A 114931-nucleotide genomic window follows, 5' to 3' on the forward strand; every position below is an offset into this window, starting at 1 on the left:
CTGTGATGTGGGAAAGGACGGTAAAGTATTTACCTCAGTATTTCGCGCGACAGGAAGGCGGCCAACTTGAGTCTCCCCGCGAGCTTACACAAGTCAGTGACCGGGGGACGAAGTGCAGCCAACACACCTGTCGCGTGAAAGACGACGGTAAATTTATTCGATACCTTTACTGCGCAAATAATCCTCATAATTCCCGGAGAAATCCACCACGCGCTGCGGCGTAATCTCAATCACGCGGGTTGCCAGCGAACTAACAAACTCACGGTCGTGGGAAACGAAGATCAATGTGCCCTGATACATCTCCAGCGCCATGTTCAGCGATTCGATGGATTCCATATCCAGGTGGTTGGTCGGTTCGTCCATAACGAGGATGTTCGGTTTTTGCATCATCAGCTTGCCGAACAGCATGCGACCTTTTTCACCCCCGGAGAGCACTTTCGCCGGTTTCTTGATATCGTCCTGGCTGAACAGCAGACGACCGAGGATGCTGCGCACCGCTTGTTCGTCATCGCCTTCCTGTTTCCACTGGCTCATCCAGTCGAAGACGGTCAGATCGTTATCAAAGTCTTCGGCGTGATCCTGCGCGTAGTAACCGATTTGCGCGTTTTCAGACCACTTAACGGTACCATTATCGGGCTCAAGCTCGCCCACCAGCGTTTTCAGCATGGTGGATTTACCCACGCCGTTCGCACCCAGAATGGCGATTTTCTCACCCACTTCCAGCAGCAGATTGAAGTTTTTAAACAGCGGGCCTTCATCAAAACCTTTGCTAAGCGCTTCCACTTCCAGCGCGTTACGGAATAATTTCTTGTCCTGTTCGAAGCGGATAAACGGGTTCTGACGACTGGAGGCCTTAACCTCTTCCAGCTTAATTTTGTCGATCTGACGTGCGCGGGACGTCGCCTGGCGAGATTTAGAGGCGTTCGCGCTAAAGCGGCTGACGAACGATTGCAGATCGGCGATCTGCGCTTTTTTCTTAGCGTTATCCGCCAGCAGACGTTCACGCGCCTGCGTTGCCGCCGTCATGTATTCGTCGTAGTTGCCGGGGTAAACACGCAGCTCGCCGTAATCGAGATCCGCCATGTGCGTACAGACCATGTTAAGGAAGTGGCGGTCGTGCGAAATGATGATCATGGTGCTGTCGCGTTCGTTCAGCACCTGCTCCAGCCAGCGAATGGTGTCGATGTCCAGGTTGTTGGTCGGTTCATCGAGCAGCAGAATGTCCGGGTTGGCAAACAGCGCCTGCGCCAGTAACACACGCAGTTTCCAGCCGGGAGCGATTTCGCTCATCGGACCGTAATGCTGCTCAACCGGAATACCGACGCCGAGCAGCAGTTCGCCCGCACGCGCTTCCGCCGAGTAGCCGTCCATTTCGCCGTACTGCACTTCGAGGTCGGCCACTTTGTAGCCGTCCTCTTCGCTCATTTCCGCGAGGCCATAAATACGGTCGCGTTCCTGTTTCACTTCCCACAGTTCCGCATGGCCCATGATCACCGTGTCGAGCACGCTGAACTCTTCAAAGGCGAACTGATCCTGGCGCAGCTTACCGATGCGCTCATTCGGATCGAGAGAGACGTTACCCAGCGTCGGCTCTAAATCGCCGCCGAGGATTTTCATAAAGGTGGATTTACCACTCCCGTTAGCCCCGATCAGGCCGTAACGGTTGCCGCCGCCAAATTTGACGGAGATATTTTCGAACAGCGGCTTGCTGCCGAATTGCATGGTGACGTTGCTGGTGACTAACACAGAGGTATCCTGAAATATGTGACAAACACCCTATTATGCCACAATTCCGAATTAGATTCCTGCCTGGTGTCAGGCCACTAAACTGCAAGCAAAGGGAAAAAAGTGTGATTTCGTACACATCTGAATTCCCTGGACGGTGGAATGCACATATAATGCGCTTCCTGCATTCTCAACCCAACGGCCAGTGTGGCAATAAGTCTTGCATAAGATGAACATGAAATTAACAACCCTTTTAGCGGCGGCGTTTGCTGTCGTGGGATTTTGCAAAAGCGCGTCTGCTGTTACATATCCGCTGCCGACTGATGGCAGTCGTTTGATCGGTCAGAACCAGGTCGTCACTATTCCGGAAGGCAATAACCAGCCGCTGGAATATTTTGCGGCTGAATATCAAATGGGTCTGTCCAACATGCTGGAAGCAAACCCAGGCATTGATGCCTACCTGCCGAAAGGCGGCACTGTGATGAATGTTCCACAGCAGCTGATCCTGCCGGATACGGTTCACGAAGGGATCGTGATCAACAGTGCGGAAATGCGCCTCTACTACTATCCGAAAGGCACCAACACGGTGATCGTGCTGCCAATCGGTATCGGCCAGTTGGGTAAAGACACCCCGATTGCCTGGACCACCAAAGTAGAACGTAAAAAAGCCGGTCCGACCTGGACGCCGACGGCGAAAATGCACGCGGAATATGCAGCGATGGGTCAACCGCTGCCGCCGGTTGTACCGGCTGGCCCGGATAACCCGATGGGTCTGTACGCGCTCTATATCGGCCGCCTGTACGCCATTCACGGCACCAACGCTAACTTCGGCATCGGCCTGCGCGTGAGCCACGGCTGCGTGCGTCTGCGCAACGACGACATCAAATTCCTGTTCGAAAACGTGCCGGTCGGTACGCGCGTACAGTTTATTGATGAGCCGGTAAAAGCGACCACCGAGCCGGATGGCAGCCGCTACATCGAAGTTCACAACCCGCTGTCCACCACGGAAGCGCAGTTCACCGGTGGTGAGATTGTGCCGATTGCGCTGACCAAAGCGGTGCAGGCCGTGACCAACCAGTCTGATGTTGATTCAAACGTGGTTGATCAGGCAATTCAGAACCGTTCCGGTATGCCGGTTCGTCTGAACTGATTACGGTTGATAGCATAAAAAAGCGGAGCAATGGCTCCGCTTTTTTTTACCCGTGATTCACCACAATAATGCCACCGTGATCGTAACGGTAATGACAATGGGCATATTCCAGCGGCGTGCCATCCTCCAGATAAATCACCTGCTCCACTTCCAGCACCGGATCGGTCTCTTCGCAATTCAGATACTGTTTATCTTCCGCCCAGGGTTTTAAGGCGCGCACAATGCGGTATGAACCCATAATCTTCAGCGCCAGATCGTCCTGCACATAGCGAAACACGGAGCTTTCCAGATGCCCGCGGTTTAACCCCGGCACCAGGTTTACCGGCATCAGCGTAAACTCCAGCGACATCGGTTCACCTTCCAGCAACCGCAGGCGAATGAAGTCATACACCGGGTCATCCGGCCCCACCAGCAGCGAGGCCTGCTCCTTTTCCGTGGGGAAACGCAACTCGAAGCGGATGATTTTACTGGTCACTTCACCGACGTTTTCCCAGGTTTTGGTCGCGCCAAAATAGTCGCTACCGGGTAGATCCCAGCGCGACAGTTGCAGGAAATTCTTACGGATAAACGTGCCCTGGCCCTGACGGGTATAAACCAGCCCTTCAACAATTAGCTGGCGCATCGCCTGCTGAATGGTCATCCGGCTGGTGGCAAACTCCGCCGCCAGCGCGAACTGATCCGGCAATGGCGCGCTGGCGGCGTACTGCTGGCTGAGAATGCGCCGCTTAATTTCCCGCGCGATAGTGATGTATTTTGCCGCCATAGCCTTCCTTCGTTTTTAGTCTATCCCATTGTTTCTTAAGGCCACTCTCTCGGCTATTTTGAGGAAAGGCAGGTAGAAGAATACACCAAAGATGATGATTATCAACTGAACCACCACCGCCCGCCAGTCGCCTGCGGTGGCCAGCCAGGCGCTTAAAATGGGCGGCGTTGTCCACGGGATCATCACCACACAGCGCGAGATCCAACCGAGCGTAGTACAAAGCCAGGCAAACCAAATCCCCAGCGCCGGAAGCAGCACAAACGGGATCATCAGCGGCAGGTTAAAGACGATGGGCAGACCGAAAATCACCGGTTCATTAATATTGAATAATCCAGGCGAGATGGCGAGCCGCGCCACCTGTTTCGCCGACTGCTGCTTCGCGAAGATAAAGATGGCGATCAGCAGCGAAAGGGTGCTGCCGGTGCCGCCAATCATACCGAACGTGGGCACAAAAATACTGTTGATGATATGCGGGATTGGCTGCCCGTTGGCAAAGGCCAGCATGTTTTCGTTGGTGTTAATCAACAGCAGGGGTTCAAGGATCACGCCGTTGACCACAGTCTGGTGAATACCGAGCGTAAACAGAAAGTTACCAAAGCTATAGATAAACAGCGTGCCCGGTAAACTGGTATTAATCTGCCGCAACGGTTGCTGGATAAGCGTGGTGATAAGGTGAATCAAATCCGTGTGCAACAGGTTCGCCAGCAGCGCCGCAACAATGGCGAACAGCGAGAGGGTAATGATTGCCGGAATCAGCGAGGAGAAAGATTGCCCCACCGCCGAGGGCACATTCTCCCCGAGCGAAATAGCAAATTTCTTCACGCTGGCGACGCGGATAAACAGCTCCGTGGAGAGCAAACCAATAATTACCCCGGCGAAAATCCCCGTCGTGCCAATGTTGGTGAACGCCAGCATCTGCGTCACGCTTACCGTCGCTTTCCCGCCAACGGGCACCACATCCAGTTGCATTGGCATCATGATGATGAAACTGGAGATCGCAATGACCACCGCCGACACCGGGTTGTCAAAGTTCTTATTGCGCGCCAGCGACCAGGCGGTCATCGGCGCAATTAATAACGCGGCGATATTCAGCGTGCCGTTGATCACCGCCTCGCCCCAGACTTTAAAACGCGCCAGCGTTTCCCCTTCCAGCACCCAGGGGAAAACCACGTTATTAATCAATACCGCCAGCCCGGCGAGGATAAAAATCGGCATCACCGCCGCAAACGCGTCACGCAGCGATCGCAGATGCACCTGGTTTGCCAGCCGGGCGGAGAACTCGACAAATTTATCGACGAATGACTGCATTTTCGGCGTGATGTTGCTGTCAGACATTGCGGCTACCCTCTCAATCGTTACTTACATGTCGCGGCCGTTGCTGCGAATCAGCTGTTGCAGCCAGCGATAGCTCTTTTTCGGTACGCGTTTTAAATCTTTCAGGTCGTGGTTTTCGCGATTGACGTACACCACGCCGTAGCGCTTACGCATATCGCCCTGGGAACTGAGAATGTCGATCAAGCCCCAGCCGAGGTAGCCCAACACCTGTGCGCCGTCCTCAAAGATGGCGTCCTGCATCGCCTGGATATGGTCGCGGTGATAAGCAATGCGGTAATCGTCCTCAATCGGGTTAACGCCGTCCCACTCTTCAATCACGCCGATGCCGTTTTCAATCGGGAACACCGGCAAGCGCCAGTCGTTGTAATAGCGGGTAATAATGGCGCGAAAACCGAGTGGATCGATTTGCCAGCCCCATTCGGTCGCCTCAAGATACGGGTTCGCTTTATCGCCCTGTTGCAGGAAATAATTGACCGGGGTTCCTGGCGCAATGGCATCGCTGTCGAGGGTTTTGCTGGCGTAGTAACTAAACGCCATAAAGTCGTTTTTGACCCGCGCGATTTCCGCCAAATCCTCATCACGGTAGATATCGCGAAAACCTTCTCTTTCGACCACCGCCAGCACTTCCGGGCTGTACCCCTGCCCGGCATACACTCGCAGTAAGTTTTGATTGAGGAATTCGTCATATTGCGTGGCGCAAAATACATCGCGCGGTTTGCAGGTCGCCGGATAAACCAGCTGGTGCGCCAGCATGCCGCCCATTAATTTTCCGGGCTGGGTAGCGTGCAGATAATGGGTCAGCAGCACATGCGCCATCATCACATGGTGCTGAATCTGGTAAAGCTCACGCAGGGTTTTCTCACCTTGCAGATAGCCACCGACCTGAAACGCGCCAGGCATGTGGTAAATATTCTGCTCGTTAAACGTCAGCCAGTACTTCACCCGGCTGCCAAAGCAGTCGATCATCTTTTTGCCGTAGCGTACAAAAGCGTCCTGCACGCGCCGGTCGGCAAAACCGTTGTACTGCTCTGCCAACGCCAGCGGCATATCAAAGTGGTAGAGGCAGATCATCGGCTCAATGCCGCGCGCCAGCAGATCGTCGATAAAGCGGTCATAAAAGGCGATACCCTCGTCATTGAACTCGCCATCACCCTGCGGGCAAACGCGGCTCCAGGAAATCTGGAAACGGTAGCAGTTCATGCCCAGATCCTGCATCAGGTCGAAATCCTCCTGATAGCGGTGGTAGGAATCAGTGGCGACTTTCCAGTCGGAGGCAAATTCGCTGGCTTCGCGAATATCGTAGACCGACATCCCTTTTCCGCCCTCGTTCCACGCGCCTTCGGTCTGCATGCTGGATACGGAGTTACCCCATAAAAAGCCGTTCGGTAACGTTTTGCTCATCGCGCTTCTCCATGACTAGTCATTTTTAAGATATGACTAGTCATATAGATAACGGCGAAAAAATGGGCAAAAGGGACGATGCGATTTTGTGACGCTATTCGAAAGAAAAGAAAAACGCGACGGGGTGAGCGTCGCGTTTGAGAGGAAGGATAATTACTGTTGTTTTAGCTGGTTACGGCGGAATTCCCCCTGACGCTCAAACATCCAGCCGGGATATTCGCGCGGCAGTGCGCTCACTGCATCCAGTTGTTGCAGTTCGTCATCGCTCAGGTGGATCGCCGTTGCCGCAATGTTATCGTCCAGTTGTTCCGGGCGTTTCGCGCCAATAATCACGCTGCTGACTACCGGCTGATGCAGCAGCCAGGCCAGCGCGATTTGCGCCACGGAAACCCCTTTGCTGTCGGCGATGGTGCGCATAACGTCCACGCAATCAAAAGCGCGGTCTTTATTCACCGGCGGGAAATCAAACGCCAGGCGGCGTCCACCGGCTTGTGCCTGACCGTCGCGGCTATATTTACCGCTCAGCAAACCGCCCGCCAGCGGGCTCCAGACCATCAGCCCCACGCCTTCGCTCTGCATCATCGGCACCAGTTCACGTTCCAGATCGCGGCCGGCAATGGTGTAGTAAGCCTGAAGCGAGGCAAAGCGCGCCAGCCCAAGACGCTCAGAAATCCCCAGCGCTTTGGCGATTTGCCACGCCGCCCAGTTAGAGACGCCGATATAGCGCACATGCCCGTGCTGAACGAGGTTATCCAGCGCGTAAAGCGTCTCCTCGATGGGTGTAGCCGGATCAAAGCCATGTAACTGGTAGAGATCAATATGATCCAGTTGCATACGCTTGAGGCTCTCTTTCACGCTATTCATGATGTGATAGCGCGAACTGCCGCGCGAGTTCACCCCGGCGGTGCCGGTTTCGCCAAACACTTTGGTCGCGACGATAACGTTTTCACGCGGCACTTTCAGGTTTTTCAGTGCCTGGCCGGTGATCTCCTCCGAACGCCCGTCGGAATAGACGTTCGCGGTATCGATAAAGTTAATGCCGGCATCGAGCGCGCTGCCAACCAGCTGCTCGGCTTGCGCCTGTTGCAACTGGCCGATTTTGCTCCACATGCTCTCGCTGTCGTCACCGCCAAACGTCATGGTGCCGAGGCACAGTTCAGAAACAAACAGTCCGGTATTACCCAGTTTTTTGTAGCGCATGATGGCGTCTCCTCATCTGTTTAGTTGACGCAGACAGTTATACGCAATCCTCTGCGGCGGCGAATGTGAGGATCCTGCCTGTTTCTTGCCCAATTCTCTGATTATCCGCGTGGCGCTTCACCAAACACTTTGTAATCAGGGAGTTGCACATTCTGATACGGTTCCCAGCCGCCGCCGAGCGCTTTATACAACGCCACCAGATCGAGGCTGCTTTGTACTCGCGCCTGCTCGCGCTGCTGGCTGGCCTGCGCCAGCTGACGCTGAGCATCCAGCACATCGATAAAACTGGCGATCCCCTGACGGTAGCTGTCGGTGGCAAGCGAGAAAGCGTTTTGCAGCGCACTGAGCGTTTTATCCAGTCCCGCTTCACGCTGCTGATCGGCGCGGTAACTGACCAGCGCATTTTCCACATCACCCAGCGCACTGAGCACCGTCTGCCGATAGTTCAGCACCGCCGCGCCCTGCTCAGCACGTGCCAGCTTGACGCTGGACACCAGCCGCCCCCCCTGGAAAATGGGAATCGAAATCTGCGGGCCGAAGCTATAAAAATGGCTGCTCCAGTCGGTCAGCCAGTTGGTTTCGCTGTTGCGCAGACCAAACTGGCCGCTCAATGACAAGCTGGGGAACAACTGCGCAACCGAAACGCCAATCTGTGCCGTCGCCGCATGCAGGCTGGCTTCCGCTTCGCGAACGTCCGGCCGACGGCGCGCCAGCGTCGACGGAATTCCGGTGGGCACAATGTCCGGCAGCGCGGGTAACGGCTGCGCATTACGCAATTCGTTGTCCAGCGCACCAGGCGGTTTACCGAGCAGGATCGCTAACGCGTTCATCGCCTGGCGCTCCTGCGCTTCATATTGCGGGAGTTGCGATTCCAGGTTGCCAACCTGGGCGCGGGCATTTTCCACATCCAGTTGCGGTGAAAGGCCGCCTTTTTGCCGGTTTTCGGTCAGCGTAAATGTCTGCTGCGCGCTGTCGATTTGTGTTTTCAGCGTACTAATGATGTTCTGCGCACCGCGCAGTTGCAGCCACGCGCGCGCCACTTCGGCTTCCAGCGACACCAGCGCATCGTTACGTTGTTCAATTGCCTGTTGTTGCTGCGCGGACGCCGCTTCTACCTGGCGTCGCACTTTACCCCACAGATCCAGTTCCCACTGGGCATCAAAACTGCCCTGATAGAGATTTACCGGTTGGGTAAGCGCGCCAAGCGCCCCGCTGATCGCCGGGTCAGCATCCTGCAACTGGCCCTCCACGTTATGGGATTTCAGCTCACCTTCAATACCCAGTTGCTGGCGAGTCGCTTTCAGAGACCCGTTAACCGCTGGCAGAAACGCGCCACCCGCCTGGTTAATCTGCTCGCGCGCACCGGCAATGCGCAGGACGGTTTGCTGGAGCGAAAGATTATCTTTAATCGCCCGCTCAATCAGGCTGTTCAACTGCGGCGACTGGAAGGTTGTCCACCAGCGCGGATTCACCGCCTGCGAAGAGGCCTGCGATTTAACCGCTTTGTCACCCGGATCGTTCCAGCGCGCAAGCGTTTGCGGTTTGGGCGCCTGGTAATCCGGCCCGACAGCACAACCGGCAAGCCACAGCGACAACAGGGTTACGGGAAAACGACACCACGTCATATTAATGTGCTCCTGCGCTGCCTTCGCTTTTAATCGGCGAAAGCAATAAACAAAAAGGAATCAGCAATAACGCCACCAAACTTAGGATGGTGAACACGTCGATATAGGCGAGAAAACGCGACTGGGCGATCATCGCTTTGTACATCTGCCCGGTAGCGCTGGTCAGCGGATCGCCGACCAGGCTGGTGAAGTTATGGATCGCCTCCGCGGATTCACGTAAAGCCTGCTGAAATTGCTCATTAAAGGGAGAGGTATGCTCTGATAAGTGCGACATATGCGCCTGCGAGCGCTCGGTGATCGCCGCCGTCGAGAGCGAAATACCAACCGATCCCGCCACGTTACGGAACATGGTAAACAGCGCTGCCGCATCGGCATTAAGCTGGCGCGGGATCGAGATAAAGGCGATGGTCGTCAACGGGACGAACAGGAAACCCAGCCCAATCGACTGGGCGCTGCGAAACAGCATCAGCGTTTCAAAGTCGATATCCGGCGCCAGCGTACGCGACCACCAGAATGAGGCGGCCAGGCAGAAAAAGCCGAAGGCGATTATCCAGCGCGTCTGCACCACCGGCATCAATTTCAGCACCAGCGGAATGGTCAGCACAATCAACACTGCGCCGGGCGACAGCACCAGCCCGGACCACGTGGCGGTGTAGCCCAGATCCTGCTGCGCCAGTTGCGGGATCACCACCGAGCTGCCATAGAGGATCATCGCCATGCCGGCCATCAGCAAGCTGGAAACCGTAAAGTTCTTGTCCGCCATGCAGCGCAAGTCGACCACCGGCTTTTTGGCATACAGCAGCCAGTAAATAGCCCCGACAATACCAATTGCGGTGAGAACGGCGAAAATACGGGTGAAATCGGAGTTGAACCAGTCTTCATCTTCACCGCGATCGAGCATCACCTGCAGACAACCCAGCCCCAGCGCAATCAGGCCAATGCCCGGCCAGTCGATGGACAATTTCTGCTTCGATTTGCGCTCCCAGGGCGGATCTTCCAGCAGCTGGTAAATCGCCAGAACCGTGATAATGCCCACCGGAATATTGATAAAAAAGACCCAGCGCCAGGAGTAGTTATCGGTTATCCAGCCGCCCAGCGTTGGCCCCAGCACCGGGGCGACAATAATGGCGATAGACGACAAACCAAATGCTTTGCCGCGATCTTCCGGCTTGAAGTAATCCAGCAACACCGATTGCTGCGTGGGTTGCAAACCGCCGCCAAAAAAGCCCTGCAAAATACGAAACAGGATGATTTGCCACAGTTCGGTGGCAATTCCGCACAGAAACGAACAGACGGTAAACATCACAATGCAGATCAGGAAAAACTGCTTGCGTCCAAAGGTGCGGCTGAGAAAAGCGGAGATCGGCAGGACGATCCCGTTCGCCACCAGGTAGCTGGTCAGCACCCATGTTGATTCGTCATAACTGGCGGAGAGCGACCCGGCGACATGCGGCAGTGCCACGTTAACAATCGTGGTATCGAGGATCTCCATAAACACCGCGAGGGTGACGACCCACGCCACCGCCCACGGGTTACTGGCGGGTTTCCAGTTCTCGTGGCTGTGATCCGTCATTCCAGCGTCACCTTCGGTTCAACGGAAAGGCCTAACGGCAACGGTTTGTTGGGATCCAGGCCTTTATCGATGACGATTTTCACCGGCACGCGCTGAACGATTTTGACAAAGTTGCCGGTCGCATTTTCTGAAGGGAAAGCGGCGAACTTCGACCCGCTGCCCTGCTGGATGCTATCGATATGCCCTTCCAGCTCCAGATCCGGCCACGCATCCACTTTGACGCTGACTTTATTCCCCGGGCGCATCCGCTCCAGCTGCGACTCTTTAAAGTTCGCCACCACCCACACATCCGGTGAGACCAGGGAAAACAACGCGGTGCCCGCCTGCACTAATGTACCGTTTTGCACATTGCGTTTGGTGATAAAGCCATCGAACGGGGCACGAACCTCCGTCCAGGATAAATTCAGATTCGCGGTTTCCAGCTGCGCTTTTGCCTGCGCCACTTGCTGCTGGCGCGCTTCGACATTGGTTTCCTGCTGGCGGATTTGCAACTGCACCTGGTCGGCAACTTCCAGCTGTGCCTGCGCGCTGGCAAGTTGTGCCTGCGCGCTACGCAACTGGGCATTGGCGCTATCAATATTTTGTTGTGTGGTGGCGCGAGGATCGACACCACGCTGACGGCGATAAGCGGCTTCGGCATTCGCCAGGTCTGCTTTTGCTTTCAGCACCTGTGCGCGCGCTTCGTCACGCTGAGCGGGATACTGCACTTTTGATAAGTCCAGTTGCGCCTGCGCCTGGTGAAGCTGTGCGATTGCCAGCCCCAGTTGCGCTTGCGCCTGATCGCGTTGCGCGGTGGCATCGCGCGGGTCAATCGTGACCAGCAAATCCCCTTTCTTGACGCGCTGGTTATCTTTCACCCGCAACTCGGTGACGTAACCGGCCACTTTCGGCGCGATCGTCACCGCGTCGCCATCGGTAAAGGCGTCGTCTGTGGTCTCTTCATTACGGGTTAAAAACCACCACACCAGCGCAACGATCAGCATCACGCCGACAACAATGGCGAGGATAATCAGTGGCTTCTTTCCGGGGCGTTTACGTGGGTTTTGGTTGTTATCGTCCTGAACATCGTCAGGATGCGTTGTGTTTTCTGCCATAGTTTCGCAACAGTCCTGTCAGGTAACGGCGCCAGGGATGCGCCGTTAACTAAAGTTAGGCGGTTGCTATACATTTGCCAGGATAAACTGACAAATCAGCACTATCTGAATAAGAGTAATCCGTATCCCACCAGCGCCGCCCACAGCAGCATCGGCATGGAATAAAGATGGAAGCGCCACCAGATGCGGCGATCGTTTGCCATGCGCAGCGCGATAAGATTGGCCAGCGAACCGGGCAGCAAACCAAAGCCGCCAACATTTACCGCCCAGGCCAGCAGCGTATCCGGCGGTACATAATTGAGCAGCAAAATGGTCGCGGGCACATTACTGATAAATTGCGACAGACCAATGGCCGTCAACCACAACCCTGGAGGTGACAACTGGCTGGCACTGTTCAGCACCGCGTGCAGCGCAGGCAACTGAATAAGCAGGTGGACATCAATAAACATGGCGATAAACACCAGCAGCAGCGTCCAGTCCACACTCAGCACTACCCGCCGCGCCAGTAGCAAGAACCCGATGGCGACAATTGCCAGCCCCCACAGCTCCTGTTTCAACTCCAGCGCGGTAATAAAGATTAAGTAGAAGCCGAGGCAGCTCCACACCAGACGGGGTTGCCAGTCCGGCGTTTGCACGCCGCTATGGTAGTTAAGCGCCTTTTTCGGAAAACAGAACCAGCACAACACCAAGAGCGTAACCATCATTGCCAGCGCCAGCGGCGCCATCTGCCAGATGAACGCCGGGAAAGAGAGGCCAGAGCGTCCCCAGATAAGAATGTTTTGTGGGTTTCCGATAGGCGTTAATAACGACCCGGCATTTACCGCCAGCGCTTCAAAAATGATCAGCCGGTTAACCGGGATTTCGCACAGTTTCTTCAGCGTGATGGTCAGCGGTACCACAATAAACAGCGCCACATCATTGGTGAGAAAGGTGGAGAGGAGCGCTGCAGCCAGCACCATAAACATCGCCAGCCGACGCTGATGATGAAAACGACGCACCATACGCCGCCCAATCACATCAAAATAACCGCTCAGCTCAACCCCTTTGGTCAACAGCATCAGGCCGCTGAGGGTAATAATGGTGTGCCAGTCGATCGCTCCAGGCCAGTTTTTCGGCGCAAATGGGGCAAAAAAGCACAATGCAAAACCAATAAGCAGTAACAGATGCAGGAAACGGTCGCGCGCCAGGGCGCGGAAGAACGGCATACTCATTCAGGAGGTTGCTCATGTTGCAGGGTGAAGCGACGGAAACACTCCAGCGTTTCCTCGCTGACGTGATGTTCCATACCTTCGGCGTCGCGTCGCGCGATTTCAGGACTGACACCCAGTACCAATAAGAAGCTTTCCACAATTTGGTGACGCTCGCGGCTCTCCTGCGCCAGCCTCTCACCTTCCGCAGTCAAAAAAACGCCGCGCCAGGGAATCTGTTCAATCAAGCCCACCGTTGCCAGTCTTTTTAACATTTTCGCAACCGTCGGTTGAGAAACGCCAAGGCGGGCGGCCATATCCACCTGGCGGGCTTCGCCTACTTCGCGGATCAAATCCGAAATCAGTTCAACATAGTCATCAATCAGTTCGCGACGATGTGCTTCGCGCACCTGACGAAAGCCTTCAACGTGCTCTTCTACATTTACCAGCGTCACTTTTTTTATTGTTTGCTTACCTGCGCGACGGTTCATTGTGCTTCCTCTGAAGGTGTGACACCTGTGCAGCATCATATAAGAGAAGCGCCATTGTAAACCATCCGTGAATCAGCACAAAAAATTAACGTCTTAGCCATAGCTATAGAACATAGCCTGTGCTATATCTGTATGTAATGCGTTCACCCTTCATGGAACGAAGGGCATGAAAATGGCAGGAGGTAACGATGAATGAGTTCAAGAGGTGTATGCGCGTGTTTAGTCACTCTCCCTTTAAAGTCCGTTTAATGCTGCTGAATATGTTGTCCGATATCATTACCGGCAAACCTCAGAAGGACTCCGACAAACCTTCTCACTAATGCGGCGTCGCGGTACGCCGCTTCATTTTTCTGTCACAATTCCCCGTCATACTGGCCAATTCGTCTAAAAATCAGCGTATTTTTGCTGGATTTGCAATCATTCTCTCAAAACAACCGCTTAGCCCCTGTTGACCTTCGACGCGCCTCGCTCTATCTTTGCGCTGCCCTGCACAAATTGCGGCTCGCAGATGCGGACCCCCTCCCCTCTTCACACGCACTGTCCGGCAGGTTTTGACCCTTAACGCCAGGGTGAGCACATGGCGTTTTCATGACAGTAATCTATGAGCTTAATCCTTAAAGAATCCGTTGCCTTTCGCAGCCAGACGCTCAACCCGTGGACGGGTTTCTACTTTTTACAATCGATGTTGATTAACTTCGCTCTGGGTTATGAATTTAGCGTGATGTATGCGGTTCTTTTAACCTGCGCGCTACTGATCCTCTGGCGTCATGCGCCTCGCGCGCAGAAAACCGTTATCGGGATTATCTCGCTGGTTGCCGCCTGTTATTTCCCCTTTGGTCGGGCATATGGCGCACCAAACTTCAACACGCTGCTGGCGCTGCTGTCGACCAATATGGAAGAGTCGACGGAAATTCTGACTATCTTCCCGTGGTATCACTACGCTATCGGCGTATTCATTTTTGCGCTGGGTGTTATTTCGCTGCGCCGCCGGATAATCGTGCGATCCACGCCGTGGCTGAAATGGGACACGCTGGGCACGATTGTGTGCATCGCGTCTTATTTTATTGGCCCGGTGCAAAACCATTTCAAAGGTTACGAATTCAGGATCATTGATACCGGTGTTCCGGTGCTGCGTTTCGTACGCGATGTGGCGTTCAACTACTATGTTGTTAAAGAAGAACAGAAAAATATGGCCGCGCTCGCCAGTGTGAAAGACACCTGGACTGTGCTGGCGGTAAAACCGAAATACCACACTTACGTGGTGGTGATTGGCGAAAGCGCACGTCGCGACGCGCTGGGCGCCTTTGGCGGCCACTGGAATAACACTCCGTTTGCCAGCCAGGTGAACGGCACGCTGTTTACGGATTACATTTCCGCGAGCGGTTCAACACAAAAATCCCTTGGTCTGACGTTAAACCGCGTGGTGGATGACAAACCGCAGTATCAGGATAATTTTGTCACGCTGGCGAACCGTGCCGGTTTCCAGACGTGGTGGTTTTCTAATCAGGGGCAAATTGGCGAATACGACACCGCCATCGCCAGTATCGCTAAGCGTGCCGATGAAGTGCAGTTTTTGAAACGTGGTGACTTCGAAGCAGATAAAAACACCCGCGACGAGGATCTGTTAAAACTGACCAATCAGGTCCTGAGCACAAAACGCACCCAGCCGCAGCTGATTGTGCTGCATTTGATGGGCTCGCACCCGCAGGCCTGCGATCGCACCGGCGGCAAGTACAATGAGTTTGTGCAGTCAAAAGAGACCTCCTGCTACCTCTATTCCATCACGCAGACCGATGATTTCCTGGGGAAAATGTATTCGCAACTGGTTAATACCGGCGAAAGTTTTTCGATGGTTTACTTCTCGGATCACGGACTGGCGATTAAAGAACGCGGAAAAGAAGTGCAGTACCTGGCGCACGCCGATACTTTTCAGCAGGACTTCCAGGTGCCATTTATGGTGCTTTCCAGCGACGATACCAAACATCGGGTAATTAAAGCGCGCCGTTCAGCGAACGACTTTTTGAGTTTCTTTTCGCAGTGGACGGGGATCAGCGCAGAGCAGATTAAAAACCCTTACCATTTTATGTCCGAGCAAAAAGCCGGGCCAGCGTACATTACCAACTTTAAGTTACAGAAAGTTGACTATAACCATCTCGGCACTGATCTCTTCGATACGCGCAGTAAGCGGTAATTTCTGAAGTAAATTGCAGATAAAAAAAATCCGCCCAGTGGGCGGATTTTTTATTATCGCCGAAGCGATTAGAAGCGGTAACCAACGCCGGCAATCCAGGTGCCAACGTCTACGTTACGAATGCGGCTCTGCTCGTAGGAGAAGTCCAGAGCAACGTTTTCCATCGGGTTGAACTGCAGACCAGCACCGTAAGAGAAACCGTAGTCGCTGGTATCAGACACTTTAGCGGTGTCTACAGTCTGCTGGAATTTACCGTAACCTACACCCACAACACCGTAGATGCTCGCCCAGTCGTTGATGCGGTAAGCCGGACCTGCGGTGATGCCATAGTATTGCGCTTTGTTATAAACGCTGCTTTCGGTGCGATCTTTTTCAGTGTAAGTAAAGGAACCAATAACACCCAGCGGGTTGTTGTCCTGCTCGTAGCGATATTTCAGGTTGAAACCGTTAGTTTTGTTAGCAATACCCTGAGCGTCGCTCTGAGCGTAACCGCCAGTTACGGTTGAAGTAGCTGCTACTGCGGAACCTGCAGAAACCGCCAGAAGTGCGGCCAGTGCTGAAAGACATGCAATTTTTTTCATAATCCACCTCAAATGTGCTTCAAGTAAATCCTACGTCCTACGCATTTAAATATATCAAAATTAGTTAAGAAACTCTTTGCGGGAATTGGGGTCTAAAGCGCCATTTGATGTAACAGAAAGTTTCCGTTACTGACCAACCCTTTCAAAAAAAAGCACTTTTCCCGCACAACGCACCATTATGCTGCGTATTTAATGGCACATTCATCCAGATAATTCTTAAATGGATAGGTTAATTAACCATCAGAGGGGAGCTATTCTACGGATTTTTCAGTTACTTTTTTTCAACAAACGCTCAACCAGCCGGGGGTAATTCAAGTAGACTGCCTCTTTTACTTTATTTGACAGAAATTGACGGGAGAAAGGATGCCTGCGCAGTCTCGTAAATTACCGGTTTGGTTGCCGGTGCTCATATTGCTTGTGGCGATGATGTCCATTCAGGGAGGCGCGTCGCTGGCGAAATCACTCTTCCCGCTGGTTGGCGCACCGGGCGTCACCGCGCTGCGTCTCGCACTTGGCACGATTATTTTGGTCGTGGTGTTTAAGCCATGGCGTTTACGTTTTACCCGTGAACAACGTCTGCCGCTGCTGTTTTATGGCCTGTCGCTCGGCGCCATGAACTATATGTTCTATTTATCAATCCAGACGATACCGCTCGGCGTTGCGGTGGCGCTGGAATTTACCGGCCCGCTGGCGGTGGCGCTTTTTGCCTCACGCCGCCCGGTGGATTTCATCTGGGTGATCCTCGCGGTACTTGGCCTCTGGTATCTGCTGCCACTGGGCGAAAATGTGTCACATGTTGACCTTACTGGCGCGGCGTTCGCCCTTGGTGCCGGCGCTTGTTGGGCAATCTATATTCTTTCCGGTCAGCGCGCCGGGGAAGAGCATGGCCCGGCGACAGTGGCGCTGGGTTCATTAATTGCGGCGGTGATTTTTGTGCCGCTTGGCGCATTCTAGGCAGGTGAAGTGCTGTGGCACTGGTCTGTTCTGCCGCTGGGGATCGCCGTGGCGATTTTATCCACCGCCCTGCCTTACTCGCTGGAAATGATCGCCCTGACGCGCTTACCGACTCGCACATTCGGCACATTGATGAGTATGGAACCGGCGATGGCGGCAATTTCCGGCATGATTTTCCTCGGTGAAACGCTAACATTCCAGCAAGCGCTGGCGCTGGCGGCGATTATTATTGCGTCGATGGGCTCGACACTCACGCTGCGTCGGGAAGCGACAGTCAAAAAAATTGATATCGGCTAAATAACTATTATTTGGCATGAGATCCTTCTTATGCCAAATATCTAACCCCGCCGCAGACATTATTTCTTACTTTTCCCTGCATCCTGTATTAAATAGAATCATTCGCATTTTAAAAATAATAAGTTATTAGAATTATCTTACATTTCATTTGATTAGTTGCGTCATCCTGAAATCCTTTCCTATATTTTATATTCGCTATCGAACTGATAGGTACAGCCAAGACTGTCAGCGAAAATCTGGTGCTATACTTAGTTTCGGTAATTTCCTGGGACACAAACATCAAGAGGATATGAGATTATGAGTACCGCTAAACTGGTTAAAACGAAAGCGTCTAATCTGCTTTATACCCGCAACGATGTATCGGATAGCGATAAAAAAGCGACCATCGAGCTGCTGAATCGCCAGGTGATCCAGTTCATTGACCTGTCTCTGATCACTAAACAGGCCCACTGGAATATGCGCGGTGCTAACTTCATTGCCGTACATGAAATGCTGGATGGCTTCCGTACTGCGCTGGTAACCCACCTTGATACCATGGCAGAACGCGCCGTACAGCTGGGCGGTGTCGCACTGGGCACCACACAGGTGATTAACAGCAAAACCGCGCTGAAAAGCTACCCGCTGGATATCCATAGTGTGCAGGATCACCTCAAAGAACTGGCCGATCGTTACGCGGTAGTTGCCAACGATGTGCGTAACGCCATTGGCGAAGCGAAAGACGAAGATACCGCTGATATCTTCACCGCCGCTTCCCGCGACCTGGATAAATTCTTGTGGTTCATCGAATCGAACATTGAGTAAAACATAAGCTTTGCCTATACGCCCTGCGCCTCACGCGCAGGGTTTTGCACTATTACAGTGCGCATTATTTTCCCTTTACGCCCACAAAGTTATCACTTCGTAATTATCCCATCACAAAATTGTTAATAACTGATTGTTTTCACCCCACGATCTGCGCTAAAAAAAAGCAAAACAGGCCACGCCGCCAGAATGCACCAAAACAGTGACTCAAAATGGTGCACACGGCTATTCTTGCTACACTTATTGTGCAACCGGGTAAAGGTTCGCCTTTACAAAACAATAGGTTGTAAACCTGGCATGATTTTTTCATACTGCGTTCATTCTCGCAGGGGTTCGTTCCCCGGATACAAAAGGAAAAACTATGAAGTCTGTATTGAAATTTTCCCTGGCTGCACTCGCTCTCGCTTTTGCCGTCTCTTCTCAGGCTGCTGATAAAAAACTGGTTGTCGCCACCGACACTGCGTTCGTTCCTTTCGAATTCAAACAAGGTAACCAATATGTTGGTTTCGACGTGGATCTGTGGGCAGCGATCGCCAAAGAACTGAAACTGGATTACGAACTGAAACCGATGGACTTCAGCGGCATCATTCCTGCGCTGCAAACCAAAAACATCGATCTGGCGCTGGCGGGTATCACCATTACGGAAGAACGTAAAAAAGCCATCGATTTCTCTGACGGCTACTACAAAAGCGGCCTGCTGGTGATGGTGAAAGCCAACAACAACGACGTGAAAAGCGTGAAAGACCTCGATGGTAAAGTGCTGGCAGTGAAGAGCGGCACCGGTTCCGTTGACTACGCGAAAGCGAACATCAAGACCAAAGACCTGCGTCAGTTCCCGAACATCGATAACGCGTATATGGAACTGGGCACTGGCCGCGCTGACGCTGTACTGCACGACACGCCGAACATCCTGTACTTCATCAAAACTGCTGGCAACGGTCAGTTCAAAGCTGTCGGCGACTCTCTGGAAGCGCAGCAGTACGGTATTGCTTTCCCGAAAGGCAGTGATGAACTGCGCGAGAAAGTGAACGGTGCGCTGAAAACGTTGCACGACAACGGCACCTACAACGAAATCTACAAAAAATGGTTCGGCACCGAACCTAAATAATTATTAAAAAATAAAGTGTTACACCTCGGAGGCGGCTTTCGCCTCCGATGCTTTTTGTTAAAACCACGGTATACAGGAACACATCATGCAGTTTGACTGGAGCGCCATCTGGCCCGCCATTCCGCTTTTGCTTGACGGGGCCAAAATGACCTTATGGATCTCGATCCTTGGTCTGGCTGGCGGTATCGTTATCGGCCTGCTGGCCGGTTTAGCCCGTACCTATGGCGGCTGGATTTCTAACCACATCGCACTGGTATTCATCGAAGTTATTCGCGGTACGCCAATCGTCGTTCAGGTGATGTACATTTACTTCGCCTTGCCAATGGCCTTTCCCGATATTCGTATCGACACCTTCAGCGCCGCGGTGATCACCATCATGATCAACTCCGGGGCTTATATCGCCGAAATCACCCGCGGCTCCGTGCTGTCCATCCATAAAGGGTTCAGCGAAGCGGGCCAGGCGCTGGGGCTTTCCCGCGTTGAAACTATCCGCCATGTGATCATGCCGCTGGCGCTGCGTCGCATGCTGCCGCCGCTGGGTAACCAGTTGATCATCAGCATCAAAGATACGTCGCTGTTTATTGTTATCGGCGCAGCCGAATTAACCCGTCAGGGCCAGGAAATCATTGCCGGTAACTTCCGCGCGCTGGAAATCTGGACCGCCGTTGGGGTGATTTATCTGATCATTACCCAGGCGCTGAACATCGTGCTCCGCCGTCTTGAAAAAAGGATGAAAATCCTGTGATTGAATTTAAAAACGTTTCCAAGCACTTCGGTCAAACCCAGGTGCTGCACAATATCGATCTGAATATTACTCAGGGTGAAGTGGTGGTGATTATCGGGCCGTCGGGCTCCGGGAAATCGACGCTGCTGCGCTGCATTAACAAACTGGAAGAGATCACCAGCGGCGATCTGATTGTCGATGGTCTGAAAGTTAACGATCCAAAAGTGGACGAGCGCCTGATCCGCCAGGAAGCGGGCATGGTGTTCCAGCAGTTTTATCTGTTCCCGCACCTGACCGCGCTGGAAAACGTCATGTTTGGCCCGATTCGTGTACGCGGCGCAAAGAAAGAAGACGCAGAAAAACTGGCGAAAGATCTGCTGGCGAAAGTCGGTCTCGCCGAGCGAGGTCACCACTATCCGTCTGAGCTTTCCGGTGGTCAGCAGCAGCGTGTGGCGATTGCCCGCGCGCTGGCAGTCAAACCGAAAATGATGCTGTTTGATGAGCCAACCTCTGCACTCGACCCGGAACTGCGTCACGAAGTGCTGAAAGTGATGCAGGATCTGGCCGAAGAAGGCATGACTATGGTGATCGTGACCCACGAAATCGGCTTCGCCGAAAAAGTGGCCTCACGCCTGATTTTCATCGATAAAGGCCGCATTGCCGAAGATGGCAACCCTCAGCAGTTGATCGAAAACCCGCCGAGCCAGCGCCTGCAGGAATTCCTGCAACACGTCTCCTGATTTACCCCCGCCCCTCCTTGCGGAGGGGCACTCCCCCAGATTCTTCTCAATTCATCGCGGCCGCGGTACGGCATCTATACTTATCATTTTGCTGGACTTTCTCACCGGAGGAGCACATGCCGTGGATCCTGCTATTGATTGGGTGGTGGTGCGCGCCGTTACAGGCTGCGACGATACCCGGCATTACCGCTGCGACAACCACGCCTGCGCCTTCCACGCAAACGAGTGAGCCTAATGTCGAGCAGAAAAAGGCCGCTTATGCCGCACTTGCGGACGTGCTGGAAAACGATGAGTCGCGCAAGGAACTGATCGATCAGCTACGCAAAGTTGCCACCGCACCAGCACAAGAACCCGTGCCGGAACTCACCCCGCCCGAGGTGAAAGAGCAAAAAACGGTGCTGGAAAACGTAACCGAGGTGAGTGAGCATTATGGCAATGCACTGGCATCCCGTTTTGCTCAGCTGTATCGCAATATCACCGGTTCGCCCCACAAAGCCTTTAACCCGCAGACCTTCAGCAACGCCGCCAGTCATTTCCTGCTACTGGCCGCGCTGGTTTTTGCTTTCTGGTTTCTTGTTCGAGTAGCGGTATCGCCGCTGTATCGCAAAATGGGCGCCTGGGGACGGCGTAAAAACCGCGACTGCAGTAACTGGTTGCAACTGCCCTCAATGATTATCGGCGCGTTTATTATCGACCTGATGCTGCTGGCGTTAACAATATTTGTCGGTCAGTTGCTTAGCGCGAACCTTAACGCTGGCAACAGCACCATTGCCTTTCAACAAAGCCTGTTCCTGAACGCCTTTGCGCTGATTGAGTTTTTTAAAGCGATTTTGCGGCTGATTTTCTGCCCGCGTATTGCCGATCTGCGCCCATTTCGCATTACCGATGAAACCGCCCGCTACTGGCATATGCGTCTGAGTGCGCTTAGCAGCCTGATTGGCTATGGTTTGCTGGTTGCAGTGCCGATTATTTCCAATCAGGTAAACGTGCAGTTTGGCGCGCTGGCGAATGTGGTGATCATGCTCTGCATTACCGTATGGGCGCTGTACCTTATTTTTCATAATAAGCGGCAAATTCAGCACAATTTAATTGTGCTGGCGGATCACTCGCTGGCCTTTTTTAGCTTGTTTATCCGCGCGTTTGCGTTGATCTGGCACTGGCTCGCCAGCGCTTACTTTATTGTGTTGTTCTTCTTTTCGCTGTTCGATCCCGGTAACAGCCTGAAATTTATGATGGGTGCCACGGTCAATAGCCTGGCGATTCTGAGCATTGCTGCGTTTCTTTCTGGCGTATTGTCGCGCTGGTTGAATAAGACCATCACCCTGTCGCCACCGGTACAGCGCAACTATCCCGAACTGCAAAAACGGCTCAATGGCTGGCTCTCCGCGTCGTTAAAAGTCGCACGGATTCTGGTGGTTTGCGCAACCATCATGCTGTTGCTGAACGCCTGGGGGCTGTTTGATGTCTGGCACTGGCTGAATTACGGTGCGGGCGAGAAAACCGTCGATATCCTCATCCGTATTGCCTTGATCCTCTTCTTCTCCGCCGTGGGCTGGACCCTGCTTGCCAGTATTATTGAAAACCGGCTGGCGTCGGATATTCACGGTCGCCCGCTGCCAAGCGCGCGCACCCGCACACTGCTGACGCTGTTTCGCAATGCGCTGGCAGTGGTGATAAGTACCATAACGGTGATGATTGTGCTGTCGGAAATTGGCGTGAATATCGCGCCATTGCTGGCCGGGGCCGGGGCGCTCGGGTTGGCTATCTCGTTTGGCTCGCAAACGCTGGTGAAAGATATTATCACCGGCATTTTTATCCAGTTTGAAAACGGCATGAACACCGGGGATTTGGTCACTATCGGCCCGCTGACCGGCACCGTAGAGCGAATGTCGATTCGCTCCGTTGGCGTACGTCAGGATACTGGTGCGTACCACATTATTCCGTGGTCATCGATCACCACTTTCGCCAATTTTGTGCGCGGCATTGGCTCGGTGGTGGCGAATTACGATGTGAATCGCCAGGAGGATACCGATAAAGCGAATCAGGCGTTAAAAGATGCCGTGGCAGAACTGATGGAGCAGGAGGAGATCCGCGGCTTGATTATCGGCGAACCGTCTTTTGCCGGGCTGGTCGGACTGACCAACACGGCATTCACGCTTCGCGTCACCTGCACGACCCTGCCGCTGAAACAGTGGACAGTGCGTTTTGCCCTCGACACGATGGTGAAAAAGCATTTCGACCGTGCGGGCGTGCGCCCGCCGGTGCAGACATATCAGATGTTACCGGCGCCGGAAAGCGCAGCACAGCCAGCGTCACCCGCCAGCCCGCCACCGCCGGCAGAACCTACACTTTGAAACGCGTCTGCGCCCAGCGTTTACGCTGGGCCTCATCGAGAAACGTCCAGGCGATAAAACGGCTCTGCTTCTGGCCCTGCGCCATCTCTTTTTTCATCACTTTCACTGCGCCAGCCTGGGTCAAGGCACGATACAGCTCGGGCAGGTTATCGCCGCGAGACACCAGCGAGGTAAACCACAACACCTGGCGCGCAAACTGTTGGCTTTCAGCAATCATCTTGCTGATAAAAGCCACTTCGCCGCCTTCGCACCACAACTCCTGCTGCTGGCCACCAAAGTTGGCCGCATCGTTAACCGACTGGCCCAGATTGCGACGCTTGCGCTCACTGCCAGCCTGCGCGCTTTGCGCGGAATCATGAAACGGTGGGTTGCAGAGAACCGCATCGTACTGCTCATTTTTATGAATAATACCAGTGAGAACAGACGCCGGATCTTTCTGTCGACGCAACCGTACCGCACGGCTCAACCCAGGGTTGGCGTTGATGATCGCCTGTGCGCTGGCAAAGGCCTGATCGTTAACTTCGCTGCCGGTAAAACGCCAGCCGTATTCATGCGCGCCAATCAGCGGATAGATGCAGTTGGCACCAGTGCCAATATCCAGCACGCTGGCCTGCGTCGGCACCTTGCCGTCGTTGCTTTCCGCCAGCACATCCGCCAGATGGTGAACGTAATCCGCACGCCCCGGCACTGGCGGGCAGAGGAAACCGTCCGGAATATCCCATTCGCGCACGCCATAGAATTTTGCCAGCAGCGCTTTGTTCAGGGCTTTAACTGCCTGCGGATCGGCAAAATTGATGGTCGTCTCACCGTTCGGGTTCGTGGTAAGAAACGCGCGCAGTGACGGGTTCACGGCGCACAGCGCGTCGAGATCGTAGCGGCTGTGGTGGCGGTTACGCGGGTGCAGACCCGGCTTCTGGGCATTCATGGCATTCTCCTGTTAGCAGCGGCGTAAGATACCCGTTGACGATGGTCGGGTAAATAAGTGAGGCTGAAGAATCTGTTTTTTAACGACCGGAAAGCGCTATGTATTTTTATGAACCTGCAAAAGGTCATGGTCTACCCCATGATCCCCTGAATGCCATTATTGGCCCGCGCCCCATCGGCTGGATCGCCTCGCTGGATGGGCAAGGCCGACGGAACCTCGCCCCATATAGTTTTTTTAACTGCTTTAATTATCGCCCGCCGATTATCGGCTTCGCCAGCAGCGGCTGGAAAGACAGCGTACGTAATATTACGGAAACCAAAGAATTCGTGTGGAATCTGACAACACGCGCACTGGCCGTACCCATGAATGAAACGTCCGCTTCGTTACCACACGGCGAAGATGAGTTTGCCCGTGCGGGTCTGACGCCCGCAGCCAGCCGGGTCATCAAAACGCCACGCGTGGCGGAAAGCCCGGTCAACTTCGAATGCCGCCTCTCGCAGTGTATTCAACTGACCACCGCAGACGGGACGCCGGTTGATAGCTGGCTGGTGCTCGGTGAAGTGGTTGCCGTGCATATTGATGAGACATTGCTAGAAAACGGCATCTACCAGACGGCAAAAGCAGAGCCGGTGCTGCGTGCGGGTGGCCCTTCAGCCTACTACGGCATTAGCGAAGCGCAGCGTTTCGATTTGACGCGCCCGGATAACCGCTAGCCTCTTCGCCGGGCAACGATTTTACCGTTCGCCCGGCCCGACATCAGCGCCCCCGGGCAGTTTGCTATAATTATGGTTTTAGCCCGGGAGAACACATTATGGCTTCAGGTTGGGCAAATGATGGCGCAGTTCAGCAGCAAATCGACAGCACCATTGATGATGCCGTCGCGCGTGCGCGCAGCGGTTTACCATCCGGCGAAAGTTTAAAGGTTTGCGAAGAGTGCGGTGAGCCAATTCCGGAAGCACGGCGTAAAGCGATTCCCGGGGTACGCTTGTGCATCACCTGTCAGCAGGAGAAAGATTTACATAACTCTACATTTTCAGGATATAATCGCAGAGGTTCGAAAGATAGCCAGCTACGTTGACCTTTCCTGACGTGTGTAACCAGCGCAAGCGGTTGCCTTTACATCCATAAAATCCCGCCCTGAACGTAGCAAAATGTGCCGCCAAAATGGATGCCAGTCCGGGCGGCGGAAAAATGCGTTATTTGCATCCTTAAATCGATTTAAATTCAATAAATTAACCTTTATTCAATTTTTTAGAATAAGGCCGTCAATTCTCTTCGGTTTTATCTCCCGCCAAAAACCGTGATACTCATCACATCGACGGAACATTGTCCCCCAAACAGAATAACCTGCGAGAGATTAACTATGAAAACCATTAAATATGCTGTTGCTGCTATCGCGCTGTCTACCCTCTCTTTCGGTGCTTTCGCGGCACAATCAGTCACCACTGCTCAGGCAGAGAATCTGAATAAAATCGGTGTTGTTTCCGCTGAAGGCGCGACCACGCTGGACGGTCTGGAAGCCAAACTGGCCGAGAAAGCACAAGCCGCTGGCGCCACGGGCTACAGCATCACGTCCGCGACAGGCAATAACAAACTGAGCGGCACCGCGGTTATCTACAAATAACCGAAAACCGTGTTTTACCCCCGGCACATTAACCCTCTGCCTGGGTGCTCCACCCTCATTAACCCTGTTGTTACCCTGTTTTGCCCGTCCAGAAATGTGACGGGCTTTTTTTATCAGAAGTTTTGCGCAACCCGCGCCAGCCCCTCTTCCAGCGTCGCCACTTCACCCGTCGCCACCAGGCAGCAGGCAAGCTGAATTTTGAGCGACTCCGGCACTGCTTCACTTCCCGCAAGGCAGCGCTCCGTCCAGCGCGCAGTGCTTTCCGCATCTTTCGCAGCACCGTCACTTACCGGCGCTACCGCATCATCACGGGCATAAAGCACGCGTTCGCCCTGCGCATCAATCAGGTTGATTTGCGGACACCGTTGCGGGTTGGCATAAACTTCCCCTTCCGTGCCATGCATCAACAGACCGCGACCACCAATATCAGCAAAGAATTTCCCCACCCGCGTGATGTATTCCGGGTGCGAAACGCTGGATAAACGCAGCGCAGCGTCTTTTTCAAACGGCGTAGCCAGCTTCGCCAGCGTGTGCGCGCTGTTACGCACGCCCATCCGCCAGCGCATCGCCAGCTGTTTTTCCAGCGGCGGGCAGAGTGCGCTCACTGGAATATAGACCGGGTGATGCCCCTCCAGCTTCGCCTGCGCCTGGCCGGCATGCAGCGTGGCATCGATCCCCAGCAGTTTGAAAATGCACTCCGTCACCACGCGCGTCGGATCTTCAGTAATGCCATGGACCACCACCGGAAAACCGAGTTTGTTGAGCAAAATTGCCAGCAGCGGCGTCAGGTTCGCCTGCTTGCGCGCGCCGTTATAGCTGGGGATCACAATCGGCATCGGCTTTGCGACCGGCGGCGTCAGTTTCAGGGTGTGCTGCTGCATCGCCTCGTAAAAGCCGAGCATTTCCGCTTCCCCTTCCCCTTTAATACGCAGGGCAATCAAAATGCCGCCCATCTCCAGATCCGGCACTTCACCCTTCAGCATCTGCGAGTACAGACCACGAGCGGTATCGAAATCCAGATCGCGGGCGTGGTTTTTCCCACGACCAATTTCTTTAATGATTTTGCGGTAATCCATAGCGACTCCTTGCGGGCTCACATCGTTAACGGCGTTTGCGACGCTTCTGTTCTGCTTTTTTCACAGGTTTCTTCACTATAACGTCCGGCATTGCCGGTTGTGAAATAGGAAACACAGGTAGCGCGTCGAGCAGCCGTTTACCGTAGTTTTTAGTCAGCAACCGTTTATCGTAAATCACCACTTCGCCACGACAACTGTGGCTGCGAATAAGCCGCCCCACTTGCTGAATAAGGTTAAACGACGCGCTGGGCAGGCTCTGTACTTCAAAAGGATAGCGATTCAGGCTTTTCAGCCACTCGCCTTCGGTGATCACCACCGGGCTGTCGATAGGTGGAAAAGCGATTTTATGGATGTGGACCTGCGTCAGGTAATCGCCTTTGAGATCCAGCCCTTCAGCGAATGACTGCAAGCCCACCAGCACACTGCGCTCGCCATTATCGATACGTTTACGGTGCAGTTCCACCAGCCGATAGCGCGGCTGATCGCCCTGCACCAGCAGCAATAAACGCAAGTCCGCGACATAGGTTAAAAACAGCTGCATCGCGCGCTGGCTGGCGAACAGCACCAGCATCCCGGGATGCGCTTTACTCTCAACCTGCTCGCGAAACCAGGTCGCCATTTCCGCAATATGCTGCTCTTCGTTTTCCATCAGTGGCTCGTAGCGCATCTGCGGAATAACAATTTTTCCCTGCTCAACATGGTTGAACGGCGAATCAAGCGTGACAAAGCGATCCCCGGCTTTCTCTTTTAAACCACTCATCTCTTGCAGACGATTAAAACTGTTCAGCGAACGTAACGTCGCCGAGGTCACCACAATGTGCGGTACGCTGCGCCAGAGCAGCTTTTCTAACTGATCGCTTACGCGAATCCCCACGCAATGGAACAGTAGATGCAACTGCCCGTCACGCGCCTCGCGGGTAACCCATTTGGTCACCGGCGCACCGGACGCCTGCGCCATTGAGGCCAGCCGCCAGAGTTTGCTCTGACTTTCGAACATACCCAGCGCGCGGTTCATCTGCAAAATAACCCGGTGCAAACGCACAATGTCGTGGCTGCCCGTCTTCTCGCTTAAATCATTCAGAAACAGCTCTGCCAGCCCGCGCAGCATCTCCGTCAGTTTTGCCAGCCGCTGGCAAATCTCCATCACTTCATCGGGCAGTTCCCCCATCGCAAAGCGATATTCCGCCTCCTGGCCCGCCGGAAGATAAAGGTTGAGAATGTTGTTAAGCGACGCGATGAGCGCGTAAAGCTCCTCGCAATGGGCGTTGAGCCGCTCCGGTGTCGCCAGCGGCGGCAGCGTTTTCGGGCGAAACTGCTCAAGGCAGGTCGCCACCAGTTTGGTGAACAGATCGAGCTGAAGCTGATACCAGGGGGCGGTGATTTCCGCTGTCATCTCCAGCGCGTCGCGCGCTACGTCCGGCAAATGGTGGCCTTCATCGAGCACCAGCAGCAGGTTTTTTGGCTCCGGTAGCACCGCTTCGCTCTCCATCGCCGCCATCACCAGCGCGTGGTTGGCGACCACCACTTCCGCTTCCTGGATTTCGCGGCGTGCGACAAAAAAGGGGCATTCGCGGTAGTAATGGCAATTACGGTTCAGGCAGCTGGCTTTATCGGTGCTGAGCCGTCGCCACAAATCATCGCTAATCGCCTTGTCAGTGTGATCGCGCAGGCCATCCCACTTGTAGCTGTCGAGATCCGCTTTCAGCGCCGCGCAACGTTTCTGCTCTTCCTGGTTACCCGGCGTCAGTTCATCGTCCAGAAACGCCAGCAGATCCTGCTGGTTCGGCTCGCTGCTTGCCAGCGCCGCCAGGTTGCGCGGACAAACATAGCGCCCACGGCCAAACGCGGCGGTAAAGCGTAAATCCGGGATGATTTTGCGCAGTAGCGGCAGATCTTTACTGAAGATCTGATCCTGCAACGCCACGTTCGCGGTGCTGACCACCAGCGTTTTTTGCTCTTCACGCGCGATGGCGATGCCCGGAATTAAGTAAGAGAGCGTTTTCCCCACGCCGGTTGGCGCTTCAATCGCCAGATGACGCCCTTCATCCCCCGCCAGTGTTTTCGCCACGTCAGCAATCATCTGCCGCTGCGGCGCGCGGGGAATAAAGTCCGGGATCTGTTGTTGCAACGCCTTATACCAGGCGGCGATCTGCGCTTTTAGCGCGGCGGTAAGGGCCATGAGGAAACCTGAAACACTGTATAAACAGCCACTATTGTGGCATTTTTAGCGCCCGTAGGGTAACCCTTTTTGCCATGCCGGAAGCGCGCCCGCATATCCTGTGCGTCATCATTCTGATACAGAATATTTTTCACAACGCCGATCACAAATTGGCAGATCCAATCACCATTGCCGTTGAGGTCGCGTTGATCATTTATTCAGGCAATGCTAGTTTTTACCTGCATTACGCTTGTTACCGAATATCGGGCAAAACCTAAATGCAGAGAATGAGGGCGACATCCGCTCGCTGCTGTATTTACGTTTTGCCCGTTTTTGTTTGCAGGAGTTGGCGATGCTGGTCAAACAAATATTAAATAATAACGTTGTCAGCGCCATTGATGAGCATGGCCTTGAGGTTATTCTGACCGGGCGCGGCTTAGGGTTTAATACCCAAAGCGGTGCCCGCGTCGATGCGCAAGCCATCGAAAAAATATTCCATTTGCAGGACTCACAAGTCTCCGCACGTTTTAAAGATCTGGTCAGCGAAGTGCCGGTGGAAATAGTGCAACTCACCGCCGATATTGTTGCGCTGGCACGATCTGCGCTTGCGCATAAATTAAGTGAAGGCCTGTACGTTACGCTGGCCGATCACCTACACTTTGCGCTACAACGCACAGAAAAAAATGAAGTTTTGCCTAATCCGTTAGAGTGGGAAGTGCGCCATTTTTATACCGAAGAGTATGCCATTGGCCGCCAGGCGCTTGGCATGATTGTCGCGCGTACCGGCACACTATTACCCGACAGTGAAGCCTGTAGTATTGCGCTGCATATTGTGAATGCCGGGCTGAACGATACGATGGGTAAAACCACAAAAATTACACGGCTTATTTATCAGTTACAGAATATCGTTAAATACTTTTTCACCCTGCCGCTCGACGAGCACAGTCTGAATTATCAGCGTTTCATTACCCATTTAAAATTTTTCGCCCAACGGGTGATTGATGGTGTGGTGTTAAATAATGACGACGAAGAGTTATTCGCTATGGTGCAGCGTCGTTATCAAACCACCCTGAAATGCGTTGACGCGATTAACGAATTTGTCGGCAAAAATTATCACCACACGATGAGCAATTCGGAAAAACTCTACCTGACCGTGCATATCGAAAATGTGGTACAGCGGACAGAGTCGTAAGGTAACAACGTCGCGCCTGCGACCCGAAGTATGACGTGTATGAATTCTTTCCAGGCTTGTTACTGTTAAATCAGGCAAACCCCAGAAGAACAAAGCACCGGTGAGTAACCGGTAATTGTTATGGCACCTGCCACGCAGGTGTCAGTCTGGAGGAATGACCATGAACTATCAGGATACCGCGCAGCAGATAATCAACAGGATCGGCGGCAAGGGCAATATTCTGTCACTGTTTCACTGCATCACCCGTTTGCGTTTCTTACTGAAAGATAAAGACAAAGCCGATCGCGCCGCGCTGGAAGCGCTGGATGGTGTGATTGGCGTAAACATTTCCGGCGATCAATATCAACTCATCATCGGCAACGATGTCGCACCGCTGTGCGATGCCTTGCTGGCGAAATTACCGGGGGTTTCCGCCACCAGCGCAGCACAATCCGGAAAACGCCGCAACCCGGTGTCGGTGGTGCTGGAGGGGTTATCCAGCATCTTTTCACCGATCATTCCGGCGATTGCCGGGGCCGGTATTCTGAAAGGTGTGCTGGCACTGATGGTGGCAATGCACTGGCTGGAAACCAGCAATCAGACATACCAAATCCTGCTCGCCATCAGCGATGGCGTGTTCTACTTCATGCCGCTGGCGCTGGCCTTCAGCGCGGCGAGTAAATTTGGCGCGAACCCCTATGTGGCGGTTGCGCTGGCTGCCGCCCTCTTCCACCCGGCGATTCAGACACTGTTTAAATCTGGCGCGCCAGTCCATTTTATGAGCCTGCCGGTGCCAACGGTGAATTACGCCTCAACGGTGATCCCAATTCTGCTCGCCGTCTGGCTGCTTAGCCGGGTGGAAAAGCTAATAGATCGCATCATGCCCGGCGTGCTGAAAACCATGTTCGTGCCGTTGCTCAGCCTGGTTATCGTCACACCCATCACCTTGATCGCCATTGGCCCGTTGGGGATTTTCGCCGGGAACGCGCTCTCCAGCGGCATTATCTGGCTGGTGGAAAACGCCGGGATCGTTGCAGGCGTGGTGGTTGGCGGCACGCTGTCGATGATCATCATCACCGGTATGCACTACGTGCTGGTGCCTATCATGATCAACAACATCAGCACCATGGGCTTCGATCCGTTCAAAATTCTTTTTTATGTCGCCAACCTCGGCCAGGCGGGCGCGGCATTTGGCGTGTTCCTGCGCGCCCGCGACAAGAAATTGAAATCACTGGCGTTAAGTACCAGTTTCAGCGCCGTGATGGGCATTACCGAACCGGCGATGTACGGCATCAACATTCGCTACAAACGCCCGTTTGCCGCAGCGCTTATTGGCGGTGCCTGCGGCGGCGGTTTTGCAATGGCGATGGGCGTCAAAACCTACGCCTTCGCGCTGAGCGGTTTGCCCGGTCTGCCGGCGCTGGTTGGCCCGACGTTTATGTGGGCGCTGGTCAGCATCGCTATCTCTTTTGTCTGCGCGGCAGTTGTTACCGTGGTGCTTGGTTTTGAAGAAACCGTGGTGGCAGGCGTTAGTCCGATGCCGGTTGCGCGCAGCGAAGAGAGACTCTTCGCGCCGGTCAGCGGCGAGTTAAAACCGCTTAATAGCTTAAGCGACCCGGTGTTTGCCGATGAAATTTTCGGTAAAGGGATCGCCATCTATCCCACCAGCGGCGAGCTGCGTTCTCCGGTCAACGGCACGGTGGAATCCCTGTTTGAAACCCATCACGCGCTGGCGCTGCAAAGCGATACCGGGGCGGAGATCCTGATTCATATCGGCATCGATACGGTGAAACTCGGCGGCAAACACTTCACCAGCCACATAACTGCCGGGCAAAACGTGGAAGTCGGTGATTTGCTGGTGAGCTTCGATCTGGCGGCATTGCAGGCCGCAGGCATCGATCCCAGCGTGATTGTGGTGGTCACTAACAGCGAACAATACGGCGATATCAGCCCGGTAAAAGCCAATGGCGATGTCGCCAGCCGGGACGCATTTCTCACACTGACCGCAAGCGCGGCGTAAGGAGCAGAGGCATGGCATTTTCGAAAGCATTTCCGGAAGGGTTTTTATGGGGTGGCGCAACCGCTGCTAACCAACTGGAAGGCGCGTGGAATGTAGGCGGCAAAGGGCTTTCCGTGTCGGATGTTTACACTTTTGATAGCAACACGCCGCGTGAGCGCTGGCTCGATCAGTGGCTGGGCATGACGCACGCGCAAATACGGGAAGCACAGGATCCGCACAGCAAAAAATATTATCCGAAGCGCAAGGGCAACGACTTTTACCACCGTTTTAAAGAGGATATCGCGCTGTTCGCCGGCATGGGTTTTAAATGCTTCCGCATGTCGATTGCCTGGACGCGCATCTTCCCGCGCGGCGATGAAACCACGCCCAACGAAGCGGGACTGAAATTTTACGATGAGGTGTTCAACACGCTGCTGGCGCATGGTATCGAGCCGATTGTTTCCCTCTCGCACTATGAAATGCCGCTGGCGCTGGTGACCGATTACGGCGGCTGGCCGAACCGCCAGCTGGTGGATTTCTATGTGCGTTTCGCCACCACGGTATTCACCCGCTATCGCAAGAAAGTGAAGTACTGGATGACCTTTAACGAGATCAACTGCGTGAAACATCACCCGTATGTCAGCGTGGGGGTGATCGAAGAGGACAACCCGCATCTGGAGCAGGATAAATACCAGGGCGCGCATCACCAGTTTGTCGCCAGTGCCCTTGCGACCAAAGCCTGCCACAACATAATTCCCGGCTCGCAGGTCGGCTGCATGATCAGCTACCAGATGCTCTACCCGCACACCTGCCATCCGGATGATTTGCAGGCGTGTGAAGAGATGCAGCGCGTGTCGCTGTTCTTTAGCGATGTGCAGGCGCACGGTTATTACCCTGCCTACACCGACCGCATGCTGGCCGAAAAAGGCGTGACGCTGCAAAAAGTGGTCGGCGATGACGAGATCCTGCGCCAGCACCCGGTCGATTTCGTCTCCTTTAGTTACTACATGTCGAGCACCGTCAGCGCACACCCGGAAACGCTGGAAGGCACAGAAGGTAACCTGGTCACCGGCGGCATCCGCAACCCCTATCTGCCCACCAGTCAGTGGGGCTGGCAAATCGATCCGAAAGGGCTGCGCCTGGCGCTCAATCAGCTCTATGACCGTTACCAGAAGCCGCTGTTCATTGCCGAAAACGGCCTCGGCGCGGTGGACACCGTCAACCCGGATGGTTCCATCGATGACGATTACCGCATTGATTATCTGCGCCAGCACGTTGAGCAGATGAAAGAGGCCATCGCCGATGGCGTGGATCTGTTTGGTTACACCTGGTGGGGACCCATTGATGTGGTCAGCGCGGGCACGGCGCAAATCTCCAAACGCTACGGCTTTATCTATGTCGACCAGGACGATATGGGCAACGGCACGCAGGCGCGTTCGCTGAAGAAAAGCTACCACTGGTATAAAAAACTGATCGCCTCGAACGGCGAAGACTTAGCCGATTAAGGAGTAGATATGTCTGTTTTTCCAAAAAGTTTCTTATGGGGCGGCGCGATTGCCGCCAACCAGGCGGAAGGGGCGTGGAATGAAGACGGCAAAGGGCCGTCCATCGCCGATGTGGTACGCGGCGGTATCGCCTCCGGCAAACACGATGCGGTGATTGACCCCAACCTTTACTATGCCAGCCACGACGCGGTGGACTTTTACCACCGCTACAAAGAGGACGTGGCGCTGTTCGCCGAGATGGGTTTTACGTGCTTTCGCACCTCGATTGCCTGGTCGCGCATTTTCCCGCGCGGCGATGAAACCACACCCAACGAAGCCGGTTTAGCATTTTATGATTCGCTGTTCGATGAGCTGCGAAAGTATGGCATTGAGCCGGTTATCACCCTCTCGCACTACGAAACGCCGCTGGCGCTGTATCAGGAGTATGGCGGCTGGAAAAACCGCCAGCTGATTGACTTTTTTAGCCGCTACTGCGAAACGGTATTTCGCCGCTACAAAGGCAAGGTCAAATACTGGATGACTTTCAACGAGCTGAACAACATGAACCGCATGCCGTTCGCCACCGGCGCGGTGGATGCCGATGCCGGTGCGCAGGCGATCTGGCAGGCCAATCATCACCAGTTTGTCGCTAACGCGCTGGCCAACAAGTTGTGCCACGAGATCATCCCTGAGGCGAAAATCGGCTGCATGTTGTCGCTGAGCACCGTCTACCCGGCAACCAGCAACCCGCAAGACATCTTCTCGACCATGCAGTTACGCCGCCGTTCGCTGTTCTTCTCAGATGTGATGATGCTCGGGCAATACCCGGCGTATGCGCCGCGTCTGTTCCGCGAACTGGGCGTCAAGCTGGAGATAGCCGATGGCGACCTGCAACTGCTGGCAGAGTACCCTTCGGACTACCTCGGCTTTAGCTACTACCGCAGCGTGCTGCACCAGGCAGGCGGCCAGTTCCGCATTGATACCGGCGGCACGGCCGGGCTGGACAACCCATATCTGGAGAAAACCGAATGGGGCTGGCCGATTGACCCGCAAGGTTTTCGCATCGTCTGTAACGAGCTGGCGGATCGCTACCGTAAGCCACTGTTCGTTGTTGAAAACGGTTATGGCGGCGTGGATGAACCGGACGCCAGCGGGCAAATTAACGATGACGCCCGCATTGATTATGGCCGTCGCCATATCCAGGCCATGGCGGAAGCGATTGACGATGGCTGCGACATTATGGGCTACACGTGGTGGGGGCCAATCGACATTGTCAGCGCCGGGACGGGTGAGATGAAAAAACGCTACGGCTTTATCTATGTCGACAAGGACAACGACGGCCGCGGTACGCTCACGCGCAGTAAGAAGAAGAGTTTTGCCTGGTATCAACAGGTTATCGCCAGCAATGGCGAAGTGCTGTAAGGTTAAAACCGGGAAGCGCTGCGGCGCTTCTCTTATTTTGGCCTGTTGACGATAAAGGTTTACGCATGAGTACATGGCATCTGGTTGACCCCGAGCTTCGCCCCGCCCTGCAATCCTGGACACCTTCTACGCTGAACGCCGACGCCCTTCCCGCCATACGCGAGCAGCGCCAGCAAGCCGCGCTGCAGGCCATGCATCTTGATGATGGGCTTTCACTGGCGATGCACGAACAGCACATTGTGGGTGCCCGCGGTGAACCCGCCGTGCGCGTGCGCGTGATCACGCCAACGACACGTCGCACCAACCGGATGGGGATTTTGCATCTGCACGGCGGCGGTCATCTGTTTGGCAGCCCCGAACAATCTTTGTCGCTCACCCGCCCGACAGCCGCGCGCCATGACTGCGTTGTCGTCTCTGTCGATTACCGCTTGTCGCCGGAGCACCGCTTTCCCGGTTCGCTTAATGACGGCTATGCCGCGCTGGTGTGGATGGCGGAAAACGCGGCGCAATTAGGCATCGATGCCAACAATATCGGCCTGATGGGCGACAGCGCCGGCGCGGGTGTTGCCGCCGCTCTGGCGCTGCTGGCGCGCGATCGCAAAGGGCCGCAACTGGCGTTTCAGAACCTGATGTTCCCGATGCTCGATGATCGTACGGTGGTGGAGACGGAACGAAACCCGGTGACGGGCGAATTTATCTGGACGCGGGAAAACAATGCGTTTGGCTGGCGTGCGCTGCTTGGGTGTGAACCCGGGAGCGTTGACGTATCGCCGTATGCCGCTCCGGCGCGCGCCGATGACCTGGCAGGGCTACCGCCGACCTGGATAGGCGTTGGCACGCTGGATCTGTTTCTTGATGAAGATATGGCGTATGCGCAGCGGTTAATACGTGCGGGAGTGGAGGTGGAGTTGAATGTCTGGCCGGGGGCGTATCACGGTTTTAATTCCGACCCGCAGGCGAGCATCGCACAGCGGGCCAGAGAGACGCGCCAGAACTGGCTGGCGCGTTTTAACAGCTAATTACTCGGCGGCAGAAGGCTTACGCGGGCGACGACGGCGAGACGGGTTGCCCGCCGGCGCCGCACCGCCATCAAGACGGCGTCCACCTGCCGGTTTAGCGGCTCCGCCATCCAGACGACGACCACCGGTCGGCTTTGCGCCGCCTTCAGCACGGCGTCCCCCCTCCTGCTTCGCAGCGCCACCTTCGGCGCGGCGCGGGGAGCGCGGTTTTTGTCCTTCGCCTTCACTGCGGCGCGGCGCAGACTGACCACGGCCACCGCCGCCCTGCCCGCGTCCACTGCCCTGACGACCGCCGCCCTGGCCGCGACCATTCTGAATCGGCTCGGCTTTGATCGACGGATCCGGCTCATAGCCTGCCAGCGCAATGCGCGGGATCTCTTTTTTCAGCAGGCGTTCGATATCGCGCAGCAGTTTATGTTCGTCCACGCATACCAGCGACAGCGCTTCGCCGGTCGCCGCTGCCCGGCCGGTACGGCCAATACGGTGCACGTAATCTTCCGGCACGTTCGGCAGTTCGTAGTTCACCACATGCGGCAACTCTTCAATGTCGAGCCCACGCGCCGCGATGTCGGTCGCCACCAGCACACGAATGTCGCCAGATTTGAAATCCGCCAGCGCACGCGTACGCGCCCCCTGGCTCTTATTGCCGTGAATCGCCGCGCTGGTGATGCCGTCTTTATTAAGCTGCTCCGCCAGGTGGTTAGCGCCGTGTTTCGTGCGGGTGAAGACCAGCACCTGCTGCCAGTTACCCTCGCCAATCATCTGCGACAGCAGTTCCCGTTTGCGTTTTTTATCGACGAAATGCACATGCTGCGTCACCTGCTCAGAAGCGGTGTTGCGGCGCGCCACTTCGATTTCCAGTGGATTACGCAGCAGCTTTTCCGCCAGCTGTTTGATCTCATCAGAGAAGGTCGCGGAGAACAGCAGGTTCTGACGCTTCGGCGGCAGTTTTGCCAGCACGCGGCGAATATCGTGAATAAAGCCCATATCCAGCATGCGGTCGGCTTCGTCGAGCACCAGAATTTCCACGCTATCGAGTTTCAGCGCGTTCTGGTGTTCCAGATCCAGCAGGCGCCCCGGTGTCGCCACCAGGATGTCAACGCCGCCACGCAGCTTCATCATCTGCGGGTTAATGCTCACCCCGCCGAATACCACCAGCGAGCGGATATTCAGGTATTTGCTGTACTCCTGAACGTTTTCACCCACCTGCGCCGCCAGCTCACGGGTTGGCGTTAAGATCAGCGCCCGGATCGGGCGACGGCCTTTGGCGTGCGGCTCGTTTTGAATCAGGCGTTGCAACAGCGGCAGCGTAAAACCGGCAGTTTTACCGGTGCCGGTCTGGGCGCTCGCCATCAGATCGCGGCCTTGCAGCACCGCCGGGATAGCCTGCTGCTGAATAGGGGTCGGCTGAAGATAACCCTGCTCGGCAACAGCGCGCAGGATTTCCGGGTTCAGGCCAAGGGCATCAAAAGACATAACAACTCCACACCGCCCCGACCTGTGAACAGGTGTAGTTTTCGAGGAGATAATAATTTGGCTGATGACAAAAACCACAATGTCATGAAGGGGCGGAGTGTATCAGCTTTTGTGATCACACGCATAAAATATCCCTCCGGGTACGGAATGCGTGATATTAACGCACCGCTAACTGGACAAGCCTAAAATTTAGCCATAAAGTTAATCAATCGATTGATTAACTTTCATCACCGCCATGCATACAACACCGACCACCAGCCGGGGCGAACAGGCCCGAAACCAGCTGATTGCCGCCGCGCTGGCACAGTTTGGTGAATATGGCTTGCATGCCACCACGCGGGATATCGCCGCACAAGCCGGGCAGAACATCGCCGCGATCACTTACTATTTTGGCTCAAAAGAGGATTTATATCTCGCCTGCGCGCAGTGGATCGCCGATTTTATCAGCGACAATTTTCGCCCGCATGTGCAGGCCGCCGAAGAGCTGTTCGCCCAGCCCACCCCGGATAAAGCCGCTATTCGCGAGCTGATCCACCGCGCCTGTAAAAACATGATTGTGCTGCTCACTCATGACGAGACGCTCAACCTGAGCAAATTTATCTCCCGCGAACAGCTCTCGCCGACGCGCGCTTACCAGTTGGTGCATGACCAGGTGATTGCGCCGCTGCACAGCCACTTTACGGCACTGCTCGCCGCCTACACCGGGCGCGACGCCAAAGATACGCAAACCATTATTCATACCCATGCGCTTATCGGCCAGATCCTCGCCTTTCGCCTCGGGCGGGAAACCATTTTGCTGCGCGCCGGATGGACGCAGTTTGATGAAGAGAAAGCGACACAGATTTATCAGGTCATCACCTGTCATATCGATCTTATCTTGCAAGGATTAACGAACAGGAGTTCAACGTGATGAAAAAACCCATCGTCGTGGTAGTGATAGTTGTGGTGGTACTGGCCGCGCTGGGCGGCGGCTGGATGTGGTATCAAAGCAAACAAGACCACACGCTCACCCTGTACGGGAATGTCGACATCCGCACGGTGAATTTAAGTTTCCGCGTTGGCGGGCGGCTCTCTGCGCTGAACGTGGATGAAGGGGATGCGATAAGCGCCGGGCAAACACTTGGCGAAATAGATAAAGCACCCTATCAAAACGCGCTGTTGCAGGCACAAGCCAATGTCGCAACGGCACAGGCAAAATACTCGCTGGCGACTGCCGGTTACCGTGATGAAGAGATAGCCCAGGCCGTCGCCGCCGTGCGTCAGGCGCAAGCGGCATATGATTACGCGCAGAACTTCTTTCAGCGCCAGCAGGGACTGATGAAAAGCCGGGCGATTTCGGCAAACGACCTGGAAAATGCCCGCTCCTCACGGGATCAGGCCCAGGCAACGCTGAAATCGGCACAAGATAAACTGAGCCAGTACCGCGCCGGTAATCGCCCGCAGGAAATCGCCCAGGCAAAAGCCAGCCTGGAACAAGCCGAAGCCGCGCTGGCACAGGCGCAACTGGATCTGCATGACACCACGCTTATCGCGCCGAGTAACGGCACCGTGCTGACGCGCGCTGTCGAACCCGGCAGCATGCTCAGCGCCGGAAGCACTGTATTAACCCTCTCCCTGACCCGCCCGGTATGGGTTCGCGCCTACGTGGGTGAACGCAATTTGCACCAGGCACAGCCGGGGCAAGAGGTTTTGCTGTATACCGATGGCCGCCCGGATAAGCCTTATCACGGAAAATTTGGCTTTGTTTCGCCCACCGCCGAATTCACGCCAAAAACCGTCGAAACCCCGGATTTGCGTACCGATCTGGTCTATCGCCTGCGCATTATTGTGACCGATGCCGATGACAGCCTGCGCCAGGGGATGCCTGTTACGCTGCGCTTTAGCGGCGAGGCGCGCCATGAGTGACGCGGCTATCCATCTGCGCGGGTTAGTAAAGCGCTTTGCCGGAATGGAAAAACCCGCCGTCGCGCGGCTGGATTGTGAGATCAAAGCGGGATATGTCACCGGCCTTGTCGGGCCGGATGGCGCCGGGAAAACCACGCTGATGCGCATCCTTGCCGGGCTGATGCGCCCGGATGAAGGCAGCGCGCGCGTCATGGGCCTCGACCCCATCGCCAATGACAGCGAACTGCATGCCATGCTCGGCTATATGCCGCAGAAGTTTGGCCTGTATGAAGATTTGACGGTCATGGAAAACCTCAATCTGTATGCCGATTTGCGCAGCGTTACCGGCGAGCAGCGCCGGCAGACGTTTGCGCGGCTGCTGGAGTTCACCGCCCTCGCCCCGTTTACCGGGCGGCTGGCCGGGAAACTCTCCGGCGGCATGAAACAGAAGCTGGGGCTGGCCTGTACGCTGGTCGGCGAACCGAAAGTGCTGTTGCTGGATGAGCCGGGTGTCGGTGTCGATCCGATTTCCCGTCGCGAACTGTGGCAGATGGTGCATGAACTGGCCGGCGACGGCATGCTGATCCTCTGGAGCACCTCCTACCTTGATGAAGCCGAGCAGTGCCGCGACGTGTTGTTAATGAACGAAGGCGAACTGCTGTATCAGGGCGAACCGAAAGCACTGACGCAAACCATGGCCGGGCGCAGCTTCCTCGTCACCAGTTCAGAGGAGAACAACCGCCGTCTGCTGCGGCGTATCCTGCGGCAGCCGCAGGTCAGCGACGGCATGATCCAGGGCCGCTCGGTGCGTATGATCCTGAAAAAAGGGGCGCAGCCCGAGGATCTGCGGCAGGCAGAAAAGATGCCCGCTCTGGAGATCGAGGAGACCGCGCCGCGCTTTGAAGATGCTTTTATCGACCTGCTTGGCGGCGCGGGCACTTCCGAATCGCCACTGGGGGCGATTCTGCATACGGTGGAAGGCAGCGCGGAAGAGACGGTAATTGAAGCCAAATCGCTGACCAAAAAGTTTGGCGATTTCGCCGCCACCGATAATGTCAATTTCGCCGTCAAACGCGGAGAGATTTTTGGCCTGCTCGGCCCGAACGGCGCGGGGAAATCCACTACCTTCAAAATGATGTGCGGTTTGCTGGTGCCGACTGATGGCCAGGCGCTGGTGCTGAATATGGATCTGAAAGTCAGCTCCGGCAAAGCGCGCCAGCATCTGGGGTATATGGCGCAGAAGTTCTCCCTGTACGGCAACCTGACGGTCGAACAAAACCTGCGCTTCTTTTCCGGCGTCTACGGCCTGCGCGGGCGGGCACAGAACGAGAAAATCGACCGCATGTGCGAGGCTTTCGGGCTGAAAAGTATCGCCAGTCATGCCACCGATGAACTGCCGCTCGGCTTTAAGCAGCGGCTGGCACTGGCCTGCTCGCTGATGCATGAGCCGGACATTTTGTTTCTGGATGAGCCCACCTCCGGTGTCGATCCGCTGACGCGGCGCGAGTTCTGGCTGCATATCAACAGCATGGTGGAAAAAGGCGTCACCGTAATGGTGACCACCCACTTTATGGATGAAGCGGAGTATTGCGATCGCATTGGGCTGGTCTATCGCGGGAAGTTAATTGCCAGCGGCACGCCGGATGCGCTGAAGGCGCAAACCGCCGATGCGGATCACCCGGACCCGACAATGGAACACGCGTTTATTACGCTTATCCATAACTGGGATAAGGAGCACAACGATGAGCGTTAAAGCCCTCTCCTGGCGGCGCGTACGCGCGTTATGCGTCAAAGAGACGCGCCAGATTGTGCGTGACCCGAGTAGCTGGCTGATTGCGGTGGTGATCCCGCTGCTGCTGCTGTTTATTTTCGGTTACGGTATTAATCTCGATTCCAGCAAACTGCGCGTAGGCGTACTGCTTGAACAGCACAGCGAAGAGGCGCTCGATTTTACCCATACGCTGACCGGTTCGCCCTATATTGATGCCACCATCAGCGATAACCGCCAGCAGCTGATTCAGATGATGCAGGCCGGGCGCATTCGCGGGCTGGTGGTGATCCCGGTGAACTTCGCCGCGCAGATGGCGCGCCCTGGCGACAGCGCGCCGGTGCAGGTGATAACTGATGGCAGCGAACCGAACACCGCTAACTTTGTGCAGGGGTATGTCGAAGGCATCTGGCAACTCTGGCAGCAGCAACGCGCGGAAGACAGCGGGCAGACCTTTAAGCCTTTGATCGATGTGCAAACGCGCTACTGGTTTAACCCGGCGGCTATCAGCCAGCATTTTATTATCCCTGGTGCGGTGACCATTATCATGACGGTGATTGGCGCGATCCTCACCTCGCTGGTGGTGGCGCGCGAGTGGGAGCGAGGCACCATGGAAGCGCTGCTCTCCACCGAAATCACCCGCGCGGAACTGCTGCTGTGCAAACTTATTCCCTATTACTTTCTTGGCATGCTGGCGATGGGGCTGTGCATGCTGGTGTCGGTATTTATTCTCGGCGTGCCGTATCGCGGCTCGCTGCTGATCCTCTTTTTGATTACCAGCCTGTTTTTGCTCAGCACCTTAGGCATGGGGCTGTTGATTTCTACCGTCACACGCAATCAATTTAACGCCGCGCAGGTGGCGCTTAACGCCGCGTTTTTACCGTCGATTATGCTGTCCGGTTTTATTTTCCAGATAGACAGCATGCCCGCGATTATCCGCGTGGTGACGTACATTATTCCGGCTCGTTACTTTGTCAGCACCCTGCAAAGCCTGTTTCTGGCGGGCAATATCCCGGTGGTGCTGCTGGTGAATGTGCTGTTTTTAATCGCCTCGGCGGTGATGTTTATTGGCCTGACGTGGCTGAAAACCAAACGCAGACTGGATTAAGGAAAAGCCATGTTTTACCGTTTACTGACGCTTATCCGCAAAGAGTTGCAATCGCTGCTGCGCGAGCCGCAGACCCGCGCCATTTTGATCCTGCCGGTGCTGATTCAGGTGCTACTGTTTCCTTTCGCCGCCACGCTGGAAGTGACCAACGCCACCATCGCCATCTATAACGAAGATAACGGCAAACACGCCGTCGAACTGACCCAGCGTTTTGCCCGCGCGAAAGCCTTTACCCATGTGTTACTGCTGAACAGCCCGCAAGAAATTCGCCCCACCATTGACACGCAAAAAGCGCTGTTGCTGGTGCGCTTCCCGGCGGATTTCTCGCGCAATCTCGACAGCGGCGTTACCGCGCCGATGCAGTTGATTCTGGACGGGCGTAACTCGAACAGCGCGCAAATCGCCGCCAATTATTTACAGCAGATCGTCAAAGCGTATCAACAGGAGCTGCTCAGCGGGCGGGAAAAACCGAACAACAGCGAACTGGTGGTACGCAACTGGTATAACCCGAATCTTGATTACAAATGGTTTGTGGTGCCGTCGCTGATTGCGATGATTACCACCATCGGCGTGATGATTGTTACCTCGCTGTCGGTGGCGCGTGAACGCGAGCAAGGCACGCTCGATCAATTGCTGGTTTCACCGCTGGCGACGTGGCAAATCTTTGTCGGTAAAGCGGTACCGGCGCTGATTGTCGCCACGTTCCAGGCAACGATTGTGCTCGGCGTGGGTATTCTGGCGTATAAAATCCCCTTCGCCGGTTCGCTGCTGCTGTTCTATTTCACCATGCTGGTGTATGGCTTGTCGCTGGTGGGTTTTGGCTTGCTGATTTCGTCGCTCTGCTCAACCCAGCAGCAGGCGTTTATTGGCGTGTTTGTCTTTATGATGCCGGCGATTTTGCTCTCCGGTTATGTGTCGCCGGTGGAGAATATGCCGATCTGGTTGCAGGATCTCACCTGGGCGAATCCGATTCGCCACTTTACCGATATTACCAAGCAGATTTACCTGAAGGACGCCAGCTTTACCATTGTCTGGCAGAGTTTGTGGCCGCTGCTGGTGATTGCGGCGACCACCGGTTCAGCGGCGTATGCGCTGTTCAGGCGCAAAATCATGTGACGGGTTTTCAGCGTATGTACGGGCAGGTTTGCTTGCCCGTCTGTTTGACTGCTTAGCGGTGATCGTGAGAATTGGCTGCGTTACCGCGTTGATGCAGGCCGAAAGATTTAGCGGGAAGTTTTCTCTCTTTGGTTAGCAGCGACACCACCGCCGGTCCCGCGAGGATCGCCAGCCCGACAACCGCCAGCAAATAGTTATTTTGCAATACGCGGGAGAGCAGCCAGATAACAATCAGCGACGCGCCAAAATACCAGGTGGTGGTCAGCTCCTCCAGCACATCGCCGAACTCGCGCCAGCGCGCTTCATGGTGGCGCTGGAGAAACAGCATCAGCAGCACGGAGATGCCATACAGCACACACAGCCCTAAGCCAACACGCACCAGCATGCCGCTCATCCAGCCCATCACCAGCAGCATTACAATCAGTACGTGCAACATAATCTGCCAGCAACTCAGGCCAGTCGCGACACGAACACGTTGTTGCCACTTCATGGCTTCTCTCCTGAAGGATTTTTATCTGTATGAAGAGTACTCGTATTTACGGAAAATTCCGTAACCCCGCCCTTTTTTGTGACAGGGACTACAATTTATTTTCACGAGGAGAGTGACGCTGGCAGGAGAGTTATGACCCAACACGCGCGAAATTTTTCATTAAAAGTGCTCACCATTAATACCCATAAAGGCTTCACCGCGTTTAATCGCCGCTTTATTTTGCCCGAGCTGCGCGACGCGGTGCGTACCGTTAGCGCCGACATCGTCTGCCTGCAAGAGGTGATGGGCGCGCATGAAGTTCACCCGTTGCATGTGGAAAACTGGCCGGACACCACCCATTACGAATTCCTTGCCGACACCATGTGGAGCGATTACGCCTACGGGCGCAATGCGGTTTACCCGGAAGGACATCATGGCAATGCGGTGCTCTCCCGCTTTCCGATTGAGCATTATGAAAATCGCGACGTCTCCGTTGACGGCAGCGAAAAGCGCGGCCTACTCTACTGCCGCATTATGCCGCCGGATCTGGGTCATGCGTTGCATGTGATTTGTGTCCACCTCGGGCTACGGGAAGCGCACCGCCAGGCACAACTGACCATGCTGGCGGAGTGGGTCAATGGGCTGCCGGAAAACGAACCGGTGGTGGTCGCTGGCGACTTTAACGATTGGCGGCAAAAAGCCAATCACCCGTTAAAAACGCAGGCCGGGCTGGAGGAGATCTTCACCCGCGCGCATGGACGCCCTGCCCGCACGTTTCCGGTGAGCCTGCCGCTGCTGCGCCTCGATCGTATTTATGTGAAAAACGCGAACGCCAGCGCACCGACCGCGTTGCCGCTGCGTAACTGGCGTCATTTGTCCGATCATGCCCCACTGAGCGCGGAGATCCATCTATGAAATGTAGCTGGCGGGAAGGTAATCGCATTCAGTTGCTGGAAAACGGGGATAACTATTACCCCGCGCTGTTTGACGCCATCGATCATGCAAAACAGCGCGTTATTCTGGAAACCTTTATCTGGTTTGAAGACGATGTTGGACGTCAGTTGCAGCAGGTGCTGCTGCGTGCCGCCCAGCGCGGGATCAGCATTGAAGTGCTGCTGGACGGCTACGGTTCGCCGGATCTGAGCGAACCGTTTGTCAGTGCGCTGACCTCGGCGGGGGTAATTTTCCGTTACTACGATCCCGGCCCACGGCTGTTCGGCATGCGCACCAATCTCTTTCGCCGCATGCACCGCAAAATCGTGGTAATCGATAACACGGTGGCGTTTGTTGGCGGCATTAACTACTCGGCAGAGCACGTCACCAGCTACGGCCCGGAAGCGAAGCAGGATTACGCCGTGCGGGTTGAAGGCCCGGTGGTGCTGGATATTTTGCAATTTGAACTGGAGAACCTGCCGGATAACGCACCTGTCAAACGCTGGTGGCGCAAACGCCGCCATCGCCCGGAGGAGAACCGCAAACCCGGCGAAGCGCAGGCGCTGTTTGTCTGGCGCGATAATGATGATCACCGCGACGACATTGAACGCCACTACCTGAAAATGCTGGCGAATGCGCGCCGCGAAGTGATCATCGCCAACGCCTACTTCTTCCCCGGCTACCGGTTGTTGCACGCCATGCGCAGCGCCGCCCGGCGTGGTGTCAGCGTAAAACTGATTGTGCAGGGTGAACCAGATATGCCGATTGTGAAAGTCGGTGCGGAGCTGCTTTATAACTATCTGCTGAAAGGTGGTGTCCAGGTGTATGAATATCGCCGCCGCCCGCTGCATGGCAAAGTGGCGCTGATGGACGATCACTGGGCCACTATCGGCTCCAGCAATCTTGATCCGCTGAGCCTGTCGCTCAACCTTGAAGCCAATCTGATTATTCATGACCGCGTGTTTAACCAGACGCTACGCGACAATTTGCAGGGGCTGATTAATAACGACTGCGTGCGGGTAAATGAGTCCATGGCGCCGAAACGAACGTGGTGGAACCTCGGAAAAAGCGTGGTGGTGTTCCACTTTTTACGCCACTTCCCGGCGATGGTCGGCTGGCTACCGGCGCATACGCCAAGGCTGGCCGAGGTGGAGCCGCCCGTTCAGCCCGAAATCGAAACCCAGGATCGGACTGAAGCGCAGCACTCAGGGGTGAAACCATGACATCACGCTCACATCCGCGCTGGCGGCTGGCGAAAAGAGTCCTCACGGTCCTGTTCTTTATTGCTGTTGTGGTACTGCTGGTGCTGTATGCACAAAAAGTGAACTGGGATGATGTCTGGAAAGTTATTCGCGACTATAACCGCACCGCGCTGCTGAGCGCCGTCGCACTGGTGGTAATCAGCTACCTGCTATACGGCTGCTATGATTTGCTCGGCCGTGCTTACTGCGGGCACAAGCTGGCAAAACGCCAGGTGATGCTGGTGTCGTTTATCTGTTATGCCTTTAACCTGACGCTCAGCACGTGGGTCGGCGGCATCGGTATGCGCTACCGGCTTTACTCACGTCTTGGCCTGCCGGGGAGCACGATTACCCGCATTTTCTCACTGAGTATTACCACCAACTGGCTGGGCTACATTTTGCTCGGCGGGGTGATTTTTACCTTCGGCGTGGTGCAGATCCCGGCGCACTGGTATATCGACGACACGACGTTACGCATTGTCGGCGTGGTGTTACTGCTGGTGATCGCGGTTTACCTGTGGGGCTGCGCATTCGCCAAACGCCGCCATCTGACGATTAAAGGCCACAAGCTGGTGCTGCCATCGTGGAAATTTGCCGTTGCGCAGTTGGCTATTTCCAGCGCCAACTGGATAGCCATGGGGGCGATTATCTGGCTGTTGATGGGCATGCAGGCCGATTTCTTCTTCGTGCTTGGCGTGTTGCTGGTCAGCAGTATCGCAGGTGTGATTGTGCATATTCCGGCGGGGATCGGCGTGCTCGAAGCGGTGTTCATCGCCCTGCTCGCCAGCGAGCACGTTTCACAAGGCATGATTATCGCCGCCCTGCTCGCCTACCGCGTACTTTACTACTTCCTGCCGCTGCTGCTGGCGCTGGTTTGCTACCTGTTACTGGAGAGCCGGGCGAAAAAGCTGCGGGCGAAAAACGAAAAAGCGATGGCGCAGCAGTAAGTTTTTAGCGCGAGCTGGTGCCAGGTAAGAGGTACGACAGCAGTTCCAGCGTTCTGAAAAACGCGGTGATGACCCCAAGCCAGATAGCCAGTGCGCCACGGATCGCACTGCTCTGCACGGTGGTAAATTCGCGGGCGTAGAGCTCGCGCGCGCTTACGGCGATGGACTTGCTTTTGTATGCGCTCACGGCGCTAAAGAACAGCACCGCCATTATGCTACCGAACCACAGTAACAGACCGCTGTGACGCAGGCTGTTTACGGCTATCGCCAGCACCAGACCCGCCAGCGCCATCAGCCAGTAGTAACCGCTGCCGCGCAGGGATGAACCGGCAAAATGGGCAATCGCTGCGCCAAGCAGATACATGCCGCCGGTAATCGCCAGATGGACGATAATCCCGGCGAGCGGAAACAGGCTGGCGAGCAACAAGCCCGAGAGGATACTCATCAGTGCCAGACCGGCTAACGCCAGCCAGGTATTGAAGCGGTCAAAAAGAACGTTGAGCACCAGGGCGGCGACAAACCAGAGGATCACCAGCAGCACAATAATCGCGCTGTGTTCGGTAAACGCGCGGATCGCCATGACATCCAGCACCAGCCAGGCCGTCGCGATACTCAGCGCCATTCCTGCCGCCAGCCATAAGCAAATATTGACCATCAGCTCTGCAGGCGCGACCTGTGCAGGCTGGATCCAGCCAAAGGGTTTCAACGGGTTCCTCCCTGAATAGCGGCTGTCCGCAAGGCAAAAAAATCCCGGCAAATGCCGGGATCGTGAAGCGGGATATTAACGGCGGTTGCCGAAAATACGCAACAGCATCAGGAACAGGTTGATGAAGTCGAGGTACAGCGTCAGCGCGCCGAGAATGGAGGATTTACGCAGCTGCGACGCGTCGCGAACATCGATTTGCTGACCGATATTTTTCAGCTTCTGCGTGTCGTAGGCGGTCAGACCAACGAAAATCACCACCCCGATATAAGTTACTGCCCACATCAGCGCTTCACTTTTCAGCCAGAAGTTGACCAGTGAGGCCAGCAGAATACCAATCAGCCCCATAAACAGCATGCTGCCGAGGCCGCTGAGATCGCGTTTGGTGGTGTAACCATACAGGCTCATCGCGCCAAACATCCCGGCGGTGACGACAAAGGTGGCGGCAATAGATTGCGCGGTATAGACCAGCAAAATACTGGAAATCGTTAGCCCGGTTAGCGCCGAATAGAGCATAAACAGCGTGGTTGCCAGCCCGGCGCTCAACTTATGAATCAGCCCGGAGAGCACAAACACCACCGCCAGTTGCGCAATCACCAGGCCAAAGAAGGTTATCTGGCTGGAAAACACGAACGACATGATGGCTTCGCTGCGCGCGGCGTACCAGGCGACAAACGCCGTCAGCAGCAGGCCGCAGGTCATCCAGCCATATACCTGCGCCATATACGTTTGTAAGCCGGTACGGCTGTGCTGAACAATTGAATCAGAACGAGGGAAACGGTCCATAATCACTCCAGATTGATGGGTTAGCCTTTTAAGGTTAACACATCCCTGCTCAACGGATTACCAACGTTTCGCCGCCTGCTGGTCGCTGTCGCGGGCTTCCACCCAGCGATCGCCTTCCGGCGTCGCCTCTCGTTTCCAGAACGGCGCGCGGGTTTTCAGGTAATCCATAATGAATTGCCCGGCGTCAAACGCGCTGCTGCGGTGCGCGCTGGCCACACCAACAAAGACAATTTCGTCGCCCGGCCACAATTCGCCCACACGGTGATATACGGTGACACGCCCGAGCGGCCAACGGCTGCGCGCTTCATCAACGATCTCCGCCAGCGATTTTTCCGTCATACCCGGATAGTGCTCCAGCGTTAACGCACTGACGCTGTCACCTAAATTGTGATTGCGCACTTTACCGGTAAACGTCACTACCGCGCCGTCTTCATCGCACGCCGCCAGCCAGGCGTATTCATCGCCGACGCTGAACGTCGCATGATCGACGCAAATTCGCGTTTCGCTCATTTCAACCCCCGGTGACCGGCGGGAAGAAAGCGACTTCATCGCCGCTTTGCAACGGATGGTCAAAACTGACCAGCGTCTGATTCACCGCCGCCAGCAATTTGCCCTCTTCCAGCGCCAGCGCCCAGCGCTCGCCCTGTGCGGCCAGATGCTGGCGCAGCGCTTCCACAGAGCTAAAAGACGTTTCAATGGTGGTGCTGTCGCAGCCGACCAGTTCGCGCACCTGCGCGAAAAAAAGGACTTTAATCATTGCTATCCGCCCTGAAATCACCCGATTTGCCGCCGCTTTTCGCCAGCAGGCGCACCGGGCCAATCACCATATCTTTTTGTACCGCTTTGCACATATCGTAAATAGTTAACGCGGCCACCGAAGCGGCGGTCAGCGCTTCCATCTCCACACCGGTTTTGCCGCTCAGGCGGCATACGGCTTCGATACGTACGCGATTATGTTCCGGCTCGGCCTGCAACTGCACTTCGACTTTGCTCAACAATAGCGGGTGGCACAGGGGGATCAGCTCCCAGGTGCGTTTCGCCGCCTGGATCCCGGCGATACGCGCAGTGGCAAAGACATCGCCTTTATGGTGGCTACCGTCGACGATCATCGCCAGCGTTTGCGGCAGCATGGTGACAAACGCTTCAGCGCGCGCTTCACGGACGGTTTCCGCTTTGGCGGAGACATCCACCATATGCGCTTCGCCGTCGGCGTTAATATGGGTCAGTTGTGACATAACTTATTTCTTAAGATGGGGATAGAAATTACACGGGCGCGTACGCGCATCCAGCTGCGGCGCAATAATATTTTCCCATGCGGTGCGGCAGGCTTTGGTCGAACCGGGCATGGCAAAAATCAACGTCTTATTCGCTATACCGGCGACAGCGCGGGATTGCAGCGTCGCGGTGCCAATCTCTTCAAACGAGAGCATGCGGAACACTTCGCCAAACCCTTCGACTTCGCGGTCGAACAGCGGCAATAACGCTTCCGGCACCTGGTCGCCTTCCGTCAAACCGGTGCCGCCGGTGATCAACACGACTTGCACATCATCGCTTGCGATCCACGCGGAAACCTGGGCGCGAATGGCGTAACGGTTCTCTTTGACGATGGCTTTATCGACCAATTGATGACCGGCTTCATGCGCGGCGTCGCGCAGCCAGTGACCGGATGTATCGTCTTCTTCACCGCGACGGCTGGAGACCGTCAAAATAGCTAGCCTGACCGGGATAAACTCAGCGCTGACCTGGCTCATGTCATTCTCCTTGCGGTTTAACCGCCGATGTATGAAAGGTTTTGCGTAATGCCTGTATTGCCCTGATGCAGGAAGTGCGTCTGCTTTTTGTGCGTTAACGCCACCGCAATACGCTGTTCAAGCATCGCCTGCTGTGCATCGTCTTGCAGCAGATCGCGCAGATTCACGCCGCCATCGCCAAACAGGCACAGATGCAGTTTACCGGTCGAGGAGACGCGCAGACGGTTGCAACTGGCGCAGAAATCTTTTTCATACGGCATGATAAGGCCGATCTCCCCCTCGTAATCCGGGTGGCAGAAAACCTGTGCCGGGCCGTCGCTGCGCTGGCGCAACTGGTGGATCCAGCCGCGTTTAAGTAGCTCATCGCGCAGCACCATGCCGGAGATATGGTGGTTGCGAAAAAGCTCGCTGCCCTCGCCGGTTTCCATCAGTTCAATAAAGCGTAGCTGGATGGGACGCGATTTGATCCACGCCAGAAAGGTGTCGAGCTGATGATGGTTCACATCGCGCATCAACACGGTGTTGACTTTGACTTTGGCAAACCCGGCACTGAAGGCGGCATCAATACCGTCCATCACCTGGCGGAATTTATCCTGCCCGGTAATGGCGTGAAATTGCCGCGCATCGAGACTGTCGACGCTGACGTTGATGGCGGTAAGCCCCGCCTCGCGCCACTGAGCCGCGTCACGTGCAAGGCGGTAGCCATTGGTAGTGACGGCGATTTGCCGGATAGCGCTGTTTTCACGCACCGCCGCAATGATGTCGGTAAAATCGCGGCGCAGGGAGGGTTCCCCGCCGGTCAGGCGCACTTTCTCCGTGCCCATCGAGCTAAACGCGCGCGTCACCCGGCGAATTTCTTCGACGCTCAGGAAGCCATTATTGTTGACGCCGCTCGGCTTATAGCCGTCGGGCAGACAGTAGGTGCAACGGAAATTGCACACATCGGTGATCGACAAACGCAAGTAATAGAACTTACGCGCGAACGCATCGGTAAGTTGTGAGGCCATGTACACCTTTCCAAGTACGGGAGATGCAGTCATTTCTTTCTGCACCCTGGCAGCAGAACCGTTCGGTTTTGCTACGGCCAAAGCACCATGTCGTGAGAGTTAGGTTGCTTAGGCTTGAGTGTATGTTTTGTCGGTAACGCTAAAATTGCTTAAGCGATAGTAGCGCGAACGTCGGGCTTTCGCTATCACGATCATCGCTATATAAACAGATACATAGCGGCATGATCATGCACTTTCGCTACAGAGTACGCGAAAATCGCCTTTTTGCTTTGATATGTGTCATTTTCCTTCCTGCGCGGCATCGTCTTTTGGTGGTATTTAGGCTAACGTAGCGCGGTAAATTTTCATAAGGAACCATTATGCGTAATCGCACACTTGCAGACCTGGATCGTGTTGTCGCCCTCGGCGGCGGGCATGGCCTCGGGCGTGTGATGTCTTCGCTTGCCTCGTTAGGATCGCGACTTACCGGCATTGTCACCACCACCGATAATGGCGGCTCAACCGGGCGTATTCGCCGCTCTGAAGGCGGAATAGCCTGGGGCGATATGCGTAATTGTTTAAACCAGCTCATCACGGAACCGAGCGTAGCCTCGGCGATGTTTGAGTACCGTTTTAGCGGTAACGGCGAACTTTCCGGGCATAACCTCGGAAATTTAATGTTAAAGGCGCTCGATCACCTCAGTGTGCGGCCTCTGGAAGCGATCAATTTAATTCGCAATTTATTAAAGGTGGACGCGTTTTTGATCCCGATGTCTGAGCAACCTGTCGATTTAATGGCGACAGACAGTGAAGGGCATCAGGTTTATGGCGAGGTCAATATTGACCAGCTTCACGCGCCAATCCAGGAGTTAATGCTGTTTCCGAAGGTGCATGCCACTCGCGAAGCAGTACAGGCAATCGCAGAAGCGGATTTGATTATCATCGGCCCAGGCAGCTTTTACACCAGCCTGCTGCCGCTGCTGCTGCTCGACGATCTGGCGCAGGCGTTACGCCGTACACCCGCGCCGGTCGTTTACATTGGCAACCTTGGTAAAGAACTCAGCCCGGCCGCCGCCAGCCTGACGCTGGCAGACAAACTGGCGATTATGGAGCAGTACGTCGGTAAAAAAATTATCGATGCCGCCATTGTTGGCCCGAAAGTCGACACGCAAGCCGTTAGCGATCGGTTAATTATTCAGGAAGTGCTGGAAGCCAGCGATATTCCCTACCGCCACGACCGGCATCTGCTGCGCGTCGCGCTGGAAAAAGCGGTGCAACATTTGGGTTAAGAGGCAGACGGCGGGAATTTTTTCTCCCGCCAGTGCTTTGCTTAATTTCTTAAGGTTGTCTTAAAAATCGGCTGTCAGCATAGCGCTACTTTCATTGCAGGATCCGAGTATGCGTATGCTTCACCTTCGTCGGCCAACCTTAAGCCGCCTCCATTTTCTTCTGCTCTTCGCCGCTTATATTGCGCTGGGCCTGAATATTGCGTTTTATCACCAGGCATTCACTTTATTGCCGGTGAACTCATTGCATAGCTGGCTGGTTTTCCTTTCCATGCCACTGGTTGCTTTCAGTGTCATTAATATTGTGTTGTCTCTGGCGTCATTTGTGCGTCTTGATCGCCTGGTTATCTCACTCTTTGTGCTGGTGAGTTCGGCGGCGCAGTATTTCATTTCGACGTTTGGCATTATTATCGACCGTTCAATGATCACCAATATTCTCGACACTACGCCGGCGGAAAGTTTCGCCCTGCTGTCGACCAAGCTGGTGCTGACGCTGCTGCTGACCGGCATTCTGGCCGTGGTTATCGCCTGGTGGATTAAAATAAAACCCGCCCGCTCCGCGTTACGCAGCGTAATGTTGCGCGTTGCCAGCATTATTATTTCTGTGCTGGTTATCGTGGCGGTGGCGCTGCTGTTTTATAAAGATTACGCCTCGCTGTTTCGCAATAATAAAGAGCTGGTGAAAACACTCAGCCCGTCAAACTCCATTACAGCTTCACTGTCGTGGTATTCCCATAACCGCACCGCCAATCTGCCGCTGGTGAGAATTGGCGAAGATGCGCGTCAACGCCCGGAAATGCAGCGCGGTCCGCACAAAAACCTCACTATTCTGGTGCTGGGTGAAACTTCGCGTGCGGCAAACTTTTCACTCGGCGGTTATGAACGTGAAACCAACCCATTGTTAAAACAGGATAATGTTATTTATTTTCAGAACACGGCTTCCTGTGGGACGGCGACCGCCGTCTCCGTACCGTGCATGTTCTCCGGTATGACACGCGCCCATTATGACGATCAACTGGCGGCGCATCAGGAAGGGTTGCTGGATATTATCCAACGTGCGGGAATTAACGTGCTGTGGAATGAGAACGACGGTGGCTGTAAAGGCGCATGCGATCGTGTTCCGCATCAGGATATGACGCAATTAAACTTGCCGGATTACTGTATTAAAGGCGAATGCCAGGATGAGATCTTATTCCACGATCTCGCCAGTTATATCGATAAATTGCAGGGTGACGGGGTGATTGTATTACACACCATCGGCAGCCACGGGCCGACGTATTACAACCGCTACCCGGCGCAGTTCCGTAAATTTACGCCGACCTGCGATACCAATGAAATTCAGACCTGCTCACAGCAGCAGCTGATTAATACCTACGACAACACCATTTTGTACGTCGATTATATTGTTGATAAAGCAATAAAATTGCTGCAATCGAAGCAGGATAAATTCACCACCAGCCTGGTTTATCTCTCCGATCACGGTGAGTCGCTTGGTGAAAATGGCGTTTACTTGCACGGCCTGCCGTACTCCATTGCGCCGGAAACACAAAAACATGTTCCGCTGCTGATTTGGCTGTCGCAGGAGTATCAAACGCGTTATGGCGTGAACAGTCAGTGTCTGCAAAAAAATGCGCGGGAGAAGGCAGTTTCACAGGACAACCTCTTCCCGACGATGTTGGGTATACTGGGTGTCAGCACGAAAGAGTACCGTGCTGAAGACGATCTTTTAACCGCGTGCCGGGGGCAGTTGAAATGAAGATTCTGGTGGTTGAAGATGATGCTCTGCTGTTGCAGGGGTTGATTCTGGCGATGCAAAGCGAAGGGTACGCCTGCGATGGCGTCTCTACCGCGCATGAAGCTGCGCTGTGTCTGGCAAACGGCCATTACAGCCTGCTGGTGCTCGATTTGGGTCTGCCGGATGAAGACGGTTTGCATCTGCTCACCCGGCTGCGCCGCGAAAAATATACGTTGCCGGTATTGATCCTCACCGCCCGCGATACGCTTGAAGATCGCGTGGCAGGGCTGGATACCGGTGCAGACGACTACCTGGTCAAACCCTTTGCGCTGGACGAGCTGAACGCCCGCATTCGCGCGCTGTTGCGCCGCCATAATAATCAGGGCGATAACGAAATCAGCCACGGTAATCTGACGCTGAATGTGACCCGCCGCCAGGCGTGGCTGGATAACCAGTTGCTGGAGCTGACGCCAAAAGAGTACGCCCTGCTGTCGCGCCTGATGCTGAAAGCCGAAAGCCCGGTACACCGGGAGATCCTCTATAACGATATTTACAACTGGGATAACGAACCGTCGACAAATACGCTGGAAGTGCATATCCATAATTTACGCGACAAAATCGGCAAATCGCGTATCCGTACCGTGCGCGGGTTTGGCTACATGCTGGTACAACCACAGGAACGGAGCTGATTGATGGCGCTCTTCAATTTCAGGCGCTGGAGCATGCGCCGCCGTTTGTTACTCACCATCGGTGGCATTCTGGTGTTTTGCCAGTTGGTCAGCGTGTTCTGGCTGTGGCATGAAAGCGAAGAGCAAATCCAGCTGCTGGTGCAGGCAGCCATTCATAATCACAACAACCGCAAACATATCGAGCATGAAGTCCGCGAAGCAGTGGCCAGCCTGCTGGTGCCAAGCCTGTTGATCATCGGGCTGGCGCTGCTGCTCTGTATGCAGGCGGTGAAAGCCATTACCCGTCCGCTGCTTGAGCTGCAGGAAGAGCTGAATAAACGCACACCGAACAACCTGCAACCCATCACGCTCAACAACAGCGTCAGCGAAGTGGAAGCGGTTACCTCATCGATTAACGAGCTGGTCTCCCGCCTGACGCTAACCCTCGACAGGGAGCGGCTGTTTACCGCCGACGTTGCCCATGAGCTGCGCACGCCGCTGGCGGGGTTACGTCTGCATCTGGAATTGATGGCGAAAACCAGCGGTATCAACGTCGACCCGCTGGTGCAGCGCCTTGAGCAAATGACGGAAAACATTGCCCAGCTATTACTGCTGGCGCGCGTCGGGCAGTCTTTCTCCGCAGGGAGTTACCAGCAGGTGATGCTGTTGCAGGATGTGGTGCAACCCATGCGCAGTGAACTGGAACAGATGCTGACCGCGCGCGAACAGACGCTGGAAATTGCAGAGCCAGAAAGGGACATTGCGGTTGCCGGTGACGCCACGCTGCTGCGGCTGCTGGTGAGAAACCTGGTGGAAAACGCCCACCGCTATAGCCCGACAGGATCGGCCATTACCGTACGTATCGAAAACGCTGCCGCACCGGTACTGGCGGTGGAAGATGAAGGGCCGGGCATTGATGAAAGTCGCAGCGGAGAGCTCAGTAAAGCCTTCGTACGTATGGACAGCCGCTATGGCGGCGCGGGCCTGGGATTAAGCATTGTGTCGCGTATCGCGCAACTGCATGACGCGCAGTTCTTTTTGCACAACCGGCTGACGCAATCTGGCGTACGGGCGTGGGTAAAATTTCTCCCCGGCGCCCGCCAGGCATAAATCAGTAGGTCAGCACCCACAGACGGGCAAAAACAATCACTAACGCCAGCGCGAAAGCGACAGCGAAAAACTCACGAACCTTAAATTGTTGCATCAGATTGCCCTCCAGAATACCGGTGGGCAGTGTGTCAGGCGTAGGTTAAGCCAACATTAAGAGAGCCCGGACAGGCTCTCTTTTTTGTTATTTTGTGCTGTCATGTCATCGCACGGATTTCAGGATGCGGCAATAAACAGATCGCGCAACTGGTGCAACTGGTCGCGTACTTTCGCCGCTTCTTCGAACTCCAGATTTTGCGCATGCTGCATCATCTGACCTTCCAGTTCGTGGATTTTCTGCTGCAGCGCTTTCGGGGAGAGCGCCAGTTCAGCCGCTTCCACCTGCGCAGGCGTGCGCGTTTTACCACGCCCTTTCGCACGCGTCTTCGCCAGCCCTTCGCCAAGCGCCAGAATATCCACCACTTTCTTGTTCAGACCCTGTGGCGTAATACCGTGTTCTTCGTTATAGCGCTGCTGTTTCTCACGACGACGCTCGGTTTCGCCAATCGCTTTCGCCATCGACGGTGTGATCTTGTCGCCATACAGAATCGCTTTACCGTTGATGTTACGTGCGGCACGGCCAATCGTCTGGATAAGTGAGCGCTCAGAACGCAGGAAGCCCTCTTTGTCGGCGTCCAGAATCGCCACCAGCGAGACTTCCGGCATATCCAGCCCCTCACGCAGCAAGTTGATGCCGACCAGCACATCGAACTCGCCAAGGCGCAAATCGCGAATAATCTCCATACGTTCAACGGTGTCGATATCCGAGTGCAGATAACGCACCCGCTCGCCATGCTCTTCCAGGTATTCGGTGAGATCTTCCGCCATGCGTTTGGTCAGCGTCGTCACCAGAACACGTTCGTTAATCGCGGCGCGCTGGCGAATTTCAGAGAGCAAATCATCCACCTGAGTCGCCACCGGACGCACTTCAATTACCGGATCGAGCAGCCCCGTCGGGCGCACCACCTGATCAATCACTTCGCTGCCCGATTTCTCCAGCTCGTAATTGCCCGGCGTCGCCGAAACATAAATTGACTGCGGTGCCAGCGCTTCAAACTCTTCAAATTTTAACGGTCGGTTATCCAGCGCCGACGGCAGGCGGAAACCGTACTCCACCAGCGTCTCTTTACGCGCGCGGTCGCCGCGATACATCCCGCCGATCTGTGGAATGGTCACGTGGGATTCATCGATTACCAGCAGACCATCGGCTGGCAGGTAGTCGAACAGCGTCGGCGGCGGCTCGCCCGGCCCGCGCCCGGAAAGATAGCGCGAGTAGTTTTCAATCCCCGAGCAGTAGCCCAACTCGTTCATCATCTCCAGATCGAACTGCGTACGCTGGCTGAGCCGCTGCTCTTCCAGCAGTTTATTGTTTTCCAGCAGCGTCTTACGACGTTCCGCCAGTTCAACTTTGATCTCCTCCATCGCCTGCACGATCCGCTCGCGCGGCGTCACATAGTGCGTTTTTGGGTAGATGGTGAAGCGCTGGATGCCCGACTCAATATGGCCGGTCAGCGGATCGAACAGCGACAGGCGCTCAACTTCTTCATCGAATAATTCGATACGCAGCGCCAGATCGTCAGATTCCGCCGGGAAGACATCGATAACTTCGCCGCGCACGCGGAAAGTGCCGCGCTGGAACGCCTGATCGTTGCGGGTATATTGCAGCTCCGCCAGACGACGCAGGATCGCGCGTTGATCGATGATCATGCCCTTAGTCAGATGCAGCATCATTTTCAGGTAGAGATCCGGATCGCCCAGACCGTAGATGGCGGAAACAGAGGCCACCACAATCACATCGCGACGCTCCAGCAGCGCCTTCGTCGCTGACAGACGCATCTGCTCGATATGCTCGTTCACCGAGGCATCTTTTTCGATAAAAGTGTCAGAACTTGGCACATACGCTTCCGGCTGGTAGTAGTCGTAGTAAGAGACGAAATACTCGACCGCGTTCTCCGGGAAGAACTCTTTCATTTCACCATACAGCTGCGCGGCCAGCGTTTTGTTCGGTGCCAGCACCATTGTCGGGCGCTGGAGATCGGCAATCACATTGGCGACGGTGAATGTCTTCCCTGAACCCGTCACCCCGAGCAGCGTCTGGTGCGCCAGGCCGTCTTCCAGACCTTCCTTGAGGCGGCGGATAGCTTCAGGCTGATCGCCGGAAGGACGAAAAGCGGAATTCAGTTTGAACGGTTTACTCATGAACGGCTACCTGATGAAGGAATGAGCGGGCAGGTAACACATTTTACTCACCCTATTCACTTTTGCCAATAAATAACACTGGATGAAAAAACAGTAGCGAAACAGACAATCTATACTACTCCCCGTTAGGGCACCGCTTCTCCCCTCAAATTTCAGCGCGGACAAGATAAAATACTAACCCTTTCAGGTTATCCCCAAAATTTTTCCTCTTTTAACATTTGTCAAGCGAGCCTTTGAAAGTTTTGTGGCAGCGGGTGACACTTTTCTTACAGGCATTGCTTTTATATAACCTTTTGATTATTAAAAATAATCTTAAAAAGACGTGTTTAACACCAATTCAGGCGCAACCCGCGTCCTCTCTCGCTTGCCGCGTGTTTTCTAACTCTAATACACAAGGTTATCCACAGGAATAGTGGATAACTGCCGCCAGGCCGGATACCTCGCCTTCCCGCCAAATCCCATTTTGTCCCAGGCGGGCGCCGCTAAAAATTTTTTATCTTTTCTTTTTGATAATTATCGGCAAACGAAACGCAGGATCCGCATGAGATCGTTCTCACAGATCCAGCCATTGCTGCACCACAACTCAACACTGCAAGCACTGGCAAAGTGCAGAATTTTTACCTGGCTTCTTCCCTCCTCACGTTTTAAAAGCCACTTTTCTCAGCGGCATCCGAAAAAAAAGCCTTTTTTATGTTCTGGCAAGCCTTTTGCAGAATCATCAAAGTCATCAGAGCCGAAACAAGGAGCGGACAATGTTGAGCTTACGGGCAGTAAACCAGTATTACGGTAATCAGCATACATTGTGGAATGTCGACCTCGATTTATCCCCCGGGGTCTGCACATCAGTTATTGGGTTGCCAGGCATGGGCAAGACGACACTGGTGAATTGCATCACCGGCTATTTACCCATTGAAAGCGGCAGCATGATTTGGCAGGAAGCGGGCGCACCGCCGCGCGACTTGCTCTCTTTGCAAGCCGAACACCGCAGCGCCATCGGCATCAGCTATGTGCCGCAGGACAGGCGGATTTTTTCGCAACTCACCATTGAGGAAAATCTGCATGTCGCGATGCGCGCCGGCAGTGAACCGGGCAGCGCAGTGCGGCGGGATATTTACGATTTGTTCCCTGAACTGTATGAGCTGCGCCAGGTACGTGGCGCGGAGTTGTCAGAAGATAACCAGCAACAACTGGCGATGGCGCGGGCGCTGGTTACGCACCCACGGCTGTTGATCCTGGATGAGCCAACGCGCGGTCTGGGGCAGGCTTTTATTCATAAACTGGGCAATTTGATCGTACGGCTCAACCAGGAGTTTGGCATGACCATTTTGCTGGCTGAACAGCACTTATCATTTATTCGCCGGGTCGCCGACCGTTTCTGCCTGCTGCACCGCGGGCGCAATGTCGCACAGGGCGACGTTAAACTGCTTGATGATCCACTGCTCTCAAAGTGGATGACACCGGAGTCAGGACACTGAGATCAAGATAATGACCCGTTTTTTCTTTTTCCGGTGCGTGGGCAAACCAGGGAATTTCGCCAATCAGCGGAGCCTGCATCACGCGCCGAAGCGTTGCCAGATACTCCGGGTGTCGCCTGCCCGGCTGCACCACATCGTTAGCAATCCAGCCCGCCAGCCGTAACCCCGCCTGACGCACCGCTTGTGCGGTTAACATGGCATGGTTGATACAGCCAAGTTTTACGCCAACGACCAGAATCACCGGCAACTGCTCCTGCACCACCCAGTCGGCGAAAGTGAGCGTCTCTGAAAGCGGCGTAAACCAGCCCCCCGCCCCTTCCACCAATAGCCACTCCGCCTGTGTTTCCAGCGCGCGCAGCCCGGCGGACATCACCTGCGCATCAATGGGTTCACCCACATCGGCACTCACAATATGCGGTGATGTGGGTTCTGCGAAGGTATACGGATTGACGGTCTTATACGCCATCGGCAGGCTGCTGTGGTGTTGCAGCGCCAGCGCATCGCTGTTGCGTAACCCGTCTGCGGTCATCTCACTCCCGGAAGCCACCGGTTTATAACCCGCGCTGCGTAAACCACGCAGATTTGCCGCCTGCAAAAGCGCGCAGCTGGCGACAGTTTTCCCGACTTCCGTATCCGTACCGGTCACAAAATAGCGTTCAATCACGGGCGATCACTCCCCAAAAAAGATGGTAAGTCAGCGGGCATTTGCCCTGCTGTTGCGGCCAGGCCAGCTGCAAGCGTTGCAGTTTGCCACGTGTCAGCCCCTGCTGCCTGCCCGCATGTAAATGTGTTGCGCCAATACCTTTTAGCGAACGCAGCGCCGCAGTGGCATCGTCAAAATGCAAGGTTATCGTCTCGACGCCACTGCGCAGCCGCCAGCCACACAAAGCCTGCCCGATGGCTGGCAAGGTTAAAAAACGGTTGGCGTGCGGATGGTCGTCAATCGCGCGCCACGCCTGGTTCAGCTCCAGCAGTGATGCCGCGACCAGTGTCGTAAAAGCAACACAACCGCCGGGTTGAGTCACGCGATACAACTCCCCGACAGCCTGGCGCAAATCATCACACCACTGCACCGCCAGGTTGCTCCAGACCAGTGAAAATTGCGCATCCGCCAGCGGCATGGCCTCAATATCGCCTCTGACATAGCGCTGCGCGCTGTGCTGACGGCGCGCCTCATCGAGCATATTCGCCGAGAGATCCAACGCCGTTACCTCACCGCCCTGCCCGCGCCAGTAGCGGCTCATTGCGCCGGGCCCACAACCGGCGTCCAGCACCTGAGCAGGCGTGACAGCGCCCAACTTAGATAACAGCAGATCGGCGCTCCGGCGCTGCAATTCGTCGTGCTGAGTATAACTGTGTGCCGCGCGGCCAAAAGCAGCGGCGACCGCCTGTTTATTCACCGTCATGCAAAGCCTCCAGCAAACGGTCGATATCATCGAACTGGTGCTCTGCCGTCAGCGTCAGGCGTAACCGCGCTGTGCCCGGCGGTACGGTGGGCGGGCGAATCGCTGTCACCCAACAGCCGCGCTGACGCAAGCGTTCAGCCAGCCGCAATGTGCGTCTATTTTCACCCACAATCAGTGGCTGGATTGCGCTGGTGGAATCCGTCATCGTGACGGATTCGTGTGCCACACTGTGACGAAAATGGGCAATTAGCGCCGCCAGTTTTTCACGCCGCGCATTCCCCTCGTCGCTACGAATAACCTGCAATGCCGCGCCAAGCGCCACCGCCTGTGCGGGGGGCATCGAGGTGCTGTAAATCAGGTGGCGGGCAAATTGCAGCAGGTAATCCGCCACCGTGTCACTGCACAACACCGCCGCACCACTGACGCCAAAGCCTTTGCCGAAGGTCACCACCAGCACGTGCGGCTTGATGCCCTGCAGGTGACAACTGCCGCGCCCCTGCTCGCCCACCACGCCAATGCCGTGGGCATCATCCACCATCAACCAGGCCCGCGCTTCCCGCGTGGCATCAGCAACCGCCATCAGCGGTGCGCTGTCGCCATCCATGCTGAAGACGCCCTCGGTCACCACCAGTTGCTGCCCGGCAAGCGGTTTTGCCAGCAGCGTGGTCAGTTGCCCGATATCGTTATGCGCGAAACGCCGCAGCTGCGCCGGGCTGTGGCTGGCGGCTTCCAGCAGTGATGCGTGGCTTAATTTGTCAGCGACAATCCTGTCCTCTTTGCCCGTCAGCGCAGCAATGACCGCCTGATTAGCGGCAAAACCAGAGATAAACAGCAACGCGCGCGAGTAACCAAGCCAGTCGGCCAGCGCCTCCTCCAGTTCCCGGTGCGCGGTGGTGTAGCCGCTGACATGACCGGAGCCACCGCTACCCACGCCATAACGTTCCGCGCCCTGTTGCCAGGCGCGGATCACGGCAGGATGTTGGCTTAAACCGAGGTAATCATTACTGGAGAAGTTGCAAAAGCGCTGCTCGTCAAGTGTGAGCCAGCGCCCCGCGCCCTGCGAGACGGCACGCCTTGTGCGCAGCGCATCTGCCGCGCGACGCTCATCCAGAGCGGCATCAATACGCTGTTGCCAGCTCATACGGCTGCCGCGTTGTAATACTGGTCGGTATCGGCGTGTAACAACTGTTGCTCAAGCTGCTGCTGTTGCTCGTTGTCGCCGTTCAGCACCGCCGTCTGCTGCGGGTTCAGGCCGAGCTTACGGAACAGTTGCAGATCTTTATCCTCTTCCGGGTTCGGCGTGGTAAGCAGTTTGCAGCCGTAGAAAATGGAGTTCGCCCCGGCCATAAAGCACATCGCCTGAGTCTGCTCGTTCATCTGCTCGCGTCCGGCAGAAAGACGCACATGCGAGGTCGGCATCATGATGCGCGCAACCGCAATGGTGCGGATAAAATCAAAGGCGTCGACGTCCTCGTTATCCGCCAGCGGCGTCCCTTTTACTTTGACCAGCATATTGATCGGCACGCTTTCCGGCGGTGTTGGCAGGTTCGCCAGTTGCAATAACAGACCGGCGCGATCGTTGACCGTTTCACCAAGACCAACAATGCCGCCGGAGCAAACTTTGATGCCCGCGTCGCGCACTTTATCCAGCGTATCGAGGCGCTCCTGATAGGTGCGCGTGGTGATGATATTGCCGTAAAACTCCGGCGAGGTATCAAGGTTGTGGTTATAGTAATCCAGACCCGCTGAAGCCAGGCGTTGCGCCTGATTTTCGTTGAGCGTGCCGAGTGTCATGCAGGCTTCCAGCCCCAGCGCTTTTACCCCTTCGACCATTTTTTCGAGGTAGGGCATATCGCGATCGTGCGGGTTTTTCCACGCCGCGCCCATGCAGAAACGCGTCGATCCCGCGCGTTTCGCCTGGCGGGCGGATTCCAGCACCTGTTCAACTTCCATTAACCGTTCGGACTCCAGCCCGGTTTTATACCGCGCGCTCTGCGGGCAGTATTTGCAATCTTCCGGGCAGGCACCGGTTTTAATCGACAGCAAAGTGCTGACCTGAACCTGGCGCGGATCGAAATGCTGGCGGTGAACCTGCTGCGCTTCAAACAGCAGTTCAAGGAGGGGTTTTTCAAACAGCGCGGTCACTTGTGACATTGTCCAGCGTGCGTGGTGAGCCATCGGGCATCTCCAAAGGGTGTTGTAAAATCGTTATTCGGTGTAGACTCGTAAACCTAAAACTTTTTAATTTGGTTTACAAGTCGATTATGACCCTGGACGATCTCGCCTTTGACACGCGACATATCTGGCACCCTTACACCTCCATGACCTCCCCGCTGCCGGTTTATCCGGTGCAGTCTGCACAAGGTTGCGAGCTGATACTCAGCAGCGGCGAACATCTGATTGACGGCATGTCCTCCTGGTGGGCGGCAATTCACGGCTACGGGCACCCGGTGATTAACGCGGCGATGAAAGCGCAAATCGACGCGGTATCCCACGTGATGTTTGGCGGCATCACTCACCCGCCAGCGATTGACCTGTGCCGCAAGCTGGTGGCGATGACGCCGGAAGCGCTGGAGTGCGTCTTTCTGGCCGACTCCGGCTCCGTGGCGGTCGAAGTGGCAATGAAGATGGCGCTGCAATACTGGCAGGCGAAAGGCGAGCCGCGACAGCGTTTTCTCACCTTCCGTAACGGCTATCACGGCGACACGTTTGGCGCGATGTCGGTCTGCGATCCGGATAACTCCATGCACAGCCTGTGGAAAGGCTATTTGCCGGAAAACCTGTTTGCGCCCGCGCCGCAAAGCCGCTTTGACGGCGAATGGGACGAGCGTGACATGGTGGCCTTCGCACGCCTGATGGCGGCGCATCGCCACGAAATAGCAGCAGTGATCCTCGAACCTATTGTTCAGGGCGCGGGCGGCATGCGTATCTATCACCCGGAGTGGCTTAAGCGAGTGCGCAAGATGTGCGACCGGGAAGGCATTCTGTTGATTGCCGATGAAATCGCCACCGGTTTTGGTCGCACCGGCAAGCTGTTTGCCTGCGAACATGCCGGGATCGCTCCGGACATTCTGTGCCTTGGCAAAGCGCTGACCGGCGGCACAATGACGCTTTCGGCAACGCTCACCACCCGCAACGTGGCAGAGACCATCAGCAACGGTGAAGCAGGCTGCTTTATGCACGGGCCAACGTTTATGGGCAACCCGCTGGCCTGCGCGGCAGCCAACGCCAGCCTGACCATATTGCAACAAGGTGCATGGCAAGCTCAGGTGTCGGCGATTGAAGCGCAGTTAAACGCGGAGCTGGCACCCGCGCGCGAAGCGGCCAATGTCGCCGATGTGCGAGTGCTGGGAGCCATCGGCGTGGTGGAAACCCGTTCGCCAGTTAATATGGCGGCGCTACAACGCTTCTTTGTTGAACAAGGCGTATGGGTACGCCCGTTTGGCCGGCTTATCTACCTGATGCCGCCATATATCATCACCCCGGAGCAGCTCTCCCGTCTGACCCGCGCCGTCAATGCCGCCGTGCTGCGCGATGACCTTTTTGCCTGAGGTTTTGCCGGGGATCGGCTACACTTCCCGGCACGCATGAAAAGCAGAAGGAGTGCATATGAAGTTGGTCAGCCATGATTTACGCGACGGCGAAAAGCTGCCGCATCGCCAGGTGTTCAACGGTATGGGCTACGACGGCGACAATATCTCCCCGCATCTGGCGTGGGATGAGGTTCCTGCCGGCACAAAAAGTTTTGTTGTGACCTGCTACGATCCGGATGCACCGACCGGCTCCGGCTGGTGGCACTGGGTGGTGGCGAACCTTCCCGCCGATACGCGCGTGCTGCCGCAAGGCGCCGGTTCCGGTCTGGCGGCATTGCCGGATGGCGCAGTGCAGACACGCACCGATTTCGGCAAAGCCGGTTACGGCGGCGCCGCACCGCCGAAAGGCGAAACGCACCGTTATATCTTTACCGTCTATGCGCTGGACGTAGAGCGCATTGAGGTCGATGAAAATGCCAGCGGCGCGATGGTCGGTTTTAACGTCCATTTCCATACGCTATCCAGCGCCTCAATTACTGCCCTTTTTAGCTAAAAAGAAGGGATTTACAGCCGATTGTACAAATCGGCTTCCCGTTTCGCTCAACTTAGTATAAAAAAGCAGGCTTTGAAGTCCTCTTTCAACTTTTGCATAGTCTGGAGCTCCCCTTGAACACATCATCGGTTTCCCGTCTGGCGCTGGCGCTCGCTTTTGGCGTGACACTGACCGCCTGTAGCTCAACCCCGCCGGCGGAACGTCCGTCTGAACAGAAAGCGCCTGGCACCGCCGCGCGCCCGATCCTCAGCGCAGGTGAAGCGAAAAACTTTGTAGCGGACCGCTATTTTACCGCCATGACGCCGGATAACGCGGCATGGAAACCGGTCGCCATCCGTCTGCCGGAAAAAGCGAACTTCGTGGTCGGCCCGGCCGGTACGCCGGGTGTGACACATACCACCATTCAGGCAGCGGTAGACGCGGCAATCAACAAACACGCCAGCGATCGTCAGTACATCGCGGTGATGCCAGGTGAATATGAAGGTACGGTTTATGTGCCTGCCGCGTCCGGCAGCGTGACCATTTACGGTACCGGCGAGAAAGCGCTGGATGTGAAAATCAAACAGGCTATTGATGCCGAAATGGACCCGAACAGCTGGCGTCGTCTGGTCAATCCGTCGGGCAAATACATGCCGGGCAAACCGGCGTGGTATATGTTCGATAACTGCCAGAGCAAACGTACCGCAACTGTCGGCGTAATGTGTTCTGCGGTCTTCTGGTCACAGAATAACGGCCTGCAACTGCAAAACCTGACCATTGAAAATACGCTGGGTGACAGCGTTGACGCGGGTAACCACCAGGCGGTGGCGCTGCGCAGCGATGGCGATAAAGTGCAGATCAACAACGTCAATATTCTGGGTCGCCAGAACACCTTCTTTGTTACCAACAGCGGCGTGGATAACACCCTGCGTACCGATCGCCAGACCCGTACGCTGGTGACCAACAGCTATCTTGAAGGCGATGTCGATATCGTGGCCGGTCGCGGCGCGGTGGTGTTTGATAACACCGACTTCCGCGTAGTGAACTCGCGCACCCAGCAGGAAGGTTATGTGTTCGCACCAGCCACCCTGTCTAACCTGTATTACGGTTTCCTCGCCGTCAACAGCCGCTTTAACGCCGCCGGTAACGGTGTGGCGCAGCTCGGCCGTTCACTGGATGTTGATGGCAACACCAACGGCCAGGTGGTGATCCGCGATAGCGTAATCAACGAAGGCTTTAACGTGGCGAAACCGTGGGCCGATGCCGCTGTTTCCGGCCGTGCTTATGCCGGTAACACCGGAACCGTTGACGATAAAGGCAACGTGCAGCGCGAGCTGAACAACCCGCAGTTCAACCGCATGTGGGAGTTCAACAACCGCGGCGTTGGTAGCCAGGTTGTGGCGATGCCGAAGAAATAAGCCGCTCCTGATAAGAAAAAACCTCGCCGTGGCGAGGTTTTTTTATGCGCGACATGCAGCATCAGAACGCGTTAACCACCACCCACATTGGCCCCTGACCTACCGCATAACGGGATTTCTCGGTCAGCAACCCTTGCTCGCCGCTGATCTCGTACACCGCAATGTGGTGCGATTTCTGCCCGGCGGCAATCAGGTATTGACCGCGATTATCAATATTGAAGCCGCGCGGCTGCGTTTCCGTTGGCTGGAAGCCTTCGATCGCCAGCACGCTACCATCTTCCGAAACGCTGAACACGGTGATAATGCTGGCGGTACGGTCGCAGGTATAAAGATGGCGACCATCCGGCGTGATATGAATATCCGCCGCCCAGCGCGTGTCGCTGAAATCCGCAGGCATCATATCCAGCGTCTGCACACACTCGATGTTGCCGTGCGCATCGCTGAGCTGCCAGACATCGACTGAACCGTTGAGTTCATTGACGCAGTAGGCAAAACGCTGGTTCGGATGAAACACCATATGACGCGGGCCAGCGCCCTCAACGGTGGTGACCTCCGCTGGCTCCTGCGCCGTCAGATTGCCGTCATCGGCCAGCGTAAACAGGCAGATGCGATCCTGTTTCAGTGCCGGTGTCCACAGAGTGCGGTTGTCCGGGGAGATATTCGCCGAGTGGCACCCTTCCAGCCCTTCCACCACGTCAACCGTCCCGGTCGGCAGGCCATCGTCCAGACGGACGACGCTCACACTGCCCGCGTTGTAGGACGCGCTGAACAGGAGGCGCCCGCTGCGATCGGTTGAGATATGCGTCGGGCTGCCCGGCAGCGGCGATTCCGCCGCGAAAGTCAGGGCGCCATCATCCGGCGCGATACGATACGCGATAACGCGAAATTCAGGGCGAACCCCGACATAGAGGTAACGTTTATCCGGGCTGACAACCATCGGCTGCACCTGGCCGGGCACATCCACCACCTGGACAAGCGTCAGGCTACCTTCAGAGTTCAGGCGCCATACGTGGATCTGCTGGCTTTCCGGGCTGGCGGTATAAACGGTTTGTTTCATGAACGCTCCTCTCCTCTAATTCTTTTTTGCATTAAGTTACCAGGATAGCTGCTTTTGTTGGTTGATGCTGAATTTTACCCGGAGATTTTGCGCAGCCGGTGACCCGGTGTACCATCCCCGGACATTTGAATTTCAACATCGACCACGGAATACGATATGACTTCGCGCGTGATTGCACTGGATTTAGACGGTACGCTACTGACCCCGAAAAAAACGCTTCTGCCCTCATCCCTTGAAGCGCTGGCTCGCGCAAAAGCCGCCGGTCATCAACTGATTATCGTGACAGGTCGGCATCATGTTGCCATCCACCCTTTTTATCAGGCACTGGCGCTGGATACACCTGCAATTTGTTGTAATGGCACTTATTTGTATGATTATCATGCAAAAAAAGTGTTAAGCGCCGATCCGTTGCCGGTTTTACAGGCGCAGCAGTTGATCACACTGCTTGCTGAGCACGCAGTTCACGGTCTGATGTACGTCGACAACGCCATGCTGTATGAAAAGCCAACCGGCCATGTTGAGCGCACCAACACCTGGGCGCAACAGTTGCCGCCAGAGCAGCGCCCGGTCTTCCGGCAAGTGGCTTCCCTGCGCACAGCGGCACAGGAGGTAGAGGCTATCTGGAAATTCGCGCTCACCGATACCGACACGCAGAAACTGAAAAATTTTGCCCACCGCGTGGAGCAAACGCTGGGGCTGGAGTGCGAATGGTCATGGCATGATCAGGTCGATATCGCCCGCGCGGGCAACAGCAAAGGCAAACGTCTGAGCGAATGGGTGGCGTCACAGGGGCTATCGATGAAGGACGTGGTGGCGTTTGGTGATAACTATAACGATATCAGCATGCTGGAAGCCGCTGGTGTCGGCGTGGCGATGGGCAATGCCGATGACGCGGTAAAAGCCCATGCTAACGTGGTGATTGGCGACAACACCGTCGACAGCATTGCGCAATTTATCTACAAAGAACTGCTGTAAACCCCCGCCCGATTCGCCGGGTGAAAAGCTTATGCCCCTGCGTCAGGGGCTAATACCGGGCGCGGGCTGATGACCGCCCACAATGCATCGCAGGCGGCGCATCCGGCGATCACGCGGTTATCGACACGCTTTTGATTTGCGCATATAACCACTGACCCGGCTTCACGGCCAGCTCATCTCTGGCCCACGGACTGATGCGCGCCCACAGGGTGCGGCTGCCTACTTCCAGTTGCACTTCCACCTGGCCGTCGATATCAAAACATTGCGCCACTTTCGCACGCAGAATATTACGGATACTGGTATTCATCGGCGGCTGCAGCACCAGCGAAACATCTGTCGCCTGAATACGGATCCGCAGCGCGCTTTGCAGCGGAAGGTCGACCTTGTTAACCCAAATATGCTGATCACCAAGCGCCAGCGCCGTCATCGCATAGTGCGGATGGTGCTCCAGCACCACCACTTTCAACACGCTACTTTGCTGCTCCGCCGGTAACCACGGGTTCATCACGCGGCTGCCCCAGACATCCTCCAGACTGCCGAAGGCTTTTACTTCTCCCGCCTCCAGCACCATCACTTTATCTGCCAGATGCAGGATTTCATCCAGGGAGTGGCTGACGTACAGCATCGGAATATTGATCTCCCGCGCCAGCCGTTGCAGGTACGGCAGCAGCTCGCGCTTACGAGGAATATCCAGCGACGCCAGCGGTTCATCCAACAGCAGCAATTCCGGCGCGGTTAACAGCGCACGGCCAATCGCCACACGCTGCTTTTCGCCGCCGGAAAGCCCACCGGGTAAACGATCCAGCAACGGTTCAATACCGAGTAACGCCACCAGTTTGTCGAACTGACCAGCCATAGATTTGGCCATACCGTAACGCAGGTTGCCGCGCACTTTGTAATGAGGAAACAGCCGCGCGTCCTGGAAAACATAGCCGACACGCCGCTTCTCCGGGGGCAGGCAAATTTTGCTTTCGGTATCAAACAGCACGCGACTATTCAGCGCTATCCGCCCTTGCTGTGGGTGTGTCAGGCCGCCAATCGCGTTGATCAACGAGGTTTTCCCGGCGCCCGAAACGCCAAAAATCGCGGTGATGCCGCTGGCGGGCAGCGTTTCAGCAATATGTAAGCGATGCGTACCCAGTGTCTGGGTGAAATTGAGTTCCAGCATGACTTACCCCCCTGTCCTTTCGCGGCTAATGCGGGCCAGCCATTCGGAAACCAACAGCGAAACCAGTGCCAGCATTATCGAGATAATACATAACCGCGCCGCCGCGCCTTCACCGCCGGGCGTCTGAATCAGGGTGTACATTGCAGAGGGAATAGTGCGGGTTTCGCCCGGAATATTGGAAACAAAGGTGATCGTCGCGCCAAATTCACCCAGTGAACGGGCAAAGGCCAGAACCGTGCCGACGATAATCCCCGGCAAAGTAAGCGGTAACGTGATGGTGAGAAAAACGCGCCAGCGTCCGGCACCTAACGTGCGGGCTGCCTGCTCCAGTTTGGTATCTACGCCCTCCAGCGCCAGACGGATAGCGCGCACCATCAGCGGGAACGACATCACCGCTGCGGCCAGCACCGCGCCGCGCCAGCTAAAGGCAAAGGTGATACCAAACCAGTCATACAACCACTGACCAATGAAACCGCGCCGCCCCATCGCCACCAGCAATAAATACCCCACCACCACCGGCGGCAGCACCAGCGGCAGGTGCAGCACACTGTCGAGCAGCGCTTTGCCCGGAAATGTGCAGCGTACCAGCAGCCAGGCAAAAAAGATCCCTAACGGCAAACTGAAAACCACTGCCAGGGATGAGACTTTCAGGCTCAGCAATACCGCCTGCCATTCGGGATCCGTCAATATCATTAGTGCGTAGTAAATCCGTAACGTTTAAAGATTTCAGAAGCCTGCGGGCCTTTCAGATAGTCATAAAACGCCGTTACCGTCGCGTTTTTATGGCCGTCGATAATAGCCAGCGGGTACTCAACTTTTTGGTGTGAATCTTCCGGGAAGGTCCCGACCACTTTCACCCCTTTACTGGCAACCGCGTCCGAGCCGTAGACAATGCCAAGCGGCGCTTCGCTGCGCTCCACCAGCGCCAGCGCACCGCGCACATCTTCCGCCGGAGCCAGCTTCGGCGACAGGGTTTCCCATGCGCCCAGTTTGGTCAACGCTTCTTTGGCATAAATCCCCGCCGGAACATGTTCCGGGTCGCCAACGGCCAGACGCCCGCCTTTCAGCAGACTGTTCCAGTCGGTTTTAGCATTAATAACGATATCGCCCTGCGCACTGTTTTTGGGTGCCACAACCACCAGGCTGTTACCGAGCAGTGTTGCGCGGGTTGCGGTATCGATAGCTTTTTTATCTACCGCGTAATCCATCCATTTCTGATCGGCTGAAATGAACAGATCCGCTGGCGCTCCCGCTTCAATCTGGCGCGCAAGAGTAGAAGAAGAAGCAAACGAGGAGACCACCTCAACGTTTTTCTCTTTTTTATAGGCCGCCGCAATATCCTGCATTGCGTTGGTCAGTGATGCCGCTGCAAAAACGGTAATTTTACCTTCATCCGCCAGCGCATGCCCGGCAACGGAGAGCGTTAATGTCGCCGCGGCAAAAAGGCGTAACCATGTACGTGCCATCTGGAACTCCTGTGAGTGTCGTTATATACGTAGAAACATAACGATATTACCAGAGTTTCCCGGCGGTTAGGTAATACCCATCAAGAATTAGCAACCTATATAAATATATCGGCAGGAAGTAACGAGATCTTGAATATCTGACAGATAAACGCCCGCGAAAGCGGGCGTTTGCAAGAGAGGATCAGCGTTGCTGACGGCTTTGGTCGCGGCGACCGACGCCAGAAAACACGTTAAACACTTCACCCAGACCATAAATCAGCCCCAGGATAATCGCCATCACGACAGGCACCATGACGACGGCAAACACCAGGCTTTTCAACAACTCAAACATAGTCGTCTCCAGAAATTGTGAACGAGGCATTCTAGCCTGATTCAGGTGATAAACACTCGCCTTTTGTGCGATTGGCCTCGCAGCGTTATGCGCATTCACCGGCATCAGGCTAGGCGTAGTGACGGTTTTGCTTCACAATAGTTCTTTTGCCAGGACATTGCGTAATGCAGGCTGAAATTCTCCTCACACTCAAACTCCAGCAGCGCCTTTTTGCCGATCCGCGCCGTATTTCTCTGCTCAAGCAGATTGTTGAAACCGGCTCCATCAGCCAGGGCGCGAAGAACGCCGGTATCAGTTATAAAAGCGCCTGGGATGCCATTAATGAGATGAACCAACTCAGCGAACAGACGCTGGTTGACCGCGCGACCGGCGGCAAAGGCGGTGGCGGCGCGGTGGTGACGCGCTACGGGCAGCGTTTGATTGAGCTTTACGATCTGCTGGCGCAAATCCAGCAAAAAGCGTTTGACGTGCTGAGTGATGATGACGCCCTGCCTTTAAACAGCCTGCTGGCGGCGATTTCGCGTTTCTCGTTGCAGACCAGCGCCCGCAATCAGTGGTTTGGCACTATTACCGCGCGCGACCACGACCACGTGCAGCAACATGTCGACGTGCTGCTGGCAGACGGTGAAACCCGCCTCAAAGTCGCTATTACCGCGCAAAGCGGCGAACGCCTGGGCCTCGACGAAGGCAAAGAGGTGCTGGTGCTGCTGAAAGCGCCGTGGGTGAGCATTACGCAGGATGCCAAACGCGCAGCGCAGGCCGATAACCAGCTTACCGGGCGCATCAGCCATATTGAGCGCGGCGAGCAGCAAAGTGAGGTGCTGATGACGCTGCCTGACGGCCAGTTGCTCTGCGCCACCGTGCCGACGCAAGAGATGGATAATTTGCAGGAGCAGAGCGAAGTGACCGCATATTTTAATGCCGATCGCGTGATTATCGCCACGTTATGCTAATCGCATTGACAAGATAGCCCATTGCACGTATCCCTGAGTTTCTACGCTGCAAAAAATGGGATACATAATGTCATCATTGCAAATTTCGCAAGGCACGTTTCGTCTTAGCGACACCCGCACGCTGCACATTGAACACTTGGCGCTACGCGCTGGCGAAAGCTGGGCTTTTGTCGGCGCGAATGGCAGCGGCAAGTCAGCGCTGGCTCGCGCGCTGGCGGGTGAATTGACCTTACTGAAAGGTGAACGCCAGTGCCAGTTTACCCGCCTCACCCGCCTCTCTTTTGAGCAGTTGCAAAAGCTGGTCATCGACGAGTGGCAGCGCAATAACACCGATATGCTCAGCCCCGATGAAGAGGATACCGGGCGTACCACCGCCGAGATTATTCAGGATGAAGTGCAAGACGCGCAGCGCTGCGCACAACTGGCGGCGCAGTTTGGCATCTCGCATCTGCTGGAGAGACGCTTTAAATACCTCTCGACCGGCGAAACCCGGAAAACGCTGCTCTGCCAGGCCCTGATGGCCGAACCGGAGTTACTGATCCTTGACGAGCCTTTCGACGGGCTTGACGTCCATTCACGCCAGCAACTGGCAGAACTGCTCGCGCGCCTCAATGCTGACGGCTTTACGCTGGTGCTGGTGCTGAACCGCTTTGATGAGATCCCGGACTTCGTACAACACGCCGGGGTTCTGGTGGATTGCTCGCTCACAGAGACCGGAGAAAAAGCAGCCCTGCTGCAACAAGCGTTGATCGCCCAGTTAGCCCACAGCGAAAAATTATCCGGTATCACGTTGCCGGAACCGGATGCGCCCCCGGCGCGCGAAACATTGAACGCAGACGCGCCGCTTATCGTGCTGAACGATGGCGTCGTCTCTTATAACGACCGGCCAATCATCGATCACCTTTCATGGACGGTAAAGCCCGGCGAGCACTGGCAGATCGTAGGCCCGAACGGCGCGGGCAAATCGACACTATTAAGCCTGATAACCGGCGATCATCCGCAGGGCTACAGCAACGATTTGACCCTGTTTGGCCGTCGTCGCGGCAGCGGTGAAACCATCTGGGATATCAAAAAGCATATTGGCTATGTCAGCAGCAGCCTGCATCTGGATTACCGCGTCAGCACCAACGTACGCAATGTGATCCTCTCTGGCTATTTCGACTCGATTGGTATTTACCAGGCCGTTTCGGATAAGCAGCACAAACTGGCACAGCGCTGGCTGGATATTTTAGGTTTCGATGCGCGCACCGCCGACGCACCGTTTAATAGCCTCTCCTGGGGTCAGCAGCGGCTGGCGCTGATTGTGCGTGCGCTGGTCAAGCACCCAACGCTGCTCATTCTTGATGAACCGTTACAGGGTCTTGATCCTTTAAACCGCCAGCTTATTCGCCGCTTTGTTGATGTATTAATTAGCGAAGGTGAAACCCAGTTGTTATTTGTTTCGCACCACGCCGGAGACGCGCCCGCTTGTATTACCCACCGGCTTGAATTTGTACCAGAGGGCGACGGATATCGTTATCAACTTACACCACAATAATTAGGGGGATGGTTCCATTTCGCCGGATATGATGTAATAGCCCCGCTTTAAATAAGCAACATAATAACGATCTCTGACTGGTCAGTTGGCAACATAAAATTGTCAGCGGCCAGTTTTTGTTATGGCAAGAAAAAAGCCCGTCGATGGACGCCGGGTAAAAAATTACGGGACTATGATGAATCAATTCCTCCGCATGACCCGCGCCATTTCTCTGGCTGCGGCGCTGTTACTGGGTTTCTGCAGTGCCGCTGTCGCCGATGAGAATGCGCAAACACCCGCCTCCGGTCAGGAAGCACAATTAAAGCAAGCCGTTGAAAATATGCAACGTGCCAGTATTCACGGCCCGCATAAAATTGATCTCGGTAATCAGGCGATTCTGAACCTGCCTGAAGGTTTCGCTTATATTCCGTCGCAGCAGGCAGCGGTATTTATGCGCGCGCTGGGCAACCATGTTGATAACAACTCTTTTTATGGGCTGGTATTTAGCAATGATATTTCGGGCTTTGTTTCCATTGAATATGCCAATGCCGGTTATATCAAAGATGACGATGCCAAAGACTGGGACGCCGACGAACTGCTGAGTAATTTGCAGGAGGGCACCAAAGCCGGCAATAAAGAGCGTAGTGAAAAAGGCATCCCGCCAATTGAAGTGTTGGGTTGGGTAGAAAAACCCACCTACGAGGCGGCCACGCATCGCCTGATTTGGTCTGCGGCAATCCGCGATATTGGCAGCAATGTGCCGGAAAAAGAACAAGGGGTTAACTACAACACCTATCTGCTGGGTCGTGAAGGTTATCTGTCGTTAAACCTGGTAACCGATCGCGGCACCGTTGAGCAGGAAAAACCGCTCGCCAAAACGTTACTTAACGCCGTGACCTTTAACGACGGCAAAAAATACAGCGATTTTAATGCTTCTACCGACAAGATTGCCGAATATGGCCTGGCGGCGCTGATTGGCGGCCTGGCGGCGAAAAAACTGGGCCTGCTGGCGCTTATCGGCGTGACGCTGCTGAAGTTCTGGAAACTTGGCCTGATCGCCGTGGCGGCGTTCGGCATGGGTGTGAAAAAAATGCTGTTTCGCAAAAAAGCCGAGTAAGCCATGAGCATGCTCTTGCTGCTGCTTAAAGGGGCCAGCCTCGGGAAGTTTTTCCTTTCCGGGGCCACCATGCTGCTGTCGATCGCTACCTATGCGCTCGCCTTCGGCTGGCCTTATGCGACAGGGTTTGTGGTGCTGCTGTTTTGCCATGAGCTGGGACACTATCTGGCGGCGCGTCAACGTGGTTTAGCGACGGGATTACCGATGTTTATCCCCTTCGTGGGTGCCTGGATCACGTTGAAAGATGAACTGCCAGATGCGGAAACCGAAGCCTGGGTCGGCATTGCCGGCCCGCTGCTCGGCTCGCTTGCCGCCCTCGGTTGCTACTATCTGGCGGAGTATTTCCACAGTTCGCTATTGATGGCGGTGGCCTATTCAGGCTTTGTGCTTAATCTGTTTAACCTGATCCCCGTGCCGCCGCTGGATGGCGGGCGCATTACCGTCGCCATCTCGCGCAAGATCTGGTATCTGGGCATTCCCGTACTGCTGGGTTTCTTTTATCTTCACCCGAGCCCGCTGTTGCTGCTGGTGTGCTTTCTCGCGGCATCACAAATCTGGGCGCGGCGCCATGATCAACCGAATCTCGACACGCTGACCCCTGGCAAACGTCTGGAATATACGCTTTTGTACTTCGGGCTGATTGCCTGGCTCTCCCTGATGACTTATAACCTCCACGAGGCGTTATCCGGCTTTCGCTGACGCCGCCTGCGTTGCTGCACCGCAGTGACACCATTTTTAAGACTTTTTACTTGCGTCGGACGAACCCCGCTATTGCGGGGTTTTTCTGGCGTTTACCCCACAAACCGGCTGGCAGAAAATTGAGTGTAAACGATTCCACTAATTTATCCCATGTCACAGTTTTCACCTCTCTGTTATGCTAAGGTTTGTTCATATCAAATGCTTTATGGAGGGAAATATGCGAGTTCTGGTTACAGGTGGTAGCGGTTACATTGGAAGTCATACCTGCGTCCAACTGCTGCAAAACGGCCACGACGTTATCATTCTCGACAATCTCTGTAACAGTAAGCGCAGCGTGCTCAATGAGATTGAGCGCTTTGGCGGAAAAGCCGCGCTGTTCGTTGAAGGCGACATTCGCGATGAAGCGCTGCTCGCAGAGATCCTGCACGATCACGCCATTGAAGCGGTGATTCATTTCGCCGGGCTGAAAGCCGTTGGTGAATCCGTAGCGAAGCCGCTGGAGTATTACGACAACAACGTCAACGGCACGTTGCGCCTGATTAACGCGATGCGCGCCGCGAATGTTAAAAACTTCATTTTCAGCTCCTCCGCCACCGTTTACGGCGACCAGCCGAAAATCCCTTACGTGGAAAGCTTCCCGACCGGCACGCCGCAAAGTCCCTATGGTAAAAGCAAGCTGATGGTGGAACAGATCCTCACCGACCTGCAAAAAGCGCAGCCGGAGTGGAGCATTGCGCTGCTGCGCTACTTCAACCCGGTTGGCGCCCATCCGTCAGGCGATATGGGCGAAGATCCGCAGGGCATCCCGAACAACCTGATGCCGTATATCGCCCAGGTTGCGGTTGGCCGCCGCGATTCGCTGGCAATTTTCGGCAGTGATTACCCGACGCCAGACGGCACCGGCGTGCGGGATTACATCCATGTGATGGATCTGGCGGACGGGCATGTTGCGGCCATGCAACAACTGGCCGGGAAGCCGGGCGTGCATATTTATAACCTTGGCGCGGGCGTCGGCAGCAGCGTGCTGGATGTGGTGAACGCCTTCAGTAAAGCCTGCGGCAAACCGGTGGCCTGGCACTATGCGCCGCGCCGCGAGGGCGATCTCCCGGCTTACTGGGCCGACGCCAGCAAAGCGGATAAAGAGCTGAACTGGCGCGTAACCCGTACGCTTGACGAAATGGCAGAAGATACCTGGCGCTGGCAGTCACGCCACCCGCAGGGCTATCCCGATTAAAGGAATGGTAATGACGCAATTTAATCCGGTCGATCACCCGCATCGCCGTTATAACCCGCTGACCGGCCAGTGGATCTTGGTTTCTCCGCACCGCGCAAAACGCCCCTGGCAAGGGGCGCAAGAGACGCCTGCGAAACAAACCCTGCCGGCGCACGATCCGGACTGTTTCCTCTGCCCGGGCAATACCCGCGTAACCGGGGATAAAAATCCGGATTACACCAGCACTTATGTGTTCACCAACGACTTCGCCGCGTTGATGACCGATACGCCAGACGCGCCGGTAAGCGACGATCCGCTGATGCGCAGCCAGAGTGCGCGCGGCACCAGCCGGGTGATTTGTTTCTCGCCGGATCACAGCAAAACGCTGCCGGAACTGAGCGTGGATGCGCTGGAAGCGGTGGTGAAAACCTGGCAACAGCAAACCGCTGAGCTGGGCCAGCAGTACCCGTGGGTACAGGTGTTTGAAAATAAAGGCGCGGCGATGGGTTGTTCCAACCCGCATCCGCACGGGCAAGTCTGGGCCAACAGCTTCCTGCCGAATGAAGTGGATCGTGAAGACCGCCTGCAACGCGACTATTTCGCCCGGTATCACTCCCCGATGTTGCTGGACTACGTAAAGCGCGAGCTGAACGATGGCAGCCGTACGGTGGTGGAAACGGAGCACTGGTTGGCGGTGGTTCCTTACTGGGCTGCGTGGCCGTTTGAAACCTTGCTGCTGCCGAAAGCGCAGGTACAGCGCATCACTGATTTAAGCGATGAACAGCGCCGCGATTTAGCGCTGGCATTGAAAAAACTGACCAGCCGTTATGACAACCTGTTCCAGTGCTCGTTCCCCTACTCGATGGGCTGGCACGGCGCGCCATTTAACGGCGAAGAGAATGACCACTGGCAACTGCACGCGCATTTCTACCCGCCGCTGCTGCGCTCCGCCACGGTGCGTAAATTTATGGTCGGCTATGAAATGCTGGCCGAAACCCAGCGTGACCTGACGGCGGAGCAAGCCGCCGAACGTCTGCGCGCGGTCAGTGATATCCATTTTCGCGAATCCGGAGAATAACAATGAGTCTGAAAGAGAACACACAATCCCTGTTTGCTGAAAAATTCGGCTACCCTGCCACCCACACAATTCAGGCACCGGGTCGTGTGAACCTGATTGGCGAACACACCGACTATAACGACGGTTTTGTTCTGCCGTGCGCCATTGATTACCAGACGGTGATCAGCTGCGCACCGCGTACGGACCGCATCGTTCGGGTGATTGCCGCCGATTATGACAACCAGAGCGATGAGTTCTCGCTGGATGCGCCAATTGTGACCCACGACAGCCAGCAGTGGTCGAACTACGTGCGCGGCGTGGTAAAACACCTGCAAAAACGCGATGCCAGTTTTGGCGGCGCGGATCTGGTTATCAGCGGCAATGTGCCACAGGGTGCGGGCCTGAGTTCTTCTGCCTCGCTGGAAGTGGCGGTCGGTACGGTGTTCCAGCAGCTTTATCATCTGCCGCTGGATGGCGCGCAAATTGCCCTCAATGGTCAGGAAGCGGAAAACCAGTTTGTCGGCTGTAACTGCGGCATCATGGATCAGCTTATCTCGGCGCTGGGCAAAAAAGGCAGCGCGCTGCTAATCGATTGCCGTTCGCTTGGCACCAAAGCGGTGTCGATGCCGGAAGGCGTGGCGATCGTCATCATTAACAGTAACTTTAAACGCACCCTGGTTGGCAGCGAGTACAACACGCGCCGCGAGCAGTGCGAAACCGGCGCGCGCTTCTTCCAGCAAAAAGCGCTGCGCGATGTCAGCATCGATCAGTTCAATGCGGTGGCGCATGAGCTGGATCCGCTGGTCGCCAAACGCGTGCGCCACGTACTGACCGAAAACACCCGTACCGTGGAAGCCGCGGCTGCGCTGGAGAAAGGCGATCTGCAACGCATGGGCGTGCTGATGGCAGAATCCCACGCGTCGATGCGTGATGATTTTGAAATTACCGTCCCGCAGATCGATACGCTGGTTGAGATTGTCAAAGCGACCATTGGTGACCAGGGCGGCGTGCGCATGACCGGCGGCGGTTTCGGCGGTTGCATCGTCGCGCTGATGCCAGAAAACCTCGTACCGGCAGTCAAAAAGGCTGTTGAGAGCCAGTACGAAGCCAAAACCGGTATCAAAGAAACCTTCTATGTTTGCAAACCTTCACAGGGAGCAGGACAGTGCTAAACGAAGCTTCTGCAGCAGCCCCGGACGGGCTGCCCTTTCGCCTGATCACCCTGCGCAATAGCGCCGGGATGGTGGTGACATTGATGGACTGGGGCGCGACGCTGTTATCTGCGCGCGTACCGTTAAAAGATGGTTCCGTGCGTGAAGCGCTGCTGGGCTGCGCCACACCGGAACACTACCTGCAACAGACAGCGTATCTCGGCGCGTCGGTCGGCCGTTACGCCAACCGTATTGCCAAAAGCCGGTTCACGCTGGATGGCCACACCTATACGTTGACGCCCAGCCAGGGTGAAAACCAGCTGCATGGCGGCCCGGAAGGGTTCGATAAACGGCGCTGGTTGATAGAGCGGCAAAATGATAACGAAGTGGTCTTTGTCCTGAATTCAGCGGATGGCGATCAGGGATTCCCGGGTAACGTTCATACCCGGGCGCATTTCCGCCTCGGCGACGATAACCGGCTCGCCATTGAATACCGGGCAACGACTGACAAACCGTGCCCGATCAACCTGACCAACCACGCTTATTTTAACCTTGATGGTGAGCAGTCGGATGTTCGCAACCACACGTTGCAACTGCTCGCGGATGCTTATCTGCCGGTCGATGAGATGGGCATTCCGACAGACGGGTTAAAAGACGTTGAGCGGACCAGTTTTGATTTCCGTACCCCGAAAACCGTGGCGCAGGATTTTCTGGCTGAGGACGATCAGCGCGTGGTGAAAGGTTACGACCATGCGTTTTTATTGCAGGCAAAAGGCGACGTCAGCCAGCCCGCCGCGCAGTTGTGGTCGGCGGACAAACAGCTGCAAATGACGGTGTATACCAGCGCGCCTGCGCTCCAGTTCTATTCCGGTAATTATCTGGAAGGAACGCCTGCGCGCGGCGGCAAAACCTATGACGCGTGGCAGGGCCTGGCGCTGGAGAGCGAGTTTTTGCCCGACAGCCCGAACCGTCCGGATTTCCCGCAGCCGGACTGCTTCTTACTGCCTGGCGACGTTTATGTCAGCCTGACGGAATACCACTTTATTGCGCAGTAATCCCCCCGCCCTCCTGACGGAGGGCTTTTTTTACCCGTTTTGCTGAAATATGCGCCACTTATCGACAAAACCATAACCCCTGATTCACAAGCACCTTACACTCGGCGGCTATTTTCGCTATGGTTATGGGTAACCGTTGCCGGGAGCACCTTCACGGCAATATAATGAGAATTGTTATCATTCAATCAGGCTCACAGGAGTAAGTGTATGGCTGTTACTAAGCTGGTTCTGGTTCGTCATGGCGAAAGCCAGTGGAACAACGAAAACCGCTTCACCGGTTGGTACGATGTTGATCTGTCCGAAAAAGGCGTTGGCGAAGCAAAAGCGGCAGGCAAACTGCTGAAAGAGGAAGGCTACACCTTCGATTTTGCTTATACCTCTGTGCTGAAACGTGCCATCCATACGCTGTGGAACGTGCTGGACGAGCTGGATCAGGCGTGGTTACCGGTAGAGAAAAGCTGGAAACTCAACGAGCGTCATTACGGTGCGTTGCAGGGTCTGAACAAAGCTGAAACCGCTGAAAAATATGGTGACGAGCAAGTTAAACAGTGGCGTCGTGGCTTTGCTGTTACACCGCCGGCGCTGACCAAAGATGATGAACGTTACCCGGGTCACGATCCGCGCTACGCAAAACTGACCGATGCCGAGCTGCCGCAGACCGAAAGCCTGGCGCTGACCATCGATCGCGTGATCCCTTACTGGAACGACACCATTCTGCCGCGCCTGAAAAGCGGTGAGCGCGTGATCATCGCCGCTCACGGTAACTCCCTGCGCGCGCTGGTGAAATACCTCGATAACATGAGCGAAGAAGAGATCCTCGAACTGAACATCCCGACTGGCGTACCGCTGGTTTACGAGTTCGACGAAAACTTCAAACCGTTGAAACACTACTACCTGGGTAACGCAGACGAGATCGCTGCAAAAGCTGCTGCGGTAGCAAACCAGGGTAAAGCGAAGTAAGTTTTCGCTGATAAAAAAAGCGTGGAAAATTCCACGCTTTTTTATTTGTGCAACCGTTAACTGCGGCGCGCTTTCACTGCCGCCGCGAGCTGGCGCAAAATAGTTTCGGTATCGTCCCAGCCGATGCAGGCGTCGGTAACACTTTTACCGTACACCAGCGGTTCACCGCTCTCCAGGCTCTGGTTGCCTTCCACCAGATGGCTTTCAATCATCACACCGATAATGGCTTTTTCACCGCTTGCGATCTGCTGGCACACATCCGCGCCCACTTCCATTTGCTTCTTGAACTGCTTGCTGGAGTTAGCATGACTGAAGTCAATCATCACCTGCGGCTCCAGGCCAGCTTTCTGCAGACCCACTTTTACTTCCGCGACATGTTTCGCGCTGTAGTTTGGCTCTTTACCGCCGCGCAGAATGATGTGGCAATCACCGTTACCGGCGGTGTTTACAATGGCGGAGTGACCCCATTTAGTGACGGACAAGAAGCAGTGCGGCGCACCTGCGGCGTTAATCGCGTCAATGGCGACTTTAATGGTGCCATCGGTGCCGTTTTTGAACCCCACCGGGCATGAGAGGCCGGAAGCCAGCTCGCGATGCACCTGCGATTCCGTTGTACGCGCGCCAATCGCTCCCCAGCTCATCAGATCGGCCATGTATTGCGGGGTGATCATATCGAGGAACTCCCCCGCCGCCGGTAAACCGCTGTCATTAATTTCCAGCAGCAGCTTACGCGCAATACGCAACCCGTCGTTAATCTGGAAACTGTTATCCATGTGCGGATCGTTAATCAGCCCTTTCCAGCCCACTGTGGTACGCGGTTTTTCGAAGTAAACGCGCATAACGATTTCTAAATCGTCTTTTAACGCTTCACGCAAAGCCAGCAGGCGCGAAGCATACTCTTTCGCCGCCGCAGGATCGTGAATGGAGCACGGACCGATAACCACCAGCAGACGATCATCATTTCCACGCAGGATTTTATGAATCGCTTTGCGGGCATGCGAAACCGTATTGGCGGCGGTTTCAGTGGCGGGGAATTTTTCAAGGAGTGCTACAGGAGGTAATAACTCATTGATCTCTTTAATACGTAAATCGTCGTTCTGATAATTCATGTTCGTTCCAGTCTGGCCATACTTTTTTTGATGAATGCAATCTTTCCAATCTATCTCGTCGGCGGCGAAGTGTAAACGCGATTTTACACTTCGGCCGGATAATTCCTGGAATGCGGCCAAATCGCGTTAAAAAGTAGCGAGCGGTGATATCAGCGCTACACTTTTTAACTGTTAACACTTCTATTTTTCATTTTATCGCTATTCTATGCTGCTATACCGCGCATGAATGGTATCTTTAACCACTGAGCGTGATAATTCGTTCGCGCTGCTTTTACCAGCCTCAACGGCGGTAAAAACGACCGGAACAGGAGCATCATGATGAAAATGAATAAATTAGCGACACTTTTACTGACGACGACGCTGACTTTCGCAGGTGGCGCAGCCTACGCGGCCGACGCAGCCTCTTCTACCGACAGTAACGGTGATGCCAATGCCGCAGCGGCTGCAGGCCAACCGGCACCGGACGCCAAACAGAATGTTGCGCCAAACAATGTGGATAACAGCCAGATCAACAGCGGTAGCATGAATACCAACTCGACCTCTCAACACAGCGCTAAGCAGCATATGAGCAAAGATCAGGTGCATAAAAACACCATGTGTAAAGATGGCCGCTGCCCGGATGTGAACAAAAAGGTTGAAACCGAAAGCGGTAACAACCATAGCGTCGATAAGAAAACCGACGGCACAACCCAGTAAAATCCGGTGCATTAATCATCAGGGAGAGCTTCGGCTCTCCTTACTTTTTTCTCTCCAGTCTCCCCCGCAAACTGAAAAATCTGTAATGATGTAAGGCGTTAAAATAATTACAAGGAACGACCCGCCCATGGCGCATTCACACTCGCACACTCCCGCTGATGCCAACGCCCGCCGCCTGCTGCTGGCGTTTATCGTTACTGCCGTTTTTATGGTTATCGAAGTGGTCGGCGGCCTGGTTTCCGGATCGCTGGCGCTGCTGGCCGATGCCGGCCATATGCTGACGGACGCCGCCGCGCTGCTTTTTGCGTTATTAGCGGTTTACTTTGCGCGCCAGCCACCCAGCGCCCACCGTACGTTTGGCTGGCTGCGTTTGACTACGCTTGCAGCATTCATCAATGCGCTGGCGCTGGTGCTGATTACCGTGTGGATTGTCTGGGAAGCGATTCAGCGTTTCACCCATCCGCAGCCCGTTGCAGGCTTAACCATGATGGTGATTGCGATTGCCGGGCTTGTGGCCAACGTGCTGGCATTCTGGTTACTGCACCGGGGAAGCGAGGAGAAGAACCTGAATGTCCGTGCTGCCGCACTGCATGTGCTGGGGGACTTACTCGGTTCTGTCGGTGCCATCGCTGCGGCACTGGTGATTTTGTTCACCGGCTGGACGCCGATTGACCCGATACTTTCAGTGCTGGTTTCCGCGCTGGTGTTACGCAGCGCCTGGCGGCTAATGAAAGAGAGCGTTAACGAGTTGCTGGAAGGTGCGCCGGGCTCGATGGATATTGGCGCGCTACAGCGACATCTGCGACGCGCTATCCCGGAGGTGCGTGATGTTCACCACGTGCATGTCTGGCTGGTGGGTGAAAAACCGCTCATGACGCTGCATGTGCAGGTGATCCCACCACGCGACCATGACAAGCTGCTGGGTGAGATCCACCACTTTCTGGCACATCATTATGAGATTGAACATGCAACGGTGCAGATGGAGTACCAGCCCTGTAGCGGGCCAGACTGCCATCTGGGCGAGGCGCAGCCTGAGCACCACCATTCACACTCGCATTAATGCGAAAGCGCGTGAGAACCCCGCTCACGCGCGCTGTTAATCCACATTCTGCTGCCGTTAAGAGCGATAAAGGTCAGGATCAGATACTCCAGCGACATCGCCCAGACGCCCTGCAGTGCGAAAATCACCACGCTTATCACGTTAATCACCACCCACAGCAGCCAGTTCTCAACGTATTTGCGCGTCATCAGGATCATCGCCACGATGGAGAGCACCATCATGCAGGAGTCCCAGAACGGGAACGCATCGGGCTGCAATTGCGGCATGACCACGTTCAGCCCTAAGGTTTGCATGACGGCCACGGCAATTTTCGTCAGGAATGCAAATACCGGATCGATAAAGAAAGTCATCAAACCAATCGCCACCACGCATACCGCCAGCCAGCTCATCGCTTTGGGTAACGGTAGCCAGCGGATTTGCAATTCAGCTTCATTCTGCGAGGTTTGCCGTGACCAGGCATACCAGCCATAAATGTTGGCGGCAAAGAAAAACAGCTGCAGCAGTAAGCTGGCATACAGCTGGATCTGGAAGAAAATAATCGCAAACAGCGTCACGTTGATCAGACCAAACGCGTAATTACTGATCTTCTCAAGGCTGGCGAGCCAGATGCACAATAAACCGGCCAGTGTGCCTGTGGCTTCAATCCATGAAAGATCGTACCCACCGGTGCCAATCGGGATATGCACCAGGATGTTCTGCGTACTAAAAAAATCCATTCTTTCCCCACAGCGTATTGCTACGCATTGATTATTCACTAAGAACGTAGTGTAGCCGCAAAATCGAGCATACGGTTAAGCGGCAGCAGCGCGCCTTCACGCAGCGAGGCATCAACGTGGATTTCATGCTCCGCGCCACCATTTTCCAGGCTTTCAGCGATAGCTTTCAGACCGTTCATCGCCATCCATGGGCAGTGCGCGCAACTGCGGCACGTCGCACCCTCACCTGCGGTTGGCGCTTCCAGTAACTCTTTTTCCGGCACGGCCTGCTGCATTTTGTAAAAGATACCGCGATCGGTCGCGACGATAAGTTGCTTATTCGGTAGTGTTTTTGCCGCAGCGATAAGCTGGCTGGTTGAACCGACTGCATCTGCCAGATTCACGACTGACTGCGGCGATTCAGGATGCACGAGGATGGCAGCATCAGGATAGAGCGCTTTCATGCGCGTCAGCGCCTGCGTTTTAAATTCGTCATGCACGATGCACGCACCCTGCCAGCACAGTACATCCGCACCGGTCTGTTTTTGTACATAGTTGCCGAGATGACGATCCGGAGCCCAGATAATTTTCTCGCCAAGGCTGTCGAGATGCTCAATTAACTCTACCGCAATACTTGAGGTTACAACCCAGTCGGCACGCGCTTTCACGGCAGCAGAGGTGTTGGCGTAAACCACCACGGTGCGATCCGGGTGCGCATCGCAAAAGGCGCTGAAATCTTCAACCGGACAGCCGAGATCAAGCGAGCATTCCGCATGCAATGTCGGCATCAGGATGGTTTTTTCAGGGCTGAGGATTTTGGCGGTTTCCCCCATAAAACGTACGCCTGCCACCAGCAGCGTTGAGGCGGAATGTCTGGCACCGAAACGCGCCATCTCCAGTGAATCAGAGATACAACCGCCGGTCTCCTCCGCCAGTTGCTGAATTTCCGGGTCGGTATAGTAGTGTGCAACCATCACCGCATCCCGCTCTTTGAGCAAGCGCTTGATTTTCTCGCGGTAAAACTGCTTCTCGTGCAGGTTTAGCGGTGCGGGTTTAGGCGGGAACGGATAGATTGCGGTTTCAGGATCAAACATTACGCTCATCATGCTTACTCGTTTTGCTTGCTTAACTTAATTACCAGAACAACGCAAATGCGTGACGTCATTAGCGCACCGGTGTTTTATATACTAAACAAGATAGCTGATTGGACAAAAAATGTCGTGGGGAATTTTTGTGGAATAGCAGAAAGCAAAAAAGCGCTGCCGGCGCCATATTTATAGTGGTGGGTGACCGCTTTGCTCGCCCTTCGGGTCGTCGCCGCAAGCGGCGACCTTGTCTCACTACGTGAGACCCGAACCTGCTGCAGAGTTACTCATTTCATCCTGAGACTCGTCCTGCGGTCCAACGCTGCGCGCTGTTCAAAATTGATCCTGACAATTTTGTCGAATCTTCAACTCCGGCAGAAAGCAAAAAAGCGCCTTTAGGGCGCTTTTTTACATTGGTGGGTCGTGCAGGATTCGAACCTGCGACCAATTGATTAAAAGTCAACTGCTCTACCAACTGAGCTAACGACCCCTTTCGGGATTGTTCTTCGAAGTTAACCGGCGCCAATATGGTGTTAAATTGGTGGGTCGTGCAGGATTCGAACCTGCGACCAATTGATTAAAAGTCAACTGCTCTACCAACTGAGCTAACGACCCATACGGGTAGCGACTTCGAAGATAATTTTATCTGTGACCACATTACGTGGCTGATCGTGCAGGATGGCTCGCTTTTAGCCGGATGCTGCTGACGCAACGTTATCCTTCACGTTTAACACCATTTGATGGATGTTAAATTGGTGGGTCGTGCAGGATTCGAACCTGCGACCAATTGATTAAAAGTCAACTGCTCTACCAACTGAGCTAACGACCCGAGTGGTGGGTGATGACGGGATCGAACCGCCGACCCCCTCCTTGTAAGGGAGGTGCTCTCCCAGCTGAGCTAATCACCCGATACTACGCTGGATACTGCTTTACGTGGTGGGTCGTGCAGGATTCGAACCTGCGACCAATTGATTAAAAGTCAACTGCTCTACCAACTGAGCTAACGACCCACTTTGCGTTGCTTCTGGTCTGTGTGATATCCCTTGGCAACGGCGGCATATATTACTGATTTAAGAATTCAGCGCAACAACAATTTCGATGAATATCACTTAACTGCTTATGATTCATGCGACAAGACCAGAAAAAGCTCGATTTCTGGTCATGTGCTATGCATTACATCGAACCAAGACGTTTTTGCGCTTGTTTAGCACCTTCGGTACCAGGGTATTTACTGACCACCTGCTGGTAGACCGCTTTCGCTTTTGCTGTATCCCCTTTGTCTTGCATAATCACGCCGACCTTGTACATAGCGTCTGGCGCTTTAGGCGACTTCGGGAAATTTTTCACCACTGAAGCGAAGTAATAAGCAGCATCGTCTTTTTTGCCCTTGTTGTAATTCAACTGACCGAGCCAGTAGTTGGCATTCGGTATGTAGGTTGAATCAGGGTATTTTTTGACGAAATTCTGGAATGCAGCGATAGCTTCATCCTGGTGGGATTTATCCTGCACCAGCGCCACCGCAGCATTGTAATCGGTATTGGCATCACCACTTTGTACGGGCGCGCCAGTATTCGCCGCCCCCGTGTTGGCACCAGAATCCGCTGCCGGAGCCTGCGTTGCCGCCCCGCTCTGATCGCCGGATGTCTGCTGCGTCTGCCCCGCCGCACCGCCACTGCTAAGATTGCCTATCTGCTGCAAAATTTGCTGTTGGCGTTCAACCACCTGGTTCAGTTGATATTGATTTTCCTGGATTTGCCCACGAAGCGTATCAATATCGGCCTGATTATCGGAGAGTTGTTGCTGGAGTTGAGTTAAAAGCTGGCTGTGAGCATTGGAAATACGCTCGAGTTGAGTGACGCGGTCTTCGACCGAGCCTGAGCCGACACTACTGATTGGCGCCTGAGCATTAGCGGCCCAGGGGGCCGCTATGCCAACCAGTAACGACAGACTCAACAGATGATGTCTGAAGTTACTGCTCATGCAATTCTCTTAGTAAACCAGTACGGCGCGACGGTTTTTAGCGTAAGCCGCTTCGTCGTGACCCAGTACTGCAGGTTTTTCTTTACCGTAAGAAACGATGGAGATCTGGTCAGCGGAAACGCCTTTACCCTGCAGGTACATTTTAACGGCGTTAGCACGACGTTCGCCCAGGGAGATGTTGTATTCCGGAGTACCACGTTCGTCAGCGTGACCTTCAACGGTAACTTTGTAGGACGGGTTGCTACGCAGGAAGTTAGCGTGAGCATCCAGCATCGCTGCGAAGTCAGAACGGATGTCATACTTGTCCAGATCGAAGTAAACAATGTTGTTCTGCTGCAGCTGTTGCATTTGCAGACGCGCTTGTTCTTCGGAGGACATGTTGCCGCTACCGTTCATGCCAGTGCCAGCGCCCATCATGCCTTCGCCGCTCTGGTCGCTTGCATTCTTGTGAGAAGAACATGCAGCGATCGCCATTACAGGCAGAGCCAGCATCAGGCCTTTCAGCACTTTGTTCAGTTGCATTTCTTTGATTCCTTTATAATCAATTATTTATTATTACAGATACGGAGACCAGGCAGGGAATTTAACCTGTCCATCAGTCGCCGGAATACGCGCTTTGAAACGCCCATCTGTAGAAACCAGATTCAGCACGGATCCCATCCCCTGAGAAGAGCTGTAGATTACCATTGTGCCGTTAGGTGCCAGACTTGGCGTTTCATCCAGGAACGTTGACGTCAGAACCTGTACGCCACCCGCTTCCAGATCTTGTTTAGCGATGTGCTGCTGGCCACCGTCAGAGCTAACCATCACCATAAATTTGCCGTCGCTGCTGATATCCGCGTCCTGGTTCTGAGAACCCTGCCATGAGATACGCTGTGCTGCGCCGCCATTAAGACCCACTTTATAAACCTGCGGACGCCCAGCCTGGTCAGAAGTGAATGCTAGGGTTTGGCTATCCGGGAACCAGGTCGGCTCCGTATTGTTGCTGCGACCATCGGTCACCTGGCGGATCTGGCCAGAACCAATGTCCATTACGTAAATGTTCAGGCTACCGGTTTTCGACAGTGCGAATGCCAGTTTAGAACCGTCCGGCGAGAACGCCGGTGCGCCGTTGTGACGCGGGAACGAAGCAACCTGACGAACACTGCCGTTAGCCAGTGTCTGGATAACCAGTGCAGAACGACCGCTTTCAAACGTCACGTATGCCAGTTTTGAGCCATCTGGTGACCATGCCGGAGACATCAGCGGCTGCGGAGATTTATGCACCAGGAACTGGTTGTAACCGTCATAGTCGGAAACGCGCAGTTCATACGGGAACTGGCTGTTAGCGGTCTGCACAACATAAGCAATACGGGTACGGAACGCACCTTTAATGCCGGTCAGTTTCTGGAATACTTCGTCACTGGCAGCGTGAGCGGCGTAACGCAGCCACTGTTTGTTCACTTTAAAGGAGTTTTGCGCCAGTACCGTTCCCGGTGCGCCACCGGTATCCACCAGCTGATAAGCGACATTGTAGCTGCCGTCAGGATTCGGGGTCACCTGGCCGACAACCACCGCGTCAATACCCAGTGCTGACCACGCGGCTGGCTGCACTTCCTGAGCGCTGCCAGGCTGCTGCGGCAGACGTGAACGATCGAGTGGATTGAATTTGCCGCTGTTGCGCAGATCCGCAGCAACGATACCACCAGCATCCTCAGGCGCAGCGCCAGGTCCAGCCCACTGGAAAGGCACAACGCCGATCGGGCGTGCCGAGTCCACCCCCTGGGTGATCTCGATACGTACTTCTGCGTGCAGCACAGCTGCCCACAGCATTAGAAAACCAAATGCAACACGTAATGCCTGCTTCATCATATCTCCCTTATCCGGGCGGAAAACCCGCGATAATTTAGCAGAATTTTAACAAACTCAATAGACAAAACTACCTGCGTCAGGACACCCTCAGCACGATCTCCCCCGCAGATTGAGAGGGAAAGTGTACCTTAAGGTTTAAAGTCCAGTGGCGCATTTTTGAACACTTCATATACAGCCTGACTTGGCGGTTTCGGCATTTTTGCCTGTCGCGCTGCAGCAAGCGCAGCCTGGCAAAGGGCCGGATCGCCACCTTCCGACTGAATATCTAACAGCATACCGTCTGGCGCCAGTTTGACACGTAACGTACAGGTTTTCCCCGCATAGGAGGAGGCGTCATAGAAGCGGCTTTCGATAGCCGATTTAATCTGCCCTGCATAGTTATTGATGTCTGCACCTGACGCGCCGTTGTTCTTAGTGTTACCAGAACCGGCGGGAGCTGCATTATTCCCTTTCGCTCCACCACCCGTTTTCGGTGCATTCTTACCGGAGCTTAAATCACCAAACAGATCGTCAACGCCTGCGGCATCTGCTTTCTCGGCGGCGGCTTTCTTGGCTGCTGCGGCCTTCTCTGCAGCCGCTTTTTTATCGGCAGCGGCTTTTGCTGCTGCAGCTTTTTTCTCGGCGGCAGCTTTTTCTGCGGCAGCCTTTTCAGCAGCCGCTTTCTCCGCGGCGGCGGCTTTCTCCGCTGCCGCTTTTTCGGCGGCAGCTTGTTTAGCCGCTTCAGCCTGCGCTTTTTTCGCGGCTTCGGCCTCGGCTTTTTTCTTCGCATCAGCAGCTGCTTTCGCCGCTTCCGCTTCGGCTTTTTTCTGTGCGTCTGCGGCAGCTTTCGCGGCTTCGGCTTCCGCTTTTTTCTTCGCGTCGGCAGCCGCTTTCTTCGCAGCTTCTTCTGCTGCTTTTGCCTGCGCGTCCGCTTTTGCTTTTGCGTCAGCTGCGGCTTTCGCGGCCGCCTCTTCAGCTTGTTTCTGCTGCTGTTGAGCCTGTTTCGCCGCCTCTTCCGCTTTTTTCTGCTGTTCAGCCTGTTCGCGCGCCGCTTCCTGCGCCTGTAAACGCTCCTGCTCCAGCTGTTTTAAATGCTCCTGCTCGGCAGCCTGCTTTTCACGCAGCTCTTCCGCTTGCTGTTGCGCCTGTTTTTCACGCTGCTCTTTGGCGCGCTGCGCACTGGCTTGCTGCTGCTGCTGGCGGTTGTAATTTTCCACCACAGCGCCCGGATCGACCATCACCGCATCAATCGCAGAGCCACCGCCACCGCCTGAAGAAGCATCAATATGCTCATCAAACGAGCTCCAGATCAGCAGCGCCACAAGAATTACGTGTAGCACAGCCGAAATGATTATTGCTCGCTTAAGCTTGTCGTTTTGTACGGTTGCCTTTGACACTCTCGGTTCCCAAAAACTGTCCGCCTGTTAAGCCGGTGATCAGATAGGCTGCGTCATCAAGCCGACTGATTTCACACCCGCGCTATGTAACAGGTTCAGCGCTTTAATGATTTCATCGTACGGCACATCTTTCGCCCCGCCGATTAAGAACACGGTTTTCGGATTGGATTGCAGGCGACGCTGCGCCTCTGCAATCACCTGCTCCGGCGGCAGTTGATCCATGCGATCTTTTTCCACCACCACGCTGTACTGTCCGACACCGGAAACCTCAATAATGACCGGAGGATCGTCATTGGTACTGACGGTTTGCGACTGTGTCGCATCCGGCAGATCAACCTCTACGCTTTGCGTAATGATCGGTGCCGTCGCCATAAAGATCAGCAGCAGCACCAGCAACACGTCCAGCAACGGTACGATGTTGATTTCAGACTTGAGGTCACGACGGCCCCGTCCACGCGATCTGGCCATGGCTTACTCCTTGCTGCTGTCGCTGCTGGCAAATGCCTGGCGATGCAGAATAGCCGTGAACTCTTCCATAAAGTTGTCGTAATTCAGTTCCAGTTTGTTCACACGCTGGTTCAGTCGGTTATAAGCCATAACCGCAGGAATGGCTGCAAACAGACCGATAGCTGTTGCGATCAACGCTTCGGCGATACCAGGCGCAACCATTTGCAGCGTCGCCTGCTTCACCGCGCCCAGCGCGATAAAGGCATGCATGATCCCCCATACCGTACCGAACAGACCGATATACGGGCTGATAGAACCTACGGTACCAAGGAATGGAATATGGTTTTCCAGCGTTTCCAGTTCGCGGTTCATCGAAATACGCATCGCCCTTGATGCCCCTTCAACAATCGCTTCTGGCGCGTGGCTATTTGCGCGGTGCAGACGGGCAAACTCTTTGAAACCACTATAAAAAATTTGTTCCGAACCGCTTAAATTATCACGGCGTCCCTGGCTTTCCTGATACAGACGAGACAGTTCGATGCCGGACCAAAACTTGTCTTCGAAGGCTTCCGCTTCGCGCCCTGCAGCGTTGAGGATGCGCGTTCTCTGGATAATAATGGCCCAGGATGCGATAGAAAAACCAATCAAAATCAACATGATAAGTTTGACCAGAAGGCTAGCCTTCAGGAACAAATCAAGGATGTTCATGTCAGTCACTGCTTAAACTCCGCGACAATAGACTTGGGAAGCGCACGAGGCTTCATTAAGAGTGGATCAACACAGACAATCAGCGCTTCAGCTTCGTTCAGCACTTTATTCTCTGCATTGACAATCCGCTGCGAGAAAACCATCGAGGTTCCGCGCATTGATGTAATTTCCGTTTGGACTTCGAGCATGTCGTCGAGTCTGGCGGGTGCAAAATACTCCAGCGTCATTTTGCGTACCACTAACGCAATGCGTTCAGCCAGCAGAGCCTGTTGACTCAAGTGATGGTGACGCAGCATCTCAGTGCGGGCTCTTTCATAAAAAGCAACGTAGTTGGCATGGTAAACCATGCCACCGACATCGGTATCTTCGTAATAGACCCGAACCGGCCATCGAAACAGCGTTGTATTCACTTTACATCCCGGTAATGCAAAAAAAGTTAGAGCTTTTAAACTTCGCTACTATACGCGCGGGCAAGATGCTTTGGAATGGGTTGAGGTAAACGGAGAGTAAAAATTTATGGGCTTTTGCAAGCCCATGAGGATAGCGGATATTTCTTATTCAAAAGAAGAAGAAAACAAGCCCGGCAAGCATTACGACAAAAGCGACTGGCGGGCAGAAAAAACCCTGCCAGTGAAGTGCGCGCGGGCGAAAGCCAACACCGTGAACAACACCGGCGCATACCGCCCACATTAATAACAGTCCGTGCCAAATCTCCAGCTCGCTGGTTTTGGCCGCGAAACGGGAGGGATCCCAGAAGATACAGCCCGCCAGCAGTAATGCCATTATTAAGGAAAGGGCCCTTAACGGGCCCTTGTCCATTACCGCATAGAGTTTTGCGATAATTTTTTCCATCAGTGTTCTTCTTTCCCGGCTTTGGTCGCTTCAACATGTTCCAGCGCCAGCGCGGTAATCACTCCGAAAGCACAGGCAAGAAGCGTTCCTAAAATCCATGCGAAATACCACATATTCTGCTCCTTACTTAATACATAGAGTGGGTATTGCTTTCAATGTGCTCTTTGGTAATGCGACCGAACATTTTCCAGTAACACCAGATGGTGTAAAGCAGGACAATCGGTACAAAAACCAGCGCCACATAGGTCATCAGATTCAGTGTCAGCTGCGTCGATGTCGCGTCCCACATGGTCAGGCTTGCTTTTAGCATGGTGCTTGACGGCATGATGAACGGGAACATCGCGATACCCGCAGTCAGGATGATGCATGCCAGCGTCAGTGAAGAGAACACGAACGCCCAGGCGGCTTTATCCAGACGCGCCGTCAGCACGGTCAGCAGTGGCAACACCACACCCAGCGCCGGCACCAGCCACAACACAGGCATGTTGTTGAAGTTTGTCAGCCAGGCTCCCGCCTGTACCGCCACTTCTTTGGTCAACGGGTTAGACGCGGCATGATGATCTATCGCGGAAGTCACCACGTAACCGTCGATACCGTAAACCACCCACACGCCCGCCAGTGCGAAGCAAACCAGCGTAACCAGCGCGGCAATTTGCACCGTGGCACGGGCACGCAGATGCAGTTCGCCAACGGTACGCATTTGCAGGTATGTCGCGCCCTGGGTCAGGATCATCGCCACGCTCACCACGCCGGCCAACAGACCAAACGGATTCAGCAACTGGAAGAAGTTACCGGTATAGAACAGGCGCATATCGTTATCAAGATGGAACGGCACGCCCTGCAGCAGGTTGCCGAATGCCACACCGATCACCAACGGCGGAACAAAGCTGCCGATGAAGATGCCCCAGTCCCACATGCCACGCCAGCGCATATCTTCAATCTTCGAGCGGTAGTCAAAACCAACCGGACGGAAGAACAGTGAAGCGAGCACCAGGATCATCGCCACATAAAAACCGGAGAACGCGGCAGCGTAAACCATCGGCCAGGCGGCAAACAGCGCACCACCGGCGGTGATCAGCCAAACCTGGTTACCGTCCCAGTGCGGCGCGATGGCGTTAATCATCACGCGGCGTTCGGTGTCGCTACGACCCAGCACGCGGGTCAACATCCCCACGCCCATGTCGAAGCCGTCGGTGACCGCAAAACCAATCAGCAGAATGCCAACCAGCAGCCACCAGATAAAACGTAATATTTCATAATCAATCATTTGACGACTCCTGTCTTAGCGTGCCGGCTGAGAAGCCACGGTGGACTGCTCGTAGTGATAGCGACCTGTTTTCAGACTGCTCGGCCCAAGGCGAGCAAATTTGAACATCAGGAACACTTCCGCCACCATAAACAGCGTATAAAGGCCGCAAATCAGAATCATGGAGAACAGCAGATCGCCAACGGTCAGCGATGAGTTCGCAACCGCGGTCGGCAACACTTCACCAATCGCCCACGGCTGACGGCCGTACTCGGCAACAAACCAGCCCGCTTCAATAGCAATCCACGGCAGCGGGATGCCATACAGCGCAGCGCGCAGCAGCCATTTTTTCTCACCGATGCGGTTACGAATCACGGTCCAGAAAGAGGCAGCGATAATCAGCAGCATCAGCACGCCAGCGGCCACCATTATACGGAACGCGAAGTACAGCGGCGCAACGCGCGGGATGGAGTCTTTGGTCGCTTGCTTGATCTGCGCTTCGGTCGCGTCTGCCACATTCGGCGTATAGCGTTTCAGCAGCAGGCCATAACCAAGATCTTTCTTGATGTTATTGAACTGGTCACGAAGGGCCTGATCGGTAGAACCTGCGCGCAGTTGCTCCAACAACTGATACGCTTTCATACCGTTACGGATGCGCTCTTCGTGCTGCACCATCAGATCTTTAAGACCAATAACCGGCGTATCAACAGAACGGGTGGCGATGATGCCCAGCGCGTATGGGATCTGGATAGCAAATTTGTTCTCTTGCTTATCCTGGTCCGGCACGCCAAACAGGGTAAACGCCGCCGGTGCAGGCTGGGTTTCCCATTCGGCTTCAATCGCAGCCAGTTTGGTTTTTTGCACGTCACCCATTTCGTAACCGGATTCGTCACCCAGCACGATAACAGACAGCACTGCGGCCATACCGAAGCTGGCAGCAATAGCGAAGGAGCGTTTAGCAAAAGCGATGTCGCGACCGCGCAGCAGATAGTAGGAGCTGATACCGAGGATAAAGATGGCACCGCAGGTATAACCAGACGCAACAGTGTGAACGAATTTCACCTGCGCTACCGGGTTAAGTACCAGTTCAGCGAAGCTCACCATCTCCATACGCATGGTTTCAAAGTTGAAATCAGAAGCAACCGGATTTTGCATCCAGCCGTTTGCCACCAGAATCCACAGTGCGGACAAGTTGGAGCCAAGAGCCACCAGCCAGGTCACTGCCATGTGCTGTACTTTGCCCAGACGATCCCAACCGAAGAAAAACAGACCTACAAACGTAGACTCGAGGAAGAAGGCCATCAGACCTTCAATGGCCAGCGGCGCACCGAAGATATCCCCAACATAATGGGAATAGTAAGACCAGTTAGTCCCGAACTGGAACTCCATCGTCAGACCGGTAGCCACGCCCAGTGCGAAGTTGATACCAAACAACTTGCCCCAGAACTTGGTCATATCTTTATAAATCTGTTTGCCGGAGAGGACGTAGACCGTTTCCATAATTGCCAGCAGGAACGCCATACCGAGCGTCAGTGGCACAAACAGAAAGTGGTACATCGCGGTCAAGGCAAACTGTAAGCGCGACAGTTCGACTATATCTAACATTATGACTCCTTGCTCATCGCATGAAGACTCCGAGAGTAAACCCCGTTAGCGAAGGTTCACACGCATGCCCCAATACAAAATTGCTGCACTGTTTTATTCACGTCACATAAAGCGTGACAATGAATGAAAAAAGTTACAACCAGGTTAATAAAAAACTCGAATTGATCTCTCGAATATATTACTCCGCAAAGCCCTTACAATAAAAAGGTTTTTATTGAGTTAGTTTTACGTTTTTCGACAGTGATCAATTTATAGCGAATTTACCACTTTTGCACCAATTTGATCGGCGACAATTTAACGATTTTCAGCATCTTTTCCAAGCTTTTAAATATTGATTTAAATCAATTTTATTCAGCATTGTTAATTTTGTATCCGGTGTAGAATCACAGTAAAAACATTGTTAACAACATGTTCATTTTAACGCCATTCATGGTTATCAATCGGCGGGTAAAGATAAATAATGGCGACTTTATTTAACGTTTATCATTCATGTAAAAAATGAGACAACCGCGGCAACTTAAAGGGGGCGTAAAATTAGAGCGGATGATTATCTTGTTTATTTTACAATTATTTCACTTTCGCGATTATCATACTTAACACCGCGCAGTGATTATTCGTTATATTTCCTGGGACATTAATACCCTTTTATTTTACAGGTTATTACTGACAAGCATCCAGCGCCGGGTTGCCCCCCAGACGATAAGCGCCAGTAACGTCACTGCTGCGCCAAGCAAGCAAACCCCCTGCCAACCGAAAACGGCATAAATCGCCGTCGTTGCCATGGCACCCAGTCCGCTGCCGAGAGCGTAAAACAGCATATACAACGCCACCAGTCTGCCGTGTTGCGAGGCATGGATACGCAAAATCAGGCTCTGATTGGTGACATGCAGCGCCTGGCCGCCAAGATCGAGCAAAACAATACCCAGGATAAATAACTCCAGAGAGTGTTGTAGCTGTGACAGCGGCCACCAGGCCAGCAGCAACAAGAGGAGCGCCAGTAAACTCGTGCGCTGCGCATTGCCGCGATCTGCTTCGCGCCCGGCTTTTGCCGCTACCAGCGCGCCCGCAACGCCCGCCAGGGCAAACAAGCCAATTACCGTATGGGAGAAACCAAACGGTGCGGTACTTAACGGCAGCACCATTGCGCTCCAGAAAATATTAAAAGCGGCAAACATCAACAACGCCAGCACACCACGGATTTGCAATACGCGATCCGTGCGTAACAGACCCAGCATTGAGGCCATCAAACGTAACCAACTGACAGAAATCATCGCGCTCCGCATAACAGGTAACCGCCGCCAGAGCAGCAGCAATAACACCAGCATCAGCGATGCCGAGACGCCATAAACCGCGCGCCAGCCCGCTAAATCGCTGATAATACCGGCAAAAACTCGCGCTAACAGCAGACCGATAAAAACGCCGCCTTGCGCCGCACCCACTACCCTGCCCCGTTCCTGTTCATTAGCAATGCTGGCTGCGCTGGCAATCAATCCTTGTGTCATTGCCGTGCCCAGCAACCCTGTTGCCAACATGCCGGCAAGCAACACCGCTGCCGATTGTGCCAGCGCGACAGCGGCGAGCGCACCCACCAGCGCCAGCAACTGCACCAACAATAACCGACGTCGCTCAACAAGATCGCCTAATGGCACCAACAGCAGTAAGGCCAGCGCCGATCCCACTTGCGTCGCCGTCACCACGCCGCCGACAGCTGCCTGGCTAATAGCAAAGCTCTGTGCCAGTGCATCCAGCAACGGCTGCGCGTAATAGACATTCGCCACACATAAACCGCTGGCCACGGCAAACAGGGCGATGACACTGCGCGGCGTTGCCTGTGCGTTTTTATTCATACTTCCATCCTGGTTGCAAAACGAAACTAGTTGAAGGGTAGATAAACCAGTTTTAAAATGCAACCAGAATGCTAACCGGAGATTCACCATGCCACTGAATACTCAACCTTGCCCCGTCGCGCGTTCTGTCGATTTGATTGGCGATCGCTGGGCACTCCTTATCGTGCGTGACGCTTTTGATGGCGCGCGACGTTTTGGCGATTTTCAGCGAGGTCTTGGCGTGGCGCGCAATATTCTTACCGACAGGCTACGCAAACTGGTGGAAGCGGGTATTTTCACCACGCAGCCAGCGTCAGACGGCACGGCTTATCAGGAGTATGTGCTGACCAAAAAAGGCGAGTCGCTGTTTCCGTTGGTCGTGGCGCTACGCCAGTGGGGCGAACAGTATCTTTTCGCGCCGAACGAGCCGCATTCCGTGTTGATTGATAGCCAAAGCGGCGAAGCCATTCCGCCGATGCAACCGCAGGCGGCAGACGGGCGTATCCTTAGTGCGGCAAATACGCAGGTACGTAAACTGCAGCCATAAAAAAGGCCGCTACGGGAGCGGCCAACCATGTCGAAAGGATACTTGCTCCCCTACATGGAGGAGCAATGAGGTTTTATTTGATAACAGATTTCAGCGCTTCGCCGATATCGGCCAGGCTACGTACGGTTTTCACACCCGCCGCTTCCAGAGCAGCGAATTTCTCATCTGCGGTGCCTTTACCACCGGCAATGATGGCACCTGCGTGGCCCATACGTTTGCCTTTCGGCGCGGTCACACCAGCGATATAACCCACCACCGGTTTGGTCACGTGATCTTTAATATACGCCGCTGCTTCTTCTTCCGCGCTGCCGCCGATCTCACCGATCATTACAATCGCTTCGGTCTGCGGATCTTCCTGGAACAGTTTCAGGATATCGATAAAGTTTGAACCCGGGATCGGGTCACCGCCGATGCCCACACAGGTGGACTGGCCGAAACCGTAATCCGTGGTCTGTTTAACCGCTTCATAGGTCAGCGTACCGGAACGGGAAACAATACCGACTTTACCAGGCTTATGAATATGGCCAGGCATGATACCGATTTTGCACTCGCCTGGGGTGATAACACCCGGGCAGTTCGGGCCAATCATGCGCACGCCAGCTTCGTCCAGCTTCACTTTCACCGTCAGCATATCCAGCGTCGGAATACCTTCAGTAATGGTGATAATCAGTTTAATGCCCGCATCGATGGCTTCGAGGATCGAGTCTTTGCAGAACGGTGCCGGAACATAGATCACGGTAGCCGTCGCGCCAGTTGCTTCAACCGCTTCGCGCACGGTGTTAAACACCGGCAGGCCAAGGTGCGTGGTGCCGCCTTTGCCTGGCGTAACGCCGCCAACCATCTGGGTGCCATAGGCAATTGCCTGCTCGGAGTGGAAAGTCCCCTGGCTTCCGGTGAAGCCCTGGCAGATAACTTTGGTGTTCTTATCAATCAAAACAGACATTATTTCCCCTCCACTGCGGCAACAACCTGCTGTGCTGCATCCGTCAGACTTTTCGCTGCAATAATATTCAGGCCGCTGTCCGCCAGGCGTTTCGCGCCCAGTTCAGCATTGTTACCTTCCAGACGCACAACCACCGGTACGTTAACACCTACTTCTTCTACCGCGCCGATGATACCGTCAGCGATCAGGTCGCAACGCACGATACCACCGAAGATGTTAACCAGTACCGCTTTCACGTTCTCATCGGAAAGGATAATTTTGAACGCTTCGGTCACGCGCTCTTTGGTCGCGCCGCCGCCCACATCCAGGAAGTTCGCCGGTTCGCCACCGTGCAGTTTCACGATGTCCATGGTGCCCATCGCCAGACCTGCGCCGTTGACCATACAGCCGATGTTGCCATCCAGCGCAACATAGTTCAGCTCCCAGTGCGCCGCCTGCGCTTCGCGCGGATCTTCCTGCGACTGGTCGCGCATTTCGCGCAGTTCCGGCTGGCGGAACAGAGCGTTGCCGTCAGCACCCAGTTTGCCGTCGAGGCAGATCAGATCGCCCTGTTTAGTGATAACCAGCGGGTTGATTTCAATCAGCGCCAGATCGCGCTCAAGGAAAATGGTCGCCAGGCCCATGAAAATCTTGGTGAATTGCTGAACCTGCTTGCCTTCCAGACCCAGTTTGAACGCCAGGTCACGCCCCTGATACGGCATCGGGCCGGTCAGCGGGTCGATGGTGGTTTTGTGGATCAGGTGCGGGGTCTCTTCCGCCACTTTCTCGATTTCCACGCCACCTTCGGTGGAGGCCATGAACACGACACGGCGAGAGCTACGGTCAACCACCGCGCCCAGATACAGCTCTTTGTCGATATCGGTTGCCGCTTCAACCAGAATCTGGTTTACCGGCTGGCCGTTCGCGTCTGTTTGGTAGGTCACCAGGCGTTTGCCCAGCCAGTTTTCCGCGAAGGCGCGAATATCTTCTTTGCTGTTGACGACTTTTACGCCGCCCGCTTTACCACGGCCGCCGGCATGGACCTGGCATTTAACCACCCAAGGGCCTGCGCCGATTTTGGATGCCGCTTCTTCGGCTTCACGCGGGGTAGTACAGGCGTAACCAACCGGAGTCGGCAGACCTGACCGGGCAAACAGTTGTTTCGCCTGATACTCGTGTAAGTTCATGTGTTCTATCCATCCTTCATTTAATTTGTCACGCCGGATGACGGCCTACAAAGCAGGTGTTCGTTATAGTGGCCCGGCAACGGACGTCGCCGGGCTAAGGACACTAGACGTCCAGCAGCAAGCGAGTCGGATCTTCCAGCAGCTCTTTGATTGCTACCAGGAAACCAACGGATTCGCGACCGTCAATCAGACGGTGATCGTAAGAGAGCGCCAGGTACATCATCGGCAGGATCTCAACCTTGCCATCAACCGCCATCGGGCGATCTTTAATGGCGTGCATGCCCAGAATCGCACTCTGCGGCGGGTTGATGATCGGTGTAGACATCAGCGAACCGAACACCCCACCGTTGGTGATGGTGAAGTTACCGCCGGTCAGATCGTCAACGGTCAGTTTGCCGTCACGGCCTTTCACTGCCAGCTCTTTGATTTTCTTCTCGATATCCGCCATGCCCAGCGTATCGACATCGCGCAGCACCGGTGTTACCAGACCACGCGGCGTGGAAACCGCCATGCTGACATCGAAATAATTGTGGTAAACCACGTCATCGCCATCGATGGACGCGTTCACTTCCGGGTAGCGTTTCAGCGCTTCAACCACCGCTTTCACGTAGAAAGACATAAAGCCCAGGCGAATACCGTGACGTTTTTCAAACGCGTCACCGTACTGCTTACGCAGATCCATAATCGGCTTCATGTTGACTTCGTTGAACGTCGTCAGCATGGCGGTAGAGTTTTTCGCTTCCAGCAGACGTTCGGCAACGCGTTTGCGCAGACGGGTCATCGGCACGCGTTTTTCGGTGCGGCCAGCCAGCGGTGCTACCGGGGCGCTCGCCGGAGCAGCAGCTGGTTTTTCCTCTTTCGCCGGTGCTTTCGCCAGATGTTTCTCAACATCTTCGCGTGTAATACGACCGCCAACGCCCGTGCCTTTGATAGCGCTGGCTTCGAGGTTGTGCTCAGCCAGCAGGCGACGGATCGCCGGGCTCAGTGCGTCATTGTTTTGCTCTTCCAGCGAGGCCTGCTGGCGCTGTGCCGGCGTGGACTCTTTCTCTTCAGATTTGGCACTGCTCTCTTTACCAGAGCTGTTGCCCTCTTTCAGGCGGCCCAGGATCTGGCGGGAGGTCACAGTGGTGCCTTCATCTTCCAGCACCGCGTCCAGAATACCGTCTGCCGACGCCGGTACTTCCAGTACCACTTTGTCAGTTTCGATTTCGACCAACACTTCGTCGCGTCGTACGCTATCGCCTGGTTTTTTGTGCCAGGTCGCAACGGTCGCGTCAGCAACGGACTCGGGCAGATCGGGAACAAGAATATCTACGCTACTCATTATTTATCCTTTAATTAATCGACGTTCAGCGCGTCATTTACCAGATCTTGTTGCTGTTTCTGGTGAACGGACAGGTATCCCACCGCCGGAGAGGCGGAGGCCGGGCGACCTGCATAACGCAGAGCGGCCCCAAACGGAATCACATCACGGAAATGATGCTGACTGCAGTACCAGGCGCCCTGGTTAAGCGGCTCTTCCTGGCACCAGACAAAATCATGTACGTGAGCGTAAGGTTTCAGCGCTTCCTGCACCGACTGGTGCGGGAACGGGTAAAGCTGTTCGATACGCACAATCGCGACATCTTTCTGGTCGTTTTTACGACGCTGTTCCAGCAGATCATAATAGACCTTACCAGAGCAAAGGATCACGCGCTTAACGCCTTGCGGATCAAGATCATCCACTTCGCCAATCGCCGGCATAAAGGTGCCGTTCGCCAGCTCATCCAGCGTGGAGACCGCCTGCGGATGACGCAGCAGCGACTTCGGCGACATCACCACCAGCGGGCGACGCATACCGCGCAGCGCCTGGCGACGCAGCATGTGGTAAACCTGCGCCGGGGTAGACGGCACGCAGACCTGCATATTTTGCTCAGCACACAGTTGCAGATAACGCTCCAGACGCGCGGAGGAGTGCTCCGGACCCTGTCCTTCATAACCGTGCGGCAGCAGCATCACCAGGCCACACATACGGCCCCATTTCTGCTCGCCGGAGCTGATGAACTGGTCGATAACCACTTGCGCGCCGTTGGCGAAATCGCCGAACTGCGCTTCCCAGATGGTCAGCGTGCGCGGTTCTGCCGTGGCATACCCATATTCAAACGCCAGTACCGCTTCTTCGGAGAGCACGGAGTCCCACACGCGGAACGCCCCCTGCGAATTGTGTACATGGCTCAGTGGCGTATAGGTAGAACCGTTCGCCTGGTTGTGGATCACCGCATGGCGATGGAAGAAGGTGCCGCGGCCGGAGTCTTCACCGGACAAACGTACCGGAATCCCTTCATCCACCAGCGTGGCATACGCCAGTGTTTCTGCGCCGCCCCAGTCGAACAACTTCTCGCCGCTCGCCATCAACTGGCGGTCAGCGTAAATCTTCGCCACGCGGGACTGCATTTCGATGGCTTCCGGCACCGTACTGATGCGTTTTGCCAGCTCCTGCAAGCGCTTCATTTCCACCTTGTTCGGGTAGCTCTCATCCCACTCGTGGTTGAGGTACGGCGACCAGGTAAAGGAGTGCATATTCATCGGACGCCATTCGGCGACCACACACTCACCCGCATCCAGCGCATCGCGGTACAGGTTTACCATTTCGGTGGCATCTTCCAGCGTAATGGTTTTTTCCTGCTCCAGGCGATCGGCGTAGATTTTGCGCGGCGTCGGGTGTTTTTTGATTTTCTGGTACATCAGCGGCTGGGTTGCGCTCGGCTCGTCGGCTTCGTTGTGGCCGTGACGGCGGTAGCACACCAGGTCGATAAAGACATCGCGTTTGAAAGTATTACGGAAGTCGAGCGCCAGGCGAGTGACGAACGCCACGGCTTCCGGATCGTCCGCATTAACGTGGAAAATCGGCGCCTGCACCATCTTACCGATGTCGGTACAGTATGGCGTAGAGCGCGCATCCAGCGGGTTCGAGGTGGTGAAGCCCACCTGGTTGTTAATGACGATACGCACCGTGCCACCCACTTCGTAGCCGCGTGCTTTCGACATGTTCAGGGTTTCCTGCACCACGCCCTGGCCTGCAACGGCGGCGTCGCCGTGAATGGTGATTGGCAGCACTTTATTGCTGCTCGGTTCGTCAAGGCGGTCAAGACGCGCACGAACGGAACCGATAACCACCGGGCTGACAATCTCGAGGTGTGACGGGTTAAACGCCAGCGCCAGGTGTACCAGGCCGCCTTCCGTTTCCACGTCGGACGAGAAGCCCATGTGGTATTTCACGTCGCCGGTGCCGAGGTGTTCTTTATGTTTACCGGCGAATTCGTCAAACAGATCCTGCGGCTGTTTACCCAGCACGTTAACCAGTACGTTCAGACGTCCGCGGTGCGCCATACCCAGCACCACTTCACGGGTACCGCTCTTGCCCGCATGACGGATCATCTCTTTGAGCATCGGCACCAGCGCATCGCCGCCTTCCAGCGAGAAGCGCTTCGCACCGGGGAATTTCGCGCCCAGATAACGTTCAAGACCTTCTGCGGCCGTCAGTTCAGTCAGGAAGCGTTTTTTCTCTTCGCTGCTGAAGCTGGATTTACCGGCTGCGGATTCGATGCGTTGCTGGATCCAGCGCTTCTCTTCGGTGCTGGTGATATGCATATATTCCGCACCGATCGAACCGCAATAGGTCTCTTTCAGTGCGTTAATCAATTCGCCCAGCGGCATGGTGTCTTTGCCAATCGCAAAAGACCCCACGTTAAAGCTGTTCTGGAAATCGGCTTCCGTCAGATCGTGATAAGCCGGATCGAGATCGGGAACCCTCTCTTGCTGCCACAATCCCAGCGGATCGAGATTCGCATGTTGATGACCACGAAAACGGTATGCGTTGATAAGTTGCAGGACTTTAACCTGCTTCACATTGGTGTCGGGGTCGGAAATAGAGGAAGAGTAACGTGAAGCATCTTTCGCCAGCTGACGGAAATAATCACGCGTCTTGGAGTGGAACTGATCCGGTTTGACTCCGGTGCCCGGTAACTGCTGGAACATAGAACGCCAGTTTGCATCTACCGAGTCAGGATCGGTTAAGAAGTCTTCATAGAGCTGTTCTATCCAGCTCTGGTTAGACCCAGAGAGGTAAGAAGAGTCCAGCCAGGCTTTCATTGCGCCGTTCTGCATCGTGATCCCTTAAGCATTGTTATGCTTACTTCGCCGTGGATAACTACGACGTACACCCGTTAGCGCACGTCCCAGGGTTCACTTGCGGGCTCTTGGTGGCCCGCGAAGGAACCTTTAAAAACTGTTGAATAATCTGCTTCGTTCAGGCTGCGACGGCGTTGCGGCCTCACTCACCCCGGTCACATAGATTGCTATGCTCCCGGGGATTCGTTCAGCCGCGCCTTGTCTCGCTCTGAACGTCTTGATTATTCTTAAGAAGACAACAGTTTTTAGAGGTTTCCTGCTTCCTTGTTACCCGGCGGCGCTAACGCTGCCGGGCAAAAAAAACATCACTATTAATGTAGGCCGGATACGCGTCAGCGCCATCCGGCACTGACATTTATGCGCTTCGTTGCAACAACATCGACTTAATATGGCCGATGGCGCGCGTCGGGTTCAGCCCTTTCGGGCATACACTGACGCAGTTCATAATGCTGTGGCAGCGGAATACGCTGAAAGCATCGCTTAACCCTTCCAGACGGTTATCGGTTTCCGTATCGCGGCTATCGATCAGGAAACGGTACGCCGCCAGCAGACCGGCCGGGCCGATAAATTTGTCCGGGTTCCACCAGAACGACGGGCAAGATGTCGAGCAGCAAGCGCAGAGGATACATTCATACAAACCGTCGAGTTTTTCACGCTGATCAGGTGACTGTAAGTGCTCTCTTGCTGGCGGATTTTGCCCATTATTCAATAAGTAAGGCTTAATCTTCTCATATTGGGCGTAGAATTGTCCCATGTCCACCACCAAATCGCGGATTACCGGCAGACCAGGCAGAGGACGGATCACAATCTTCTGTTTGCCGTTGCCCAGAGCGGAAATCGGGGTGATACACGCCAGACCATTCTTACCGTTCATGTTCAAACCATCGGAACCACACACCCCTTCACGGCAGGAGCGGCGGAACGACAGCGTAGGATCTTTTTCTTTCAGCTGCATTAACGCATCCAGCAGCATCATGTCACGCCCTTCTTCGCCCTCAAGGGTGTAATCTTGCATGCGCGGCGCGTCATCAACGTCCGGGTTATAGCGATAAATCGAAAATTCGAGTTTCATTATCCTGTCTCCGCATTAATAAGTACGAATCTTCGGCGGGAATGCCGGACGCAGTTTCGGTTCCATATTGACGCTGCGACGCGTCATGGACTCCGTTTCTGGCAGATACAGGGAATGGCACAGCCAGTTTTCGTCGTCACGATCCGGATAGTCGAAGCGGCTATGCGCGCCACGGCTCTCAGTACGGAAGTTTGCGGAGACCGCCGTTGCATACGCAGTTTCCATCAGGTTATCCAGCTCCAGGCACTCAACGCGCTGGGTGTTAAATTCGGTGGAGGTATCGTCCAGACGGGCGTTTTTCAGACGTTCGCGGATCACTTTCAGTTGCTCAAGCCCTTTCGCCATCGCATCGCCTTCGCGGAAGACCGAGAAGTTATGCTGCATACACTCTTGCAGCGCTTTACGAATGGTGACCGGATCTTCGCCATTGCGGTTGTTGTTCCAGCGGTTGAGGCGCTCAAGGGAACCTTCGATATCAGACTCGCTGGCATCGCGCAGCGCGCCCTGCTCGGCGATCGACTCTTGTAAATGCAGACCTGCCGCGCGACCGAACACCACCAGATCCAGCAGCGAGTTACCGCCCAGACGGTTAGCACCGTGTACGGATACGCAGGCAATTTCACCTACGGCAAACAGCCCCGGAATGACGACATCTTCGCCCTTCTCGTTCACCGTCAGCGCCTGGCCAGTGACTTTGGTCGGAATACCGCCCATCATATAGTGGCAAGTCGGGATGACCGGGATCGGCTCTTTCACCGGGTCGACGTGTGCGAAGGTGCGCGACAGTTCAAGGATCCCCGGCAGGCGCGATTCCAGCACCTCTTTACCCAGGTGATCGAGTTTCAGTTTCGCGTGCGGGCCCCACGGGCCGTCACAGCCGCGACCTTCACGGATTTCGATCATGATGGAACGCGCCACCACATCACGACCCGCCAGGTCTTTGGCGTTTGGCGCATAACGCTCCATAAAGCGCTCGCCATGTTTGTTCAGCAGGTAACCGCCTTCACCGCGGCAACCTTCCGTTACCAGCACACCCGCGCCCGCGATACCGGTCGGGTGGAACTGCCACATTTCCATATCCTGCACCGGTACGCCTGCGCGCAGCGCCATACCCACGCCGTCGCCGGTATTGATATGTGCGTTGGTGGTGGACTGATAAATACGGCCCGCGCCGCCGGTCGCCAGCACGGTTGCACGCGCTTTGAAGTAGACCACCTCACCGGTTTCAATGCACAGTGCGGTACAACCCACCACGGCACCATCCTGGTTTTTCACCAGATCCAGCGCGTACCACTCGGAAAAGATCGTCGTGTGGTTTTTCAGGTTTTGCTGATAAAGGGTGTGCAACAGCGCATGACCGGTGCGGTCCGCTGCGGCTGCCGTGCGCGCCGCCTGCTCGCCGCCGAAGTTTTTCGACTGGCCGCCAAACGGGCGTTGATAGATACGGCCATCATCGAGACGGGAGAACGGCAGCCCCATATGTTCCAGCTCAAGAATCGCTTCCGGGCCGGTTTTACACATATATTCAATGGCATCCTGGTCACCGATGTAATCGGAACCTTTTACCGTGTCGTACATGTGCCATTCCCAGTTATCTTCATGGGTATTACCCAGCGCAACGGTAATACCGCCCTGCGCAGATACGGTGTGAGAACGGGTTGGAAAGACTTTAGAGAGCAGCGCACAGGTTTGCCCGCTCTGGGAAATTTGCAGCGCCGCGCGCATACCTGCGCCACCGGCACCAATAACAACAGCATCAAATTCTCTGACTGGCAGTTTCATTACACACCCCACACCACAACGAATCCATAAATCACGTAAGCCGCGAGTGCAACGACGATAACCAGTTGCAGAACCAGGCGCACAGCCAGCGGTTTAACGTAGTCGGTCAACACCTGCCACATGCCAATCCAGGCATGGATCAGAATCGAAAACAGCGCCAGCAGCGTGAAGACTTTCGTGAAAGCGGAGGAGAAAAACCCAGTCCATACCACCCAGGTCAGATCGCCGTGCGTGGCAAAAAAACCGACCATATAGATGATGTATAACGTCAGGACGATGGCAGTAGCACGGACAAGAATAAAATCATGTACGCCGTTGCGTCCTAATGCGGAGGCGTTGCTTACCATACGAGGACTCCTGCGAGAATTGAAAGCACGACAGTGATTGCAAAAGAGAGATTAGCGGAACGCTTTCCCGCTTCGAAGGTTTCTTCCAGCCAGCCAAAATCCATTAACATATGGCGAATACCGCCCACAGCGTGATAAGCCAGCGCTGTCAGGATGCCCCAGAAAATGAATTTAACGAAAAAGCTGCTCATGATGGCAGAGGCGGTCAGGAAGCCCTCTTCGGACGACAGCGACAGGCCCAATAACCACAGCAGAATGCCAACCGCCACGAAAGTAATGACGCCGGAAACGCGGTGGAGAATGGAAGCTATAGCCGTAACAGGAAACCGAATTGTTGTCAGATCCAGATTGACAGGTCTTTGTTTTTTCACATTTTTTATCATGAATAACGCCCACATGCTATTCTTATAGTTTCCTTCCTCCGGTCTGCGTGCGGGTCAGACAGCGTCCTTTTCTATAACTGCTCGTCATGCAAAAAATTAGCTTCCAGATGCTAAACGACAGGTTACAACGCTGGGTGGCTCGGGATTGCAGGGGTATTCCGGAGACCTGGCGGCAGTATAGGTCGTTCACAAAATCATTACAATTAACCTACATATAGTTTGTCGGGTTTTATGCAGAACAGTGACCCCCATCACGATAACAACATTCTTTTAAATTTTAATCATCTGATTTGACAAAAGTTAAACATTCTTGTTACAAACTACGCCAGAAAGGGCTTATAATTCGCAAAAGTTATGGGGTCTTACTTTCACCTGAGAATAAGTTATGTAACAGTGTGATGGTATTGACCGATGTAATCAGGACAGTTATTAGTGGTATACAGGTTTGATAAATTCGGACTGCTAAGACGCTGATTTGCTGTTTTTTCACTGTGTTTTCAATGTGTACTTGCACGCGCCCATCGCTCTGTACCCTGGTACCTCCTCTCAACAGAGCTGCGAGCTAAATAACAAACTGGTAACGTTGACGGGCAGTTGAATGCAAATCCGGTGACTGGCGGTCTTAAGCAATAAGGCGCTAAGGAGACCGTAAATGGCTGATAAGAAAGCAACCATCACCTACAATGGTGACGCTGCTATTGAACTGGATGTGCTAAAAGGCACGCTCGGTCAGGATGTGATTGATATCCGTAGTCTCGGTTCAAAAGGGGTATTCACTTTTGACCCAGGTTTTACCTCTACCGCATCATGCGAATCGAAAATCACCTTTATCGACGGTGACGAAGGTATTCTGCTGCACCGTGGTTTCCCTATCGACCAACTGGCGACCGAATCCAACTATCTGGAAGTCTGCTACATTCTGCTGTACGGCGAAAAACCGACGCAGGAACAGTTTGACGAATTCAAACTGACCGTAACGCGCCATACCATGATCCATGAGCAGATCACCCGTCTGTTCCACGGTTTCCGTCGTGACTCGCACCCAATGGCGGTGCTGTGCGGTGTGACCGGCGCGCTGGCCGCGTTCTACCATGACTCACTGGATGTTAACAATCCGCGTCACCGCGAGATTGCCGCGTTCCGCCTGCTGTCGAAAATGCCGACCGTCGCGGCGATGTGTTACAAATATTCCATTGGTCAGCCGTTCGTCTACCCGCAGAATAACCTCTCCTACGCCGGTAACTTCCTGCACATGATGTTCTCCACGCCGTGTGAACCGTATGAAGTGAACCCGGTGCTGGAACGCGCAATGGACCGCATCCTGATCCTGCACGCCGACCATGAACAAAACGCGTCCACCTCTACCGTGCGTACCGCTGGCTCTTCTGGCGCGAACCCGTTCGCCTGTATCGCCGCGGGTATCGCCTCCCTGTGGGGACCGGCACATGGCGGCGCCAACGAAGCTGCGCTGAAGATGCTGGAAGAGATCAGTACCGTGAAACACATTCCGGAATTCCTGCGCCGCGCCAAAGACAAAAACGATTCGTTCCGTCTGATGGGCTTCGGTCACCGTGTCTACAAGAACTATGACCCGCGCGCGACCGTGATGCGTGAAACCTGCCATGAAGTGCTGCGTGAGCTGGGCACCAAAGATGATCTGCTGGAAGTGGCGATGGAGCTTGAGCACATTGCGCTCAACGACCCATACTTTATCGAACGTAAGCTCTACCCGAACGTCGACTTCTATTCCGGTATCATTCTGAAAGCGATGGGTATTCCTTCTTCCATGTTTACCGTTATCTTCGCGATGGCGCGTACCGTGGGCTGGATTGCACACTGGAACGAAATGCACGACGACGGCATCAAAATTGCCCGTCCGCGCCAGTTGTACACCGGTTATGAAAAACGCGAGTTCAGCTCCGATCTGAAAAAAGATTGATAGCTAACCCGCAGAAAAAAACGCGCCTTCAGGCGCGTTTTTTATTTTAATGCTGGCAAGCCGGGCACCAGTAAAACGGCCGGGACGACATGGTGGTTTTCGCAATTATCCCGCCGCAACGCTCGCACGGTTCGCCTGCGCGGTGAAACACCTTAAAGCGAAACAGCGCGCCGTGGTGTTTATTCTCATCCACCACGCCGCGTGTCTGGTACGACAAACGCGGAATATCCAGCAGCGCATGCGCTAACACGTCGAGTTGTTCTTCGCTTAGCTGCGAAGCGTTACGCTGCGGTGCCAGGGCGCTTTGCCAGAGAATTTCGACGCGCAGGTAATTTCCCAGCCCGGCAAGAAAGGCCTGATCGAGCAATAACCCGGAAAACTGGCGACGGCGAAAACGGGGAGATAACAACCGCGCTTTTACCTGCTCTACGGTTAGCGTCATATCCAGTACATCCGGGCCAACACGCTGTAAAAACGGATGCTGCGCCAGTTGTTCCGGTGTGAGTAACGCAATGTCCGACGCGCTGTACAGCAAAATCGCCTTCTGCTCCGTTTGCAGCCGCACACGCAGCACACGGTTGGTTTGCGGGATCTCACCTGCCCCGACCACGCGCCAGACGCCGTAAAGCTGGTTATGGCTGTAAAGCGTCAGTCCACCGGAAAAATGCGTCAGAAGCGCTTTTCCCCGCGTTTCAATTTTCTCAACGTACTGCCCCACAAGATCAGCGGCGAAACCTTTCAACGACGGCAGGCCAAACCAGACATCCGTCAATGGTTTGCCTTTAACAGCGGCTTCAAGCGTATCCGCCGCCCGGCGGATCTCCGGTCCTTCCGGCATAAAAACTCCTTGCGTTAGTGGGCGGAAATCATCACACCACGTTGGGCAAAGGCACCGTGTAAGCGGCGGGCAAACAGCAGCGCGTGCTCGCCATCACCATGCAGACACACCGTTTGCGCCTGCACATTAACAAACTCACCGGTGACACACCTCACCCGCCCTTCCAGCACCATGTCCAGCGTTTGCGCCAGCGCCAGATTGTCATCATCAATCAGTGCGGCAGGCTCACTGCGCGGCACCAGCCGACCATCGCGAAGGTAGCCGCGATCGGCAAACACCTCCTGGCGCGTACGCAAACCATAACGCTCTCCGGCACGAATTAACTCGCTGCCCGCCAGCCCAACCAGAATCAATGCGGGATCCGCATCGTAAACCGCTCCGGCAATGGCATCGGCCAGCGCCACGTCATCCGCCGCCTGGTTGTAGAGCATACCGTGCGGTTTCACATGGTGCAGTTTGCCGCCTTCGGCACGCACCATCGCCGCCAGGGCACCAATTTGATACAGCATCTGCGCATAGACAATATCCGGTGGCAGGTGCATCGGCGTACGGCCAAAATTCTCCCGATCCGGAAAAGAGGGATGGGCGCCCACCGCCACGCCGTTACGCAATGCTTCGCGCACACAGCTCAGCATGGTTTGCGCATCCCCTGCGTGGAAACCGCAGGCGATATTGGCGGAAGAAACAAGCTGGAGTAGCGCCGCATCGTTGCCGCAGCCTTCGCCGAGATCGGCGTTTAAATCAATCTTCATTGTGCAGACGCCATGCCAGTTGATCGAGATAGATACGCTGCTCGCGCCGCGCCTTCAGTGCCTCATCCAGCGAGCACTGGACAAAGTGTATCGGCTGCCCGAGTGGGATTTGCGCCAGATGGTACATATCCGCCTCGATAATGCAGGCAATTCGCGGGTAGCCGCCAGTGGTCTGGGCATCATTCATCAGCACTATCGGTTGCCCGTTAGAGGGAACCTGCACGACGCCCGGCAACAAGCCGTGGGAAAGCAGTTCGCGTGACGTAGTGCGCACCAGCGGCTGGCCCTGCAAACGATAACCCATGCGGTTACTCTGCGGGCTTATCTGCCACGGCAAACGCCAGAGCGCCTCCTGCGAGGCGCTGTCAAATTCGTGATACTCCGGCCCTGGCAACGCGCGAATACGGTTGCCCCACAGCAACTGTTTTACCCCTTGCTGGGTGTGAAAATGACGGACAGGTTCGCCCAGTGGCAACACATCGCCATCGCGCAATAATCGCCCTTCCAGCCCGCCGATAGCGGTTTTCAGATCGGTACTGACCGAGCCCATCACCGCAGGTACTGCAAAGCTACCCGCTATCGCCAGGTAACTGCGCACGCCATGCAGCGGCCTTTTCAGCACCAGCCGCTGCCCGGCTTTTGCCGCAAATCGCCAGCCGGTCCACACCGCTTTACCGTCAAGTTTCGCCTCACAGCCTGCGCCAGTGAGCGCAAACCAGACATCGCGACCAAACTCCACTTCGCACTGACCAAAGGTGATTTCCAGCGCCGCCGCCTCCGGCGCGTTTCCCACCAGCGCATTGGCAATCTGCAACGCGGGTTCGTCCAGCGCGCCACAATAACTGACGCCGGACTGGCGCAAGCCAATACGTTTGCCGCCCTGCAAGGTGGTATACATTCCCGCGCGGATAATTTTCAGCATACGCCCTCCTTGCGCGGCACAAACCGCAGCGTGTCGCCCGGACGTAATAGCACCGGCGCCGGCAAGCGCGGGTTGAACAGCGCCAAATCGGTACGGCCAATCAGGTTCCAGCCGCCGGGCGTTTCCAGTGGGTAAATGCCGGTTTGCGCGCCGCCAATGGCGACTGAGCCGGCGGGAACGCTCACTCGCGGTTCAGCGCGGCGCGGTGTGGCGAGCGCCTCTGGCATTCCGCCCAGATAAGGGAAACCAGGCTGGAAGCCAAGAAACCACACCACGTAATCGACAGAAGCATGCAGCTCAACAACCTGCTTTTCCGTCATCCGGCAGTGTTCCGCCACCAGCCCCAGATCCGGCCCGGCCGCTTTGCCGTACAGCACCGGGATCTCAATGGATCGTGACTCGGGCTCCAGCGCCTCGCTCTCTTCCCACCAGCGCTGTAAACGCTCAATCGCGTCGAGCGCCAGCGAATGCGGATCGCGCAGCACCACCGTAATGTTATTCATCCCCGGAATGGCTTCCACCACGTCCGGTACGTCCGCCAGCCGCTGCGTCAGCCGCCAGATACGCTTTTGCGTCGCCAGTTGTACCGGAGGCTCCAGCTCCAGCACCACCGCGCTTTCACCTAACAAATAACACCGTGCTCGCTGCACTTGTACTCTCCTTACGCCGGGTTCGGAATATCGATAAACGTGACGTCAAGATCGGTATTTTCATTCAGCCAGTCGCTGAGCGCGCGAATACCGCCGCGCTCGGTAGCGTGGTGGCCCGCAGAGTAGAAATGCAGCCCCTGTTCACGGGCAGAGTGAATGGTCTGCTCGGAAACTTCGCCGGTGATAAACGCATCAACGCCGAAGCGGGCCGCTTTATCAATAAAACCCTGCCCGCCGCCGGTACACCAGGCAACGCGGGTGATTTTTTCCGGCCCGGTATCGCCACACCACAGCGGCTTGCGCCCGAGACGCGCTTCAATCCACGACGCCAGCTCCAGCCCCGGAACCGGCATGGAGAGTTCGCCCCACGGTAGCAGCTCTTCAATTTCGCCCATTACGTTAATGCCGAGCAACGCCGCCAGTTGGGCATTATTGCCAAGCTCCGGGTGCGCATCGAGCGGCAGGTGCCAGCCATACAGGTTGATGTCATTGGCCAGTAACGTTTTCAGGCGATTACGCTTCATCCCGCGAATGATCGGCGCTTCGTTTTTCCAGAAATAACCGTGATGCACAATCACCGCGTCCGCCTGCTGGCGTACCGCTTCGTCCAGCAATGCCTGGCTTGCGGTCACGCCGGTGATAATTTTCTGTACCGTTTCCCGCCCCTCAACCTGTAGCCCGTTCGGGCCGTAATCACTGAACGCCGCACTGTTAAGTTTTTCGTTAATCAGTTTTTCCAGCTCGGTATTTTTCATCATCGCTCCTTTACGCTTTACGGGCAGCTTCATAGGCCGTCAGCGTGGCGGTACGCGCCTGTTTATGGTCAACAATCGGGCGGGGATAATCGAGTTTTACCCCGTGTTTATCCGCCCAGTCCCAGGGTTGATGCACCGATTTTTCCGGCACATTTTTCAGCTCCGGTAGCCAGTGGCGAATAAACGCGCCGTCAGCATCAAACCGTTCGCCCTGCGTGGTCGGGTTAAAAATTCGAAAATAGGGAGCCGCATCGGTGCCCGTCGAGGCCGCCCACTGCCAGCCGCCATTGTTTGCCGCGAAATCGCCATCGATCAACTGCGACATAAAATAACGCTCCCCATGGCGCCAGTCGATAAGTAAGTCCTTGACCAGAAAGCTCGCGGTTATCATCCGTAAGCGGTTGTGCATCCAGCCGGTGGCGTTCAACTGGCGCATCGCCGCATCAACAATAGGGTAGCCGGTATTGCCGCGTTGCCAGGCTTGCAGATGCCCGGCGTTTTCCTGCCACTGCACCTTATCAGTCCAGGCTATAAAAGGACGATGCTTACAGAGCGCCGGATGATAGGTCATCAGATGGCGATAAAATTCGCGCCAAATCAGCTCATTCAGCCACACGGCTCCCGGTCCGCCGTCGAGCGCCCGCGGTTGTTCAGCCAGCAGACGATGCAGGCA

The 114931-nt window shown here is 55.0% G+C and carries 109 protein-coding genes, 5 tRNA genes, 1 pseudogene and 1 riboswitch (1 of these 116 cut by a window edge); of the genes and pseudogenes, 48 read left to right on the forward strand and 67 right to left on the reverse strand.

The features are described 5' to 3' along the window. Nucleotides 1-153: 153 nt before the first annotated feature. Nucleotides 154-1746 carry an ABC-F family ATPase gene (locus AAIG26_RS03760; protein WP_020457143.1) on the reverse strand — a complete coding sequence of 531 codons (1593 nt, stop codon included), beginning with the start codon at nucleotides 1744-1746 and terminating at the stop codon, nucleotides 154-156. Between the two features lie 208 nt (nucleotides 1747-1954). Here AAIG26_RS03760 and ldtB point away from each other — a divergent pair, with 208 nt between their 5' ends. Next, complete coding sequence (gene ldtB, locus AAIG26_RS03765; protein WP_017456038.1) at nucleotides 1955-2875, forward strand: L,D-transpeptidase; 921 nt, start codon at nucleotides 1955-1957, stop codon at nucleotides 2873-2875. 46 nt (nucleotides 2876-2921) lie between these two features. Here ldtB and AAIG26_RS03770 read toward each other — a convergent pair whose 3' ends face one another. The 9 genes from AAIG26_RS03770 to mntR all read right to left on the reverse strand — a co-directional run bounded on the left by AAIG26_RS03770 (nucleotide 2922) and on the right by mntR (nucleotide 13544). Next, nucleotides 2922-3638: a GntR family transcriptional regulator gene (locus AAIG26_RS03770; protein ID WP_017456037.1), complete on the reverse strand. Its 717-nt coding sequence runs from the start codon at nucleotides 3636-3638 to the stop codon at nucleotides 2922-2924. 15 nt (nucleotides 3639-3653) lie between these two features. Next, nucleotides 3654-4973: a PTS transporter subunit EIIC gene (locus AAIG26_RS03775; protein WP_269231394.1), complete on the reverse strand. Its 1320-nt coding sequence runs from the start codon at nucleotides 4971-4973 to the stop codon at nucleotides 3654-3656. 24 nt (nucleotides 4974-4997) lie between these two features. Continuing rightward, nucleotides 4998-6374 (reverse strand): glycoside hydrolase family 1 protein, encoded by a 1377-nt coding sequence (locus AAIG26_RS03780; RefSeq protein ID WP_097406876.1) that lies wholly within the window; start codon nucleotides 6372-6374, stop codon nucleotides 4998-5000. Nucleotides 6375-6527: 153 nt separating this feature from the next. After that, the gene (locus AAIG26_RS03785; RefSeq protein ID WP_160270890.1) at nucleotides 6528-7574 is read right to left on the reverse strand and encodes an aldo/keto reductase; all 1047 of its coding nucleotides are present in this window, start codon (nucleotides 7572-7574) and stop codon (nucleotides 6528-6530) included. A 101-nt stretch (nucleotides 7575-7675) separates the two neighbouring features. After that, nucleotides 7676-9199, reverse strand: coding sequence for an efflux transporter outer membrane subunit (locus AAIG26_RS03790; RefSeq protein WP_343180006.1), 1524 nt, complete (start codon nucleotides 9197-9199; stop codon nucleotides 7676-7678). Nucleotide 9200: 1 nt separating this feature from the next. Next, nucleotides 9201-10772 carry a DHA2 family efflux MFS transporter permease subunit gene (locus AAIG26_RS03795; protein WP_343180007.1) on the reverse strand — a complete coding sequence of 524 codons (1572 nt, stop codon included), beginning with the start codon at nucleotides 10770-10772 and terminating at the stop codon, nucleotides 9201-9203. Further along, entirely contained in the window at nucleotides 10769-11866 is a 1098-nt protein-coding gene (locus AAIG26_RS03800; protein WP_343180008.1) for an HlyD family secretion protein, read from the reverse strand. The genes AAIG26_RS03795 and AAIG26_RS03800 overlap by 4 nt, the downstream gene beginning before the upstream one ends. Nucleotides 11867-11967: 101 nt before the next feature. Then, nucleotides 11968-13077, reverse strand: coding sequence for an anion transporter (locus AAIG26_RS03805; RefSeq protein ID WP_045506455.1), 1110 nt, complete (start codon nucleotides 13075-13077; stop codon nucleotides 11968-11970). Next, nucleotides 13074-13544 carry a manganese-binding transcriptional regulator MntR gene (gene mntR / locus AAIG26_RS03810; RefSeq protein ID WP_020457134.1) on the reverse strand — a complete coding sequence of 157 codons (471 nt, stop codon included), beginning with the start codon at nucleotides 13542-13544 and terminating at the stop codon, nucleotides 13074-13076. The genes AAIG26_RS03805 and mntR overlap by 4 nt, the downstream gene beginning before the upstream one ends. 188 nt (nucleotides 13545-13732) lie before the next feature. Here mntR and mntS point away from each other — a divergent pair, with 188 nt between their 5' ends. Together mntS and AAIG26_RS03820 are read left to right on the forward strand one after the other, a co-directional pair. Then, on the forward strand, nucleotides 13733-13864 hold the full coding sequence (gene mntS / locus AAIG26_RS03815; protein ID WP_343180009.1) for a manganase accumulation protein MntS: 132 nt from the start codon (nucleotides 13733-13735) through the stop codon (nucleotides 13862-13864). Nucleotides 13865-14145: 281 nt separating this feature from the next. After that, nucleotides 14146-15735: a phosphoethanolamine transferase gene (locus AAIG26_RS03820; protein WP_343180010.1), complete on the forward strand. Its 1590-nt coding sequence runs from the start codon at nucleotides 14146-14148 to the stop codon at nucleotides 15733-15735. Between the two features lie 68 nt (nucleotides 15736-15803). Here the strand turns inward: AAIG26_RS03820 and ompX are convergent, their stop codons facing one another. Next, a complete protein-coding gene (gene ompX / locus AAIG26_RS03825; RefSeq protein ID WP_020457131.1) occupies nucleotides 15804-16316 on the reverse strand; it encodes an outer membrane protein OmpX in 513 nt (170 codons plus the stop codon). A 363-nt stretch (nucleotides 16317-16679) separates the two neighbouring features. Between ompX and rhtA the strand changes: the two are divergent. The 6 genes and pseudogenes from rhtA (at nucleotide 16680) to ybiO (ending at nucleotide 23294) form a co-directional block, all read left to right on the forward strand. Beyond that, nucleotides 16680-17567, forward strand: a pseudogene (gene rhtA / locus AAIG26_RS03830) (threonine/homoserine exporter RhtA). Between the two features lie 297 nt (nucleotides 17568-17864). After that, complete coding sequence (gene dps / locus AAIG26_RS03835) at nucleotides 17865-18368, forward strand: DNA starvation/stationary phase protection protein Dps (RefSeq protein ID WP_020457129.1); 504 nt, start codon at nucleotides 17865-17867, stop codon at nucleotides 18366-18368. 361 nt (nucleotides 18369-18729) lie between these two features. Next, nucleotides 18730-19476 carry a glutamine ABC transporter substrate-binding protein GlnH gene (gene glnH / locus AAIG26_RS03840; protein WP_020457128.1) on the forward strand — a complete coding sequence of 249 codons (747 nt, stop codon included), beginning with the start codon at nucleotides 18730-18732 and terminating at the stop codon, nucleotides 19474-19476. An 85-nt stretch (nucleotides 19477-19561) separates the two neighbouring features. Continuing rightward, nucleotides 19562-20221: a glutamine ABC transporter permease GlnP gene (glnP, locus tag AAIG26_RS03845; protein WP_017456022.1), complete on the forward strand. Its 660-nt coding sequence runs from the start codon at nucleotides 19562-19564 to the stop codon at nucleotides 20219-20221. Beyond that, a complete protein-coding gene (gene glnQ / locus AAIG26_RS03850) occupies nucleotides 20218-20940 on the forward strand; it encodes a glutamine ABC transporter ATP-binding protein GlnQ (protein ID WP_017456021.1) in 723 nt (240 codons plus the stop codon). The genes glnP and glnQ overlap by 4 nt, the downstream gene beginning before the upstream one ends. Nucleotides 20941-21056: 116 nt before the next feature. Then, entirely contained in the window at nucleotides 21057-23294 is a 2238-nt protein-coding gene (gene ybiO / locus AAIG26_RS03855) for a mechanosensitive channel protein (RefSeq protein ID WP_343180012.1), read from the forward strand. On the opposite strand, the gene rlmF is transcribed toward ybiO, so the two are convergent. Beyond that, a complete protein-coding gene (gene rlmF / locus AAIG26_RS03860; RefSeq protein WP_020457126.1) occupies nucleotides 23284-24219 on the reverse strand; it encodes a 23S rRNA (adenine(1618)-N(6))-methyltransferase RlmF in 936 nt (311 codons plus the stop codon). The genes ybiO and rlmF overlap by 11 nt on opposite strands. A 98-nt stretch (nucleotides 24220-24317) precedes the next feature. Here rlmF and AAIG26_RS03865 point away from each other — a divergent pair, with 98 nt between their 5' ends. From AAIG26_RS03865 to ybiJ, 3 genes are all read left to right on the forward strand, one after another. Further along, complete coding sequence (locus AAIG26_RS03865) at nucleotides 24318-24932, forward strand: flavin reductase family protein (RefSeq protein WP_020457125.1); 615 nt, start codon at nucleotides 24318-24320, stop codon at nucleotides 24930-24932. Nucleotides 24933-25030: 98 nt separating this feature from the next. Then, a complete protein-coding gene (locus AAIG26_RS03870) occupies nucleotides 25031-25297 on the forward strand; it encodes a DksA/TraR family C4-type zinc finger protein (protein ID WP_020457124.1) in 267 nt (88 codons plus the stop codon). 285 nt (nucleotides 25298-25582) lie between these two features. Then, nucleotides 25583-25843 (forward strand): DUF1471 family protein YbiJ, encoded by a 261-nt coding sequence (ybiJ, locus tag AAIG26_RS03875; RefSeq protein WP_045506432.1) that lies wholly within the window; start codon nucleotides 25583-25585, stop codon nucleotides 25841-25843. A gap of 113 nt (nucleotides 25844-25956) precedes the next feature. Here ybiJ and ybiB read toward each other — a convergent pair whose 3' ends face one another. Together ybiB and dinG are read right to left on the reverse strand one after the other, a co-directional pair. Beyond that, on the reverse strand, nucleotides 25957-26919 hold the full coding sequence (gene ybiB, locus AAIG26_RS03880) for a DNA-binding protein YbiB (protein WP_343180014.1): 963 nt from the start codon (nucleotides 26917-26919) through the stop codon (nucleotides 25957-25959). A gap of 25 nt (nucleotides 26920-26944) precedes the next feature. After that, nucleotides 26945-29098, reverse strand: coding sequence for an ATP-dependent DNA helicase DinG (gene dinG, locus AAIG26_RS03885; RefSeq protein ID WP_097406865.1), 2154 nt, complete (start codon nucleotides 29096-29098; stop codon nucleotides 26945-26947). 331 nt (nucleotides 29099-29429) lie between these two features. On the opposite strand from dinG, the gene AAIG26_RS03890 reads away from it, so the two are divergent. From AAIG26_RS03890 to AAIG26_RS03910, 5 genes are all read left to right on the forward strand, one after another. After that, complete coding sequence (locus AAIG26_RS03890) at nucleotides 29430-30269, forward strand: PRD domain-containing protein (protein ID WP_020457119.1); 840 nt, start codon at nucleotides 29430-29432, stop codon at nucleotides 30267-30269. A gap of 160 nt (nucleotides 30270-30429) precedes the next feature. Further along, nucleotides 30430-32268, forward strand: a complete 1839-nt coding sequence (locus tag AAIG26_RS03895) for a beta-glucoside-specific PTS transporter subunit IIABC (RefSeq protein WP_343180016.1) — start codon at nucleotides 30430-30432, stop codon at nucleotides 32266-32268. 11 nt (nucleotides 32269-32279) lie between these two features. Beyond that, nucleotides 32280-33752: a 6-phospho-beta-glucosidase gene (ascB, locus tag AAIG26_RS03900; protein ID WP_020457117.1), complete on the forward strand. Its 1473-nt coding sequence runs from the start codon at nucleotides 32280-32282 to the stop codon at nucleotides 33750-33752. 9 nt (nucleotides 33753-33761) lie between these two features. Beyond that, nucleotides 33762-35153, forward strand: coding sequence for a family 1 glycosylhydrolase (locus AAIG26_RS03905; RefSeq protein ID WP_343180017.1), 1392 nt, complete (start codon nucleotides 33762-33764; stop codon nucleotides 35151-35153). A 65-nt stretch (nucleotides 35154-35218) separates the two neighbouring features. Further along, nucleotides 35219-36172: an alpha/beta hydrolase gene (locus AAIG26_RS03910; protein ID WP_343180018.1), complete on the forward strand. Its 954-nt coding sequence runs from the start codon at nucleotides 35219-35221 to the stop codon at nucleotides 36170-36172. Here AAIG26_RS03910 and rhlE read toward each other — a convergent pair whose 3' ends face one another. Further along, nucleotides 36173-37648: an ATP-dependent RNA helicase RhlE gene (gene rhlE, locus AAIG26_RS03915; protein WP_249882479.1), complete on the reverse strand. Its 1476-nt coding sequence runs from the start codon at nucleotides 37646-37648 to the stop codon at nucleotides 36173-36175. Nucleotides 37649-37883: 235 nt separating this feature from the next. On the opposite strand from rhlE, the gene cecR reads away from it, so the two are divergent. Genes cecR through AAIG26_RS03940 form a run of 5 tightly spaced genes read left to right on the forward strand, consistent with a single transcriptional unit; the run spans nucleotide 37884 to nucleotide 43524 of the window. Continuing rightward, nucleotides 37884-38558, forward strand: coding sequence for a transcriptional regulator CecR (gene cecR, locus AAIG26_RS03920; RefSeq protein ID WP_020457113.1), 675 nt, complete (start codon nucleotides 37884-37886; stop codon nucleotides 38556-38558). Then, a complete protein-coding gene (gene hlyD, locus AAIG26_RS03925; RefSeq protein ID WP_343180334.1) occupies nucleotides 38558-39553 on the forward strand; it encodes a secretion protein HlyD in 996 nt (331 codons plus the stop codon). The genes cecR and hlyD overlap by 1 nt, the downstream gene beginning before the upstream one ends. Then, nucleotides 39546-41285, forward strand: a complete 1740-nt coding sequence (locus AAIG26_RS03930) for an ATP-binding cassette domain-containing protein (RefSeq protein ID WP_343180020.1) — start codon at nucleotides 39546-39548, stop codon at nucleotides 41283-41285. The genes hlyD and AAIG26_RS03930 overlap by 8 nt, the downstream gene beginning before the upstream one ends. After that, nucleotides 41275-42408 (forward strand): ABC transporter permease, encoded by a 1134-nt coding sequence (locus AAIG26_RS03935; RefSeq protein ID WP_045514051.1) that lies wholly within the window; start codon nucleotides 41275-41277, stop codon nucleotides 42406-42408. Before AAIG26_RS03930 ends, AAIG26_RS03935 begins: the two co-directional genes overlap by 11 nt. A gap of 9 nt (nucleotides 42409-42417) precedes the next feature. Then, nucleotides 42418-43524: an ABC transporter permease gene (locus AAIG26_RS03940; protein ID WP_343180021.1), complete on the forward strand. Its 1107-nt coding sequence runs from the start codon at nucleotides 42418-42420 to the stop codon at nucleotides 43522-43524. Between the two features lie 52 nt (nucleotides 43525-43576). On the opposite strand, the gene AAIG26_RS03945 is transcribed toward AAIG26_RS03940, so the two are convergent. Further along, nucleotides 43577-44014 carry a YbhQ family protein gene (locus tag AAIG26_RS03945; protein ID WP_343180022.1) on the reverse strand — a complete coding sequence of 146 codons (438 nt, stop codon included), beginning with the start codon at nucleotides 44012-44014 and terminating at the stop codon, nucleotides 43577-43579. A 132-nt stretch (nucleotides 44015-44146) separates the two neighbouring features. Between AAIG26_RS03945 and AAIG26_RS03950 the strand changes: the two genes are divergently transcribed. The 3 genes from AAIG26_RS03950 to AAIG26_RS03960 are packed head-to-tail and all read left to right on the forward strand — an operon-like array spanning nucleotide 44147 to nucleotide 47114. Beyond that, complete coding sequence (locus AAIG26_RS03950; protein ID WP_020457107.1) at nucleotides 44147-44908, forward strand: endonuclease/exonuclease/phosphatase family protein; 762 nt, start codon at nucleotides 44147-44149, stop codon at nucleotides 44906-44908. Then, complete coding sequence (clsB, locus tag AAIG26_RS03955) at nucleotides 44905-46149, forward strand: cardiolipin synthase ClsB (RefSeq protein ID WP_020457106.1); 1245 nt, start codon at nucleotides 44905-44907, stop codon at nucleotides 46147-46149. Before AAIG26_RS03950 ends, clsB begins: the two co-directional genes overlap by 4 nt. Beyond that, on the forward strand, nucleotides 46146-47114 hold the full coding sequence (locus AAIG26_RS03960) for a lysylphosphatidylglycerol synthase domain-containing protein (RefSeq protein ID WP_045514047.1): 969 nt from the start codon (nucleotides 46146-46148) through the stop codon (nucleotides 47112-47114). Before clsB ends, AAIG26_RS03960 begins: the two co-directional genes overlap by 4 nt. A gap of 4 nt (nucleotides 47115-47118) precedes the next feature. Here AAIG26_RS03960 and AAIG26_RS03965 read toward each other — a convergent pair whose 3' ends face one another. The 7 genes from AAIG26_RS03965 to moaA all read right to left on the reverse strand — a co-directional run bounded on the left by AAIG26_RS03965 (nucleotide 47119) and on the right by moaA (nucleotide 51361). Beyond that, a complete protein-coding gene (locus AAIG26_RS03965) occupies nucleotides 47119-47820 on the reverse strand; it encodes a Bax inhibitor-1 family protein (RefSeq protein ID WP_343180023.1) in 702 nt (233 codons plus the stop codon). 75 nt (nucleotides 47821-47895) lie between these two features. Continuing rightward, nucleotides 47896-48603, reverse strand: a complete 708-nt coding sequence (locus AAIG26_RS03970; protein ID WP_017455996.1) for a Bax inhibitor-1/YccA family protein — start codon at nucleotides 48601-48603, stop codon at nucleotides 47896-47898. Between the two features lie 57 nt (nucleotides 48604-48660). Next, nucleotides 48661-49113 carry a molybdopterin synthase catalytic subunit MoaE gene (gene moaE, locus AAIG26_RS03975; RefSeq protein WP_020457103.1) on the reverse strand — a complete coding sequence of 151 codons (453 nt, stop codon included), beginning with the start codon at nucleotides 49111-49113 and terminating at the stop codon, nucleotides 48661-48663. Nucleotide 49114: 1 nt separating this feature from the next. Beyond that, nucleotides 49115-49360 carry a molybdopterin synthase sulfur carrier subunit gene (moaD, locus tag AAIG26_RS03980; RefSeq protein ID WP_045514041.1) on the reverse strand — a complete coding sequence of 82 codons (246 nt, stop codon included), beginning with the start codon at nucleotides 49358-49360 and terminating at the stop codon, nucleotides 49115-49117. Continuing rightward, on the reverse strand, nucleotides 49353-49838 hold the full coding sequence (gene moaC, locus AAIG26_RS03985; protein ID WP_045514037.1) for a cyclic pyranopterin monophosphate synthase MoaC: 486 nt from the start codon (nucleotides 49836-49838) through the stop codon (nucleotides 49353-49355). Before moaC ends, moaD begins: the two co-directional genes overlap by 8 nt. A 3-nt stretch (nucleotides 49839-49841) precedes the next feature. Next, complete coding sequence (gene moaB / locus AAIG26_RS03990) at nucleotides 49842-50354, reverse strand: molybdenum cofactor biosynthesis protein B (RefSeq protein WP_020457101.1); 513 nt, start codon at nucleotides 50352-50354, stop codon at nucleotides 49842-49844. A gap of 17 nt (nucleotides 50355-50371) precedes the next feature. Next, on the reverse strand, nucleotides 50372-51361 hold the full coding sequence (gene moaA, locus AAIG26_RS03995) for a GTP 3',8-cyclase MoaA (RefSeq protein ID WP_343180025.1): 990 nt from the start codon (nucleotides 51359-51361) through the stop codon (nucleotides 50372-50374). Next, a riboswitch (molybdenum cofactor riboswitch) is annotated at nucleotides 51349-51494 on the reverse strand. It overlaps the preceding gene by 13 nt. 226 nt (nucleotides 51495-51720) lie before the next feature. Here moaA and yvcK point away from each other — a divergent pair. The 4 genes from yvcK (at nucleotide 51721) to pmrB (ending at nucleotide 56139) form a co-directional block, all read left to right on the forward strand. After that, nucleotides 51721-52629 (forward strand): uridine diphosphate-N-acetylglucosamine-binding protein YvcK, encoded by a 909-nt coding sequence (gene yvcK, locus AAIG26_RS04000; protein ID WP_020457099.1) that lies wholly within the window; start codon nucleotides 51721-51723, stop codon nucleotides 52627-52629. Between the two features lie 109 nt (nucleotides 52630-52738). Next, nucleotides 52739-54382 (forward strand): phosphoethanolamine transferase EptA, encoded by a 1644-nt coding sequence (gene eptA / locus AAIG26_RS04005; RefSeq protein WP_045514027.1) that lies wholly within the window; start codon nucleotides 52739-52741, stop codon nucleotides 54380-54382. Next, nucleotides 54379-55050, forward strand: coding sequence for a two-component system response regulator PmrA (gene pmrA, locus AAIG26_RS04010; protein WP_020457097.1), 672 nt, complete (start codon nucleotides 54379-54381; stop codon nucleotides 55048-55050). The genes eptA and pmrA overlap by 4 nt, the downstream gene beginning before the upstream one ends. A 3-nt stretch (nucleotides 55051-55053) precedes the next feature. After that, nucleotides 55054-56139 (forward strand): two-component system sensor histidine kinase PmrB, encoded by a 1086-nt coding sequence (gene pmrB / locus AAIG26_RS04015; protein WP_020457096.1) that lies wholly within the window; start codon nucleotides 55054-55056, stop codon nucleotides 56137-56139. Between the two features lie 213 nt (nucleotides 56140-56352). Here the strand turns inward: pmrB and uvrB are convergent, their stop codons facing one another. Beyond that, nucleotides 56353-58374 carry an excinuclease ABC subunit UvrB gene (uvrB, locus tag AAIG26_RS04020; protein WP_020457094.1) on the reverse strand — a complete coding sequence of 674 codons (2022 nt, stop codon included), beginning with the start codon at nucleotides 58372-58374 and terminating at the stop codon, nucleotides 56353-56355. Between the two features lie 412 nt (nucleotides 58375-58786). Here uvrB and AAIG26_RS04025 point away from each other — a divergent pair, with 412 nt between their 5' ends. Both AAIG26_RS04025 and AAIG26_RS04030 read left to right on the forward strand, forming a co-directional pair. Beyond that, nucleotides 58787-59164 carry a hypothetical protein gene (locus AAIG26_RS04025; RefSeq protein ID WP_160270908.1) on the forward strand — a complete coding sequence of 126 codons (378 nt, stop codon included), beginning with the start codon at nucleotides 58787-58789 and terminating at the stop codon, nucleotides 59162-59164. Beyond that, a complete protein-coding gene (locus AAIG26_RS04030; protein WP_044489598.1) occupies nucleotides 59127-59849 on the forward strand; it encodes an ATP-binding cassette domain-containing protein in 723 nt (240 codons plus the stop codon). Before AAIG26_RS04025 ends, AAIG26_RS04030 begins: the two co-directional genes overlap by 38 nt. Here the strand turns inward: AAIG26_RS04030 and bioD are convergent. Genes bioD through bioB form a run of 4 tightly spaced genes read right to left on the reverse strand, consistent with a single transcriptional unit; the run spans nucleotide 59791 to nucleotide 63433 of the window. Beyond that, nucleotides 59791-60513, reverse strand: a complete 723-nt coding sequence (gene bioD / locus AAIG26_RS04035) for a dethiobiotin synthase (RefSeq protein WP_020457092.1) — start codon at nucleotides 60511-60513, stop codon at nucleotides 59791-59793. The genes AAIG26_RS04030 and bioD overlap by 59 nt on opposite strands. Next, on the reverse strand, nucleotides 60506-61255 hold the full coding sequence (gene bioC / locus AAIG26_RS04040) for a malonyl-ACP O-methyltransferase BioC (RefSeq protein ID WP_343180027.1): 750 nt from the start codon (nucleotides 61253-61255) through the stop codon (nucleotides 60506-60508). Before bioC ends, bioD begins: the two co-directional genes overlap by 8 nt. Next, complete coding sequence (bioF, locus tag AAIG26_RS04045; protein ID WP_343180029.1) at nucleotides 61242-62396, reverse strand: 8-amino-7-oxononanoate synthase; 1155 nt, start codon at nucleotides 62394-62396, stop codon at nucleotides 61242-61244. The genes bioC and bioF overlap by 14 nt, the downstream gene beginning before the upstream one ends. Next, the gene (gene bioB / locus AAIG26_RS04050) at nucleotides 62393-63433 is read right to left on the reverse strand and encodes a biotin synthase BioB (protein WP_045514012.1); all 1041 of its coding nucleotides are present in this window, start codon (nucleotides 63431-63433) and stop codon (nucleotides 62393-62395) included. Before bioB ends, bioF begins: the two co-directional genes overlap by 4 nt. 86 nt (nucleotides 63434-63519) lie before the next feature. Between bioB and bioA the strand changes: the two genes are divergently transcribed. The 3 genes from bioA (at nucleotide 63520) to AAIG26_RS04065 (ending at nucleotide 66738) form a co-directional block, all read left to right on the forward strand. Further along, nucleotides 63520-64806, forward strand: a complete 1287-nt coding sequence (gene bioA / locus AAIG26_RS04055; RefSeq protein ID WP_343180030.1) for an adenosylmethionine--8-amino-7-oxononanoate transaminase — start codon at nucleotides 63520-63522, stop codon at nucleotides 64804-64806. Between the two features lie 58 nt (nucleotides 64807-64864). Continuing rightward, complete coding sequence (locus AAIG26_RS04060) at nucleotides 64865-65341, forward strand: kinase inhibitor (protein ID WP_045514006.1); 477 nt, start codon at nucleotides 64865-64867, stop codon at nucleotides 65339-65341. Nucleotides 65342-65454: 113 nt separating this feature from the next. After that, entirely contained in the window at nucleotides 65455-66738 is a 1284-nt protein-coding gene (locus AAIG26_RS04065; RefSeq protein WP_065368965.1) for a putative acyl-CoA thioester hydrolase, read from the forward strand. Nucleotides 66739-66799: 61 nt separating this feature from the next. Here the strand turns inward: AAIG26_RS04065 and pgl are convergent, their stop codons facing one another. Beyond that, nucleotides 66800-67795 (reverse strand): 6-phosphogluconolactonase, encoded by a 996-nt coding sequence (pgl, locus tag AAIG26_RS04070; RefSeq protein WP_343180032.1) that lies wholly within the window; start codon nucleotides 67793-67795, stop codon nucleotides 66800-66802. A gap of 156 nt (nucleotides 67796-67951) precedes the next feature. Here pgl and AAIG26_RS04075 point away from each other — a divergent pair, with 156 nt between their 5' ends. Continuing rightward, the gene (locus AAIG26_RS04075; protein ID WP_343180034.1) at nucleotides 67952-68770 is read left to right on the forward strand and encodes a pyridoxal phosphatase; all 819 of its coding nucleotides are present in this window, start codon (nucleotides 67952-67954) and stop codon (nucleotides 68768-68770) included. 109 nt (nucleotides 68771-68879) lie between these two features. Here the strand turns inward: AAIG26_RS04075 and modC are convergent, their stop codons facing one another. From modC to AAIG26_RS04095, 4 genes are all read right to left on the reverse strand, one after another. Beyond that, nucleotides 68880-69938, reverse strand: a complete 1059-nt coding sequence (gene modC / locus AAIG26_RS04080) for a molybdenum ABC transporter ATP-binding protein ModC (protein WP_343180036.1) — start codon at nucleotides 69936-69938, stop codon at nucleotides 68880-68882. Between the two features lie 3 nt (nucleotides 69939-69941). Beyond that, nucleotides 69942-70631: a molybdate ABC transporter permease subunit gene (modB, locus tag AAIG26_RS04085; protein ID WP_343180038.1), complete on the reverse strand. Its 690-nt coding sequence runs from the start codon at nucleotides 70629-70631 to the stop codon at nucleotides 69942-69944. Beyond that, nucleotides 70631-71404 (reverse strand): molybdate ABC transporter substrate-binding protein, encoded by a 774-nt coding sequence (gene modA, locus AAIG26_RS04090; protein WP_313626728.1) that lies wholly within the window; start codon nucleotides 71402-71404, stop codon nucleotides 70631-70633. The genes modB and modA overlap by 1 nt, the downstream gene beginning before the upstream one ends. A gap of 181 nt (nucleotides 71405-71585) precedes the next feature. Next, entirely contained in the window at nucleotides 71586-71735 is a 150-nt protein-coding gene (locus AAIG26_RS04095; RefSeq protein WP_017455971.1) for an AcrZ family multidrug efflux pump-associated protein, read from the reverse strand. Nucleotides 71736-71899: 164 nt separating this feature from the next. Here AAIG26_RS04095 and modE point away from each other — a divergent pair, with 164 nt between their 5' ends. The 9 genes from modE to gpmA all read left to right on the forward strand — a co-directional run bounded on the left by modE (nucleotide 71900) and on the right by gpmA (nucleotide 81456). Then, nucleotides 71900-72688, forward strand: coding sequence for a molybdenum-dependent transcriptional regulator (gene modE, locus AAIG26_RS04100; protein WP_313626730.1), 789 nt, complete (start codon nucleotides 71900-71902; stop codon nucleotides 72686-72688). 67 nt (nucleotides 72689-72755) lie between these two features. Further along, nucleotides 72756-74225, forward strand: coding sequence for a molybdate ABC transporter ATP-binding protein ModF (gene modF, locus AAIG26_RS04105; RefSeq protein ID WP_020457079.1), 1470 nt, complete (start codon nucleotides 72756-72758; stop codon nucleotides 74223-74225). 175 nt (nucleotides 74226-74400) lie between these two features. Then, the gene (locus AAIG26_RS04110) at nucleotides 74401-75321 is read left to right on the forward strand and encodes a DUF2167 domain-containing protein (RefSeq protein WP_020457078.1); all 921 of its coding nucleotides are present in this window, start codon (nucleotides 74401-74403) and stop codon (nucleotides 75319-75321) included. Between the two features lie 3 nt (nucleotides 75322-75324). Next, nucleotides 75325-76020 carry a site-2 protease family protein gene (locus AAIG26_RS04115; protein ID WP_233500364.1) on the forward strand — a complete coding sequence of 232 codons (696 nt, stop codon included), beginning with the start codon at nucleotides 75325-75327 and terminating at the stop codon, nucleotides 76018-76020. A 217-nt stretch (nucleotides 76021-76237) separates the two neighbouring features. Then, entirely contained in the window at nucleotides 76238-77254 is a 1017-nt protein-coding gene (galE, locus tag AAIG26_RS04120; RefSeq protein ID WP_020457076.1) for a UDP-glucose 4-epimerase GalE, read from the forward strand. Between the two features lie 10 nt (nucleotides 77255-77264). Beyond that, a complete protein-coding gene (gene galT / locus AAIG26_RS04125; RefSeq protein WP_045513981.1) occupies nucleotides 77265-78311 on the forward strand; it encodes a galactose-1-phosphate uridylyltransferase in 1047 nt (348 codons plus the stop codon). A 2-nt stretch (nucleotides 78312-78313) separates the two neighbouring features. After that, nucleotides 78314-79462 carry a galactokinase gene (gene galK / locus AAIG26_RS04130; protein ID WP_020457074.1) on the forward strand — a complete coding sequence of 383 codons (1149 nt, stop codon included), beginning with the start codon at nucleotides 78314-78316 and terminating at the stop codon, nucleotides 79460-79462. Then, the gene (gene galM / locus AAIG26_RS04135; protein ID WP_020457073.1) at nucleotides 79456-80496 is read left to right on the forward strand and encodes a galactose-1-epimerase; all 1041 of its coding nucleotides are present in this window, start codon (nucleotides 79456-79458) and stop codon (nucleotides 80494-80496) included. Before galK ends, galM begins: the two co-directional genes overlap by 7 nt. Nucleotides 80497-80703: 207 nt before the next feature. Next, on the forward strand, nucleotides 80704-81456 hold the full coding sequence (gene gpmA, locus AAIG26_RS04140) for a 2,3-diphosphoglycerate-dependent phosphoglycerate mutase (protein WP_020457072.1): 753 nt from the start codon (nucleotides 80704-80706) through the stop codon (nucleotides 81454-81456). Nucleotides 81457-81512: 56 nt separating this feature from the next. On the opposite strand, the gene aroG is transcribed toward gpmA, so the two are convergent. Next, nucleotides 81513-82565, reverse strand: coding sequence for a 3-deoxy-7-phosphoheptulonate synthase AroG (aroG, locus tag AAIG26_RS04145; protein ID WP_322553829.1), 1053 nt, complete (start codon nucleotides 82563-82565; stop codon nucleotides 81513-81515). A 318-nt stretch (nucleotides 82566-82883) separates the two neighbouring features. Here aroG and AAIG26_RS04150 point away from each other — a divergent pair, with 318 nt between their 5' ends. Further along, nucleotides 82884-83261 carry a protein YbgS gene (locus AAIG26_RS04150; RefSeq protein WP_020457070.1) on the forward strand — a complete coding sequence of 126 codons (378 nt, stop codon included), beginning with the start codon at nucleotides 82884-82886 and terminating at the stop codon, nucleotides 83259-83261. A 127-nt stretch (nucleotides 83262-83388) separates the two neighbouring features. Beyond that, the gene (gene zitB / locus AAIG26_RS04155; protein WP_313626737.1) at nucleotides 83389-84321 is read left to right on the forward strand and encodes a CDF family zinc transporter ZitB; all 933 of its coding nucleotides are present in this window, start codon (nucleotides 83389-83391) and stop codon (nucleotides 84319-84321) included. Here the strand turns inward: zitB and pnuC are convergent. The 19 genes from pnuC to AAIG26_RS04250 all read right to left on the reverse strand — a co-directional run bounded on the left by pnuC (nucleotide 84318) and on the right by AAIG26_RS04250 (nucleotide 98013). Beyond that, a complete protein-coding gene (gene pnuC, locus AAIG26_RS04160) occupies nucleotides 84318-85037 on the reverse strand; it encodes a nicotinamide riboside transporter PnuC (protein ID WP_343180041.1) in 720 nt (239 codons plus the stop codon). The two genes, zitB and pnuC, sit on opposite strands and share 4 nt — an antisense overlap. Before the next feature lie 38 nt (nucleotides 85038-85075). Beyond that, the gene (nadA, locus tag AAIG26_RS04165; protein ID WP_343180335.1) at nucleotides 85076-86119 is read right to left on the reverse strand and encodes a quinolinate synthase NadA; all 1044 of its coding nucleotides are present in this window, start codon (nucleotides 86117-86119) and stop codon (nucleotides 85076-85078) included. Between the two features lie 396 nt (nucleotides 86120-86515). Continuing rightward, nucleotides 86516-86591, reverse strand: a tRNA-Lys gene (locus tag AAIG26_RS04170). A 49-nt stretch (nucleotides 86592-86640) separates the two neighbouring features. Then, a tRNA-Lys gene (locus tag AAIG26_RS04175) sits at nucleotides 86641-86716 on the reverse strand. A gap of 138 nt (nucleotides 86717-86854) precedes the next feature. Further along, nucleotides 86855-86930: transfer RNA gene (locus AAIG26_RS04180), tRNA-Lys, on the reverse strand. A gap of 3 nt (nucleotides 86931-86933) precedes the next feature. Continuing rightward, a tRNA-Val gene (locus AAIG26_RS04185) sits at nucleotides 86934-87009 on the reverse strand. A 26-nt stretch (nucleotides 87010-87035) separates the two neighbouring features. Further along, nucleotides 87036-87111: transfer RNA gene (locus AAIG26_RS04190), tRNA-Lys, on the reverse strand. A 163-nt stretch (nucleotides 87112-87274) separates the two neighbouring features. Further along, on the reverse strand, nucleotides 87275-88081 hold the full coding sequence (gene cpoB / locus AAIG26_RS04195; protein WP_020457066.1) for a cell division protein CpoB: 807 nt from the start codon (nucleotides 88079-88081) through the stop codon (nucleotides 87275-87277). 9 nt (nucleotides 88082-88090) lie between these two features. Next, entirely contained in the window at nucleotides 88091-88603 is a 513-nt protein-coding gene (gene pal / locus AAIG26_RS04200; RefSeq protein ID WP_017455955.1) for a peptidoglycan-associated lipoprotein Pal, read from the reverse strand. A gap of 33 nt (nucleotides 88604-88636) precedes the next feature. Continuing rightward, the gene (tolB, locus tag AAIG26_RS04205; RefSeq protein WP_020457065.1) at nucleotides 88637-89929 is read right to left on the reverse strand and encodes a Tol-Pal system beta propeller repeat protein TolB; all 1293 of its coding nucleotides are present in this window, start codon (nucleotides 89927-89929) and stop codon (nucleotides 88637-88639) included. A 131-nt stretch (nucleotides 89930-90060) separates the two neighbouring features. After that, nucleotides 90061-91308, reverse strand: coding sequence for a cell envelope integrity protein TolA (tolA, locus tag AAIG26_RS04210; RefSeq protein ID WP_249882510.1), 1248 nt, complete (start codon nucleotides 91306-91308; stop codon nucleotides 90061-90063). Between the two features lie 39 nt (nucleotides 91309-91347). Beyond that, nucleotides 91348-91776: a colicin uptake protein TolR gene (tolR, locus tag AAIG26_RS04215; RefSeq protein ID WP_017455952.1), complete on the reverse strand. Its 429-nt coding sequence runs from the start codon at nucleotides 91774-91776 to the stop codon at nucleotides 91348-91350. A gap of 3 nt (nucleotides 91777-91779) precedes the next feature. Beyond that, nucleotides 91780-92472: a Tol-Pal system protein TolQ gene (gene tolQ, locus AAIG26_RS04220; RefSeq protein ID WP_044489595.1), complete on the reverse strand. Its 693-nt coding sequence runs from the start codon at nucleotides 92470-92472 to the stop codon at nucleotides 91780-91782. Next, nucleotides 92469-92873 (reverse strand): tol-pal system-associated acyl-CoA thioesterase, encoded by a 405-nt coding sequence (gene ybgC / locus AAIG26_RS04225; RefSeq protein ID WP_020457061.1) that lies wholly within the window; start codon nucleotides 92871-92873, stop codon nucleotides 92469-92471. The genes tolQ and ybgC overlap by 4 nt, the downstream gene beginning before the upstream one ends. Nucleotides 92874-93021: 148 nt before the next feature. Further along, entirely contained in the window at nucleotides 93022-93315 is a 294-nt protein-coding gene (gene ybgE, locus AAIG26_RS04230; protein WP_020457060.1) for a cyd operon protein YbgE, read from the reverse strand. Beyond that, nucleotides 93315-93428: a cytochrome bd-I oxidase subunit CydX gene (gene cydX / locus AAIG26_RS04235; RefSeq protein ID WP_004100325.1), complete on the reverse strand. Its 114-nt coding sequence runs from the start codon at nucleotides 93426-93428 to the stop codon at nucleotides 93315-93317. The genes ybgE and cydX overlap by 1 nt, the downstream gene beginning before the upstream one ends. 14 nt (nucleotides 93429-93442) lie before the next feature. Further along, the gene (cydB, locus tag AAIG26_RS04240; protein WP_269231427.1) at nucleotides 93443-94582 is read right to left on the reverse strand and encodes a cytochrome d ubiquinol oxidase subunit II; all 1140 of its coding nucleotides are present in this window, start codon (nucleotides 94580-94582) and stop codon (nucleotides 93443-93445) included. A gap of 15 nt (nucleotides 94583-94597) precedes the next feature. Further along, on the reverse strand, nucleotides 94598-96166 hold the full coding sequence (gene cydA, locus AAIG26_RS04245; protein WP_020457058.1) for a cytochrome ubiquinol oxidase subunit I: 1569 nt from the start codon (nucleotides 96164-96166) through the stop codon (nucleotides 94598-94600). 650 nt (nucleotides 96167-96816) lie between these two features. Next, on the reverse strand, nucleotides 96817-98013 hold the full coding sequence (locus AAIG26_RS04250) for an MFS transporter (protein ID WP_343180045.1): 1197 nt from the start codon (nucleotides 98011-98013) through the stop codon (nucleotides 96817-96819). Nucleotides 98014-98101: 88 nt separating this feature from the next. Between AAIG26_RS04250 and AAIG26_RS04255 the strand changes: the two genes are divergently transcribed. Further along, nucleotides 98102-98539, forward strand: coding sequence for a helix-turn-helix domain-containing protein (locus tag AAIG26_RS04255; RefSeq protein WP_343180046.1), 438 nt, complete (start codon nucleotides 98102-98104; stop codon nucleotides 98537-98539). A gap of 73 nt (nucleotides 98540-98612) precedes the next feature. Here AAIG26_RS04255 and sucD read toward each other — a convergent pair whose 3' ends face one another. The 8 genes from sucD to sdhC all read right to left on the reverse strand — a co-directional run bounded on the left by sucD (nucleotide 98613) and on the right by sdhC (nucleotide 108417). Beyond that, nucleotides 98613-99482, reverse strand: coding sequence for a succinate--CoA ligase subunit alpha (sucD, locus tag AAIG26_RS04260; RefSeq protein ID WP_020457055.1), 870 nt, complete (start codon nucleotides 99480-99482; stop codon nucleotides 98613-98615). Beyond that, entirely contained in the window at nucleotides 99482-100648 is a 1167-nt protein-coding gene (gene sucC, locus AAIG26_RS04265) for an ADP-forming succinate--CoA ligase subunit beta (RefSeq protein WP_017455943.1), read from the reverse strand. Before sucC ends, sucD begins: the two co-directional genes overlap by 1 nt. A 103-nt stretch (nucleotides 100649-100751) precedes the next feature. Continuing rightward, the gene (gene odhB, locus AAIG26_RS04270) at nucleotides 100752-101972 is read right to left on the reverse strand and encodes a 2-oxoglutarate dehydrogenase complex dihydrolipoyllysine-residue succinyltransferase (protein ID WP_020457054.1); all 1221 of its coding nucleotides are present in this window, start codon (nucleotides 101970-101972) and stop codon (nucleotides 100752-100754) included. Between the two features lie 14 nt (nucleotides 101973-101986). Beyond that, nucleotides 101987-104794, reverse strand: a complete 2808-nt coding sequence (gene sucA, locus AAIG26_RS04275) for a 2-oxoglutarate dehydrogenase E1 component (RefSeq protein WP_045509043.1) — start codon at nucleotides 104792-104794, stop codon at nucleotides 101987-101989. A 379-nt stretch (nucleotides 104795-105173) separates the two neighbouring features. Next, nucleotides 105174-105890, reverse strand: a complete 717-nt coding sequence (locus AAIG26_RS04280; protein ID WP_017455940.1) for a succinate dehydrogenase iron-sulfur subunit — start codon at nucleotides 105888-105890, stop codon at nucleotides 105174-105176. A gap of 15 nt (nucleotides 105891-105905) precedes the next feature. Beyond that, complete coding sequence (gene sdhA / locus AAIG26_RS04285) at nucleotides 105906-107672, reverse strand: succinate dehydrogenase flavoprotein subunit (RefSeq protein WP_020457052.1); 1767 nt, start codon at nucleotides 107670-107672, stop codon at nucleotides 105906-105908. Next, the gene (gene sdhD / locus AAIG26_RS04290) at nucleotides 107672-108019 is read right to left on the reverse strand and encodes a succinate dehydrogenase membrane anchor subunit (protein ID WP_160270926.1); all 348 of its coding nucleotides are present in this window, start codon (nucleotides 108017-108019) and stop codon (nucleotides 107672-107674) included. Before sdhD ends, sdhA begins: the two co-directional genes overlap by 1 nt. Next, on the reverse strand, nucleotides 108013-108417 hold the full coding sequence (gene sdhC, locus AAIG26_RS04295; RefSeq protein WP_017455937.1) for a succinate dehydrogenase cytochrome b556 subunit: 405 nt from the start codon (nucleotides 108415-108417) through the stop codon (nucleotides 108013-108015). The genes sdhD and sdhC overlap by 7 nt, the downstream gene beginning before the upstream one ends. A 637-nt stretch (nucleotides 108418-109054) precedes the next feature. On the opposite strand from sdhC, the gene AAIG26_RS04300 reads away from it, so the two are divergent. Continuing rightward, nucleotides 109055-110341 carry a citrate synthase gene (locus tag AAIG26_RS04300; RefSeq protein WP_017455936.1) on the forward strand — a complete coding sequence of 429 codons (1287 nt, stop codon included), beginning with the start codon at nucleotides 109055-109057 and terminating at the stop codon, nucleotides 110339-110341. Nucleotides 110342-110387: 46 nt separating this feature from the next. Here AAIG26_RS04300 and nei read toward each other — a convergent pair whose 3' ends face one another. The 6 genes in view from nei to phrB are tightly spaced (at most 14 nt apart) and all read right to left on the reverse strand, a layout consistent with a single transcriptional unit that may run on beyond the window. Beyond that, complete coding sequence (gene nei, locus AAIG26_RS04305) at nucleotides 110388-111179, reverse strand: endonuclease VIII (protein WP_343180048.1); 792 nt, start codon at nucleotides 111177-111179, stop codon at nucleotides 110388-110390. A gap of 14 nt (nucleotides 111180-111193) precedes the next feature. After that, entirely contained in the window at nucleotides 111194-111931 is a 738-nt protein-coding gene (pxpA, locus tag AAIG26_RS04310; RefSeq protein WP_343180049.1) for a 5-oxoprolinase subunit PxpA, read from the reverse strand. Then, nucleotides 111921-112853 (reverse strand): 5-oxoprolinase subunit PxpC, encoded by a 933-nt coding sequence (pxpC, locus tag AAIG26_RS04315; RefSeq protein WP_160270929.1) that lies wholly within the window; start codon nucleotides 112851-112853, stop codon nucleotides 111921-111923. Before pxpC ends, pxpA begins: the two co-directional genes overlap by 11 nt. Beyond that, on the reverse strand, nucleotides 112847-113503 hold the full coding sequence (gene pxpB / locus AAIG26_RS04320; RefSeq protein WP_343180050.1) for a 5-oxoprolinase subunit PxpB: 657 nt from the start codon (nucleotides 113501-113503) through the stop codon (nucleotides 112847-112849). Before pxpB ends, pxpC begins: the two co-directional genes overlap by 7 nt. 11 nt (nucleotides 113504-113514) lie before the next feature. Next, a complete protein-coding gene (locus tag AAIG26_RS04325) occupies nucleotides 113515-114258 on the reverse strand; it encodes a type 2 GTP cyclohydrolase I (protein WP_045509031.1) in 744 nt (247 codons plus the stop codon). A gap of 10 nt (nucleotides 114259-114268) precedes the next feature. Further along, nucleotides 114269-114931 carry the final stretch of a deoxyribodipyrimidine photo-lyase gene (phrB, locus tag AAIG26_RS04330; protein ID WP_343180051.1) on the reverse strand. It continues 750 nt past the right edge of the window, so the window shows 663 of its 1413 coding nt (coding positions 751-1413); its start codon lies off the right edge, out of view — the gene reads right to left on this strand; the stop codon is at nucleotides 114269-114271.

Origin of the sequence: Kosakonia sp. PSU_27, assembly GCF_039409795.1 — a bacterium.
In the GTDB taxonomy this organism is placed as follows: Bacteria; Pseudomonadota; Gammaproteobacteria; order Enterobacterales; family Enterobacteriaceae; genus Kosakonia.

Bases quoted from the DNA above. Each gene is read 5' to 3' on its own strand.
- AAIG26_RS04060 (WP_045514006.1), top strand. From the start codon at position 64,865: ATGAAGTTGGTCAGCCATGATTTACGCGACGGCGAAAAGCTGCCGCAT.
- odhB (WP_020457054.1), bottom strand. From the start codon at position 101,972: ATGAGTAGCGTAGATATTCTTGTTCCCGATCTGCCCGAGTCCGTTGCT.
- pgl (WP_343180032.1), bottom strand. From the start codon at position 67,795: ATGAAACAAACCGTTTATACCGCCAGCCCGGAAAGCCAGCAGATCCAC.
- sdhC (WP_017455937.1), bottom strand. From the start codon at position 108,417: ATGTGGGCGTTATTCATGATAAAAAATGTGAAAAAACAAAGACCTGTC.
- mntS (WP_343180009.1), top strand. From the start codon at position 13,733: ATGAATGAGTTCAAGAGGTGTATGCGCGTGTTTAGTCACTCTCCCTTT.
- ascB (WP_020457117.1), top strand. From the start codon at position 32,280: ATGGCATTTTCGAAAGCATTTCCGGAAGGGTTTTTATGGGGTGGCGCA.
- ldtB (WP_017456038.1), top strand. From the start codon at position 1,955: ATGAACATGAAATTAACAACCCTTTTAGCGGCGGCGTTTGCTGTCGTG.
- AAIG26_RS03945 (WP_343180022.1), bottom strand. From the start codon at position 44,014: ATGAAGTGGCAACAACGTGTTCGTGTCGCGACTGGCCTGAGTTGCTGG.
- cydX (WP_004100325.1), bottom strand. From the start codon at position 93,428: ATGTGGTATTTCGCATGGATTTTAGGAACGCTTCTTGCCTGTGCTTTC.
- AAIG26_RS04255 (WP_343180046.1), top strand. From the start codon at position 98,102: ATGCCACTGAATACTCAACCTTGCCCCGTCGCGCGTTCTGTCGATTTG.
- ybiJ (WP_045506432.1), top strand. From the start codon at position 25,583: ATGAAAACCATTAAATATGCTGTTGCTGCTATCGCGCTGTCTACCCTC.
- modE (WP_313626730.1), top strand. From the start codon at position 71,900: ATGCAGGCTGAAATTCTCCTCACACTCAAACTCCAGCAGCGCCTTTTT.
- AAIG26_RS03970 (WP_017455996.1), bottom strand. From the start codon at position 48,603: ATGGACCGTTTCCCTCGTTCTGATTCAATTGTTCAGCACAGCCGTACC.
- sdhA (WP_020457052.1), bottom strand. From the start codon at position 107,672: ATGAAACTGCCAGTCAGAGAATTTGATGCTGTTGTTATTGGTGCCGGT.
- AAIG26_RS03795 (WP_343180007.1), bottom strand. From the start codon at position 10,772: ATGACGGATCACAGCCACGAGAACTGGAAACCCGCCAGTAACCCGTGG.
- glnH (WP_020457128.1), top strand. From the start codon at position 18,730: ATGAAGTCTGTATTGAAATTTTCCCTGGCTGCACTCGCTCTCGCTTTT.
- cecR (WP_020457113.1), top strand. From the start codon at position 37,884: ATGCATACAACACCGACCACCAGCCGGGGCGAACAGGCCCGAAACCAG.
- pmrB (WP_020457096.1), top strand. From the start codon at position 55,054: ATGGCGCTCTTCAATTTCAGGCGCTGGAGCATGCGCCGCCGTTTGTTA.
- AAIG26_RS03780 (WP_097406876.1), bottom strand. From the start codon at position 6,374: ATGAGCAAAACGTTACCGAACGGCTTTTTATGGGGTAACTCCGTATCC.
- galT (WP_045513981.1), top strand. From the start codon at position 77,265: ATGACGCAATTTAATCCGGTCGATCACCCGCATCGCCGTTATAACCCG.
- AAIG26_RS04150 (WP_020457070.1), top strand. From the start codon at position 82,884: ATGAAAATGAATAAATTAGCGACACTTTTACTGACGACGACGCTGACT.
- AAIG26_RS03775 (WP_269231394.1), bottom strand. From the start codon at position 4,973: ATGTCTGACAGCAACATCACGCCGAAAATGCAGTCATTCGTCGATAAA.
- AAIG26_RS04030 (WP_044489598.1), top strand. From the start codon at position 59,127: ATGTTGAGCTTACGGGCAGTAAACCAGTATTACGGTAATCAGCATACA.
- modF (WP_020457079.1), top strand. From the start codon at position 72,756: ATGTCATCATTGCAAATTTCGCAAGGCACGTTTCGTCTTAGCGACACC.
- AAIG26_RS03790 (WP_343180006.1), bottom strand. From the start codon at position 9,199: ATGACGTGGTGTCGTTTTCCCGTAACCCTGTTGTCGCTGTGGCTTGCC.
- AAIG26_RS03940 (WP_343180021.1), top strand. From the start codon at position 42,418: ATGTTTTACCGTTTACTGACGCTTATCCGCAAAGAGTTGCAATCGCTG.
- AAIG26_RS03890 (WP_020457119.1), top strand. From the start codon at position 29,430: ATGCTGGTCAAACAAATATTAAATAATAACGTTGTCAGCGCCATTGAT.
- pnuC (WP_343180041.1), bottom strand. From the start codon at position 85,037: ATGGATTTTTTTAGTACGCAGAACATCCTGGTGCATATCCCGATTGGC.
- AAIG26_RS04075 (WP_343180034.1), top strand. From the start codon at position 67,952: ATGACTTCGCGCGTGATTGCACTGGATTTAGACGGTACGCTACTGACC.
- AAIG26_RS03805 (WP_045506455.1), bottom strand. From the start codon at position 13,077: ATGAGTATGCCGTTCTTCCGCGCCCTGGCGCGCGACCGTTTCCTGCAT.
- sucD (WP_020457055.1), bottom strand. From the start codon at position 99,482: ATGTCTGTTTTGATTGATAAGAACACCAAAGTTATCTGCCAGGGCTTC.
- ompX (WP_020457131.1), bottom strand. From the start codon at position 16,316: ATGAAAAAAATTGCATGTCTTTCAGCACTGGCCGCACTTCTGGCGGTT.
- bioC (WP_343180027.1), bottom strand. From the start codon at position 61,255: ATGACGGTGAATAAACAGGCGGTCGCCGCTGCTTTTGGCCGCGCGGCA.
- AAIG26_RS03895 (WP_343180016.1), top strand. From the start codon at position 30,430: ATGAACTATCAGGATACCGCGCAGCAGATAATCAACAGGATCGGCGGC.
- AAIG26_RS03820 (WP_343180010.1), top strand. From the start codon at position 14,146: ATGAGCTTAATCCTTAAAGAATCCGTTGCCTTTCGCAGCCAGACGCTC.
- AAIG26_RS04300 (WP_017455936.1), top strand. From the start codon at position 109,055: ATGGCTGATAAGAAAGCAACCATCACCTACAATGGTGACGCTGCTATT.
- rhlE (WP_249882479.1), bottom strand. From the start codon at position 37,648: ATGTCTTTTGATGCCCTTGGCCTGAACCCGGAAATCCTGCGCGCTGTT.
- moaC (WP_045514037.1), bottom strand. From the start codon at position 49,838: ATGTCACAACTGACCCATATTAACGCCGACGGCGAAGCGCATATGGTG.
- pxpA (WP_343180049.1), bottom strand. From the start codon at position 111,931: ATGAAGATTGATTTAAACGCCGATCTCGGCGAAGGCTGCGGCAACGAT.
- bioB (WP_045514012.1), bottom strand. From the start codon at position 63,433: ATGGCTCACCACGCACGCTGGACAATGTCACAAGTGACCGCGCTGTTT.
- ybiB (WP_343180014.1), bottom strand. From the start codon at position 26,919: ATGGATTACCGCAAAATCATTAAAGAAATTGGTCGTGGGAAAAACCAC.
- AAIG26_RS03870 (WP_020457124.1), top strand. From the start codon at position 25,031: ATGGCTTCAGGTTGGGCAAATGATGGCGCAGTTCAGCAGCAAATCGAC.
- nei (WP_343180048.1), bottom strand. From the start codon at position 111,179: ATGCCGGAAGGACCGGAGATCCGCCGGGCGGCGGATACGCTTGAAGCC.
- ybiO (WP_343180012.1), top strand. From the start codon at position 21,057: ATGCCGTGGATCCTGCTATTGATTGGGTGGTGGTGCGCGCCGTTACAG.
- glnP (WP_017456022.1), top strand. From the start codon at position 19,562: ATGCAGTTTGACTGGAGCGCCATCTGGCCCGCCATTCCGCTTTTGCTT.
- galK (WP_020457074.1), top strand. From the start codon at position 78,314: ATGAGTCTGAAAGAGAACACACAATCCCTGTTTGCTGAAAAATTCGGC.
- AAIG26_RS03785 (WP_160270890.1), bottom strand. From the start codon at position 7,574: ATGCGCTACAAAAAACTGGGTAATACCGGACTGTTTGTTTCTGAACTG.
- pal (WP_017455955.1), bottom strand. From the start codon at position 88,603: ATGCAACTGAACAAAGTGCTGAAAGGCCTGATGCTGGCTCTGCCTGTA.
- hlyD (WP_343180334.1), top strand. From the start codon at position 38,558: ATGAAAAAACCCATCGTCGTGGTAGTGATAGTTGTGGTGGTACTGGCC.
- AAIG26_RS04250 (WP_343180045.1), bottom strand. From the start codon at position 98,013: ATGAATAAAAACGCACAGGCAACGCCGCGCAGTGTCATCGCCCTGTTT.
- AAIG26_RS04115 (WP_233500364.1), top strand. From the start codon at position 75,325: ATGAGCATGCTCTTGCTGCTGCTTAAAGGGGCCAGCCTCGGGAAGTTT.
- yvcK (WP_020457099.1), top strand. From the start codon at position 51,721: ATGCGTAATCGCACACTTGCAGACCTGGATCGTGTTGTCGCCCTCGGC.
- tolB (WP_020457065.1), bottom strand. From the start codon at position 89,929: ATGAAGCAGGCATTACGTGTTGCATTTGGTTTTCTAATGCTGTGGGCA.
- moaB (WP_020457101.1), bottom strand. From the start codon at position 50,354: ATGAGCCAGGTCAGCGCTGAGTTTATCCCGGTCAGGCTAGCTATTTTG.
- AAIG26_RS03950 (WP_020457107.1), top strand. From the start codon at position 44,147: ATGACCCAACACGCGCGAAATTTTTCATTAAAAGTGCTCACCATTAAT.
- sucC (WP_017455943.1), bottom strand. From the start codon at position 100,648: ATGAACTTACACGAGTATCAGGCGAAACAACTGTTTGCCCGGTCAGGT.
- AAIG26_RS03905 (WP_343180017.1), top strand. From the start codon at position 33,762: ATGTCTGTTTTTCCAAAAAGTTTCTTATGGGGCGGCGCGATTGCCGCC.
- moaD (WP_045514041.1), bottom strand. From the start codon at position 49,360: ATGATTAAAGTCCTTTTTTTCGCGCAGGTGCGCGAACTGGTCGGCTGC.
- eptA (WP_045514027.1), top strand. From the start codon at position 52,739: ATGCGTATGCTTCACCTTCGTCGGCCAACCTTAAGCCGCCTCCATTTT.
- AAIG26_RS04325 (WP_045509031.1), bottom strand. From the start codon at position 114,258: ATGAAAAATACCGAGCTGGAAAAACTGATTAACGAAAAACTTAACAGT.
- moaE (WP_020457103.1), bottom strand. From the start codon at position 49,113: ATGAGCGAAACGCGAATTTGCGTCGATCATGCGACGTTCAGCGTCGGC.
- AAIG26_RS03930 (WP_343180020.1), top strand. From the start codon at position 39,546: ATGAGTGACGCGGCTATCCATCTGCGCGGGTTAGTAAAGCGCTTTGCC.
- AAIG26_RS03770 (WP_017456037.1), bottom strand. From the start codon at position 3,638: ATGGCGGCAAAATACATCACTATCGCGCGGGAAATTAAGCGGCGCATT.
- AAIG26_RS03935 (WP_045514051.1), top strand. From the start codon at position 41,275: ATGAGCGTTAAAGCCCTCTCCTGGCGGCGCGTACGCGCGTTATGCGTC.
- AAIG26_RS03960 (WP_045514047.1), top strand. From the start codon at position 46,146: ATGACATCACGCTCACATCCGCGCTGGCGGCTGGCGAAAAGAGTCCTC.
- dps (WP_020457129.1), top strand. From the start codon at position 17,865: ATGAGTACCGCTAAACTGGTTAAAACGAAAGCGTCTAATCTGCTTTAT.
- cydB (WP_269231427.1), bottom strand. From the start codon at position 94,582: ATGATTGATTATGAAATATTACGTTTTATCTGGTGGCTGCTGGTTGGC.
- nadA (WP_343180335.1), bottom strand. From the start codon at position 86,119: ATGAGCGTAATGTTTGATCCTGAAACCGCAATCTATCCGTTCCCGCCT.
- aroG (WP_322553829.1), bottom strand. From the start codon at position 82,565: ATGAATTATCAGAACGACGATTTACGTATTAAAGAGATCAATGAGTTA.
- uvrB (WP_020457094.1), bottom strand. From the start codon at position 58,374: ATGAGTAAACCGTTCAAACTGAATTCCGCTTTTCGTCCTTCCGGCGAT.
- cpoB (WP_020457066.1), bottom strand. From the start codon at position 88,081: ATGAGCAGTAACTTCAGACATCATCTGTTGAGTCTGTCGTTACTGGTT.
- sdhD (WP_160270926.1), bottom strand. From the start codon at position 108,019: ATGGTAAGCAACGCCTCCGCATTAGGACGCAACGGCGTACATGATTTT.
- bioA (WP_343180030.1), top strand. From the start codon at position 63,520: ATGACCCTGGACGATCTCGCCTTTGACACGCGACATATCTGGCACCCT.
- AAIG26_RS04095 (WP_017455971.1), bottom strand. From the start codon at position 71,735: ATGTTTGAGTTGTTGAAAAGCCTGGTGTTTGCCGTCGTCATGGTGCCT.
- dinG (WP_097406865.1), bottom strand. From the start codon at position 29,098: ATGGCCCTTACCGCCGCGCTAAAAGCGCAGATCGCCGCCTGGTATAAG.
- ybgE (WP_020457060.1), bottom strand. From the start codon at position 93,315: ATGGAAAAAATTATCGCAAAACTCTATGCGGTAATGGACAAGGGCCCG.
- gpmA (WP_020457072.1), top strand. From the start codon at position 80,704: ATGGCTGTTACTAAGCTGGTTCTGGTTCGTCATGGCGAAAGCCAGTGG.
- bioF (WP_343180029.1), bottom strand. From the start codon at position 62,396: ATGAGCTGGCAACAGCGTATTGATGCCGCTCTGGATGAGCGTCGCGCG.
- modC (WP_343180036.1), bottom strand. From the start codon at position 69,938: ATGCTGGAACTCAATTTCACCCAGACACTGGGTACGCATCGCTTACAT.
- modA (WP_313626728.1), bottom strand. From the start codon at position 71,404: ATGGCACGTACATGGTTACGCCTTTTTGCCGCGGCGACATTAACGCTC.
- zitB (WP_313626737.1), top strand. From the start codon at position 83,389: ATGGCGCATTCACACTCGCACACTCCCGCTGATGCCAACGCCCGCCGC.
- AAIG26_RS03800 (WP_343180008.1), bottom strand. From the start codon at position 11,866: ATGGCAGAAAACACAACGCATCCTGACGATGTTCAGGACGATAACAAC.
- moaA (WP_343180025.1), bottom strand. From the start codon at position 51,361: ATGGCCTCACAACTTACCGATGCGTTCGCGCGTAAGTTCTATTACTTG.
- sucA (WP_045509043.1), bottom strand. From the start codon at position 104,794: ATGCAGAACGGCGCAATGAAAGCCTGGCTGGACTCTTCTTACCTCTCT.
- pxpC (WP_160270929.1), bottom strand. From the start codon at position 112,853: ATGCTGAAAATTATCCGCGCGGGAATGTATACCACCTTGCAGGGCGGC.
- AAIG26_RS03865 (WP_020457125.1), top strand. From the start codon at position 24,318: ATGTATTTTTATGAACCTGCAAAAGGTCATGGTCTACCCCATGATCCC.
- galE (WP_020457076.1), top strand. From the start codon at position 76,238: ATGCGAGTTCTGGTTACAGGTGGTAGCGGTTACATTGGAAGTCATACC.
- pmrA (WP_020457097.1), top strand. From the start codon at position 54,379: ATGAAGATTCTGGTGGTTGAAGATGATGCTCTGCTGTTGCAGGGGTTG.
- cydA (WP_020457058.1), bottom strand. From the start codon at position 96,166: ATGTTAGATATAGTCGAACTGTCGCGCTTACAGTTTGCCTTGACCGCG.
- AAIG26_RS04110 (WP_020457078.1), top strand. From the start codon at position 74,401: ATGAATCAATTCCTCCGCATGACCCGCGCCATTTCTCTGGCTGCGGCG.
- clsB (WP_020457106.1), top strand. From the start codon at position 44,905: ATGAAATGTAGCTGGCGGGAAGGTAATCGCATTCAGTTGCTGGAAAAC.
- AAIG26_RS04280 (WP_017455940.1), bottom strand. From the start codon at position 105,890: ATGAAACTCGAATTTTCGATTTATCGCTATAACCCGGACGTTGATGAC.
- AAIG26_RS03910 (WP_343180018.1), top strand. From the start codon at position 35,219: ATGAGTACATGGCATCTGGTTGACCCCGAGCTTCGCCCCGCCCTGCAA.
- tolR (WP_017455952.1), bottom strand. From the start codon at position 91,776: ATGGCCAGATCGCGTGGACGGGGCCGTCGTGACCTCAAGTCTGAAATC.
- rlmF (WP_020457126.1), bottom strand. From the start codon at position 24,219: ATGAATGCCCAGAAGCCGGGTCTGCACCCGCGTAACCGCCACCACAGC.
- mntR (WP_020457134.1), bottom strand. From the start codon at position 13,544: ATGAACCGTCGCGCAGGTAAGCAAACAATAAAAAAAGTGACGCTGGTA.
- modB (WP_343180038.1), bottom strand. From the start codon at position 70,631: ATGATATTGACGGATCCCGAATGGCAGGCGGTATTGCTGAGCCTGAAA.